Genomic DNA, 113,302 nt, shown 5'->3' on the forward strand with positions numbered 1-113,302 from the left:
GTCGGTGGTGCGCTGGGCGGCGGTGCCGGTACGGCGGCAGGCAATGCGATGGGCGGCCGCTCGGGCGGTCTGATCGGCGCGGCCGTCGGCGGCGGCGCGGGTGCCGCGCTCGGCGGCAACATGTCGCGCTCGAACTCGTACGACGACGACGACCACTACCGCGGAAAGCGCCGCGGTCATCACAAGCACCATCATTGATCGGCCTGCGCCGGTCTTTACCGAAACGAAGCGCCCCGTGATTGCGGGGCGTTGTCCGGATGGGATAGTCCCCTACGGAAATGAAAAAAGCCGCAGCGCGATCGCTGCGGCTTTCGTACTTTTCCAGCCGGCGGATTACCGTCCGCCCGGCTCCGGCAGGTACGGGCCAATGCCTGTCGGATAACTGCCCGGGATCAGCATCGACGAATCGAGACGGCCGATGGTCGTGCGGCCGGTCAGCGCCATCGTCACATCCATCTCCTTCGCAATGACCTCCAGCGCGCGGCGCACCCCCGCCTCGCCCATCGCCCCCAGACCGTACAGGAACGGACGCCCAATGAGCGTCCCCTTCGCGCCCAAGGCCATCGCCTTGATCACGTCCTGACCGGAACGGATGCCGCCGTCGAGCCAGACCTCCGTGTCGCGCCCCACCGCCGCCACAATGTCGGGCAGCGCGCGGATCGTCGAGATCGCACCGTCAAGCTGACGCCCGCCGTGATTGCTCACCACGATCGCGTCGGCCCCGGTGTCGCGTGCGGCACGCGCATCTTCGGGGTCGAGCACGCCCTTGAGCACGAGCTTGCCGCCCCACCGCTTCTTGATCCACTCGACGTCGTTCCACGACAGGCGCGGGTCGAACTGCGCCGCCGACCAGGCGGCAAGCGAACCGATGTCGTCCACGCCCTTGGCATGACCCACGATGTTGCCGAAGGTGCGTCGGCGTGTCCCCAGCATGCCCATGCACCAACGCGGCTTGGTCATCATGTTGGCGATGTTCGGCAACGTGAGCTTCGGCGGCGCCGACAGGCCATTCTTGATGTCGCGATGACGCTGACCGCTGATCTGCAAGTCCATCGTCACCATCAGCGCCGAACACCCTGCGGCCTTGGCCCGGTCGATCAAACGCTCGATGAAGTCGCGGTCGCGCATCACATACAACTGGAACCAGAACGGCGCCTTGGTGTGCGCCGCCACGTCTTCGATGGAGCAGATCGACACGGTCGAGAGCGTGAACGGCACACCGAACGCTTCAGCCGCACGCGCCGCGAGAATCTCGCCGTCGGCATGCTGCATGCCTGTCATGCCCGTCGGCGCCAGCGCCACCGGCATCGCGACCGGCACCCCCAACATCGTCGTGCGCGTACTGCGATGCTCGATGTTCACGGCAACGCGCTGCCGGAACTCGATACCGCCGAAATCCGCCGCATTCGCCCGATAGGTCGTCTCCGTCCACGACCCCGAATCGACATACTCGTAAAACATGCGCGGCACTCGCCGCTGTGCGAGAACCCGCAAGTCCTCGATGGTGGTAATCACTGCCATGCTGTGTCTCTTCTTCCGGGAAATTCCAACCGTCTTTGGGTGGTTAATTAATATGTTATATAATTTTTACTTCGGCTTGACGAGATCCACGAGGGACTGCGTGTGTTTAATTGTCTTCAGCACGATGTTCGACTGAATCGACATCACGGCAGGCGCCCGGTATAGCTCATTGACGATGAAATCGGAGTAGTGCGCGAGGTTACGGGCTCTCACCGTCAAGATGTAATTCGCCGAGCCGGTGACAATTCGCGCAGTCACGACTTCCGGCCAGTTCTGCACACATGCGAGAAACTTTTCATGCCACTGATCGACGTCCGGACGGAGCGTAATTTGCACTAACGCCTCGAACTCCAGGCCGATATGCTGCGCGTCCACGATGCAGCGGTATCCGGAAATCACCCCGCGATCCTCAAGCAATTTCACCCGGCGAAGGCAGGCCGATGGCGACAAGCCGATGGCATCCGCCAACTCCTGGTTGGAGATGCGTCCATTGAGTTCCAGATGGCGGAGGATGCGCAGATCGGCAAGGTCAAGGTTCATTGGCAGAATCCGTCAAGTTTTCACGGATTCTGGCAGATCCTTCGATTCGCCGCCAGTTGCCCGACAGGAATGGCAAGCCGCCTCGTACCGAGAAGACTCCGTGACCATCTAAATCGGAAGGCACAGCGGATCCGTTTTTAAGTCGTAGTCCGTCTACAAGAGAAAGGAGCCCCATGAAGTCTGCAATTCCGGCCAGTCTGGCCATCCTCTCGGCCACCTGCGGCCTCGCCTTCAGCACCACCGCTGCCGCCCAAAGCGCCGTCACCCTGTACGGAATCGTCGATCAAAGCGTGCGGTATCAAAACAACGCCAACGCCAACAACGACGCCCTGTGGCAAGTGACCAACGGCGCCGTGACCAACAGCCGTTTCGGCTTCAAGGGCTCGGAAGACCTCGGCGGCGGCACGAAGGCGATCTTCCAGTTGGAGTCGGGCATCAACCCGCAAAACGGCCAACTCACGAACGGTCCCCGACTGTTCGATCGCTATGCTTTCGTCGGCCTGCAAAACCAGTACGGCGCCATCAAGATCGGCCGTCAGGCAACCGAGGCGTTCAACGTCTACGGCGACTTCGATCCGCTCACGATCGGCAACTACGCGAACAACTCGTGGATGTACAACATCACGCGCGGCCGCGTGGACAACGCCGTGAGCTATGCCGGCACGTTCGGCGGCCTATCGGTCGGTGCGACTTACGGTTTCGGCAACACCGCAGGCACGATGGCCGCCAGCAACTACTGGGGCACCCGTGCTGCATACACAATGGGACCGTTGCAGGTCGCCGGCGTGTATCAGCAAGCGCGAGACGCCGCCAAGCGCGTGCAGCAGATGTGGGGGCTGGGCGGTATCTACAGCGTCTCCATCGCCAAGGTGTTCGTCGGCTACATGGGCGGCCGCGATCGCAGCGGCTGGCTCGACGGCACGCTCAACGATCCGGCGCACGCCGTCACCACAGGTAACCTGAACGACAATCCGCGCAAGGACATGACGTTCTATCTCGGCACGACGATCCAGGCCATGCCGAACCTCGCGATCACGGGCGCCGCGTATTTCGACGACATCAAGAACATCAACGCCCAGGCGAGCGACGCCGGTTCGGGCCGTCGCTACACGTACGTGCTGCTCGCCGAGTACGCCCTGTCGAAGCGCACGCAAGTCTACGGCACCGTCGACTACAACAAGGTCAGTGGCGCCGCGCGCGTGGAACTGCCGGGAAACTCGACGCAAGTGGGCGTGGCAACGGGTATCCGCCATATCTTCTAAGCCGATGGGGTGAAACGCAGACTCGTGCTGCCCCCCCCCTCAAGCCTGACGCTCCCGGCCAGACGCCGTCATTGAAAACGACGCGGGGGCACCGAAAGGTGCCCCCGACAGTTCGTTGCGTGCCTGAACTTACTTGGCCGACTTGCGCTGTTTGACGATCCGCTCCAGCAATTGCCGTGTCTGCTCGAGTACCGCTTCACGCACCATCCGATTGCGCTCGGCGTTCGGTTCGTTGGCCCATCCCATCGAACAATCGACGGAGCGGCGCATCACGCGAAATGCCATGCCCAGCGTGCTAATACACACGGCGCGAATGCGCATTGCCTCGTTATCAGGCGCTACCCCCGCGAGGCGGGTCACGATGTTCGCGCCAACCGCCGCGATCCGTCTCGAAAAGCGCTCGTGAAACGCCTTGAACCCGGCTTCCGGCCCGAGCCCCGCTTGCTCGCGAGCCATGAACATGTGCCAGCCATCGATCTCCGGCACCTCCTCCATAAAGCCCGCCTTGCGGTTCTGTAGCTCGCAAAAGGCATCCATGAGTTGCTTGTCGGTCGCGTCGGGGTCGGCCACCACACGCTCGGCCGACTCGATCGCCTCACCCATCTGGCCCAGCACAAGACTCAGGATGTACTCGACGCACGCCTTGTACACCCCTTCCTTGTTGTCGAAGTAGTACTGCAGCGCCGGCGCGTTCACACCCGCCTCGTTCGCAATGTCTCGCGTAGATGCGCCGGCAAAGCCGTATTCCCCGAAACACTTGATCGCCGCGAGGATGATGCGCGCGCGCGTTTCCTCGCCACGTTGATACCCCGTGTCGACTGCATGCCGCGGACGCGTTGCCACGCCCCGAGCACGCCCTGCACGTGAAGTCCCTGTCATGTATGTCCTTGCTTGCCAAATCCTTCGTCAAAAATATAACACTTGACACAAATCGATCAACTGGAATAATTATGCCAAATGGAATAATTTGAGGAAATTCCCATGACCAACGCAGCACAGGTCGAACAGGCGGAATCGGCGCCGCCCACCGCACGTCAGGCGCAAGCACCGGCCGGCAAGGTCGCAGAGCCCATCCAAACGCCCGGCCAGACAAAGGTACCGGCCAACCCGCGTCGCAAAAAGATCCTGCTCGGCGCGCTGGCGCTGGGCGTCGTTGCCGCGCTGGGCTGGGGCGGGCACTGGTGGTTTGCCGGGCGCTTCATCGAGTCGACCGACGACGCCTACCTGCAAGCCGACAGCATGACCGTCGCGCCGAAAGTGGGCGGCTATGTGACCGAAGTGCTGGTGCGCGACAACGAAGCGGTGACGGTCGGCCAGCCGCTCGTACGCCTCGACGGGCGCCAGTACCAGGCTGCCTACGACGAGGCGCAAGCAACCGTCGTGGCCCGCGAAGCCGACGTTGCCCGGGCACAGGCGGAACTCTCCCAGCACTCGGCGACCATCGCACAGGCACGCGCCGAACTCGACAGCGCACGCGCGAACGCCGCGTACTCGTCCGGTCAGGTCAAACGCTACGTACCCTTGGTCGCCACCGGCGCCGAAACCGACGAGCGTCTCGCGGAACTGCGCAATGCCAGCGCCCGCGCCGACGCCTCGCTCAAGAGCAATGAGGCCAGCTTGCAAGCGAGCGAACGGCAGACGGACACGCTTACCGCCGCGCTAGCGCAGGCCAAAGCGCAATTGACGGTGGCACAGGCTAGCGCGCGCAAGGCGGACCTCGACCTCGCGGACACGGTGGTCAAGAGCACGCTGGCCGGACGCGTTGGCGATCGCGCGGTGCGCGTCGGCCAGTTTGCGCAGCCGGGTACACGACTGCTCACCGTCGTGCCGGTGCAAAGCCTCTATCTGACGGCGAACTTCAAGGAAACGCAGGTCGGCCGTATGCGTCCCGGTCAGTTGGTGACGGTGCATGTCGACGCCCTGCCCGGCGAGCCGATCCGTGGTGTGGTCGATTCGCTCTCACCCGGCACCGGCGCGCAGTTCGCGCTGCTGCCCGCGCAGAACGCCACCGGTAACTTCACGAAGATCGTGCAGCGCGTGCCGGTGCGCATCCGTCTCGATGTGCCTGCGTCGCTGCGTTCGGTGTTGCTGCCGGGCCTATCGGTCACGGCAGACGTCGATACGCATCGCAACGCGCTGGCCGCGCCTGCCAAACAGGCGGCCCACTCGGGCCAGGCCAGCGGTGCGACCGCCCAACAGCTCTCGCTCAGTGCGCCGCTCGATGCCATCGTCGGCCCCCTCACGAACGCGGCGCGGTCGCCCACGAACGTTGGGGGGCAACGTGGCTGACGGTGGCGTGGTGAGCGCTTCGACGTCGTCGCTTTCGCCCGCTACGCTGACGCGCGATCAGGCGCGCAGCACCGTGGCGGCGGGTGGCGGCGGCGGTAGTGGTGGAGGTGGTGGAGGTGCACGCGTTGGCGCCGCGGCACCGTGCAACGCGTCGGCGTCGGACTGGATCGCCGTGGCCGCGGGCGCGCTGGGCGCGCTGCTGGCCACGCTCGATATTTCGATCACCAACTCGGCACTGCCTCAGATTCAAGGACAGATCGGGGCCTCGGGCACCGAAGGCACCTGGATATCGACCGGCTACCTGATGTCGGAAATCGTCATGATTCCGCTCGCCGCGTGGCTGACGCGCGTGCTCGGGCTGCGACGCTTTCTGATGCTCAACGCCGTCTTCTTCACGCTCTTCTCAATGATGTGCGGTGCGTCGAACAGCCTGCCCGAGATGATCGTCGGCCGCATCGGACAAGGCTTCGCAGGCGGCGCCATGATTCCGACGGCGCAGATGATCATTCGCACGCGTCTGCCACGCCATCAGATGGCAGTCGGCATGGCGATGTTCGGTCTGATCGTGCTGCTGGGACCGTTGCTCGGCCCGGTGGTCGGCGGGTGGCTGACCGAGAATGCCAACTGGCGCTGGTGCTTCTTCCTGAATCTGCCAATCTCGGCGGCCATCGTCACGCTGCTCATGCTCGGTCTCAAGCGCGAGCCGGCCAATCTGCAAGCCTTCTTCAAAGCGGACTGGCTGGGCATCGTGGGCCTGACCATCGGCTTGAGTTCGCTCACCGTGGTGCTCGAGGAAGGGCAACGCGAACGGTGGTTCGATTCACACCTGATCGTCTGGCTGTCGATCGCGTCGGTCATCGGCATCGGCATGATGCTCGTGGCGCAGTTCACGGCCGAGAAGCCGATCGTCAAGCTCTCGCTGCTCGGCAACAAGAATTACGCGAGCGTGATCTATATCGTCTTCACGGTGGGCGCGGGGCTCTACGGCGTGTCGTATCTGCTGCCGCAGTTCCTCGCCACGATTGCGGGCTACAACGCGCAGCAGTCGGGCAACATCATGCTGCTCTCGGGGCTGCCCGCGTTCCTGATGATGCCGTTCCTGCCACGCCTCATCAGCCGGGTGGACATTCGTCTGCTCGTGATTCTCGGGCTACTGTGCTTCTTCGCGAGTTGCATGCTAGACATCAGCCTGACGGCGCAAAGCGTGGGCCACGACTTCACGCTCTCGCAATTGCTGCGCGGTGTGGGGCAAATGCTCGCGATGATGCCGCTCAATCAGGCGTCGATGGCAGCCGTCGACGCGCAGGATGCCGGCGACGCGGCAGGTCTGTACAACATGGCCCGCAATCTCGGCGGGTCGGTGGGACTCGCATTGCTCGGCACGCTGATCGACCGGCGCACCGACTATCACGACGCCATGCTGCGCGAGGCGATCACCGCCAACGGTGCGCTGGGGCAGGAACATCTCGCAGCCAATGCGGCGGGCTTCGTCGCACAGACGGGCGACATGATGCACGCGCAACTCCAGGCCACCGCCCAACTCGCCGCCGACATTGCGAGGCAGGCGAGCGTGATGACGTTTTCCGAGACTTTCTATGCGCTGGGTATCGCGCTGCTGCTTTGCGTGCCCTTGGCCCTACTGCTTAAGCAACCGACCGGATTCAGTTCCGGCGGCCATTGAATCATCATGACGCTTCCGATCCGAACACTGGCCCTCACGGTATGCCTTCTCGCCACCGGCTGCACCGTCGGTCCCGACTATCGTGGCGCACCCGAGGTCGCGGGCGACGCCCTGCATGCCGGGGCAACGTTCGCGCATGCGGGCGAAGGCGTACAAGCGCACACGCCCGGCGTCGCCCGGTGGTGGACGGCGCTGAACGATCCGCAGCTCACCGCGCTGATCGACGACGCCATCGCACATAGTCCGGACATCCGGGCGGCACAGGCAAAGGTGCGTCAGTCGCGCGCGAGCCTGCGCAGCCATCAGGCCGACCTGCTGCCTAAGGCGGGCGTCGATCTGGCGATGGTGCGCACGCGCTCACCCGATCTGAGCCTGCTTGGCGGTAACAACGGCAACGGCGGTGGCCGTGGCCCGCTCGACCTCTACGTCGCAGGCTTCGACGCTAGTTGGGAAATCGATTTGTTCGGCGGTACGCGACGCGCCGTCGAAGCCGCCGGTGCCGATGCCGACGCGGCGTCGGAGGATCTGGCCGATGCCCACGTGCAACTCGCCGCCGAAGTGGCCCAGACTTACGTTGCGCTGCGCGATCAGCAGGCACGGCTTGCGCTCGTGCACGATTCGGCGCAATTGGAAGGCGAAATGCTCGATCTCACCCGTCAGCGCCGGGCGGGCGGTGTCGCCTCGGAACTCGACGTCGAACGGCTCGTGACGCAGGTGGAGCAGACGCAATCGCGCGTGCTGCCGCTCGAAGCGGATGTCATCGAATCGCTCGATCAGTTGGCACTGCTGACGGGGCGCGCACCGGGCACACTGGACACTGAATTGAAGGCATCCAAGGCGCTCCCGAGCGTGCCCGCGAAGGTCGCCATCGGCGATCCGTCTGCCCTGTTGCAGGCGCGACCGGACATTCGCGCCGCCGAGCGCCGTCTGGCATCGCAGAGCGCGCAGATCGGCGTGCAGACCGCCAACTGGTTTCCGAAGCTCTCGATCATGGGCGAACTCGGATATTCGGCGCTGGACCCTGGCCATCTCGTGCGCAAGGACAACTTCAGTTGGATGACGATGCCGCGCCTGCAATGGAACGTGCTCGACTTCGGACGCGTGCAGGCCGGCGTCGACGGCGCAAAAGCGGGTCGCGATCAGGCGCAGGCGAAGTACGAGAGCGCCGTACTCACCGCGTTGCGCGACGCCGATGTGGCGCTCGCCCGCTACGGGCATCAGCGCGAGAACGTGTACCGGTTGCGCAGCGTGGAGGCGTCGGCCACGCGGGCGGCGACGCTCACACGTCAGCGCTATCGCGCCGGCACCGCGAGCACGCTCGATTGGCTGGATGCGGAACGCACGCGCTTTTCCGCCGAGCAAGACCGTATCGCCGGTGACGCACAGCTTCTCAAATCGTTCGTGACGTTGCACAAGGCGCTGGGTCTGGGATGGCAGGTCGCCCCGGGAAGCGGGGAAGGCTGACGCGATGGCGCCGGGCACGACGACGTTCGATGCAAGACGTCGTCGCGCCTGACGATGGCGGGAACGATGAATGCCGAACAGTGCGATACTTTTCGCCGGCACAAGCGAAAACGCTCCAGAAGCTTTCGCCTCTGGAGCGTTTTTGCCAACTGGGTTGGCGCGGCTGGCAGGATTCGAACCCACGACCCCTTGGTTCGTAGCCAAGTACTCTATCCAACTGAGCTACAGCCGCACTTACTGCACGTGAGACACCGATCAGACGATCCTGCTGCTGTCGATTTGCCTTCTCATCGACGCGGGCCGAATGTGCATGACATGCGGCGCGTCGCTGGGAAGGACTCTCCCGAAAAACTAAGGGTCTCCCCGTGAGGAGACCCTCGAATTAGGTGGCGCGGCTGGCAGGATTCGAACCCACGACCCCTTGGTTCGTAGCCAAGTACTCTATCCAACTGAGCTACAGCCGCGTCGTGAGAACAGAATTATGTAAGAAACCAGACCGCTTCGCAAGCGTTTTTTGCAATTCTTTTGTCACATCTGCGGTTTGTCCGTTACATCGGCCATTCCGTGCGGGATTAGCGCGGAATCCCCCACACTGGCAAGTCTTTGCCGCTAGAGCAATTACTCCACGCAAACCCGCATCAAATCAGGGCTTTCCATGTGCTCGCCCTGGAGACGGCACGGTATGCTACGGCTTTTTGCAGCGCGTCGATGGGCGCGTTTGCCGCGCATGCGAGACCCGGACAGGGGAGACGACACGTCTGGAGCCCTCTCTCGCATTGCCAAAAGTACTGCGATGAAACGACGCACCGCGCGCCCAAGCTCTTCCCCCGGCGACGACGATGCGATAAAAATCAAATTCAAGGAGGCGCTCATGGAAAAAGTCTGGCTCAAGAGCTATCCGCCCGGCGTGCCGGCCGAGATCGACGTCAATAAGTATCGTTCGCTGAACGATCTGTTCCTGCAAAGCTGCCAGAAGTTTGCGGATCGCCCGTCGTTCACCAACCTCGGGGTAACGATGACTTTCGCGGACCTCGAGCGTAAATCGCGCGATTTTGCCGCGTATCTGCAAAGTCTGCCCGGCCTGGAACGCGGCTCGCGCGTGGCGATCATGTCGCCGAACCTGCTGCAATATCCGGTCGCTGTCTTCGGCATCCTGCGTGCGGGGATGGTCGTCGTCAACGTCAATCCGCTCTACACGGCAGGCGAACTCGAGCACCAACTGATAGACGCCGACTGCGGCGCCATCGTGGTGATCGAGAACTTCGCCGCCACGCTGCAAAAGGCGCTGCCCAACACACCGGTCAAGCACGTCGTCACGACGGCTATCGGCGATCTCGTGCCCGCACCGAAGCGCTGGATCGTGAACTACGTCGTGCGTCACGTGAAGAAGATGGTGCCCGAGTGGAACATCCCCCACGCCGTGCCGTTCCGTACCGCGCTCGCGCAAGGCGCACGTGCACAGCATCAGGAAGTGCAACTGGGCCACGACGACATTGCGTTCCTGCAATACACCGGCGGCACCACGGGGGTCGCCAAAGGCGCCATGCTCACGCATGGCAACATGATCGCCAATATGTTGCAGGCGCGTGCCTGGATCGGCTCGGGTCTCGAAGAAGGTAAGGAGATCATCGTCACCGCCCTGCCGCTCTATCACATCTTCTGTCTGACGGCGAACTGCCTGGTATTCCTCCAGTTGGGCGCACTCAACCTGCTCATCACCAACCCGCGCGACATGCCCGGCTTCGTGAAAGAGTTGGGCAAATGGAAGTTCACGTTCATGACGGGCGTGAACACGCTCTTCAACGGGTTGCTCCACACCCCCGGCTTCGACCAACTCGACTTCAGCGCGCTCAAGTGTGCGCTTGGCGGCGGTGCTGCCGTGCAGCGTGCGGTGGCCGATCGCTGGCAGAAGGTGACCGGCCATCCGCTCATCGAAGCGTACGGTCTGACGGAGACGTCGCCCGCCGTGTGTATCAACCCCCTCGGCAGCGAGTTCAACGGGTCCATCGGCCTGCCGATCTCGTCAACGGACGTGAGCATTCGCAACGATGCCAACGAAGCCCTCGGCTTCGGCCAGGAAGGCGAAATCTGCGTGCGTGGCCCGCAAGTCATGAAGGGCTACTGGCGTCGACCGGACGAGACGGCCAAGACCATCACGCCGGACGGTTGGCTGCGCACCGGCGACATCGGCACGATGGACGAGCAGGGCTATGTGCGCATCACCGACCGCAAGAAGGACATGATCATCGTGTCGGGCTTCAACGTGTATCCGAACGAGGTCGAGAGCGTGCTGGCCATGTGCCCCGGCGTGCTCGAAGCGGCAGTCGTCGGCGTGCCGAGCGATCGCACCGGCGAAGCGGTGAAGGCCGTGATTGTCAAGAAATCGCAGGATCTGACCGAGAAGGTCATCATCGACTTCTGCCGTGAGCACCTGACGAACTACAAGGTGCCGCACTTGATCGAGTTCCGCAAAGACCTGCCCAAGACGCCCGTGGGCAAGGTGCTGCGTCGCGAACTGCGCTGATGACTCTGCCCCGCAAGTTGTTTCGTCGTACGTAACTTAACGTAACGAAGCGAAGGGAAGCGGAACGGAAATTCGCGTGACAACACAAATGGCCGGGAGCGATCCCGGCCATCGTCATTTCAGCGATCGAGACGTCGATCGAGGCGTGAACCTCGATCGGTAACCTTTGGTTACAGACGTCTCGCGCGCGCCTTGGTAAAACACGGGTACATCAGGCCGCACGCCCGGTGATTCGCGTCAACACATGGGCAGCGGCCGCCATGCCGAATGTGGCTGTCACACACATGCTCGAACCGAAACCCGCGCAGTTCAGGCCCTGTGGCCCCGCAGCCGCTTCGGGGCCCTCGCCCGGTGCACAGACCGCTTCCGGGTACTGCAAGGGCTCGTCCGAGTACACGGCGGGCACATTGAACTTGGCTTTCGGTCCGCGGACAAAACCATGTTGCTTGCGTAACTGCGCACGCACTTTTGCAAGCAGCGGATCCTGGATCGTGCGGGCGAGATCGTCAATACGGATACGTGTCGGATCGATCTGACCGCCCGCCCCGCCAACGGTGATCAAACGCTGCTTATGTGCCACGCACCAAGCGATAAGCGCGGTCTTCACCCGTACGCTGTCGATGGCGTCGACAACCCAGTCGAAGCTGCCGCTCAACATGGCATCTAGGTTCTCCAGCTCCACGAAGTCCTCGACGAGCGTAAGCTGGCAAGCAGGATTGATGGCCACGATTCGCTCGGCCATCGCGGCAACTTTCGGTTTGCCGTAGTTGCCGTCCAGGGCGTGCACCTGACGATTGGTATTGCTTTCGGCGACGTTATCGAGATCGATGAGCGTGAGTCGGCCCACGGCGCTGCGCGCCAGCGCCTCGGCCACCCACGAACCGACGCCGCCGATGCCGATGACGGCCACGTGGGCATCGCGCAAGCGCGCGAGACCGTCGTCACCGTATAAACGCGCGATGCCGCCAAAACGGCGGTTCGCGTCAAAATCTTCCTCCGATGGCGTGGCAGGCACCGGAGCAACAACGATCGACGGGGTACTGTTCATGATGCGATGGGTAACGTCCTTGAAATGGCTAGCGATCACGATAGTCGCCATCGTGCTGGCATTCGCGGCGTTCATCACGTGGTTTGACTGGAACTACGCCCGGCCCTTTATCAACCGGGAAGTGAGCACCGCGACCGGCCGCCCGTTCGAAATCCGGGGCGACCTCTCGCTGCACTGGCTGGCGCCGAACACCCAGGCCCCTGGACTGGGGCGCTGGCTGCCGCGGCCTCGCCTGATCGCGAATGATATCGTGTTAGGCAACGTTGCGTGGAGTCAGACGCCGGACATGATCACGCTCGGACGCCTCACGTTCTCGCTCGAATGGCTGCCACTGCTCGACAGGCATGTGGTGCTGCCCGAAGTCGCCTTATCTGCGCCCAAGGTCATCGTGGAGCAGCGCGCCGACGGACAGAACAACTGGACCTTCACGAAGGGCGACGGCCAGCCGTCCCCGTGGAAACTGGCCATCGGCCGCCTGATTCTCGAAGACGGCGTGGTGCGCGCCAATATCGCTCCCCAGCAACTCGATCTGATCGCGAACATCGCCACCATCGACGGGCAGGCACCTTACGGCATCGGTGTCTCGCTCAAGGGCTCTTTCCGAAAAGTTGCCGTGACCGGCAAAGCCCGAGCCGGCGACGTCCTCTCGCTCGAAGACGCCGGTGACCCTTACCCGCTCGACGCCAGCGTGCGCATCGGCCGCACGCAGATCGCCGCGACGGGGACGTTCACGAATCCGGCCACGCTGTCGGCGCTCGACATGCATCTGCGCCTGTCCGGCCCGACGATGGCCGACCTCTATCCGATTACCGGCGTGCTGCTGCCGGAAACGCCTGCCTACGAGACCAACGGGCATCTGCTGCACACGGCCGGCGTATGGCGTTATGAACGCTTTCAGGGCAAGGTCGGCCAGAGCGATCTGTCGGGCACGCTCGTGTTCCGTCGGCGCGAGCCGCGCAACCTCCTGCAAGGCGCTGTCGTATCGAATCAGTTGCGGCTGGTCGATCTCGGGCCGGTCGTGGGCGGACGGAATCCGTCCGGCGGCAGCGATCTGTCGGGCAAACCCAAAGCGCCGCCATCAGACAAGGTACTGCCGGTCGATCCCTTCAAGACCGACCGCTGGCGCGCCATCGATACCGACGTGCAATTCACCGGCCGCAAGATCATCAAGGACAAGAGCCTGCCGATCGACAACCTTGTCACGCACATCTTGCTCGACGACGGTGTGCTCTCGCTCCGGCCGCTGGAGTTCGGTGTCGCCGGGGGACGCATCACGTCGACACTGGTTCTCAACGGCCAGACCGAACCGATGAAGATGGACTCGCAGGTCTCGCTGCGCCACCTGAAAATGAAGCAGTTGTTGCCCGAAGTCGATCTGATGAAGACGAGTGTCGGCGAAGTGAACGGCGACGCGGCACTGACGGCAACCGGTAATTCGATTGCCGCATTGGCCGGTTCGGCGAACGGCGAACTCAAGACGCTGATCGACCGCGGCTCGGTGAGCAAGTTGCTGCTGCAATACCTGGGGCTCAACGTGGGGAACATCGTTCTGACCAAAATCTTCGGCGATAAACAGGTCGAGATGCGATGCGCGGCAGCAGACTTCGCGGTCCGCGACGGCCTGATGGACGCACGCACGTTCGTGATCGACACCGACGACACGAGCATTGGTGTCACCGGTCAGGTCGATCTCAAGCGCGAGCGCTTCAATCTGACGATCCGGCCTGAGCCGAAGCACTTCGGCCTCCTGTCGCTGCGCTCGCCGTTTCATGTGCGCGGAACGTTCAAGCACCCGGACGTCGGTGTCAACGTGCCGACGCTGGTTGCCCGTGCCGGAGGCGCCATTGCACTGGGCGTGCTCGCCCCGTACACCGCGCTCGTGCCACTGCTTGAACTCGGCCCGGGCAAGGACAGCCCGTGCGGCGAACTGCTCGCCAGCCTGCAACATCCGGCGAGCCGGAATCCGTCGACCGTCAAACCGGTGCCCGACGCCAACGGCGCCAAAGCGGGTGCGCAACGCAGCCGAACCCATGGTCAGCGTGCGCCGGCGGCCACGGCGCCCGTTTCCGGTAACGGCCGGGAAGCGCCGTGAATCCCGGTCGCTTCGGGCACTGGCTTCGTACAACCGAAACAATGCCCATGCCGTGCTCAGGGATTTGCCGCCGTCACGTCACACGATTTCGAGAACAGCAACGGCCAATCGGCAAAACTACTTCACTCCTTAAATATCAAGCACATGGCGTGAGATGACCGCCTCGCGGGGCATTCGAAGCATTGGTGCACACCCCTATGCGACGAATCGCCACGCGCGCACGTTCGCCGACTCTTCGCTATACTGTGTCGCAACCCCAACCGCAACAGACTGATATTGACCGTCGTGACTCAGACGCTTTCTCTCGCGGACCTGCGCAAAAACTACGCCCTCGGCTCACTTTCCGAGACCGACGTGGCGTCCAGCCCGTTCGGTCAATTCCAACGATGGTTTGAGCAAGCGCTTGCCGCCGAACTGAACGAGCCGAACGCAATGACGCTCGCCACGGTCACACCGGACGGCCGGCCGGACGCCCGTATCGTGCTCCTCAAGGGTGCGGACGAACACGGGTTCACGTTCTTCACGAATTACGAGTCGCGCAAAGGCCAGGAACTGGCCGCCACGCCGTACGGCTGCCTGCTGTTCCACTGGATCGAACTCGAGCGTCAGGTGCGCATCGAGGGCCGTGTCGACAAGGTGAGCGAAGCCGAGAGCGACGCTTATTACCACTCGCGCCCGGTAGGCTCCCGTCTGGGCGCCTGGGCCTCGGTGCAAAGCGCCGAAGTGGCCGATCGCAGCATCATCGAGCAACGCGAAGCGGACTTCCGGCGCCAGTTCGGCGACGCCCCGCCGCGCCCGCCGCACTGGGGTGGCTACCGGCTTGTCCCGGAGACCATCGAGTTCTGGCAGGGCCGCGAATCGCGCCTGCATGATCGCATCAAGTATTTCCGGCTTGCCGACGGGTCGTGGCGCGTGGCGCGCCTGTCCCCCTGAACGTTTTGTGTCGGCTACGCCGACGCGGTACGCCTGCCCGCCCGTTCTGACGAGGAGACGTCACCGTGCCGTGCGGTACGGATTGCAGTTTTTTTGGTGACACTTGGAGCGTATCCATGTTGTGGGAGAAAAAACTCGAAAACTGGGTCAGCGGCGTCAAGACATCGTCGAACCTGCCGATCCGGCTCGCACTCTGGAATGGACAGCACTATGATTTCGGTGCCTTCGACAACCCCAGCGTAACGTTGCGCATCAATGGCCCCGCGGCCATGACGCGTCTACTGAGTCCCAGCCTCGACAATCTCGGCGAGGCTTACGTGAAGGGCGAAATCGACGTCGAAGGCAAGCTCGCCGACGTCATCAACATGAGCTACGCGCTCGCCGGTAGCAGTCTCTCGACTATCGGCCCGCTGGAACGCGCCGTACGCCACTTCAATCACAGCAAGAAGTCCGACAAACGCTCGATCGAGTTTCACTACGACGTGTCGAATGAGTTCTACCAGTTCTGGCTGGACAAGAACATGGTCTATTCGTGTGCCTACTTTGAAAACGGCGACGAAGACCTCGACACGGCACAAGAGAAAAAGATCGATCACATCCTCACCAAGATCCAGTTGCAGCCCGGGCAGACCCTGCTCGATATCGGCTGCGGCTGGGGCGCACTGGTGATTCGCGCTGCGCAGAAATTCGGTGCGAAATGTGTCGGCGTCACGCTCTCCGAGAATCAGTTCGCCCTCGCCACGGAACGAGTCAAGCAACTCGGCCTCGAGAACCAGGTCGAAATCCGCATTCAGGATTATCGCGACGTGACAGGCGAGTTCGATCGCATCACGAGCGTGGGGATGTTCGAGCACGTTGGGCGCAAGAACCTGCGGGACTATTTCGCCAAGATTGCGTCGTTGCTCAAGGACGACGGCATCGCCATGAACCACGGCATCACGTCGACCGATCCGGATAGCGGCGAGACGGCGATGGGCGGCGGAGAGTTCATCGACAAGTACGTGTTCCCGAACGGCGAGTTGCCGCACATCAGCCTCGCGCTGGAATCGATGCAGCGCGGCGGGCTCGAAGCGAGCGACGTGGAAAGCCTGCGCCGTCACTACGCCCACACGCTTACGCTCTGGTCCGAGCGCTTCGAAGCGCACGCCACCGAGTTGCGCAGATTGGCCGGCGAAGAGCGCTTCCGTGTCTGGCGCGTGTATCTTGCGGGTTGCGCGTATGCGTTCGAGCACGATCACGTCTCGATCTATCAAATCGTTTGCCGCAAGGCGGGCCTGTCGGCCAAGCGTCTGCCTTGGTCGCGCCGTTACATGTACGAGAACCGATGAGCCAGTTCGATCTGTTCGGCACGCCGCCTGACGATCCTCCGACAGGCGGGCGTGCCGGGCAGGTCGATGGCAACGCTCCCGCGCAGCAAAGCACCGACCCTCGCAAGCGCGCCGCGCGCCGTAGCGGCGTCGGTGCTGCCGACATTCCCGCTGCCACGCAGACGCTGGGCAATCAATTGCCCGGCCGCATTCGCCTGGGCACTTCGTCGTGGTCGTTTCCCGGCTGGAAAGGCATCGTCTGGGACGACGATTACAGCGACACTAAACTCTCCCGCCAAGGACTGACGGCCTACGCGAGCCATCCGGTATTGCGCTGCGTCGGCATCGACCGGTCGTTCTACAAGCCGATGTCGATCGTCGAGTATCAAAAGTATGCACAGCAGGTGCCGGACGACTTCCGGTTTCTGGTCAAGGCGCCGAGCGTCGTGACCGATGCAGTCGTTCGCGGCGAGAAAGGCGAAGGGCTGAGCGTGAACCCCTGCTTTCTCGATGCACGGATCGCCACCGAGCAATTTGTCGCGCCCTGTCTGGCCGGACTCGGGCCGAAGGCGGGCGTATTAGTGTTTCAGGTGTCGCCGCTGCCCGTCGAGTTGCTGCGCGACATTCCCGCGCTGGTTCAACGCATAGAAGCGTTTTTCGCCGCCCTGCCGCCATTGCCCCAAGGGGAAATATCGCCCGAAGGCGTCGCCACTGCGGGGCCGTGCTACGCGCTGGAAATTCGCGATGGCGCGTTGCTCACACCACGTCTCATGCGCGCATTGGGACAGTTGGGGGTGCGCTATTGCATCGGCCTGCACGCGCGCATGCCTCACGCGGAACGCCAGGCGGCAGCGCTCGCCATGCTCGACGAAACGGGGGCGGGCCCGCTTGTCGTGCGCTGGAATCTGAACAGCGGGCATCGCTACGAACAAGCCAAGGCGAAATACGCGCCGTTCGACAAGATCGTCGATCCCGATCCGGCAACACGCAACGTGCTCGCCGCTCTCGCCACGCATTACGCCCTGGCCGGGCATCCCGTCTACGTGATCGTCAACAACAAGGCCGAAGGCTCCTCCCCCCTGTCGTGCCAGGCGCTGGCCGAACGGATCAACGAGTTGTCTCGGACATCGTCTGCCGCCAGCGCGGATTGACGACGATCTCCTTGCCCTTCCAGCCCTCCTAGCCCAATTTCGCCGCACTGAAACGACAATGGCCCGAGCCGGCAAACCGCCGGCCCCGGGCCATTGTCATCGCACTGGGCGAGGAGACCTTACGCTACGAGATGCACAATCGGCACGTCCGGATTCACATCGGCCTCGTAATCGACACCGTCGATCTCGAAGCCGAACAGACGCAGGAATTCGTGCTTGTAGCCGACGAAATCCGTGAGTTCGTACAGGTTCTCGTCGGTCACCTTATCCCACAGTGCCGAGACTTCCGCCTGCACGTCCGCCGAGAGTTCCTTCTGGTCGGTACGCACACGGCCTTCGTCGTCGAGGCGCGGCGTCGCGCTGTACAGGCTGTCCTGGTACAGACCGTAGATCTGCTCGATGCAACCTTCGTGCGTGCCCTTGGCCTTCATGACCTTGAACAGCAGCGAGAGGTAAAGCGGCATCATCGGAATAGCCGAGCTGGCCTGCGTGACCAGCGCCTTGAGCACGGCCACGCGTGCGTCGCCACCGTTCGCGGCGAGCTTGGCGCGAATATTCAGCACCTTCTCGTCGAGGTCCTTCTTGGCCGCGCCGATGGAACCGTTCCAATAGATGTCGTGGGTAATCTTCTCGCCGAGATACGTGAACGCCGTCGTCTTGGCGCCCGGCGCGAGCACACCGGCCTCGGCGAGCGCGTCGATCCACATCTGCCAGTCTTCACCGCCCATGACGGCCACGGTGTTGTCGATCTCTTCCTGCGAGGCCGGCTCGAACACCGAAGCCTTGACGACTTCCTTGTCGGTATCGATACCGCGCAGCGTCACCGACTTGCCGATCGGCTTGAGTACCGAGTTGAACACCTGCCCCGTTTCCGGATGCGTACGGCGCGGCGCGGCGAGGCTATAGACGACCAGATCGACCTGACCGAGATCGTTCTTGATCGTCTCGATGGTCTTGGCCTTGATTTCCTTGGAGAACGCGTCGCCGTTGATGCTCTTCGCGTAAAGCCCCTTCTCGGTGGCGAACTTGTCGAAGGCTGCGGTGTTGTACCAGCCCGGCGTTCCCGGCTTGGTCTCGCTGCCCGCACGCTCGAAGAACACACCCAGCGTTGCAGCATCGGCGCCGAAGGCGGCGGTAATACGCGCGGCCAGCCCGTAGCCGGTCGACGCGCCAATCACGAGCACCTTTTTCGGGCCATTCGCGATCGGGCCCTGAGCCTTCACGTAGTCGATCTGTTGCTTGACGTTGGCTTCGCAGCCAACGGGGTGGGTGGTGACGCAGATGAAGCCGCGCACGCGTGGCTTGATGATCATGGAAACCTCGTTCACAAAATTCGTTGATGCCGGCTCACCCGGCAAACACCGCGCATTGTAAACGAGGTCGGGCCTGGCCCGGCATTTTGACGGGCTTTTGCCCGTCCTGTGCTTTGCTTTTGCGCCATGCGGCGTCGCCCGTTCGGACAACGCCGAGCCGTTTTCGGCTTATTCCGGCGCCACCACGGTCGAACGGTCAAGGCGCTTGGGAAACTGAATCTGCCGGATGCGACGCACCAGCAAGGCGGCAACGATCGCCGCAATGCCCGTGAGCAGCACCCCGGCGTGCACAGCGTTCACGAGCGTCTGGCGGGCGGTTTCCACCAACGGGGCGCCGTCGATGCCCATGGCGCGCAGGTCCGTCAGCAGGTCGGCGCGCAAGGCCTGATCGATCAGGATGCGTGGGTCGAGCGCTCGTGCAACGGCGTGCGCCGCCGGCGTGCCGTCGTAGCTCGACACGGCACCGGCCACGCCATTGGCGTACCAGTGATTGACGAGCGTGCCCACGATCGTCGTGCCTAGCATGCCGCCGACCATGCGGGTGGACTGCAGCAACGCGGTGGTAATGCCGAAACGCTCACGCCCGGCGATTTCTTGTCCGAACACGTTCATGTTGTTCAGGATGAAGCCGATGCCGATGCCCGCACAGGCCATCATCAGCGCCAGCAGACCGTGCGACGTATCGCGATGCGCCAGCCCCACGCCCGCCGACGCCACCGCCAACAGACAGAAGCCGAGGATCAGCATATTCGTCGGCCGCGACAGACGCACCACGATCGGCGTATTGATGAAGCTGCCCAGGGCGATGCAAGCCGCGATAGGCGTGGCAATCAAGCCTGCGCCCTGCGGGCTCAAGCCGAACCCGCCTTGCAACAGCAGCGGTGCGAAGAAGATCAGCGAATACATCACGAAGCCGATCAGCACCGACAGTGTGAAGAGCACGATGAGCTGCGGGTGCCGGAACATATCGAGCGGCACGATCGGGTGCGTGGCCCGGCGCTCTGCACGCAGCAGCATCCAGAAGCCGAACATGACGGCAGCGATCAACAGCAGATTCCCGAGCGAAGCCCCGTGCGCCGGCACGTTCTCGATAAACACCTGGAAGCCGCCGAGCACGACGGCGATCCACGCTGCACCGCGCCAGTCCACGCGAACTTCGCCCTGATGGGCCGGCGGGAATTTCGGCAGGTATCGCCATACGAAATACAGCGCCGCCAGACCGACCGGCAGGTTCACGAAGAACGTCGAACGCCAGCCGAAATGCTCGGAGAGCAACCCGCCCAGCGACGGCCCGGCCGCCGTGCCGATGCCGTAAGCCGTGGTGATCACGACCTGCCAGCGTACACGCGAGCGAGCGTCGGGGAACAGGTCGGGCACCGACGCGAAGGCCGTGCCGACCATCATGCCGCCACCGATCCCCTGCAACCCGCGTGCAAACACGAGGAACGGCATATTGGGGGCCAAACCGCATAGCAGCGAGGCGCCGGTGAAGGTCAACACTGAAGCGATCACGAACTGGCGGCGGCCGAAGTAATCGCCGAGGCGCCCGAACACCGGCACGGTGACGACGGAGGCTAGCAAGTAAATGCTCGCGATCCAGGCGTAATACTCAAACCCTTTGAGTTCGGCGACGATGGACGGAAGGGCAGTACTGACAACGGTCTGGTCAAGAGCGACCAGCATGTTGACGAGCGCGATGCCGATCATGGCCATCAACGCATCGCGAAAAGGCAGGGGGCGCACGGCGGACTACCTGAAGACTTCATGGAGGGAAGCGGTCATTCTATGCGAAAAATAATGAATATATGAACGTCCGGACGCCACGCGCCCATACGCGTTCCCGGGCCAATTCGCCCGGCGCACCTTGACGCTCCGCCATCCTCCCGCCCACGGCGTCCGATGAGGGAACGGCATGAGGGAAATTCAACGAAAGGCCTCGCAGCATTCACCATCCCCGGCGACGGCCCGCTTGTTTTTTCTCCCGCTTCGTCAAAACAAGGTGCTGTCCGATACCCTTTTCGGACGCTCCTTTACCCCGTAAGCCGGCGTACTGGGCATCATCAACAGGGTTGGCCCGATGCCGCAAGGCCAGCGCTTGGGGAGCTCAGATGACGTCCCGTCCCGACACGGCGGCCGGCATCCATATGACGTTGCAGCCTCGCCGGACATCGCCTGCCTCGGCGGTGCGATGCAAATTCGGCAACGCCCCGGTCATTTCCAAAAACCGTGCCTTGATAACGGCCGCACCATCGCTCGACGCCTCAGGAAGCGTCGTCGTCACTTCTCGGGAGATACGACCATGAAAAATCGACCTGTGCGCGAAGACTATCGACGCTGGCTTGAAGCGCAGACCGTCACGGTGTCAGACAACGAGTCGCACACGGCGAGCACCGTCCCGGCGCTGCCACCGGTACTGCCATTTTCCGGCTATGTGGTCTGGTTTCACATGAGTCTCACGTATCTCGACATTCGTTTCGATCACCATCGCTTCGAGATCGTGACACGGCAGGTGCAGAGCGCTGCAGAAGCGTTCTTCTTCGACAGCCTCGATGCTGCCTATGGACACGCCACCCATGTGGGAGAGCCCTGTCTGATCCTGTTTGCGACGGCTAGTGGTGCGTCCGTCAGTGTCGTAGGTTGATGCCGATCGTCCGGCAAAGGCTACCGTCAGGCGCACGCCGATTTACCTCAGAGCCCCCCTTCTCCGCATCACCTACCCTCAGGGAGCATGAACTATGCCGTTCCTCACCATGGCACTGGCGTACGCACCATCCATCCCCGTTTCGTATGAGATTGATGCTCGCGCGAATCGCCATGAAATCGTCATCGATATGGAAAATATCGAAAACCAGCCTAGTGCCTTGCAACCTGCATCGTCCGAGGTGAAACTGGACCTTGCCCACTTTCGTCGTGCCACCTTCAAGTGCCATCCCGTTTCGGTGAACGACTACTTCAATAATGTGCTCGCTGAACTCGTCACCCCGCAGAGCGAGTGCGGAAGCCGGCGATACGCCAGCAACGCCGAACTGCGCAAGGTGCTTGGCGACCTTCTGACGTTTCACCCCGCAGCGGGCACCGTCTCAGTCAATGCGCGAATCAAGGGAATGGGGCTGCCTTCGCTGCTTCGCGACGAACCGGACTATTTGCCGGGAACGCTGAGCGCATTGATATATGACGTCGGGTCGCACAGCATCGACATAGGACGGTTCGCGTTCCCGGCGCTTGACGCGATGGGCGAGGCGGCGTTTCTCTTCGCCGGCGAGAGCGAACTGGCGTTTCTCCACGAAGGCAATCCGCACGCCTCGCGTATCCGGGAAGATCACGCGCAGATCCTGGGTTTTCACTACCGGGCAGCGGGCATGCGCGGACACACTACCTTGCCGCCCGCGGGATATGCCCCTGCGGCACAGGACGACACGACCCTCGGCGATTTCACCGCCCAGTTGGCGCGATGTCGACAACGCCCCGATCTGAGGCGCTCACCACGGTCGAGTGATAATCGCTACATCCACCACAATCCCCTCGACACGATGCAAAACGGCCCCTGCTCGATTCAGTGACGCAGCGATAGCCCGCGCCGCACCACCGCCCCGAGTCCACGAAAGCGGGTCGATATCCCGGGAACGGCGGCGTCCGCCGCGATTACGCTGCCGACTTGAGCCGGCGCGCGAACTTCTCGCGGAATTTCTTGAGCTTCGGGGCAACCACGTAAGCGCAGTAGCCCTGATCGGGATGCTGGCGGAAGTAGTTCTGGTGATACGCCTCGGCGGGCCAAAACGTCTGCGTCGGCACCACTTGTGTCACGATCGGTGCGGGGTATGTCATCTCGGCCATCAGTTCGGCGATGAGGTGTTCGGCAACCTCCTTCTGCTTCTCGTCCTGATAGAAGATGGCGGAGCGGTACTGCGTGCCGACATCATTGCCCTGACGATTGACGGTGGTCGGGTCGTGAATCTGGAAGAACACGATCAACAGTTCCTCGAAGGAGACCGCGTCCGGATCGTAGGTCAACCGCACCACTTCCGCGTGACCGGTATCGCCTTCACAGACCTGATCGTAGGTGGGGTTGTCGACGTGACCGCCTTCATAACCCGAGACAACGGACTTTACGCCGTCCAACTGCTGATAGCAGGCCTCGAGACACCAAAAACAGCCACCCGCCAGCGTGGCAACTTGGGTACGGGTATCGCTCGGGGAGTTCGTCTGCTCTGTCATCATGACCTCGCTTGTCGGCTACGTTTTATGCGGCAGCGCACAAAAGAAATAGGGCGGGCGATCGATGTTTCGATCGCCCGCCCTATTGTCGCGCAGAAGTCCTGCAAACGGCGCAAATTGCGCCTACAGGAGACGCACGCGGCGCATCGGCGCGCTCAGGCTCGCAACTGTGTGATGAGCGGATGCAGGAGACGAGCGCCGACGCGTGCAGTCAGACCGTCGCGGTCATACGTCGGGTTGTACTCGGCGATATCCGCCACACGCAACTTGCCCGAACGGCGCACCACACCGATGAGCGCTTCCACAACTTCCAACGCCACGCCATGCGCCGCCGGTGCAGACACGCCCGGGGCTTTCTCGCCGGGCAGCACGTCCATATCGATGGTCAGGTACACGTGGCTCACCTGTGCGAGCTTCTTCTCCAGCTGCTCGCACATTTCCGGCAGACGGTGCGCAAGCATCGTCTCGTCGAGCCAGTAGTCCACATTCAGCGCGTCCGCACGCTCGAAGAGTGCGTCGGTGTTGCTGTAGCGGCTCACGCCGAGGCAAGCGTAATGGAACGGCGCCTGACGTCCCGCGAGCAACTGCGAGATCTGCCAGAACGGCGTACCCGAGCTGGCCGTCGGCTGCGCACGCAGGTCGAAGTGCGCGTCGAAGTTGAGGATCAGGATCGGCTCGTCGCGCAGGCGGTCGCCGAAATGCTCGGCAACGCCAAGGAACGTACCGTAGGCAATCTCATGTCCGCCCCCCAGCACCACGGGAAGCGCACCTGCGGCCAGCACCTCGGCCACGCGGTGACCGAGCACCGCTTGCGCCGCTTCGAGCCGGTCGTCCGCGCACACGATATTGCCGCCATCGAATACGACGGGCGTGCCCTTCACAGGCAGGCTCGCCAGCGCGCGACGCAGCATGTCGGGGCCGGCGACCGCGCCCTGACGCCCATGATTACGGCGCACGCCTTCGTCACTGCAAAAGCCCAACACGACCGCGCCACCGGCAGCCTGCGACGCGTCGTAATCGCGCAGCACCTGATGCAGACGCAAGGTATGGCCGGTTTCGCCGGTATCCACACGGCCTTGCCAGACCGTTCGATCAATTGTCATACGTTTTCCCGCCTTGTCTTATCGTGCGATGACCGCTTGCAGGAATTCACGCGTACGCGCTTCGCGCGGTGCGGTGAAAATCTGATCAGGCACACCCGCTTCGATGATCCGGCCCTGGTCCATCACCACCACGACATCGGCCACTTCTCGTGCAAATCCCATCTCGTGCGTCACGACCAGCATCGTCATGCCATCGTTTGCGAGCGCCTTCATCACCTGCAGCACTTCACCCACGAGTTCCGGATCGAGCGCTGACGTCGGTTCGTCGAACAACATGACTTGCGGCTGCATGGCCAGTGCGCGGGCAATCGCCACACGCTGCTTCTGACCGCCCGAGAGCGTGCTCGGGTAGACGTCGGCCTTGGCCGCCAGCCCCACCTTGGCGAGCAATTCGCGGGCGAGTTTCTCGGCGTCGGCGCTCTTCATGCCGCGCAGCTTGCGCGGTGCGAGCGTGACGTTATCGAGCACGGTCAGATGCGGGAACAGGTTGAACGACTGAAACACCATGCCGACTTCGGTACGCAAATGATTGAGCGCGTTCTCGCCCATCATCTTGCCGTGATCGACGAGCTTCTTGCCCACGATTTCGATCGTGCCCTGCTCGGCTGTCTCCAGCCCGTTGCAGCAACGCAGGAACGTACTCTTGCCCGAGCCGCTCGGGCCGATGACGACAACCACCTGACGCGCATCGACTTCGAAGTCGATGCCCTTGAGCACCTGATGGCTGCCGTAGGCTTTGCCAAGCCCTTCGATCTTCAGGATCGGGGCGCCGAATTCCTTATTCACTTCGCTCATTGCACGGCACCTCCGGCACGCAGGGACTTCTCGGCGCGCTGCAGGAGCAGCGTGGTGGCACCGGTCAGAATCAGATAAACAAACGCAATCGCCAGATACACTTCCAGCGATCGGTACGACACGCTGATGATCTTCTGGCCTTCGTGCATCACGTCGTGAATGGTGAGCAACGACACGAGGGCCGAGTTTTTGATGAGCGCAATAAATTCGTTGCCCAGCGGCGGAATCATGCGCACGACGGCCTGCGGCAGAATCACCGAACGCATGGCCTGACCGTAAGGCATGCCGAGCGAGCGCGCGGCTTCCATCTGACCGCGCTCGATCGACTGGATGGCACCGCGCACGATTTCCGAGACATAGGCACCGCTATAGATGCCAAGACCCAGCACACCGCACATGAATGCCGGCAGCAGAATGTCGAACTGGGGCAGGCCGAAGAACAGGATAAAGAGTTGCACCAGCAACGGCGTGCCACGGATAAACGTGACATAGGCGGTACAAATGCCGTAGCGAATGCGATGCGCCGGATTCAGGCGGCCCATGCCGACCAGCAAACCCAACACACAGCCCAGCGCCAGTGCGCAGGCGGTTACCTCGACGGTAACGAGCGCGCCACGCGCGAGGTCCTGCCAGTTTGCCCACACCGGCGAAAAATCGAGTTCCATGCGTACTCCGTCAGTTGCTCTACTGCTTTATTGCGTCGGCGGGCGCCATCGTCCCATTCAGGGTGACGGCGTACCCGCCCGGTATTACGTTAGCGACATGCTTACTTCGCGGTACCGAAGTACTTGCTGACCAGCGCAGCATAGGTGCCGTCTGCACGGACCTTTTCCAGCGCCTTGTTCATCTCGTTGGTCAGTTCGGTGTCGCCCTTGCGCACGGCGAAGCCATAACGCTCGACGGTCAGCGTCTTGTCGAGCACCTTCACCCCGGGGTTGGCCTTGGCGTACAGCAGTGCTGCCGGCTTGCCAGTCACGGCCGCGTCGGCACGGCCGATCTTCACGAGTTCGAACATCTGGTCGTTCTTCTCGACTTCCACGCGCTCGACCTTCGGATAGCTTTCCTTGAGGAACTGCACCGACTTCGTGCCCACCTGCACCGACACCTTCTTGCCGGCCAGATCGGCCGGTTCCTTGATGCTGGTGTTGTCAGCCTTGACCATGATGGCCAGACCGCCGGTGTAATACGGGTGCGTGAAGTTCACGACCTTCAGGCGCTCGTCGGTGATGTAGATCGCCGAAGCGGCCACGTCGACACGCTTGGACAGCACGGCCGGGATCAGGCCCTTGAAATCGATATCCGTCCATTCGACCTTCTTGCCCATTGCCTTGCCCAGCGCTTCGATCATTTCGACGTCAAAGCCGGTGCGCTTGCCGTTTTCCACGTATTCGAACGGCGGGAAGGTCGCGTCGGTGGCAACACGCAGCACGTCGTCGGCGGCGAAGACCTTGCTCGAGCAGGTGACGGCCAGCGCCATCGTGAACAGGATGTGACGCAATTTCATCTGGTACTCCTTCGTGTAGTCTCGGTCGGATAAAACCGGTTAAAAGTACTGCAATCGATTCGAAATACGCTCGGCTGCCGCCACCGTGAGGCGGATCAGCTCTTCGTGGCGCTGAGCCACACGCACGGCCGGCGCCATCAGGGTGATGGTGCCTTCCAAACGTTCCTTGGCGGCGAACACCGGGGCCGATACGCCCCAGACGCCGAAATCCACTTCGCTTTCGGACACCGCATATCGCTGCTTGCGAATCTCTTCGACCTGCGCGGCGAGACGCTCCTGCGCCACCGGCTGGCCGGCCAATTGGCGGCCAATCAGACTTTCGCGAGTGGCTTGCGGCAGGAACGAGAGCAGCGCCTTGGCGGAAGCGCCATGCACCAGCGGATGCGCGCGTCCCTTGGCAAAGGAGCAACGCAGCGATTGCTCGCTTTCGTGCATGTCGAGGCAGACGACCTGGCCGTTGGCGGCCACGAGCAGCCCGACGGTTTCGCCGGTGCGCTGCACGAGCTCGTCGATTTCCTCACGTGCCTGGGTGACAAGATGCGAGTTGTGGTCGAAACCCCACGCCAATTGCACACCGACAGGACCCGGTTCGTAGAGCGCCTCATGGGCGTGCTCTTGCACCAGGCCCCACTTCTTAAGCGGCACGAGGTGGCGGTAAACCGTGGAGAGCGGCAGGCTCGTTTGCGCGGCGATCTCGCGTGCCGCGATCGGTCGTCCGTGACGCGCCACAGTCACAAGAACTTGCAGCACGCGCTCGGAGACCGATTGAGCTTCGGTGGTGTCCATCGTCTTGAAAACAAAAGAAAGCTGAAAAATCAGCGGGCTAGCCGCCGATGACGACATGGGCGCTATCTTGCGATGCAATTCCCAAAGTAAAAAATTCGATTCTCACCTCATGGTAACAAATTGGGAAATTACGCATAGGGATTTTCCCTTATGCATCGCGGAACGCAGACATAAAAAAACGCCGAATCCCTTTCCTAACAAAGGATTCAGCGTTTTTTTGAGAAAACGGAATAGAGATTCCGATTACCGACTGGCAGTAGACTTTTGTGAATCCGGCACCGCCGATAACCAGCCGATGAGAATTGGCTTTTGCACTTTCCCAAGTGCGCTTTTGGGTAGCGCATCGAGAATGACGACCCGTCGCGGCAATTTGAAGCGAGCGATGCGCTCGCCGAGGAAGTCGAGCACGGTCTGCGGCGTAGCACCCGCCGATGGCAAAGGCACGATGACGGCGACGGGCACCTCGCCCCATCGTTCGTCCGGCACACCGACGATAGCGGCCTCCAGGACGCCGGGGCAATCGACCAGCGCGTTCTCGATTTCCGCCGGATAGATGTTCTCGCCGCCTGAGATGATCATGTCCTTGCTGCGGCCCACGACTTCAAAGCAGCCGTCCTCGTGCAAGCGCGCCAGATCGCCCGAATGGAACCAGCCGTCCGCGAACGAAACATGTCCGGGTGCACGCCAGTATTCGCGCATCACGTTCGGTGCGCGCACGAGTATTTCGCCGACGTCTCCCGCAGGCACGTCCTGCCCGGTCACATCGGTCAGTCGCACTTCGACGCCCGGGCACGCACGGCCGACCGCACCAGGATGCGCCTTCGCTTCGCCGAAGCGCAGCGCGATCGACACGGGGCCGGTTTCCGTAGCGCCATATACCTGCCCGAGCGGAATACCGCGCGCGTGGAACGCATCGATGGCGGACATCGGTACTACGCTGGACCCGGCCATCACCCCGCGTAGCGACGACAAATCCGTGGTCGGCCATGCCGGATGCAACTGCACGGCCCGCAGCGTGGCGGGCACCATCAGCGAGAGCGTCGGACGATGCTTCGCGACATCCGATAACCAGGCGCCCGGATCGAAACGCGGGTGCAGCGTAACGCTCGCCCCGCGCAGCAATGCAGGCAACGTCTGAACACATAGGCCGCCGACATGGAACATCGGCAAGGTCGACAGGACGTGGTCGTCGGCGCGCATGTCGTGCGCCCACCAACTGGCTTCGGCATTGGCGAGCAACCCCGCCTGTGTGTGCAATGCGCCCTTAGGCTCTCCCGTCGTGCCGGACGTGTACACGAGCAGCACAGGCGCATCGGCCGCAACGTCGGGATAGTCGACCGGCTTGGTCGACGGCACGGCGATGAGCCCTTCGATCGGAGCGATGGCGGGCGGCGGCAGGTCGGTGACAGCCTCCTGTTCAAGCGAGTCGCGAATCTGACGAGCGGCGTCGCGATGCGTCGCGTCGAACCACAACACACGCACACCTGCGTGGCGCACGATGGCGGCCAGCTCGGGCACGGCGAGCCGGAAGTTCAGCGGCAGGAAGATGGCACCGGCGCGGGCGCACGCAAACAGCAGCGCCAGTTGCAACTCGTCGTTCAGGCCGAGACACGCGACACGCTCGCCCGGCGCGATGCGCCAGGTGCTGCGCAAATGCCCCCCCACCCGCTCGACGCGTCGCCACAATGCAGCGTAGTCGGTCTGCTCCGATTCATCGCCAATGCCACATCGCAACGCCAGCCGCTCCGGCGTGGCGCGTGCGTGACGGGCAAGCGCTTCTACAAAAGGCGTCAACTTGTTCTCCGTAACAAGACAGACGGCGAGGCGCGGGGCCGACGACCAGTTCGTGATGGCCTGCGACGGTGCGATCCGTGCGGCCCGCCCACCTCGCTGATTCGCTGATTCGCGATGCCGGCGTGCCGCTTACTCGTCGGACTCGCCTGGTTCGTAGAGCGCCTCGCGGCCAATACGATCGAGGCACAGCTCTGCCGTCCACGGCAGCATCAGCGCGCCGCAACGCGAATCGCGATACATGCGCTCGAGCGGCAGCGTCTTGAGCATCGACTGCCCGCCGCAGGTGCGAATGGCAAGACGGCACAGCTCGTTGGCATTCTCCATGATCGTGTACTGCGCTGCATACGCTCGCATACGCGCCTCCTTGCCCGGGTCGGCTCGGCCGTCCTGCAAGGCGCGAAGGAACAGCGCGCGCGTTTGCTCGAGCATGATATGCATTTGCGCGACGGCAATCTGCTTGGTCGGATACATGCGGCGCTTGACCGGCGCGCCCATCCCTTCCGCTTCCCCGCGAAGATAGCGCACCGTGAAGTCGTAGGCTGCCTGAGCGATCCCCATGTACGTCGGGGCGAGCGTCATGAACATGTGCGGCCAGCGGCTCGCGGCCTGGTAGTAGACACCCCGCGGCATCAGTTGCAGTTCGTCGGGAACGAACACGTCCTTGAAGAGTAACGTGCGCGAGACGGTGCCCCGCATGCCGAGCGGGTCCCAGTCGCCGGTGACGCTCACGCCCGGAGCATCGCCCGGCACGGCGATGTAGAACGTGTCCTTCATCGACAACTCGGGCTTGTCCTCGGTACACAGCACGCCGTAGTAGTTGGCCGCCCCGGAGAGCGACGCGAAAATCTTGCGTCCGTTGATCTTCCAGCCGCCGTCGACCTTCGTCGCGGTCGTGCCGAACGGCGCCTTGCCCGCAGCCGCCGCGCTGCCTTCCGAGAATGGCTGTGCGTAAATCGCTCCGTCCTGAATCACGCGCGCGAAGTGATGCTCGCGATAGCGTGCATGTTCGGCACGCTGCTCGGGCGTCATGTCGAGATCGTCGGCAAGAATGCCGGTCCACATCATCGAGCAGGTGTGCATGTTGAACGTAAGCGCCGTGGCGCCACAGTGACGCCCCAGCTCGGCGGAGACCATCATATAAGTGGCGAAATCGGCGCCCAGACCACCATCCGACTCGGGAATGCACAACTTCAGCAGACCGGCGGCACGCATATCGTCGTAATTCTCGAACGGGAACGACGCTTCGCGATCCCAGCGGGCGGCACGCGGCGCGAGCGACTCGCGCCCCACCTGCTCGGCCAGCGCCAACAGGTACCGCTGCTTGTCTGTGAGCGGGTAGTGCTCGCCGACGATCGATGGGGGCTGATAGGCCACGGTAGTCTCCTAGAGTGTTGCGAGGAAAGCGCGCACCTCGGCGTCGAATGCCGCCGGGTGCGTCAGATTCATGAGATGTCCTGCGCCGGGCAGACAGACGTATCGAGCCTGCGGGATCGATTCGGCCATGCGCACCATGACTTTCGGTGGCGCATTGGTGTCGTGCTCGCCCGCGATGAGCAGCACCGGCACAGCCAGACGTGCGAGCGCGGCGCGCTGCTCGAAACCGACCAGCGCTTGCAGCGCCGCACGGTAGGCGTCTGGGGTAAGCGCGCCCATCGCGTCGACCGCCCGTGCGTGCGCGCTGGCACGCACGGCGGCATCTGGTTCGCCGAGCATGCCCGGCACGATGGCCTCGGCCATCTCGCGCAGCGTCTTGCCCGCATCGAGCGGCGCCGTGCGCTGACGCACGAATTCGCGCTGAAAGTCGCCATCCGGTTTGCCGAATGCGGGCGACGTGCCGCACAACACGAGCGCGGCAATATCCCGCGTGAACGGCTCGCCGCGTGCCATCAGCTCCTGCGCGACCATGCCGCCCATGCTGTGGCCGACGAGCACGAATCGTGACGGTCCCAACGCATCGAGCAACGTCCTCAGGCTGTCGGCCAGCGACGCCATCGTCGGCTCGGCCGGCATGGCGCTCTCGCCGTAACCGGGCATGTCCCAGGCCACGACGCGATAGCCCGCCGCCGCGAATGTCTCGAATTGCGACGGCCAGACCTGACGATTGCCACCGATACCGTGCAGCAGCACGAGTGTGAGCGGGCCATCGCCCGCCGTGCGGCAGGCGGGTAGGGAAAGCGTCATGATGCGAACTCGCCTTGCAATTGCCCGTCGCGCACGACGACATCGCCATCGAGCGCGATCGTGCAGCGCCGCAGCGGCAAATCGAAGTGACCGAGCGTATGACGTCCCGCCACTTCGTTGGCGCCCGTCGAATACAGGAAGTTACCTGCGAAGGCGCGCTGCTCCGTGCCGTTGCAATCGCGCTTGTCGTAGCAGGCGAGTGCATCCCAGCGCGCCCGTGGGTTCAGGCCGAAGCCGACGTGCGAGACGGCATACGCTTCGCGATCTCCCCACGCGGCGAAGTACTCGCGCATGAGGTCGACGTCGACACCTTCGCCGTCGATGGCGACGACATAGTCGTCCTCGACCGTGAGTTCGATGCGATCGCGCAGATATTGTTTGAACGTCAGATTGATGTCGCCGGGGGCGAGCACGAGCCGGCCGTTCACGCTATGGGCGGCGGGGAACGCCAGTGCCAGACCACCCGGCCAGTGGGCGACCTGTCCGGGTTTGGCGCACCAGCCCCAGACACCGCCCACGCGCGCGTCGCGAAGACCGATGCGCAGATCGGTGCCAGCGCCGGACGTGACGTGCATTTGTGCAGCGCCGCGCAAACGCTTGATCGCCGCACGCACTTTCGGCTCGAGCGCCGGATCGGTCGCGCAGCGTTCCAGAATTTCGGGATGTTCGTTGGAGACCATCAGCACGCGCGCGCCACCGCCCAGAATCTCAGGCAGTTCGGGGGCATGCAACAGGCCTTCGACGGTGCAATCGACGACAAGCGTCGCCGCCCTCAGCGCCGCCACGACCGGTGCCAATTGACCCAGCGCATCGCTTGCCCCCGTCGAGCGCACCGGCACAGGGGCACTCACGCGCGGGCTTGGCACGACGAGCCGGAAAGGCCTGGCGCCAAGCGATTCGGCGGCAAGCTGGGCTAATTCCACGTTGACAGGCCGGGATTGCGTTTCGGCTACAATCGCCACCACATCGCCGGGTCGTATGTCGCAACGCCGCAAGGTCGCGGCAAATACGTCGATCCACTTATGCTCGATTCGCTCGATCAGCATATCGTCTCCTGAGCGTCTGACCCTCTCGCCCGCCGGGGGCTGCTTCGCCCCGTGGCACGCTGCTGGCCGTCACGCGTCTTGTCGATCTGTTGTTCGTGCCATAATATATGAATATTCATACAAATCAACCCGATCAAATTTACCGGACGGGAGTGCAGGGACAGTGAACGCCAAACGCGCCGCAGTGCCAGATTTCGACAGCGCAGCTTTTCGTCATGCGCTCGGTCAATTTGCGACCGGGGTTACGGTAATCACCACGCGCGCCGACGACGGCTCGCTCATCGGTATCACCGCCAGTTCGTTCAATTCGGTGTCGCTCACGCCACCGCTCATTCTGTGGAGTCTCGCCACGCGAGCGGGCAGCATGCCCGTCTTCCGCGAAAACTCGCACTACGCCGTGAATGTGCTGGCGGCCGATCAACTCGACATCTGCAAGCGCTTTGCCACGATGAAGGGCGACCGTTTTGCAGGAGTGCCATACACGTTGTCGCCGTCGGGCACGCCGGTGCTCGATGGTGCGCTCGCTTGGTTCGAGTGTCATAACCGCAGCCGTTACAACGAAGGCGATCACGTCATCTTCGTCGGTGAAGTCGAGCGTTGCGGCGTCCACGCGAACGTTTCCGGGCGCATGCCGCTGATCTTCCACGCCGGCGGCTTTCACAAGCCGCAGTCGCTCGGTTAAGCCGCCCATGTCTGCCGGTGGAGCGCCGTTCGTCGACGATTATCTGGCGTATCTGCTCGCCCGCGCGAGCACGCTGGTCTCCGATGAGTTTCATCGCGAAGTCGCCGCGGCGGGTCTGGGCGTGTCGGAGTGGCGAGTGCTCGCCACACTCTCCGACGGCCGCGCGCGCACCATCAATCAACTGGCCGACATCGTGCTCGCCAAGCAGCCGACGCTCACCAAAGTCGTCGACCGGCTGGAAGCGACGGGCGACGTCGTGCGCGGCGAAAGCGCGACGGATCGGCGTCAGTCGCTGGTCTCGCTGACCGACGCCGGACGCGCGCGCGTCGCGCCGTTGCTCGCCAGCGCACGCCGCCACGAAGCCGGGGTACTCGCCCGCTTCGGCGCGGAACAATCCGCCTTGCTCAAAGCAACGTTGCGCCGTCTGATCGAAGAAATGGCGCAAGGAACGCAGAGCCCTCAATAGGCCCTTTCCGATCACTGCACGGGCGTGTCCGAAAACGCGAATCGCGCAGCACGGCGAATCGTCAAAAATTCCACCACTTCGCCATATTGTCGAATTTTCTTTCCTCAATAGCCGAAAAATACATTTTTACTATCAATTTCACTCATCACGATCCGAGAATACGCAAGCACTTGCGACGCGAATTCTTCTAAGATGCGCATATCGATTCACGCTATGGCGCATGTCCATGACCGCACCCAGCAAACGCCCTGCCGATGCGCGCAACGAGCGCCGCATATGGGATATCAGCGCCCCGCTCTCGAGCGACACCCCTGTCTGGCCTGGTGACACGCCGTTCTCGGAACAGTCCGTGTGGCAGATCGGACCGGGCTGCCCGGTCAATGTGGGACGCATCACGCTATCGCCACATACAGGCGCGCATGCCGACGCACCGCGTCATTACGACGACGACGGCGCCTTCATTGGCGAAGTGCCGTTAGGGACATATCTGGGGCCATGCCGGGTGATGCATTGCCTTGGCGCATCGCCGGTCGTCACGCCGGAGATGGTCGCGGCGCATCTGACGGATGTACCGCCGCGTGTGCTGCTGCGCACGTATAAGCGCGCGCCGGTGGCTCACTGGGATAGCGCGTTTTGCGCGGTGGCGCCCGAGACCGTCGACCTGCTCGCGTCGCATGGCGTGACGTTGGTCGGTATCGACACGCCGTCGCTCGATCCGCAGGAAAGTAAGACGATGGACGCGCATCACCGCATTCGCGCGCATCGCATGGCCATCCTCGAAGGGCTGGTGCTCGACGCGATTGCGCCGGGCGATTACGAACTCATCGCCTTGCCGCTCAAGTTCATGCGGCTCGATGCGAGCCCGGTACGCGCGGTACTGCGTTCCTTTTGAACGGTACGGCCCGCACCGGCTTCGCAGCAAACGACTTTTTTTGTACTGATTTCACTCACAAAGCGCAAACCATGACGTCTTCTCGCAACGATTGTCTGGCCCTTGATGCGGCCGATCCGCTCGCCCCGCTGCGCGCGCAATTCGATCTGCCGCCGGATGTGATCTATCTCGACGGCAACTCGCTGGGCGCACGCCCGCTGGCTTCTGCCAAACGCGCACAGGAAGTGATCGCTGCCGAATGGGGCAAGGGCCTCATCCGCAGTTGGAACGAGGCAAACTGGTTCGCACTGCCGCGCACGTTGGGCGATGCGCTGGCACCGATCGTCGGTGCGGGCAAAGGCGAAGTCGTGGTGACGGACACCACGTCGAGCAACCTGTTCAAGGTGATGGCCGCCGCCCTCGATGCGCAGCGCACGCGCGGGCTGCAACGCAGAGTGATCGTCTCGGAGCGCAGCAACTTCCCGACCGACCTCTACATCGTGCAAGGTCTCACGCGCCTGCTCGACGACGGCTACTCGCTGCGTCTGATCGATTCGCCGGACGAACTGCCGAGCGCACTGGGTGACGATGTCGCCGTGGTGCTGCTCACGCACGTGAACTACCGCACCGGCGCCATGTACGACATGACCTCGCGCACGGCGGAGATTCATGCGGCCGGTGCACTGGTGGTGTGGGATCTCTGCCACTCGGCCGGTGCGGTGCCGGTCGACCTGAACGGCGCCGACGCAGACTATGCCGTGGGCTGCACGTACAAATATCTGAACGGGGGCCCCGGTTCGCCGGCGTTCGTATGGGTCAACAAGCGTCACCAGGACACCTTCTGGCAGCCGCTGTCGGGTTGGTGGGGCCATCGCACGCCGTTCGCCATGCTGCCGGAATACACACCGGACGATGGCATTGGACGTTACCTGTGCGGCACGCAACCGATTGTCTCACTCTCGCTCGTGCAGTGCGGTCTGGACATCTTCGCGCAGACCTCGATGGACGCGCTGCGTCGCAAATCGCTCGCGTTGACCGACCTGTTCATCGAGCTGGTGGAAACGCGCTGCGCCGAATTCCCGCTGACGCTGGTGACGCCGCGCGATCACGCCGCAAGGGGCTCGCAGGTGAGCTTCGAGCATCCGGAAGGATTTGCCGTGATTCAGGCGTTGATCGCACGCGGGGTTATCGGCGACTATCGCGAGCCGCGCATCATGCGTTTCGGCATGACACCGCTCTATACGAGCTTTGCCGATGTCTGGGATTCGGTAGAGGTTTTGCGCGACGTGCTGAGCACGGGCTCGTGGGACAAGCCTGAGTTTCATCGCCGCGGCGCGGTGACCTGAGAGAGGAATGATCAGCATGAGCAAACTCTCCTCCACAAGCGGCCACAAAGACACTCCGGTGGACACCGCGCCTGCACAAGGCGGGTGCCCGTTCGGGCATCAGGGCGCAGACAACGCGACGGGCGACGCGAAAGCCTCGCAAAGCGCGCCCGCCGACGCGACGCAATGGCACGATGCTCAGCTCGATTTTTCCAAGAGCATGAGCTACGGCGACTACCTGTCGCTCGATCCGATTCTGAATGCACAACATCCGCGATCGACCGATCACAACGAGATGCTGTTCATCATTCAGCATCAGACGAGCGAGTTGTGGATGAAGCTCGCGTTGTACGAATTGCAGGCGGCACGCTCTGCGGTTCACAACGACGAATTGCCGCCCGCATTCAAGATGCTCGCGCGTGTATCGCGCATTCTCGAACAACTGGTTCAGGCATGGAGTGTGCTGGCGACGATGACGCCGTCCGAGTATTCGTCGATGCGTCCGTCACTGGGCAGTTCGTCGGGCTTTCAGTCGTATCAGTACCGCATTCTGGAATTCATGCTGGGCAACAAGAATGCGGCGATGCTCAAGCCCCATTCGCATCGTCCCGATCTCTTCCAGCAGGTGGAAGCGGCGCTCAACGCCCCGTCGTTCTATGACGAGGTGGTGCGTCTGCTCGCCCGTCGAGGCTTCGCGATTGCCCCGGCACGACTCGAACGCGACTGGACGCAACCGACGCCTCACGACGAGACCGTCGAGGCGGCGTGGCTCGAGGTGTATCGCAATCCGTCGCAACACTGGGAGTTGTATGAGATGGCCGAGGAATTGGTCGATCTCGAAGATGCCTTCCGCCAATGGCGCTTCCGCCACGTGACAACTGTCGAGCGCATCATCGGCTTCAAGCAAGGCACTGGCGGCACCAGCGGGGCACCCTATCTGCGCAAGATGCTCGATGTGGTGCTGTTCCCCGAGTTGTGGCACGTGCGAACGTTGCTGTGATGGCGTTGCGGTGAGAACACCCACTGCATAGATTTGGCGAGCGCCCGCCTCTTTTTGCCCTGGGCTGCGGCGCTTGCCCATCCCCTGACTCCGGTCCCGTGCCTGTTAAGTTGCTACGTCGGGGGACGGACAATCACTGCCATCGTGCGCCCCGCCGCGCAACGCTCATCGTGTCGATGGGTGTCGTCGGATCGATATCGGTTGTGGATCGGGTTGGGGGCCGCCTGCGGTGCGACTTAAAGCGCATTGGAGTGCCGCAGGCGGCCCCCAACCCGATCGACCACCGACCTTAAGCCTGTCCGCTCAGACGCGCGGCCAGTTGCTTCAGACGCGGACCGATCTCCTCGCGGAAGACCGCATCCGGAATCGACGACGACGGGCCGCTGCAACTGATGGCCAGCCAGCGGTTTTGCCGCACGTCACGAAGCGGCACTGCGACCGCATTCACGCCTTCATGCCATTCGCGAAACGAGTAGCAACATCCCTCGCGCTTGTACGACTCGATCCCTTTCTCGACGCCGGACTGGAGCACATCCCAACCGACATTGCGCAACGCGGCCGGATTCGCATCGTAGGCATCGCGTAGATCGGCGAGCATCGTCTCACGCTCGGTCGGGGTCATCGCCGCGAGATAGACACGCCCCATCGAACTCGTCAGCATCGACAGACGTGAGCCCGCCGTCAGACCCAGCGTGAGGTGCGCCGAGTCGCTGCGGATGGTTTCGAGATACATCATGTCGATACCTTCCCGACAACCGAGTGAAATGGAACACCCCATTTCCTTGGCCAACGCTCGCATGTGCGGGCGCGCCAGCGTCAGCATGTCGGTGCCGCTCAGGAACGCGTACCCCAAGGCCAGCACGCCGGCATCCAGCGCGTACTTGCCAAGCTCGGCGTCGTACCGCAGATACCCCAGCGCCGTCAGTGTGTAAGCGAGGCGACTGACGGTCGCCTTCGGCAACCCGGTGCGGGCCGCAAAATCGCGATTGCCCAACAGCACGTCGTCGGGTCCGAAGGCGCGCAACAGCTCGAGACCTCGTGCGAGCGCCGTGACGAACTTGCGCTCGTCGTGCGAAGGCGGCACACCATGGGCCGGCGCACCAGTAAAGGCTGACAGGGACGTTTTGACCACAACCATCGCGCACTCCGCCTCAAATAGGTTCTGTGTCAGTACACGCACTGGCCGTTGCCTGACAAAAAAGTTTAGTGTTAAACTAACTTCGATTTCAGAACATTGTTCCGCATTGCGGAACTTTCGTCAAGTCGACGCGCTTTCCCGGTGCGGGATATGGCCACGTATGCCGCACATGTGCCAAACGGGCCGACGAGGATGGCGTCGGCCAATTTTCGAGAACGTCGGAGGAGATAAGTCATGGCAGGCAATGCACAGTTTCATTGGGAAGATCCGCTGTTGCTGGACGCACAGCTCACGGGCGAAGAGCGCATGATTCGTGACGCCGCCGCCGCATACTCGAACGACAAGCTCGCACCGCGCGTGCTCGAAGCATTCCGTCATGAGCACACCGATGCCGCCATCTTTCGCGAGATGGGCGAGATCGGCCTGCTCGGCCCGACGATTCCCGAGGAATACGGTGGCCCGGGTCTGAGCTACGTGGCCTACGGGCTGATCGCACGCGAAGTCGAACGCGTCGACTCGGGCTATCGCTCGATGATGTCGGTGCAGTCGTCGCTCGTCATGGTGCCGATCTTCGAATTCGGCAGCGAAGCGCAGAAGCAGAAGTACCTGCCGAAGCTGGCCAGCGGCGAGTGGATCGGTTGCTTCGGTCTGACCGAACCGAACCACGGTTCCGATCCGGCCGGCATGACCACGCGCGCCAAGAAGGTCGCAGGTGGCTACGAGTTGAGCGGCGGCAAGATGTGGATCACCAACTCACCCATCGCCGATGTCTTCGTGGTCTGGGGCAAGCTCGCCGACGAGAATGGCGAGGAAAAGATTCGCGGCTTCATTCTGGAGAAGGGCTGGAAAGGCCTGTCGGCCCCAGCGATTCACGGCAAGGTCGGCCTGCGCGCCTCGATTACCGGTGAGATCGTGATGGATCAGGTGTTCGTGCCGGAAGAGAATCTGATGCCGGGAGTCTCCGGCCTGAAGGGTCCGTTCACCTGCCTGAACTCGGCGCGTTACGGTATTGCCTGGGGTGCGCTGGGCGCCGCTGAATTCTGCTGGCACACGGCGCGTCAATATGTGCTTGACCGTCAGCAGTTCGGCCGGCCACTTGCCGCCAATCAGTTGATCCAGAAGAAGCTCGCCGACATGCAGACGGAAATCACGCTGGGCCTGCAAGGCTGCCTGCGTCTGGGCCGCATGAAGGACGAAGGCACCGCTGCCGTCGAGATCACGTCGATCATGAAACGCAACTCGTGCGGCAAGGCACTGGACGTCGCTCGTCTAGCGCGCGATATGCTGGGTGGCAACGGCATCTCCGATGAGTTCGGCATTGCCCGTCACCTCGTCAACCTCGAAGTGGTCAACACCTACGAAGGCACCCACGACATCCACGCACTGATTCTCGGCCGGGCGCAAACCGGCATCCAGGCGTTCTTCTGATCGATCGTCACGATGAATAGGGTTGCATGAACCGCGAGCGGTCGCGCAGTGCAGATTGCGCAGTGCATCGCGGTTCATGCGACTTGTCTGGTACGCGTCGTTTCTCAGGCCGCACTTCGCGGGCCGTCAATCCCCCCGGGCGACGGCGCGTACCAAACAAAAAAGCCAGCTCTGTCGAGCTGGCTTTTTTTCATCCGCTGTCTTCTGCGATGTTAGCCGGATTACTTGTTCGGCTGCGGCGTGAGACGCAGATACGGACGCACGGCCTTGTAACCCTTCGGGAATTTTTCCTTGAGCACGGCTTCGTCCTTGAGCGACGGGACAATCACGACGTCCTCACCGTCCTTCCAGTTACCCGGTGTGGCAACCGAGTAATTGTCGGTCAGTTGCAGCGAGTCGATAACACGCAGGATCTCGTCGAAGTTGCGACCCGTGCTGGCCGGATACGTGATGATCAGGCGCACCTTCTTCTTCGGGTCGATCACGAACAGCGAGCGAACCGTCACAGTTTCGCTGGCATTCGGATGGATCATGTCGTAGAGCTGCGAAACCTTGCGATCACCGTCGGCCAGAATTGGGAAATTGACCGTGGTGTTCTGAGTCTCGTTGATATCCTTGATCCAGCCCTTGTGCGATTCGACGTCGTCGACCGACAGCGCGATGACCTTCACGCCCCGCTTCTCGAACTCACCCTTGAGTTTTGCGGTCAGACCCAGTTCGGTCGTGCACACCGGCGTGTAATCGGCCGGGTGCGAGAAGAGCACACCCCAACCGTCACCCAGGAATTCATGGAACTTGATTTTGCCAACCGATGAGTCCTGCTCGAAATCGGGGGCAATGTCACCCAAACGCAATGTCATTTACGGTCTCCTTGAGAACCTTCAAGTCAGTGGGGTAAAGACTAAAGGATGCTAAGCTTTGCCAGAACGAATAAATAATTGATTGCACATAATTATTCGAAATATGGCGCCCTCGGGGGATGTTGTTTTATGGCAACGATTCGTTGAAAGCGTTACGATAACACCCACATCCCCTTCGCATTTTCCTCCCAGAATCGGGTAATGACTATGTCGCATAGTGCACACCAACAAGGAGAAGTTTATGACTGATATCAAATCCGTATTGGCCGACGCCGAAGACCTGCTGAAACAAGCCGCCAACACGACCGGTGAGCGCGCATCCGAATTGAGCGACAAGGCGCTGACGCTGCTCAAGCAAGCCAAGGAAAAGGCTTCCGACGTGCAGGTGGTCGTTGTCGAGAAGAGCAAGCAAGCTGCTCGCGCGACCGACGACTATGTTCACGACCATCCGTGGCAAGCGGTGGGCATCGCCGCCGGTATCGGTGTGGTGATCGGCCTGCTGCTCAACCGCAAGTAAGCTGCCGTCGACGCAAGTCGCTTTCTCGCCTATTCTGCCTATGGCGGAGCCCACCTGACCGGTGCGATAGGTCAGGTGAGCCGCCCACAAGTCCAGCCCATGACCGCCAACGATCGCACTACCCCGCTGCGGCCTTCACTGCGGCGCCTCGCCGGTGCGTTGCTCGAGATCTTGCAGTCGCGCATCGAACTCATCGGCATCGAATTGACCGAAGAGAAAGAACGCCTGATGGGCGTCGCTTTCCTTGGTCTGGCCGCGATGCTCTTCGGCGTTCTCGCTCTCGTGTCGCTGGCCGCGCTGGTGATCGTGATTTTTTGGGACACCTATCGCCTCCAGGCCATGACCGGCATCTTCGTCGTGTATCTGTTGCTCGCCGGCTGGTGCGCATTGCGTGCGCGCAACATTCTGCGCGACGCCCCGATGCCGTTCGAGTCCACACTGGCCGAGTTCGCAAAGGACCGCGACGCACTGCGTCCGGACTGAAGGAGATCTGCCCGTGCCGCTGGAACAGAACCGCCCTCGCCGCACACGACCGTCACGACGTTCGCGTCATGACCTCCTCGCCATTCGCAAGGAACTCGTGCTCACGCGTATCGCTGTTGAGCGTGCCGAACTAATTCAGGCCTCGCACATCGCGCGCGAACACCTGCGCAATTTCCGTTGGCTACGCTATCTGCTGCCCGGTGGCTTTGCCAAACTCGCCAGCGTTAGCGGAATCGCCAGTTCCGGACTCAAGCTCGGCGGACTGCTTGAACGCTATCCGCTGGTCGGCTCCGTTGCCTCGCTGGCGCTCACCGGCTTGTCGCATACCCCTTTCGGACGCGTGGTACGCCGCAGTCTCAAGTGGGGCAGCCTCGGTGTTCTCGCGTGGCAAGGGATCAAGCTCTGGCAGGAATCGACGAAGCCGTCGACGCCGAAAGCCGGTGCCCCCTATACGTCAGATATGTCCGGTACGTCCGACACGCCTCGCGCATCTGCGACAACCTCATCCCGACACAACGACACCGGCACCCCGCCGGTCATGTAATCGCTGCGCCCCGGCTCACGCATCACAGCGCCGAGCCACACGGGCGCGGCCGTACGCATTGATGATGATGCAAACGCGCCGCCCGTGCCCCGCAATACGCACTGTCCCCGACAACCACCGGCGCGTCTGCGTTCGCATGAAGCCGTCTTCCGCGAACGCGAGACCTTCGGTGTTGTACAACCCCCATCGCACATCGACACTCACGCCCGGTGGCAATGGCGCGTGTCGCCCCAGCAATTGATCTCCTGCATCGAAGCGATCGTTGCGATTCTCGTCGACGAACGTCACCCAGCCGCTATTCAGACTCCCGCCGTCATGCGGGGCCATTGCCACGCGCCGGTGTCTCCCTAGCGCCTCCGAGCGCGCAGCCTGCATCGAAGCCAGAAACGCTCGCGCCGTGATGTCCACCGCCACCCGGCGGCGAACCGCGTCGATGGAGGGCGAAACCGCCATCAACGCAACGGCGAGCACAGCCATCGCGATGACACACTCCAACATCGTGACGCCGCGTGCGGCACGTAGATCAGGACGCATCACAATGCTCGCCACGACTGCCCTGCGCGGGTGTCACAGCACTGCTGTCATGCCACATGGCAACCTCACGCCAACTCAGCGAACGCGACGAAAACGATGTGAGTTCACCACCACCTCCCGCTTCCCCCTTTCGCTGCCGGACTTCATAGATCGCCTGCAAATACACTCGCGTGCCTGGGAACTCACCACACCCCATCGTACTCACGCGATATCGCCGCACCGGTGCGCCGCGCGTCTCAGGTTCGCTCGCCAGATACGCCGAATACGCGATTCTCTCGATGAAATAGCGCGCCCCTCGCGTCGCAACGACGGCAGCACTACCATTCCATTCGACCGTTCGCCATCTCGGCACACGGCGCTGATACCAGATGTCACCGCGATGGTTCGCCTCGAGCACGCCGTGCGGTCCCGCTTCGAATGCCGGCACGGCGGCAATATCCGCGGCACGCGCCTCATGCGTCAGCCAATCGCGCGCTTCGGCAAGCGCCCGGTCCGCCGCCGCAAACGCCCCTGCGCGGTCGTTCGTATAGGCGATGAAACGGCTGGCCAATTGGCGATGGTGCATGCCGGATGCGGCAAGCGTCATCAGCGCCGCCAGCCACATCACCATGAAGACGCCAACCATTTCGCCTCCTCGCCGACGCCACCATCGTTGCGACGATAGGCCACTGCATTGAATACGTGCAGATGAACGTCCCCGGCGTTACCCAGCCGCTTGTACTCACGACCACCGGATGCCGCATCGAACACTTCGACCACCCGCGTGGTCCGTGGCTTGCCACCGCTTCGCGGCGCGCCGCGCAAGACCAGCGAAAAGGCCACCGCCGCGACGTTCTCCCATCCACCCTCTCCGGGTGGCGGGCTTGGCGGCCTGCGGCGCACACTTCTGACGGGCTCGACCCAACGCAAAGGCCCAGTCCCGCCGACGCGGAACCCTAACCGAACGTACATCGCTTCCACCCCGCTCACCAGCACCTGCGCCGGATGCAGATCCGTCGAGAGCATCCGACGCTCACCGTAGCGGCAGTAGAGCGAGGGAATCTCGTCCTCGCCCTTATCGACATAGAAGATGCTGAGATGTCTGTCGTCCAGACGTCCCGTCGCGCTGACGCGCATGCCCGCGCAGTTGTGGATGGCGTCGTTGCCCTCCGACAATCCTGCCCCCTGGAACTGCACTTCCAGCAGCGAACTGCCTTGCCATCCCGGTCGCGCACACGTGTCGACAGTGCCCGCGCACGCCGCACTCGCTCGCAACGACGGCCACTCACGCTTCATCGGCCCCGGCGGCCAGATCGCGCCCTCCATCGGGTCCCAGTTCCGGTATCCCGCCATGCCGACGGCACGGGTAAGTTGCGTCAACGCGAAGATCGCGCGCTCGGTAACGTCGTATCGCGCTGCCTGAACCCGCCACAAGCGAATGCCCGCGAGATAGATTGCAATCGCCGCCGTCACGATCAGCAACCCAAGCGGCATTGCCAGCACCCATTCGAGCAGCGTAAAACCCGCCATACGACGCACGCACGCCTTGTCCCACCCACCCAAACGGGGCGACCACATCACGGGTATCGACGAGCGTGCCATACATCGTTCCCGGCTTGTGCTGGCAACGCCAACGCGACGTTCGTCTTCGAAGGGGCAAGCTCAACGGACGTCATTGCCCCCGCCGCCTGCCAATGGGCGAAGCCCTGTGCGCCAGCCATGAGCGCCGCCAGTGTGAACATGACGTCGAGCATTGCCCCCCCGCGAAAGCGAGTCTTGCAACGCCCACCGCCCGTCGGTTTCCCGTCCGCCGCCTCGCCTTGCGGCTTCCCCGGCGCACGCGGCGGCAACTGCCACGGCCCCCGGCCTCGCCGTCGGCCAGCATCGCGCGACGGCGTTCGCCGAGCGCTTCGCATCGGTGGAAAGCGGTGATTGGCCAGCGTATCGCGAAGCGCCTGCCGGTCGGCGCGACGCCCCAGGTGTCGTCGATCCTGTTGCATGGTTCGATCTCTCGTCTCGTTGGTAACGCGTCCATCGTCGCCCACGCTTCGCCACACGCCAATCGGACGGCGCCGCAAAACCTCCCCCATCATGCGCCACCTCACTTTCCTCACGCGACGCGGCATCCCTCAACGAACGCCCATAAAAAAACGGCGACCGAAGTCGCCGTCTTTGGGCCGATCATACCGAACGGGTTCGGCACTGCCTCATTGGCTCGTGACGGGCAACCGCGTGCCCGGCAACGTTATCCCTTCAGCTCGTCGACCAGTGCGACATAAGCTTCTTGCGCCTCTTCTTTCGACTTGCCTTTGAGCATTTCCCAGGCATCGAACTTGGCACGGCCGACGAAATCCGTCATGCCGGGGCGCGTGCCGGACACGTCACCCTCGGTACCTTGTTTGAAGAGCGCGTAGATACGCAGCAACGTGAAATTGTCGGGGCGTTCCGGCAGCGTCTTGGATTGGGCTACCGCCTCGTCGAAGCGGGCCTGAAGATCGCTCATGGTGTCTCTCCCTGGAAAAGCGGTCAGCTTATATATACCCCGAGCGTCGATTGCCAATGTCTGGAAACGCTCGCGTCGACGCTCGGGGTGTTGCGAATACAACGCGATCAAGGATAGCGACGAAGCGCTACGCGAGGTAGGGGCGAGCGTAGAACCCGGCGTCTAAACTTCTCGGGAACTGAGCCAATTTCTCGCACGACATGACGCACAAAGACAAAACGCCCGGCACATTGCCGGGCGTTTCGAGGTTCAAGCCTTGCGTCGCAGCGAGACAAGTGTGCGGTTCACACCGCTGCCTGCCTCACAACATCATCGGCGCAAGCGACACGATCACGACGATGCCGCCGCTGCCGACGCCGTCCCGGCGTTGGCCGGTACCGAGCGCTCTTCCCAACCACCGCCGAGCGCCTTGTACAGCGTGACGAGATTGGTCCAGCGCGCCAGACGTGTGGCGATCAGCGTTTGCTGCGCCGAGTACAGCGAGCGTTGCGACACGAGCGCGTTCAGATAGCTGTCCACGCCGTTGCGATAGCGCAGGTCCGAGAGCTTGTAGCTCTCGTCGCTCGCCTTGACGAGCGACTCCTGCGCCGCGACCTGATCGTCGAGCGTGCCGCGTGCGGCCAACCCGTCGGACACCTCGCGGAACGCCGTCTGAATCGCCTTCTCGTAGTTGGCGATCTCGATACGCTTCTGCACCTTGGCCAGATCGAGGTTGGCGACGTTCTGCCCGCCGGCGAAGATCGGCAGCGTGATGGTCGGTGCGAACGACCACGCACCCTGCCCGCCCTTGAACAGATTGCTCAGCGAGGCGCTGGCCGTGCCGGCGTTTGCCGTCAGAGAAATCGTCGGGAAGAACGCCGCACGCGCAGCGCCGATGTTCGCGTTGGCGCCCTTGAGCGTGTGCTCGGCCGCCGTGACATCCGGACGCCGCAGCAACAGATCCGAAGGCAACCCGGCTGGCAAATCGGTAAGCAGACCTTGCCCATCGAGCGGACGTCCCGGCGGCAAATCGGCCGGCAACGGCTGGCCGATGAGCAGCGCGAGCGCATTTTCGTCCTGTGCGACCTGACGCGTGTACTGCGCGAAATTCGCTCGCGCCGTATCGACCGGCGTTTGCGCCTGACGCAGATCCAGCCCGGAGGCCGTGCCCACGTTGAAGCTGCGCTTGGTCAGGTTATACGACGATTCCTGGCTCTTGAGCGTGTCGGCCGTGAGTCTGAGCAACTCCTGATCCGCCAGCCAGGTGAGGTACGCCGTGGCCACTTCCGAGATCAGCGTCATATGCGCTGCCTTGGCCGTGTCCTCGCTCGCCAGATACTTCTCCAACGCCTGATCCTTCAGGCTCTGGATACGACCGAACAGATCGAGTTCATACGACGTGAAACCCACACCAACCTGATAGTTACGGTTGATCCCTGCATGTCCCGACGACGACAAATCCGCCGGCGAGCGCTGAACCGTCGCCTGCCCTGCCGCCCCGACCGAGGGCAGCAGCGCCGAGCGCTGGATCTGATACTGCGCACGCGCCGCTTCGATGTTGAGCATCGAGACTCGCAGATCGCGGTTGTTCTCCAGCGCGATCTCGATCAGCTTCCGCAGGCGAGGATCGGTGAAGAAATCTCGCCAGCCCAGATCGGCGGCCACCAGGGCATTGCTGCCGGTGGTGCCGTTCTGGTTCGCCGCCCCGGACGTCTTGTAGGCCGGGCCAGTGGGGAACGACGTGGCCACCGGTGCCTCGGGCCGCTCATAGTGCGGCGCGAGGGTACAGCCTGCCAGGAACGCTGCCGCCAAGGCCATCGGCAATGCTTTGTGCTTCATAGTCAGTTTCCTTCCTTGGCGGGGCCGGCGTCGAGTGGTTCGTGACGCGCTTCCGGATGTTCCACGGTATCCAGTTCTTCATGAGCGAAGCGCTTGCGCACGAGCACGAAGAAGACCGGTACGTAGTAGATCGCGAGGAACGTTGCCGCCAGCATACCGCCTATCACGCCGGTGCCGATAGCGTGCTGCGAGGCCGAGCCGGCGCCGTTCGAGATCGCAAGCGGCAACACCCCGAGAACGAACGCCATCGACGTCATCAGAATCGGGCGCAACCGCAGCCGCACCGCTTCCATCGTCGCTTCCATCAGCGAGCGGCCCTCCTCCTGCAGATCCTTGGCAAATTCCACGATAAGAATCGCGTTCTTCGCCGACAGACCCACCGTGGTGAGCAGACCCACCTGGAAGTACACGTCGTTCGACAACCCGCGCAGCGTTGCGGCCAGCAGTGCCCCCAACACCCCCAGCGGCACCACCAGAATCACCGAGAACGGAATCGACCAGCTCTCGTACAACGCCGCCAGACACAGGAACACGATCAGGATCGAGATGGCATACAGCGCCGGTGCCTGAGAGCCGGAAATGCGCTCTTCAAACGACAGCCCCGTCCACTCCAGACCGATACCCGGAGGCAGTTGCTTTGCAATTTCCTCCACGGCCTTCATGGCGTCACCCGACGACTTGCCCGGCGCCGGCATCCCCTGAATTTCCACCGCCGGCACGCCGTTGTAGCGTTCCAGACGCGGGGAGCCGTAAATCCACTTGCCGGTGGCGAAGGCCGAGAACGGCACCATGGCTCCGCTAGCGTTGCGCACGTACAGCTTGTTGATGTCCTGCGGCAGCATGCGGTCCTTCGGTTCCGCCATCACGTACACCTTCTTCACACGACCACGGTCGATGAAGTCGTTCACGTAGGACGAACCCCACGAGGCCGAGAGCGTGGTGTACACGTCGGCAATCGACAGCCCAAGTGCAGCCGCCTTTTCTTCGTCGACGTCCACCTTGTACTGCGGCGTGTCGTCAAGACCGTTCGGACGCATGTTCGCCAGGTTCGGATTCTTTGCAGCCAAACCGAGGAGCTGGTTACGCGCCGCCATCAACGCGTCGTGGCCGAGGCCTGCGCGATCCTGCAGTTCGAAGTCGATACCGCCCGCGTTACCCAGTTCGGGCACCGACGGCGGGTTGATCGCGAAGATCATGGCGTCTTTCACGCTCGCGAACGCCTTATACGAACGCGCAATCACCGCCTGTACCTTCAGATCGGACGACTGACGGTCTTCCCACGGACGCAGCATCGTGAACGCCAGACCCACGTTCTGACCACGGCCGTTAAAGCCGAAGCCCGTCACCGTGAAGATCGAACGCACGGCGTCCTTTTCCTTCTCGAGGTAGTGCACCTCGACCTGCTTCATGACTTCGAGCGTGCGCTCTTGCGACGCGCCCGGCGGCAATTGCACCAGGTTGAAGAAGTAGCCCTGATCTTCATCCGGCAAGAACGCCGTCGGCATGCGCATGAACAGGAAGCCCACCGTCGCGACGATCACGACATAGACAATCAGGAGCGGCGTGCTGCGCTTCAGAATGCGCTCCACCTGACCCTGATACTTCTTCGAGCCCTTGTCGAACGTGCGGTTGAACCAGCCGAAGAAGCCGCGCTTTTCGTGCACTTCGCCCTTCTTGATCGGCTTGAGAATCGTCGCGCACATAGCCGGCGTAAGCACGATGGCCACCAGCACCGACAACGCCATGGCGGCCACGATCGTCAGCGAGAACTGGCGATAGATGGCCCCTGTCGAGCCGCCGAAGAACGCCATCGGCACAAACACCGCCGAGAGCACGAGCGCCACGCCTACCAGCGCGCCGACGATCTGGTCCATGGCCTTCTTCGTCGCTTCCTTCGGACTCAGCCCCTCTTCGGCCATCACCCGCTCGACGTTTTCCACCACCACAATGGCATCGTCGACGAGCAGACCGATGGCGAGCACCAGACCGAACATCGACAGGGTGTTGATGGAGAAGCCTGCCGCGCCCATGATGCCGAACGTACCGAGCAACACGACCGGCACGGCAATCGTCGGGATGATCGTTGCCCGCAGGTTTTGCAGGAACAGATACATCACCAGGAACACGAGCACGATACCTTCGATGAGGGTCTTGATCACTTCTTCGATCGAGATCTTCACGAACGGCGTGGTGTCGTACGGGTAATCGACCTTCATCCCAGCGGGGAAGTACGGCTCCAGATCGGAAACCGCCTGCTTGACCGCCGTGGCCGTTTGCAGCGCGTTCGCGCCCGTAGCCAGCGTGATGGCCAGACCCGCGGCAGGCTTGCCGTTATAGCGTGCGACCACCTGGTACGATTCGCCGCCGAGTTCGACACGGGCGACGTCGCCCAGACGCACCTGCGAGCCGTCCTTGTTGACCTTGAGCAGAATCTTGCGGAACTGCTCCGGCGTTTGCAGACGGCTTTGCGCCGTCACGGTCGCGTTGAGCTGTTGCCCCTTGACCGCCGGTGCACCGCCCAGCTCGCCTGCCGAAATCTGCACGTTCTGCGCCTGAATGGCGGTCGAAACGTCGATGACGGTCAGGTTATAGCCGTTCAGTTTCTGTGGATCGACCCAGACGCGCATCGCGTATTGCGAGCCAAAGAGCTGCACCTGACCCACGCCGTTCACACGGCTGATCGGATCCTGCACGTTGGCGGCAATGTAGTTCGCAAGGTCGATGTCGGTCATCCGGCCATCGTCGGAGTACGCACCGATCACCAGCAGGAAGTTCTTGGTCGCCTTGGCCACCTTGATACCCTGCTGTTGCACCTGCTGCGGCAGCAGCGGTGTGGCAAGTTGCAGTTTGTTCTGCACCTGCACCTGTGCGATGTCCGCGTTCGTGCCCTGCGAGAAGGTCAGCGTGATCTGCGCCGTACCCGAGCCGTCGGACGTCGACGACATGTACTCGAGGTTGTCGATACCGTTCATCTGCTGTTCGATCACCTGCGTGACCGTATCCTGAACGGTCTGCGCCGAAGCGCCCGGGTAGGTCGCAGTGATCTGCACCGAAGGCGGTGCGATGGGCGGATATTGCGAGACCGGCAGCTTCAGGATCGAAAGCGCGCCGGCCAGCATGATGACAATCGCGATCACCCACGCAAAAATCGGGCGATCGATAAAAAACTTTGCCATGAATAAGGCTCCGCGTTATTGAGCGTTGGCGGCCGAGGCAGTGCTCGCCTGCGAGGCAGGCACCGCAGCAGCCGGTGCGCTGGCACCCGCCGGTGCCGGCGTCCCCCCCGGTTGTTGCGCCGGCACAGCCTTCGCCGGTGCACCCGCACGTACCTTCTGCAGACCCGCCACGATCACCTGATCGCCCACTGCCAGGCCCGAACTCACCAGCCACTTGTCGCCGATCGCACGATCGGTCACCAGTTGACGCAGTTCGACCTTGCCTTCCTTGTTCACGATCAGCGCGGTCGGCTGGCCCTTCTGGTCACGTGTGACACCCTGCTGCGGCACCAGCAAACCGCCTTCCTTCACGCCTTCCTGAAGCTTGGCGTGCACGAACATGCCGGGCAGCAGCTCACGATTCGGGTTCGGGAAGATGGCGCGAACGGTCACCGAGCCGGTCGATTGGTCCACCGTGATGTCGGAGAACTGCAGCTTGCCTTCGAGCGGGTACTTCGTGCCGTCTTCCAGGGTCAGCTCCACCTTGGCGGCATTCTTGCCTGCGCTTTGCAGCTTGCCGTCGGCCAGAGCACGGCGCAGACGAAGCCCTTCCGTCGCCGATTGCGTCACGTCCACGTACATCGGATCGATCTGCTGAACGGTCGTCATCAGCGTGGCGGCCCCCGATTGCACGTAAGCGCCTTCGGTCACCTGCGACAACCCCGTACGGCCCGAGATCGGGGCCGGCACGTCGGTGTAGCCGAGGTTGATTCGCGCCGTTTCGACCGCCGCCTTGCCGGATTGCACATCGGCGTCAGCCTGCAGCGCAGCAGCGACGGCGTTGTCGTAGTCCTGCTTCGAGACAGCCTCGACCGCGACCAGTTGCTTGTAGCGATCGGCCAACACCTTCGTCGAGGCCTGATTCGCGGTGGCCTTGGCCAGGGTGGCCTTGGCGTTGTCGTAGGCCGCCTGATAGGTTGCCGGATCGATCTTGTACAGACGCTGGCCTGCCTTGACGTCACTGCCTTCAGTGAAATCGCGCTTGAGCACGATGCCATCGACACGCGCGCGCACGTCGGCAACGCGGAAGGGCGAAGTGCGTCCTGGCAGATCGGTCGTCAGTGTTACGTTCTGAGGTTGCAGCGTCACAACGCCGACTTCCGGCACCATGCCCTGCGGCTGCTGCGGCTTCTTGCCGCATGCGGCCAAGGTCAATACCGCGAGTGCCACGGCCGTGACCATCCCCAGTGAACTTCTCTTGACGTGCATATACGCCCCCGAAAAATGGAATGCGGTCAAACAAATTGACGATACGTTGCGACGATTGCGGTTGCGACGGGATTGCAGCGGCAAAGACCGGTCTGCAATCCCGTCGCATAAAGACGGGTCGGCGAGCGCCCAAGGCCCGGGTGATCTGGCCTCAAGGCTCCCTCACATGGGTAAGGCTTTTCCCCCCAAGACGAAGGAGCTTAAATGTTCCCTGTGCAATAGAGCAAGCGGCTGCTATTATAGATACATTCATGAATGTATGTAAATCACATTGCGTTGCATCAAAGTGCACCGTGTTTTTTATCGCATTTCGCAAAATTTCCGCCGCCCCACCCCTGTGACACGACGATGGCCCGTAGAACCAAAGAGGAAGCGATCGAGACCCGCAATCTATTGCTCGACACCGCCGAGACGGTGTTCGCACAGAAAGGGGTGTCAAGCACATCGCTCGCCGACATCGCGGAAGCCGCTGGCCTGACCCGCGGCGCCATTTACTGGCACTTCAAGAACAAGATCGACCTGTTCAACGCCATGATGGATCGCATCCGTCTGCCCATGGAGCGCATGATCGACGAGGTATGCGCCGAGCCGGAGAACGGCGATCCGATGGAGCGCATGCACGATATCTGCAAGCTCGTGCTCAAGGAGACTGCGCGTAACGAGCGCCGCCGCCGCGTGCTCGACATCCTGTTCCACAAGTGTGAATACACGAACGAGATGCTCTCGGTGCTCGAGCGTCAGCGCGAAGCGTGCGCCGACGGCAAGCAGCGCATCATGAGAGACATGGAACGCGCCATTGAGCGCAATCAGTTGCCGAAGCATCTCGACACGCGCCTGGCGGCGATCATGCTGCACGCGCTTGTGGTCGGCATGATGTCGGACTGGTTGTTCCTGCCCGACTACGATCTCGGCGTGGAGTGCGATGCCGTGGTCGACGGCTTCTTCGACATGTTGCGCATGAGCCCGGCGATGCTGCGCCCGGCGAGTGAAGCGCCTCAGGCCGGCCTCGTCTGAGCGCACACGTCGAACTGCGCATCCAGTCTTTCGAGACTGCCCCCTATATAAATAAGTTAGCAGGCGCCCGTCACCGGGCGCTTGTTCGTTGGCGCCCGCCTTTGCGCGAGGCGACGCACATCGCCCCGCTTGTCCCGATTTCTCTGTTTCACAACGCGAAGTTGCCGCACCGCACGGTATTCGGATGCCGTGATACGTCAGATACCTACACAGCGTTGCAGCGTTATATATAATTCTACATAACGCGTTGCACCCACTTCGCGACCGGCAATCCGGCCTCGCTGCCCGATTGCATCCGAGAGTCTGCTCAAGGCGCGCGGCCTGTTCGCCGCCAGACATCGAGCCGACCTAGCCACCCCATGCTGGAGACCACATTCGTGAATGCTGTCGTCATCGCTAGCCCGAAGTCCCGAACCCCGCGAAAGTCCGGCACGATACTGCATCGTGCACTGGGCGTTGCCGCCGTCGGCGCAAGCTTGTTGTTTGCCGGCCACGCCGCAGCCCAGCAAGTGTTCGCCGCCGCCAGCATGAAAGACGCTCTCGACGATTTGTCCGCCGCCTACACCAAGGAAACCGGCAAGAAGCCGGTGCTCGTGTACGGTGCGAGTTCGACGCTGGCCCGCCAGATCGAAAAAGGCGCACCGGCCGACGTGTTCATCTCGGCCGATCAGGACTGGATGGACTATGCCCAGAAGCATGACCTGATCGACACCGGCACGCGTCGCAACCTGCTTGGCAACGAACTGGTGCTGATCGCGCCAGCCACCACCACGGGCGACATCGATCTGAAGTCGGGCGCCGACCTCGACGCGAAGCTTGGCGACGGCCGCCTCGCCATGGGCGATCCGGCTCACGTGCCGGCCGGCCTCTACGGTAAAGCTGCGCTCGAGAAGCTCGGCATCTGGGCGAAGGTGCAAGGCAGGGTCGCCGCCGCCGACAACGTGCGTAACGCCCTGCTGCTGGTTGCACGCGGTGAAGCGCCCTACGGCATCGTGTACAAGACCGACGCCAACGCCGAGAAGCGCGTGCGCATCGCCGGCACGTTCCCGGCTGACAGTCATGCCCCGATCGTCTACCCGGTTGCCGTGACGAAGCAGGCCAACCGTGCCGACGCCGATCCGTTCTACAAATTCCTGCAAACCCCCACGGCCCAGGCCACGTTCCGGCGCTTCGGCTTCAGTCGTCCGTAAGCATGTTCATGAGTCTCAGCCCGGAAGAATGGGGCATCGTCGAACTCAGCCTGCGCATCGGCTTATGGGGCACGCTTTGCAGCCTGCCCTTCGCCTACGGTGCCGCCTGGCTGCTCGCTCGCCGGCATTTCCCCGGCAAGGCGCTGCTCGATGCCATCCTGCACTTACCGCTCGTGCTGCCGCCGGTGGTCGTCGGCTTCGCGCTGCTCGTGCTGTTTGGCGCACAAGGCGCTATCGGCAAACTATTGCGCGAGTGGTTCAACTTCACCTTCGCGTTTCGCTGGACGGGCGCCGCGCTCGCGGCAGGCGTGATGGGCTTCCCACTGCTCGTGCGAGCGATCCGGCAAGCGCTCGAATCGTCGGACACCAAGCTGGAGCAAGCCGCGCAGACGCTCGGCGCAGGTCCGTGGCTCACCTTCTTCACGGTCACGTTGCCGCTCACTGCCACCGGCGTGCTGCACGGCTTCGTGCTCGCGTTCGCCCGGGCGCTCGGCGAATTCGGTGCAACGATCACGTTCGTGTCGAATATTCCCGGACAGACGCAGACGCTGCCGCTGGCGATTTACACCGCCACGCAGGTGCCCGATGGCGACGCGATGGTCTGGCGTCTGTGTGCGATCTCGGTCGTGCTGGCCGTGGCAACGCTCATCTTCTCCGAAGTGCTGATTCGCTTCGGTAATCGCAAGGCGCTCGGTTATGACGGTTGAAGTTCGTCTCCAGCATTCGTTCGGCGACTTCAGGCTCGACGCCGAGTTCGCCGCAGGCATGGGGGTGACCGCGCTGTTCGGGCCCTCCGGCAGCGGCAAGAGCACCGTCGTCAATGCCGTTTCCGGCCTGCTCAAGCCCGACGCGGGGCGCATCGTCGTGGGCGACGACGTGCTCTTCGACAGTGCCGCCGGGGTCAACCTGCCCACGTGGCGCCGCCGCATCGGCTACGTGTTTCAGGACGCCCGCCTGCTACCGCATCTGACGGTACGCCAGAATCTGCTCTTCGGCCGCTGGTTACGACGCCGCGACGTGGCCGCCGCAGGCACCGGGGCGATTGCGCTGGCACATGTGGTCGACGTGTTGAATCTGGGGCACCTGATGAGCCGCCGTCCGGGAGCGTTGTCCGGCGGCGAGAAGCAACGCGTGGGCATCGGCCGCGCCTTGCTGTCGTGCCCGCGCATGCTGCTCATGGACGAGCCGCTGGCTTCGCTGGATCATGCGCGGCGTCTCGAAGTGCTCGACTACCTGAACCGCATTCGTCACGAGTTGAAATTACCCGTGTTGTATGTCACGCATTCGCTCGACGAAGTGATGCGACTGGCCGATCAGGTGGTGTTGTTCAAGGACGGCCGCACGATCTCGCAAGGCGCGCCGGCCGACGTGCTCAACACGCATCGCGACGCGCTCGACGGCGCGAGCGAAGCGCCGGGCACCGTGCTGGAGACGCGCATCGTCGGACACGACGCGCAGTACGGTCTGACCGAGCTTGCCGTGAACGGCAGCGATACGATCCGGCTGCGGGTGCCGCGCGCCAGTGGCGACGCAGGCGATGCCTGCCGCATTCTCGTGCGCGAGCGCGATGTCGCGGTGGCCACCGCACCGCCCGTCGATACCAGCGTGCTGAACGTGCTGCGCGCACGCGTGACGACGCTGCGCGATCTTGGCGACTCGGTGGAAGTCAGCGCCACACTCCTCGGCGATACCGCAGGCACGGCGCTGCGCGCACGCATCACGCGCTTCTCCGCCGATCAACTGCAACTGGCGTCGGGCCGCGACGTGTTTCTGCTCATCAAATCGGTGGCGCTGACGCGCTAGCTCGTCGTTGCGCAGCACCGCTGACAGCGTCGGTTGCGAGTCGGTGACGTCGCAATAGACAAGGCGTCGCAACGGAAGCCCGGGGCGTAGCCCGGCAGCATCAGTCGCCCAGCACGTACTCGCTGGCGCGTGGCTTCATTCATCTTGGCCATGATCCGATTCTCCGATCAACGTGTTGATCGGAGAACGTACAAGCTGCGATTCGGTTGTCAGGGATTGGAGAATTATCAATAAGCTCACTGTCCATTGGCGATCTGGTCGCTAAGGGTGTAGGTAAAGGGAGCCGCCAGCGCGTTGTTGAACTTGAGAATCGGCAGGAAGCGGTGGGTCTGCTGCATGTAGTCCCTCTGAATGTACTGGGCTCCGGCCAATTGACCTTCGGTATAGAAGATGGCCTCCAGCGGCAACTGCTCAGGTATATCCTGTGGCCAGATCGCCAGAATGGCCTCACTCCATTTCTCATCATAATTTCGGATCGGAACGGGTAAAGTCAAGCGTGCCTGCATACTCAGTTCGAACCCCGCGCTGTCCGCGCCCAAGGAACACTGTTGTTCGTAGCCGGTTCTTTTGTAGTGGTTCACCCAGCCTTGGAGATCTGTAATCCCCAGCTCAGCACAGGGTTCGCTGTCCAGATTACTCCCCCTCATACCGCATTTATCTGCACGGTACACCGTGAATCCATCAGTGGGGTAGATACAACGCATCTGGAACGGGTGTTGAGCGGGCGCGGCAAACTCGCGCATCACGAATCCAACGCCGCCAAGGTAGGGCAAGTCAGTACGAAGGTCGCTGCGGAGATAGGTGGCCGAGACGCCGTTAAGCTTGATAGATGACGGACTAGGATTCCAGGAGTGAAAACTCGTGCCGTATCCGCTGACCCGAGCGACGACACCATTACACATATAGGCGGCCATACCGCCTGGACAAGGGGTTGTGTCGGCATAGCGAGCGTTGACGCGAGCGGCCACCTGATTGCCATAATCAAGCTGATCCGTCTCATCGAAACCGAACGGGGTTGACGAACCGGGCGCATAGCGAAGCAACGGCAGCCAAGTCCCTGTAGCTTCGTAGTAGGCAAGCTGTCTGGCTTGCGCCTCAAGCAGTTGAGGCGGGGCAGGGTCATTTACGAGATAGTAAAGCGCATCGATAGCGATCTTTTCAGGATACGTGGCATCCCAAGCCACCACCAACAGTTGCACGTCTGGTGTCAGGCCAGCGGCGTTCGCCAGCGCGTGCGCTTGCAGCGTTTGGTTGAACGGGGCGGGGGTCTGGACGCTGAAGGAACATTGCTGGCCAGGGGCGGTGCCCAGATATCGGCTTGCCCACTGAGTGGCATTGGTTACACCTAACGCCGCGCAGGAGGAATCGTCGCCCACATCAGGACTGGTGGGCAACGCCATTCCCGTCAGATTGCACCCGTGATCAAGATCTGTGTCGCGGAGGGATGCGGCCACCGGATATGCGCACCGCATGGCGTACGGTTTGTCTACCCCCACCGAGCTCAATAGGTCGGACAGCACCATACCGATACGTGAATTCGGCGCTGTGCTCACCACGTCTTGGCGGCGGTACGTAAATGCTAACGACTGCAAGGCCAGATCGGTCGCGTTGAGTTTCCAGAATTGCTTGTCACCAGTGGCAATGTCGCGCATGAGCACACCGGAGCAATACCACGCGGGTTTGTCCACGCCGCACGTGTTCACTGTCAACTGATTACGGCGATCGAGTAACGTCGCGACATCGGCGCCAGTCAGGGCGCACGCGGCGGAGCTCCACGTGGAGGCTAGCACTGCGGCTAGCCAGAGCAGCGTGGTGCACTTGGAGCGCATTGACCTCGTTGATGGGAACTGCACGCGATGTTCCTCCGGGAGCAGCTTCGAAGCGATATCTCGAGCTATTGAAGCCCCTGATTGCCACGGCCATGAGCCAAACTATTCTCTATGCCGGATCGTTAGTTCGACCGTCAACAGAGGTACTTCACCAACCCGCCAGAGCCTTGCGCCCCGCTTCTCTCTCATGAACGTGAATAGCGCCAAGATAGTTTTGGTATTGCAGCGTGCAAACTACCGTTCTTGATAGTTGTTTGTGGTCGGATTGTATGGGGTATAGATCGTCTCGTGCGACACCAGATAGTCCTGCGGCCCGCCGTTTCGGTGCAGTTCTCGGCTGATCGTGGAGAGCGCACGGCTTTGGCACCGAGCTGTGGACGCTCAGGCGCGTGCGCGCGCTCATCACGCGACTATACGGCGTCAGCTTCAGCGAGGTCCATGTCTGGCGGCTGCTGGTGCGTTGGGCTTCAGCTCGCAGAAGCCCAACGCATCGCGTCGTGCGCGAGTACCTCGGCAGCGCGCGAGGCGCCGTACAGATGGCGCTGCTGCCGGGCCACGCCCCGGACCTCAAACCGGTCGAGTATCTGTGGGCCTGGCTCAAGCAGCACGCCCTGGCCAACTTCTGTCCCGATACCCTGGCTGAACTCAAGCACACCGCCCGCCGCAGACTCAAGAGCGGCCAGAAGCGCAAATCGATCATCACCGCGTGCTGGAAGCAGGCTGAACTGTGGTGATGTCATGGGTTATGTAATTCTCAATAATGGCCTTTGCCCGTCGCGTCGCCTTTGGACATGCCATCGTCCTTGTCCATCTTGCCCTTGGCGTCGTGCTTGCCCATGGCACCGCCCTTCGACATGACATCGCCCTTGCCCATCGCGTCGCCCTTGGACATCTTGCCGCTCTTGTCCATGTCCTTATCCTTGCTCATGGCATCGCCTTTGCTCATGGCGCCTCCCTTCGACATCGCGTCCCCCTTACTCATCGCGTCCTGTGCAAAGGCTGCACCGGTGCCGAGCGCCAGTCCCATTGCCATCACCGCCAGATATCGCATCTTCATTGCCGTAGTCCTCCAAGTGTGAGTGAGTCCTGCCGGAACGCGAGGTCTGCGCTCCGTGAATCGTGCAGCCGCGCGTTGGCGTCAACTGCCGCCGAACCAGTTGTAGCCCTGGTCCTCCCAGTACCCGCCCGGATACGTGTTGGTCACGAAAATCGCGCGGATATGCTTGGGATTCTTGTAGCCGAGCTTCGTGGGAATACGCAGCTTCATCGGGAAGCCGTACTCCCTTGGCAGCGTCTGACCGTCGTAGGTGAGCGCGAGCAACGTCTGCGAATGCAGTGCCGTGGGCATGTCGATGCTCGTATAGTAGTCGTCCGCGCATTTGAAGCCGACGTAGCGCGCAGTCGTGTCAGCGCCGATACGTCGCAGGAAGTCGGAGAATGTCACGCCGCCCCAGCGGCCGATGGCGCTCCAGCCCTCCACGCAGACGTGACGCGTGATCTGCTCCGCCGCACGCGGGCGCGCGAAATCACGGAGCGCATCGAGACGCCATGGCGCCTTGTCCGCAATCAGTCCGGACAACTCCAACCGATAGTCGGCTTCTTCGACCACCGGTGCTTCGTCCATCGAATAGAACGCGTTAAACGGGAACGGACGTGTGATGCTCGACGCCGGGAACGTCGGCGCCAGCACGTCCTGACGAAACAGGGCGGCCTGTACGCGGTCGTTCCAGCGTGAGATCTTGTCCAGCGCCGCATCCACGCCGGCGTTGTCGTCGAGCGAGCACCCCGAGAGCAGCGCCACGCCGCCGAGCGACAACGTGCGCGTCAGAAAGGCTCTGCGAGAAGGCTCGGCCACACGACGCGCCATCAACGCACGCGCTTCGTGCAGAATCGCTTCGCCGTCGCGCACGACCGGGGCGATGGGTGGAAGGTTGCGAGGTTGTCGTTCGAGGGTCATGGCAGTTCGGTCTCTCGTGGCGGGCGCGCTCAGCGTCCGGTAATCATCGTGCGCAGTGTGCGAGGCACCAGCACCACCATGGCGACATGGACCACGACGAACGCGACGAGGCCCGCCATCGCGACGAAATGCACCACGCGCGCGCCCTGAAACCCACCGAACGCCGTACAAAGCCAGCCGAGTTGCACCGGCTTCCAGATCGCCAGTCCCGACGCCACGAGCAGCACCAGGTCAAGCACCGCGAACAGATACGCGGCGCGTTGCACCTGGTTGTATTGACGGGGATCGTCGTGCACGAGACGGCCACGCAGCGCAGCGAAGGCATCGCGCATCACGCCGCGTAAGGTCAGCGGAAAGAAGCGGCGCGACAAACGGCCGCTCGCAAGATTGGTCGACAGATAGACGAGTCCGTTGGCCGCCAGCAGCCACGTCGCCGCAAAGTGCCAGCGCAGCGCGCCGCCAAGCCAGCCGCCCAGCGTGATCGGGTTGGGGAAGCGAAAACCGAAGATGGGTGAGGCGTTGTAGATACGCCACCCGCTCGTGATCATCACGAGCACGGCCAGCACGTTCAGCCAGTGGGTGACGCGCAGCCAACCCGGCTGTACCGATCCGGGCCGAGCCGGGGGCTGTGCCGCAAGCGGTACGGACTTCGTCAGGCGGGACATGAGGACCTCCATCGCGGGGTTCGCGTCGATGGGGTCAGTGTCGCCTCAGACCGGTGACGAAGTCCTCACGGAGACTTAACGTTTTCGTGATAGTCCGGACGAAGGGGATTAAGCGACTGGAGGCCGGTGTTTACGCTTCGTCCGGGTCGACGGCCTTGCCGCCTTTGAGGTAGGCGTCGAAGGTCGGCACGTGGGCGTCGAGCAGCAAGCGGATTTCCCTGATGAGCGTGTCGTAGTGCGCCATGAGGTTCTGCGCGAACGGCGTGAGTTGCGCGCCACCGCCGGACACGCCGCCGATATGGCGGGTGACGAGCGGCTCGCGGAATTCGTGATTCATCGCTTCGACGAGCAACCACGCCCGCCGGTACGACATGCCCATACGACGTGCCGCCGCAGAAATCGACCCAGTCGCTTCGATGGCTCGCAGCAACGTCAGACGTCCCGGCCCGAACACCGGGGTGTCGCCATCGCGAATGCGCACGCGCACGTCGTAGCTCGCTTCTCCGACAGGCGCCGGAGCCTTGCTCGCCGCTTCCAGCGCTTCGGCCGCAGCCAGCAACTCCCGCGCAAGCGCGTCGGCGTTGCGTGCGCCGGCAGTAAGGGCGACGGTCGCCTTACCCGCTTTTTCCGGCTTGCCCACGGTCGCCTTGCCCGCTTTCCCCTGACGACGCTCAACTGGCATGGTTTCCCCAGAGCACGATCAGGATCAGCACCACCACTGTCAAGACCCATGGCCACCAGCGCGCCATCTTTTCGCGCATGGAAGACGCATCGCGTTTGTCGGCAAACGTCGCGAGCGCGGCGGCCACCTCGCCATCGGCGGCGACGGGGTCGTTGAGCTTGTGGTGGGGGGCGATGGCGGCCGTCAGGCGCTTAAAGAACTCGTCGGCGAGCCTGCGGACCGCATCTTCGACCTGAGGGGTGTCCAGATGGGTGTACTCGCCGCCGAATTGCGCCTTCATGTCATACGTCAGCAATGTGTTCATGGGTCCTTGCGATTGCAACGTGACCGCCGCCCGGCCGCGCGTGTGCCCGGCCGATGAGCCCAGTCCGTCGAAATTCAATGTATACGCGCTCGGTGCGACCACATCAGAGAGCGTGATGCGGCCATTCCAGCGTCCGCTTACCGGCCCCAGCGAGGCGACGACGACGATCGCCCACGTCGTGTCGTCGATACGCTCGAGCGATTCGCAGCCGGGAATACACCCGCGCAAGACGCCTGGGTCGTTCAGCGCGATCCACGCGACATCTCGTGCCACCGGCAACTGCCGGCTATTTTGCAGTTCCATTGCCCCCTCCCCAAACGCGATGTAATAACTCGTTGGTGTTGCGGCGGTATTTCGGCGTTACCTCGAACCTCGAAGTATTGTGACACGAGTCAACTCACGTCAGATGACGGCTGCGACGTTGGGTTCGACGCCCGTTCCGCTCCCCCAAAAAAACGACCGTCATACGGCCACGAAGCGGGGCGGATGAGCGGAGTATCGGCGTAAATACAGCGCAGGCCAATGCACGATATACTCGCCGGATCACATCGGGCGACGAATTGAAGGGGGTGGAGGGGGGTGGCCCCGCGCCTTGGCCCTATCGGCTGGCCGCTCGCATATTGGCGAAGGAACCGTGCTATGGATAGTGTCGATCTGGAAGTGCTGAAGTCCGCCGTACAGTGGACCCGCGCGGGCTTTTTCGTCACGCTGGGCACCGTTGTACGCACCTGGGGCTCTGCCCCGCGTCCCGTGGGCTCGATGCTCGCGATTCGTGAAGACGGCCACATGGTCGGCTCCGTCTCGGGCGGCTGCGTCGAGGACGACCTGATCGACCGCATTCGCGACGGCGACTGGCCACAGAACCGTCCCCAACTCACCAGCTATGGCGTGAGCGCCGAAGAGGCCCACCGCTTCGGGCTGCCCTGCGGTGGCACGTTGCAATTGGTGCTCGAGCCGTTGAACGATGCGTCGCGCGTTGCGGACCTGCTCGATGCCATCGCGCAATTCCGCCTCGTCGTGCGCGAACTGGACATGGCGACCGGCGCGGTACGCATTGCGCCGGGCCACCACACGCCGTCGCTCGAATTCGACGGCATCCGGCTCATCGCCTCGCACGGCCCACGCCGTCGGCTGGTGGTGATTGGTGCCGGACAACTCTCGAAATACGTCGCCGGCATGGCGTGCGCGCTCGACTATCACGTGATCGTCTGCGATCCGCGCAGTGAATACGCGGACGAATGGCAAGTGCCGGGCACCGAGCTGTCGCGCGAGATGCCGGACGATCTGATCGTGCGGCTGCAGCTTGACTCGCACAGCGCGGTACTCACGCTCACGCACGACCCGAAGCTCGACGACATGGCGCTGCTCGAAGCGCTCAAATCTCCCGCGTTCTACATTGGCGCCATCGGCTCACGCGTGAACAACGCGCGCCGCCGCGAGCGCCTGTCGCTCTTCGATCTGAGTTCGACGGAAATCGAACGCCTGCACGGCCCGGTCGGCATGCACCTCGGCGCGCGCACGCCCGCAGAGATCGCCGTGGCGATTCTCGCCGAGATGACGGCGATCAAGAACGGCATCGCCGTCAAACAGACCTTCGCGACACGCACATCCGAAGACACTGCCGAAGGCGAAGCCTCCGAGTGCCAGAGCGCGGCCTGAACCGCGACACCCTCGGACGGATCGCGTCCCACTTCATTTTCCGCAGCACAAAAAAACGCCGCCTTTCGGCGGCGCAACTCGCTCACTCGTTGCAAAGTGGTATTGCCTGGGTTACCTCGTCATCCGTGGTCCTGCACCTGACGCGACTGATCGGCACATCATTCGCGCGGCCACAGGAATGTTGCTGCGGCGTGCCCCTTGGCGGGCACACGGACATCTTTCGTCATCGGCTTGCCGTCATACGTCGCCTTCACGGTGTAGTTGCCTTCGGGCAGCTTCACGAGCATGAACGGCCCCTTCGAGCGCGTATCGAGCACCGTGGTGCCACCGTGCATGATCTGCACCTGCACATCGGCCACGTACTCGTTCGCGCCGTCGCCGCGCGCCGCCATCTCGATAGACAACGGCCAGCGCGACGCCTCACGCTTGAAAGCCCCGGATTCGTCGCTGTCGATGCCGCCCGAGACATACGTCACGCTACCTTGCTGCATCGACGGCGGTAGCATCCCGCCTTGCGCATGGGCAGCTGATATCCCGCCCAGACTCCCAGCCATTACTGCGGCCGTCGCAGCGGCCGCCGACCAACGTTGCCATTGCTGCCACATATTCGACCTCCCGTTCATGTCATCACGATGCCGGATCGCACCGGTGGTGAAGCAGTCGTCACATCACGACCGCCCCCCACCTGCGCACAAGGTAGTGCGTGGCATCCCGAGGGGGCCTCGCCCAGCGCTCAGCCGAGATCGACCGGGATGAAAATCTGTTGTCCGTCGCGTTGTACGAGCAGCGCGACACTATTGCCAGCCTTCTTGAGCTTGTCGCTCAGTTGCGAAGCGCTCGTCACCGGCGTGCCGTTAAGCGACAGGATGATGTCGCCCGGCTGCACCCCGGCCTGTTCGGCCGGTCCGCCTACACGCGCCACGAACAAACCGTTCGTGACTTGCGCCGCGCGCTTCTCCTCGGGTGAAAGATCGCGTACCGCGAGACCCAACCGGCCATGCGCGGTCGAGTCGTCATGGCTCGCAACGTCCCGCTTCTCGCCCAGCGCCGCCACCGTCACGCTCACGTCCTGCTTCGCGCCATTGCGCCAGACCGTCAGGGTTGCCTTCTGGCCCGGACGCATATCGGCGATCTTCTCCGGCAACTGCACCGAATCGTCGATGGTCGTACCGTTGACGGCCAGAATCACGTCGCCCGGTTTCAGGTCCGACTTCGCCGCAGGCCCATTCTTGTCGATGGACGACACGAGCGCGCCCATAGGCTTGGGCAAACCGAACGACTTCGCCAGCGACTGGTTCACCTCCTGAATCGCTACGCCGATCCGGCCGCGACTCACCTTGCCGTACTGCTGGAGCTGCGACTTGACCTTCATCGCCATGTCGATCGGAATAGCGAACGACAACCCCTGGAAGCCACCGGTGCGCGAATAGATCATCGAGTTGATGCCGATGACCTCGCCGTTCAGATTGAATAACGGCCCGCCCGAGTTCCCCGGATTGACCGGTACATCCGTCTGAATGAACGGTGTGTAGTTCTCGTCAGGCAACGCGCGGGCCTTCGCCGACACAATGCCTGCCGTCACGGTGTTGTCGAAACCGTACGGCGACCCGATGGCCACCACCCATTCGCCGGCCTTCGACTTCGACGGATCGCCAATCTTCACCGTCGGCAAATCCGTCGCCGCAATCTTGAGCAACGCCACGTCGCTCGCCTTGTCGCTGCCCACGACCTTCGCCTTGTACTCGCGTTTGTCGGTCAGCTTCACCGTGACCTGACTCGCGTCGTCGACGACGTGCGCGTTGGTCAAAATGTAGCCGTCCGGGCTCACGATAAACCCGGAACCGAGACTGCGCGTCGGCCCGCCGCTGCCGTCGTTGCCATCGCTTCCGTCACCGCCGCCATCGTTGCCCGGTGCACCGTAGAAGCGACGGAAGAACTGGAACAGCGGATCGTTCTGATCCATGCCCGGCGGCATCGGAATCGCTGCCGAGCCGCGCGCCGCTGAAGGTTTCCCATCGTGCGTCACACTAATGTTGACTACGGCCGGTCCGTATTGTTCCGCCAGTTGCGAGAAGTCCGGCACCAGCATGCGCGGCGCGGTATTCGGGGTGTTTTGCGTGTTGGCGACAGGCGCGGCATTGGCGTCGCTGAGCAGCTCCGAGGCGATCGGCGCCTGCCAGTGCTGGCGTCCCGCCACGTAGCCGCCCGTCAATGCGACAAGCACGGCACCGGCAACCAACGTACGAGTGAGCTTCGAGGTTCTCATGTGTCTCTCCTTAGACGACCACGTTTGACATGACTGTCATCGTAGAGAGGCTCCCTTAAGGCAACCTTAAGAGGCTCGAAAGTGACTCATAAAATGCTGTCGCGCGCCATCTTGAGTGCTATGCGTTACGACAGCAGGCGTTTGAAGGGAAATCTCGCGTGGTTCGCCTTGCGCGTGACGCATACCGCTGCCTACGGTGGCGGGGTGGCGCAATTCCGCGTCGCAAGTTTTCGACCACGGGAGAATGACGATGGCTACCACCGAAACGACACTTTGCCGCACGCGCACGGATCGCCGCCACGCAGTTCGCTGGATGGGATGTGCCGGCGCTACGTTATGCCTGACTTTCGCACTTTCAGTGAACGCCGCGCCCGGCAACGGCTCACGAGGCGATGGCAAAGGCACGCAAGGCCCTGCCGATTCGACGCAGGCGCAAGCGCAGATGCCGGGACAGGAACAAGGTCAGATGCCAGGGAAAATGCAAGGCCAGAGCGGCAAATGCACGCCGGACACCCCGACCGATCAGGCCATCGTCGGCAAGTCGCTCGCGGAAGCCGAATCGATATTGCAAGGTTGCCCGTGGCGCATCGGCATGCAGGACGGCAAGATCATGCCGACCACGCGCGATTACCGTCCGGATCGACGCACCCTCACGATTGAAAACGGCAAGGTCACAAGTGTGACGCGCGGATGAGTTCAGGTTTTCACCGAAGGCGCGGTGCGTCAACGCACCGCGCGGTATCATGTGCAACCGGAGCGATTGCCGCTACCGCACAGCGCATCGACGTCCGGCAACACGAGCCGGACACGGCACGCACAAGGTATCTCGTGCGTGTATCCAAGATCGTCAGAGTGCTGGCGGGGGTGTCGACGCTGCGCTACCAAAGCTCACGCGCACACGCAGCCCCTGAGCGCGGCGCGCGTCGAACAACTCCACGCGCGCGCCATGCGCGAGCGCGATGTTGCGCACAATGGCAAGCCCTAATCCACTACCCTGTGCACGCGGCGCGTTCGCCTCGTCCGGCGCTGGTACGCCGGACGGCGGCGCCGGATGCCCTGCCCCTGCCTCAGCCCCGTCTGCCGACGCCGCCCCGCCGCGGAAGAACCGGTCGAACACACGCTCGCGCTCGGCCGGCGCAATCCCCGGCCCGGTGTCTTCAATCTCGACCACCGGCGACGGCATTGCCGCCACCAGACGAACGTCCACATGACCGCCGCGCGGTGTGTATTTCAGCGCGTTGTCGACGAGATTGCCGAAGAGTGTCTGCAACGCGTCTGCATCGCCGTGCACGCGGCTGATCGCGGCCAACGCGTCTGGGGCATCCAGCCCGAGATCGATCCCGCGCGCCGCAGCCAGTGCGGCGTGATGCGCCACCACGTCTTGCAGCAATGGGGCGAGCGGCAACTCGGCGAACGCGGTGGCGGCGCGCGTGGCGTCGGGCTCCTGGCGCGCCAGCGTGAGCAGTTGCGCCACCATGCGCGAGGCGCGCCGCACGCCGTCACGCAGATCGTGCATCGCCTCGCTCCGCTCCGTCTCCGTATGTGCCCGCTCGAGTAACTGCACTTGCAATTGCAACGCGGCGAGCGGCGTGCGCAATTCGTGTGCGGCATCGGCCACAAAGGCTTTTTGCTGCACGAGCGCCTCGTCGAGCCGGCCAAGCAGACTGTTGAGCGCGCGCACCAGCGGTCGCACCTCGTCAGGCAATCCCGCTTCGGGCAACGCCTCCAGCGCCCCCGGCGCACGCGCATCGAGCGCCTTCGTGACACGACGCAGCGGTTGCAGGCCGCGCCCGACCACGATCCAGACGAGCAACGCCAGCAGCGGCATCGCCACCACCAGCGGCAACAACGTGCGTAACGCCATCGACACGGCGAGCGAATCGCGGATGACCATCGGTTGCGCAAGTTGCACGACGTTATCGCCAACGAGCGCCGCATACACCCGCCAGTCGCCTGCGGGAGTCTGCACTGTGGTGAAGCCAAGTTCGGCGCGCGGCGGCAGCGGCGTGCGCGGATGCGAGTAATACAACTCGACACCGTTGCGGCTCCATATCTGGATAACCAGCCCGCCCGAGTCGCTATGGTCGCCCGGCACGCTTGAGAAAGGCTCCGCAGGCAACGACAGCGCCATCTGCTGCAACTGAAAATCGAACAGGGCGTTGGCCTCGGCACGCGCCTGACGGAAGATCGCAATGCCGGCGAGCAGCAACGCCACCGTCAGCGTAATCAGCAGCCCGACAAGAAGACGACGGCGAATCGAGCGCATCAGGTCGCCTCCGGCGACGGCATCATATAGCCGACGCCACGCACAGTACGGATGGCGTCTGCCCCCAGCTTCTTGCGTAGTCCGTGGATATGAACTTCAACCGCATTGCTCGCCACTTCCTCCCCCCAGCCATAGATACGTTCTTCGAGTTGCGCCTTGGATAGCACCGCACCCGGCCGATTGAGCAGCGCTTCGAGCACTGCGTACTCGCGTGCGGAGAGCACCACCGGCACGCCACCGCACGTCACTTGTCGCGTCGCAGGATCGAGCACGATGCCGCCGTGACGCAGCAACGGCTCGCTGCGCCCGGCCTGACGGCGCACCAGCGCGCGCAGACGCGCCGCCAGCTCATCGAGATCGAAGGGTTTGACGAGGTAATCGTCCGCACCGGCGTCGAGCCCTTTCACGCGGTCGGCGACCGCATCGCGCGCCGTGGCGATGAGCACCGGCAGCGTCTCGCCGCGCCCACGCAACGTACGCAACACGTCGATACCGTCACGGCGCGGCAGACCAAGGTCGAGCAGCAGTGCATCGTACGACTCGAGCGAGAGCGCATCGAGCGCACGTTGTCCGTCTCCCACATGATCGACAGTCCAGCCGTCCTGGCGCAGACCTTTCATGACGGCTGCGGCGATCATCGTATCGTCTTCCACCAACAAAATTCGCATGGATTGGGCACCGGTTGAAACCTTCTCCGGGGCGTCACTGGCCGTACAGGCAACGCCGCCTCGCGTGCGCGATGTTGCCTATGCGTGACATTCGCCGGATTTCGACTCATTGTAGCGACAGTTCGTTGCATGACCGACTTACAATGGAATACATGCCGCCGCGATGTCAGACGCACGTCGCGGGCAGCGCCCCATATCATTGCTTCGCCGCCGCGTCCGCATCGGTTCGCCTGGGCACTCCCAGCCTTCAGGCCGTACGGTTTCGCAGCGCGTAACACTGGAGAATCTCGCCCGTCATGCGCGTCCCTCGTTTGCTCAGCAGCGCTTCACGCTCCCCCTCTTCACCGCATTCGCCGGCATCGCGCCACGTCATGGGCGACGTCGCACGCGTGTGCTGCACGGCGCTGACGCTCGTGATGGTCATGAGTGCGCCCGTGCAGGCGAAGCCCGCCAAGCACGCGAAGATGCCCCACGTGCCGGTGGCTGCCGCGCGCGCCACGCCGCTGCCGCCCGAGTTGTCCCGCGCGCTCGCGGCAAGTAAGGTGCCCGCATCGCACGTGAGCGTGATCGTCGCGAAGGTCGACAATCCGCTGCAAACGCGCGGGTTGATCGCGGCGCCACTGCTCGCCGTCAATCCGAACGTGCCGCGCAATCCGGCGTCGACGATGAAACTCGTCACCACGATTGCCGCGCTCGACACGCTCGGCCCTGACTACCGCTGGCGCACGCAGGCGTTCACCGACGGTTCCTCGGACGGCCGCACGCTCAACGGCAATCTGTACTTCAAAGGCTCGGGCGATCCGAAGCTCGTGCCCGAAGAGATGGAGAAGCTCGTCGCCGAACTGCGCAACACAGGCGTGACGACCATCAACGGCGACCTCGTGCTCGACCGCTCGGCCTATAGCTCGGACATTGGCGCACTCGTCGCCATCGACGGTGGCGACGACCGGCCGTATAACGTCGCTCCCGATCCCCTGCTGTATTCGTTCAAGGCGTTCTCGTTCAGCTTCGCCGGCAATGCGAACGGCACCGTCGACGTGGGCGTGCTGCCGCCGCTGGCGAACTTGCAGATTTCGAACGAGATGTCGTCCACCCCGGCCGGCAACTGCGGCGACTGGCTCACACGCATTCATCCCACGCTGAACACGACGCCCGACGGCGCGTATGTCGCGCATTTCTCGGGCACGTACCCGGCGTCCTGCGAAAGCAAGGGGTGGAATGTGGCCGCACCGGATCGCGATCGCTTCTTCTTCGGTGGCTTCCGTGCCTTGTGGCAAGCGTCGGGCGGGCAATTCAACGGCAATGTGCGCACTGGCGCCGTGCCCCCGGGGGCGCGTCTGCTCGTCACGCATCGCGGCCAGACGCTGGCCGAAGTCGTGCACGACATGAACAAGTTCAGCAACAACGTGATGGCGCGTCAATTGTTCCTGACGCTGGGTCTCGCGGCCGACAACAACCGCACGCCCGCAAGCCTTACGCGCTCACGCGATGTACTGAACCGCTGGCTCGACAAGAACGACCTCGCCATGCCGGGACTGGTGGTCGAGAACGGTTCCGGCCTGTCGCGCATCGAGCGCATCAGCGCCGCCGAGCTGGCTCGCCTGCTGCAACACGGCATCAACAGTCCGACGGGACAGGTGCTCGTCGAATCGATGCCGACCGTCGGCGTCGACGGCACCATGCGCAACCGCCTCATGAACCGCGACGTGGCCGGCAATGCCCACATCAAGACCGGCACGCTCGACGATGTGAGCGCGGTGGCGGGCTATGTCGGCACGCGCTCCGGCGACGTCTATGTCGTGGTCTCACTTGTGAACGACCCGCGCGCGAGCAGTGCACGCGAGTTCCACGACGCGCTCATCTCCTGGGTGTACGAAAACGGCCGCTGAGCGGGCCGGTGCCGACCCAAGCCACGCGTAAAGGCGATGAAGACGGGCATTTGACGTTTCCCTCTAACCACCGCGCTGCCCGGCCGCATTCGAGTCAGAATAGACGTTCCATCGGTGCCACCTTCGCCCGCTTCCCATGAAGGCAGGGGCACCGGTTCAGATGACCCCATCGTGAGGAGACGCGAGGTCATGAACGTTGAGTTGATTCTACTGGCGCTCGCCCCGGTGTTCGTGTTGTGCATCGGTATCGAGGCCTGGTACTGGCGGCGCCGCAACCCCGTCATGTACAGCCTGAAGGACACCCTCAGCAACGCGACGCTCGCGCTCATGCATCAGGGGGCGGACAAGCTCGCGTGGCTGCTTATCGTGCCGTTCTACGCGTGGCTCTACGACCATTACCGCATCTACACGATGCCAGCCGGGTGGGTCGGCTTCGTGCTGCTCTTCGTCGTGCAGGATTTTCTCTACTACGTGTTTCATCGCGCCAGCCATCGCATTCGCTGGCTGTGGGCTGCGCACGTCGTGCATCACTCGTCGGAGCGGCTCAACCTGTCGACCGCCTTCCGTCAAAGTCTGATGTATCCGGTCGCGGGCATGTGGCTATTCTGGACACCGATGGCGCTCATCGGCTTCACACCGGTACAGATCGTCGGTGTGGTGCTGCTCAATCTCGCCTTCCAGTTCTTCGTGCACACACAGGCGATTCCGAAACTGGGCTGGCTCGAATATGTGCTGAATACGCCGTCGATTCACCGTGCGCATCACGCGCGCAATCCCCGTTACATCGACCGCAACTATGCCGGCGTGCTGGTCATCTGGGATCGGGTGTTCGGGTCCTATGTGGAAGAAAGCGAGGCCGAGCCGTGCGAATTCGGCATCGTCGACCCGATCCATACGCACAACCCGATCACGCTGACGTTCCACGAATGGCGCACGATGGCGCGCGACGTCGTCACGATGAAGGGATGGCGGAACAAGGGGATGGCGCTATTCGGGCCGCCCGAGTGGCGGCACGCGTGGCAGGCGGCGCAATTGGCGCCATTGGCCGCCGGACAAACGGCGATGCCGTCGGAGGGCGGATTACCGGGGAATGCGGAGCGTGCCGGCAGCGTCGAGGCGTCGCACAAAACGCTGTGACACGCTGCCCCGGCGCCGAAGCGGCACGGATGCCTTATGCGCGTTCGAAAGCCGCAGCGGCGCGTCCGAGACGGTCTCCGACTGCTGCCCACTCAGGCGTATCCGGCAAGCGCTCGAACAGGATGTGCGTGACGTTGGCGCGATCGAGCCGGCGCAGCATCGCGTAAAGGTCGGTGGCAAGCGCCGCCGGCGTGCCAGGCAGCACGATCTTCACGATATCGGCCGACGTGGCGACGTCGGCCGGCAGGGCTGCCAGCGTTGACGCGAAGGCCACCACGGCAACGCGCTCGCCGTCAGGGCGCACAGCCAACGCCGGTGCGACTTGACCGGCATCGCACAGATACAGTGGCGTGCGCGGCGCGTAATGCGCCTTGAGCGTGCCCGCGGCGCGCGGCGCACCACTGTCCTGCCCTGGCAGACGCGGCATCTCGCCCAACACCTCGGCGATCTGCTCGGGCGAAATATGCCCCGGACGCAGCAACGCTGGGAAACCGCGCGACAAATCCACAATCGTCGACTCGATGCCGACGGCCGCCTCGCCGCCGTCGAGCACATGCACGGTGACGCCCGGCAACCCGGCGAACTCGTCACGCACATGCTGCGCAGCAGTCGGGCTCACCCGACCGAAGCGATTGGCCGACGGCCCCGCCACCCCGCCCTGCCCGCCCTTGATCTGGGCGAACTCTCGCAGCAGGACTTGCGCCACCGGATGCGACGGGCAACGCACCCCGACCGAATCCTGTCCGCCGGAGACGATATCGGGGATGTGCGGTGCACGTTTGAGAATCAGTGTGAGCGGGCCGGGCCAGAACGCGTCCATCAGCTTGCGCGCCGCGGGTGTGACGTTGTCGCTCCAGTAACCGGGGTCGCCTTCCGGAGAAAAATGCACGATGACCGGATGATTCGCCGGGCGGCCTTTCGCAGCGTAGATCGCCGCGACCGCTGCCGGATTCTCTGCGTCGCCGCCGAGGCCATAGACCGTTTCCGTCGGAAACGCGACCAGTTCGCCGGCCGCGAGTTGTTCGGCCGCCAGTATGATCGCGTCAGCCGGTGGCATGACGATGCGCGGCGCTTGAGGCGACGTCATCGCTCAGTCCTCCAGCGGGATGTTGAGGCTCGCCGCTGCCGTCACACATGCCTTGCGGGCTTCGTCCAACGATGCGCCGGCAAACGTGATGTGGCCCATCTTGCGGCCCACGCGGGCGTCTTCCTTGCCGTAAAGATGCAGACGTGCCGACGGCAGCGCCACCACGTCGGCCCACGCCGGCGTGCGCGGTTGATCCTTGGCTGCGCCCTCGAACCACACGTCGCCGAGCACATTGAGCATCACGGCCGGCGAGTGCTGACGCGTCTCGCCGAGCGGCAGCCCGGCCATCGCCCGCACTTGCTGCTCGAACTGGCTGGCCGCACATGCGTCGATCGTGTAATGACCGCTGTTGTGCGGACGCGGCGCCATTTCGTTGGCGACGAGCGAACCGTCCTTGAGAATGAAGAACTCGACGCACAGCACGCCCACGTAGTCCATTTTCGATGCAATCGCGGCGGCCGCAGCACGCGCGGCGCCAGCAACTGCCGGGGCGGCGTCGGGTGCGGGAACAGTCGTGGTGGCAAGAATGCCGTCGATATGCACGTTCTGTGCGAGCGGATAGGTGGCGACCGAGCCATCGGCGCCGCGCGCGCTCAGCACCGAGACCTCGAAGGCCAGCGCCAGACGCTTTTCCAGCACGCAAGGCACACCGCCCAGCGCAGCGTAAGCATCGCGCGCCTCGGCCACCGTGTTCACGCGCACCTGGCCCTTGCCGTCATAGCCCAGACGCGCCGTCTTCAGAATGCCCGGCAGCACGCCTTCGATGGACGCATCGCCGATAGCGGCAAGCGCCTGATTCGATTCGATGACCAGATGCGGAGCCACGGGCACGCCGCAGCTTTCGATGAATCGCTTCTCGGCCACCCGATCCTGCGCAATCGCGACGCAGCGCCCCGCAGGGCTCACGGTCGTGGAAGCGGCGAGGAAGTCGAGCGACTGGGCCGGCACGTTCTCGAACTCGGTCGACACGGCAGGGCACAGTGCGGCCAGTTCGGCGAGCGCCTTCTCGTCACGGTAATCGGCAACGATCAGGCGGTCGGCGACGGCACCGGCCGGACAGCGCGGGTCGGGGTCGAGCACACAGACCCGATAGCCCATCGATTGCGCGGCAAAACAGAACATGCGGCCGAGTTGGCCGCCGCCCAGCATGCCCAGCCATTGGCCGGGGAGGACAGGCGTAGCGGAGGCAGAATTCATCTTCGTTGAGGCGCTGACAGTAGCGGGGTCGTGTTTTTCTTTTACAACGCGGGCAACGTCATGCCGCGCGCGGCCTCGGTCTGCTTCGCGCGGAACGCTTCGAGCTTGCCGGCAAGCGTCTTGTCGCCGGCCGCCACCAGCATGGCGACCGCGAACAAGGCCGCGTTGGCCGCTCCCGCTTCGCCAATGGCGAACGTGGCGACCGGCACCCCCTTGGGCATCTGGACGATCGAGAGCAGCGAGTCTTCGCCGCGCAGGTACTTGCTCGGCACCGGCACACCCAGTACCGGCACGGTCGTCTTGGCGGCGATCATGCCCGGCAGATGGGCGGCGCCGCCCGCCCCCGCAATGATCGCGACGAGGCCGCGCTCGCGGGCGGCTTCGGCGTAACGGAACATGTCGTCGGGCATGCGATGCGCGGAGACGACCTGCGCCTCGTAAGGCACACCGAACTCGGCCAGAATCGCGGCCGCGTTCTTCATCACTTCCCAGTCCGAGTTGGACCCCATTACCACGCCCACGCGCGGGGCCACCGCTTGTTTCTCGCTCATGTCTCGATGCCCCGCTCAGGCCAGTTGCTGGCCGGTCAGGCGCTCGAGCGCCTCGCGGTACTTGGCAGCCGTCTTCTCGACGACCTCATCCGGCAGCTTCGGTGCGGGCGGCGTCTTGCCCCACGGCTGGGTCTCGAGCCAGTCGCGCACGAACTGCTTGTCGAACGACGGCGGATTGCTGCCCACGGCGTACGAATCGGCAGGCCAGAAACGCGACGAATCGGCCGTCAGCGCTTCGTCCATCAGATGCAGGCGGCCCTCATCGTCCAGACCGAACTCGAACTTCGTGTCGGCAATGATGATGCCGCGCGTGGCCGCGTAGGCCGCCGCTTCCTTGTACAGACGAATCGAGATATCGCGGATCTGCTCGGCGAGTTCGCGGCCGATACGGCTCACCATGTCGTCGAAGCTGATGTTCTCGTCGTGTTCGCCCAGTTCGGCCTTGGCCGCCGGGGTGAAGATCGGTTCGGGCAATTGTTGCGCGTTTTGCAGACCGGCGGGCAGCTTCACGCCGCACACGGCGCCCGTCGCCTGATAGTCCTTCCAGCCGCTGCCGGCGAGATAGCCACGCACCACCGCTTCCACGAGAATCGGCTTGAGGCGCTTGACGACGACCGCACGGCCGGCGACCTGCCCGGCTTCGTCGGCGGACACAACCGTCTCGGGCGCCACGCCCGTCAGGTGATTCGGCACAACGTGCGCCAGCTTGTCGAACCAGAAGTTGGCCATCTGGTTGAGCACACGGCCCTTGCCCGGAATCGGCTCGCCCATGATCACGTCGAACGCCGAGAGGCGGTCCGTCGTTACGATCAGCAGCTTGTCGTCGCCGACGGCGTAGTTATCGCGCACTTTACCGCGCGAGAGCAGCGGCAGGCTCTTGAGGGAGGATTCGTACAGGGCGTTCGGAGCGGGGGTAGTCACGGCGGGACCCAATGTCAGGAAGGGCAAAGGCGTAATTATACGCGCGTCGGGGGGCGATTCACGAAGATGTCGCCCCCGGCGTGTCATCGGGCAGAATGCAGGCGGCCTGGCACTGCGCCCGCCCGTAGGGTGTTGCGATCAAGCACCGGCGACACGCGGCCGATTCGCCCATCTCACGACGTGAGGCCTCGAACGCAATCGGACTCAGGCAGCGTCGCCACGGAATAGCCGTTCGAGCCTTGCCCTTTCGGCCTCGCGCACGAGGAGCGCCACGACCGGCGCCCGTGAAACCGGATTCGACATCACGCTGGAGCGACGACGACATTGGCGATTCCAGTCGGCCACCGACGCGGCATCGTAGTACTTGTTGTCGCAGGTCAGCCCTTCATCGTCGACGGTGACCAACCGAATCGCGTTCTGATCGTTCGGATCGATCTCCTCCTGAGATATCCGGTCGATATGACCGCTGAGGTAGCTGGGGGTCAGGAACCTGACCCCGCGCTGTACGTTGAACTCGTCGCCAAGCCAGAGCAGTGCCATGCCGGGCGGCAAGCCGCCGGAGGCGAGTGCCGGCGACACGCGGGCGAAGTTGTCTTCGAGCAGCGTTGCCAGCGCGCGGCGCGCATCGTCGCCGGCCCAGTCCACACCGGCATATCGACCGGCTGCCAGCTCCGGCAGCCGTGCTTTGAGCAGATGGATTTTCCGCTCCTGATGGAGATCCCCCCGGCCAGGGTTGCGAAGGACGTCGAGCAGGCTGGCGAACTCGGCGATCAGATCGAGGCTGCGGGCCGCCAGATTGATGTGGTGGTCGCTGAGTCTGGACCGTTGTTCGACGACTCGTTTGCCCAGCCCGACACGCACGTTCGTTTCGCCATTTTCCAATTGCAGCGCCGCGCTGGCGATCACGGCGCAAGGCCGGGAAATACCATGCTCCGAACACACGAGCGCGATCTTGCCCGGGTTCTCACGCATGTACGCGGCCACGCCGCGCCCGGCATGCCATAGCACCTCGCGGGGAATCTCGGCATCGAAACGCTCCATGCCGATGAACTCCATGAACTGCACACGGGACAGCCCGCCGTCGAGCTTCACGGGCCCTCGTGGCATGCTCTCACCGGAGGCATCGAAGTCGAGCCGGCCCTGGCGGATGACACTGGAGATGTAAGCGCTAATGGATCTCTCGGCGTATCCTGCCTTGCGCGGCTCGCGCGACGGATCACCGGCATCGGCAAGCCCTTGCATCGCGCCCGGCTCGACACAGAAAATCGCGCCGATCTGCGGACGAGCCTTGAGCAGACGGGTAAGCACTTGCGCCTCTGCCGGGATTGGCGTCGGCCCGACAACGAACCGGTGTCCCCCCAGCTCGATCATGCCGTAACGGGTACGTTCGTTACCCAAACAGAACAGTTGGGCCGTGTTGACGCCGTAGGTATCGATCCAATCTTGTGTTGCCCGCTCAATCGCAGACGGCAACTGCGGCTCGATGCCGTCACGCCCCCAACGTTGGGTTGGCTTCTCGATGTGGGCTGCTCCGCCGGCGTGATCGATCTCGGCGCCTCGCCAGTCGGCAGCCATCGATGTCATCGCGATCTCGGAGGGGCCCGGCGTCGGCTCGTGCGCGGCACCCGGTGCCGAATGCCTCGCGGCCCGAGATCCGCCAGCGGAGGCCTGCGCGCGGTGAGACACGGCGCTCACGTCGCCGGCCAGGGAAGCGCGCCCCGAGGATGGCGGGGAAGTCTCGTTGGGATTGGGTACACCGAGGCAACAGGTAACCACTTTGGGCAGGGATACGGGCATAGCATTCTCCGGATGGTCTTGAGGGCGCGAGGGAATTTTTCAGGGGGATCAGGAGACTGCCACGCAGCCCGGCACCGATCTTCAGAATTCGGTGGATGACTGTCGTTTTGCTCCGGCCCGGACGTCGGCCCGGACATCGTTACGTCCTGGTGGAGGCCGGGATTTCTCTGCCCTTCGCCTTGCCCGGATGTTGCCTAGAATGGAATTGCTCACCCGAACCAAGGGGACTGCCGTGGCGAACCCATCGAATCCGAAAACTGTCCGGCAGACCTATGCCGGCAAGCGTGCCGCATGCCACCCTGGCGCCCGCCCCAGCACCTGCCTGGGAGCCCGCCTGGCGCTTGCTGCGGCGATAGCGTTCGCCGGCCTGCCCGCGTTTGCGCAATCAGCCCGCCCCGGCGCAACGCCGCCGGCAGCGTCGGCCCATGCCCCGGCCCATCGGCCCGGTACGGCGCACACCGCCCCCATAAGCCCCGCGCCCCCCAGTGTCGACACCGCCGAGCGGCCCGTGCTGCCGCGCCTCGTCGCCATCGCCACCCCTGACGACGATATTCCGCGTTTCGCCTTGTTCGCCGCGCGCGATATCGAGCAGTTGGGCTTGCAGTTCCCGGCACAAAAGAGCGACACGTCCAGCGATACCGACGTCGTCATCACGATGAGCCTGCGCGAAGGCGCGACCACCCGGATGCGCGACTTCTCCCGTCAGCACATGAACGAACCGATGACGCTGATTGTCGACGGCGTAGAAATGCTCACCGCCACGATCCGCTCGGAACTGGGGGGGAAGTTCCAATTGCAGATGCCAAAAGAAAAGGCCCGGCTCTTGTTCCAGCGAGTGCTGGCAAAAGCCGGGCCTGCGACCTGAGCGACGCGCTGATTACTTCACGATCTGCGCGAGATCGCCGCTCTTGTACTTCTCGGCCATCTTCTCGAGGGCGACCGGCTTGATCTTGCCAGCCTGACCTTCGCAACCGAACGACAGATAGCGCGCCTTGCAGACCAGCTTGGCCGCTTCACGGGCCGGCTTGAGGTAATCGCGCGGGTCGAACTTGCTCGGGTTTTCGAACAGATAGCGACGGATCGCGCCGGTCATGGCCAGACGGATGTCGGTATCGATATTGATCTTGCGCACACCGTGCTTGATGCCTTCCACGATCTCTTCGACCGGCACGCCGTACGTTTCCTTCATGTCGCCGCCAAATTCGCGGATCTCGGCGAGCAACTCTTGCGGCACCGACGACGAACCGTGCATCACCAGGTGGGTGTTCGGGATACGGCGGTGGATTTCCTTGATGCGGTCAATGGCGAGAATGTCGCCCGTCGGCTTGCGGCTGAACTTATAAGCGCCGTGCGAGGTGCCGATGGCGATGGCCAGCGCGTCGCACTGCGTCTGATGCACGAAGTCGGCCGCCTGATCCGGATCGGTCAGCAGTTGTTCGCGAGTCATCGTACCGTCGGCGCCGTGGCCGTCTTCCTTGTCGCCCTTCATCGTTTCGAGCGAACCCAGCACGCCCAGCTCGGCTTCCACCGTCACGCCGATGTAGTGCGAGAACTCGACCACCTTCTTCGACACTTCGACGTTGTACTCGTAGCTGGCGACCGATTTGCCGTCGGCTTCGAGCGAGCCGTCCATCATCACGCTCGAGAAGCCGCTCTTGATCGCGGCCATACACACCGCCGGCGACTGGCCGTGATCCTGGTGCATCACCACCGGGATGTGCGGATACGCTTCCACGGCCGCCGAGATCAGGTGACGCAGGAACGCTTCACCAGCGTACTTACGGGCACCGGCCGAGGCTTGCATGATGACCGGTGCGCCGACTTCGTCGGCGGCAGCCATGATGGCGGAAACCTGCTCCAGATTGTTAACGTTGAAGGCCGGCAGACCGTAGCCGTTTTCGGCGGCATGGTCGAGCAGCTGTCGCATAGAGACTAGGGGCATGATGTTCTCCTTGGAATCACAAAACTAAGCAAATCTTTCCTCGATCCAGAGGCGCCCCTCATGACGACGGCTCGCGGGCAGCGCGGCGTGCACTTATGCTCGCACGCCTCGCCGCACTCGCGCGGCTCCTTCCGTCATGCCTGGCCCACCTGGACGATCTTCAACGTATTCGTGCCGCCGGGTTGCCCCATCGGCTCGCCTACCGTCAATACGATCGTGTCGCCGCGCTTGACCACCCCACGCGCGAGCAGCAGTTGCTCGGCTTGCTTGAGCGCATGATCGCGCTCGAGCGTGGCGTCGGCGCGCATGGCATAGACGTTGCGGTACAGCGCCATCTTGCGGTGGCTGCTGAGCTGCGACGTCAGGGCAAAAATCGGCACATGAATCTTGTGCCGGGACAGCCACAGCGCGGTCGCGCCCGACTCGGTGAGCGCCACGATCGCTTTCGCGCCAAGATGATACGCGGTAAACAGGGCGCCAGCGGCAATCGTTTGGTCGATGCGCGTAAAAGTTTGGTTGAGCCAGTCGCGATCGAGTTCCAGCATTTCCGAGCGTTCGGCTTCAACGCAAATCGCCGCCATCGTCTCGATCGTTTCGACCGGATACTTGCCCGCCGCACTCTCGGCCGACAGCATGACGGCGTCGGTGCCGTCGAGCACCGCGTTGGCGACGTCCGACACCTCGGCGCGGGTCGGCACCGGGTTGTGGATCATCGACTCCATCATCTGCGTGGCCGTGATCGTGAGCTTGTTCATCTCGCGCGCGAGCTTGATCATGCGCTTTTGCAGCCCCGGCACCGCCGCATTGCCCACTTCAATGGCCAGATCGCCACGCGCGACCATGATGCAGTCCGACGCCGCCAGAATTTCTTCGAGCGCCGGAATCGCTTCGGCACGCTCGATCTTGGCGATCATGCGCGGCTTGATGCCGTACGGCTCGCCCGCCACGTTGGCCAGACGGCGCGCCATTTCCATGTCGGTGGCGTTCTTCGGGAAGGAGACCGCGACGTAGTCGGCGCCCAGCGCCATCGCCGTCTTGATGTCCTCCATGTCCTTGGCCGTGAGCGCCGGTGCCGTCAGCCCGCCGCCCTGGCGATTGATACCCTTGTTGTTCGACAGATCGCCGCCAACCTTCACGGTCGTGTGGATCTCACTGCCCAACACGCGCTCGACGATCAGCACGATCAGGCCGTCGTTGAGCAGCAGCACGTCGCCCGGACGCACGTCGCGCGGCAGTTCCTTGTAGTCCAGACCGACGCGCTCGTCGTTGCCCAGTTCGCAGTCGGCATCCAGAATGAACTTGGCGCCCGCCTCGAGCGTGGTCTTGCCGTTCTCGAATTTGCCGACGCGAATCTTCGGGCCCTGAAGGTCGGCCATGATGGCCACTTCGCGGCCCGCCGCCTTGGCAGCCGCGCGCACCATCTCGGCACGCTCGATGTGATCCTGCGCCTTGCCATGCGAGAAGTTCAGCCGAACGACGTCGACGCCTGCGGCGATCATGCGCGAGAGCACTTCCGGCGTGCTCGATGCCGGACCGATGGTGGCGACGATCTTGGTGGAGCGGTTCATTACATCCATCTCTTCATCCTCTTTTGGTGACAGCGCGTTCGACATTGCTGGCGCTTAGAGGTTTGTAGCGCATTTAGGCCGCCGCAGGTTAACCAAAAAGTTCGCATTGTCCGTACGAAATCGTTTGATTCGATCTCTGATGTTCGCAATAAGACGATCAAAACCGCCGTTTGCCAACCGTTTCCGTACCGTCGAACCTGCCTGTGAGCCCCGCTCCACCTGACTTTACGCGATCAGTTGGCTTGCGCCGCGCGTTGTTGCAGCACGTCGACGGCCGGCAGCGTCTTGCCCTCGAGGAATTCGAGGAAAGCGCCGCCACCGGTCGAGATATAGCTGACCTGATCCGCAATGCCGTACTTGGCGATGGCGGCAAGCGTGTCGCCGCCCCCGGCGATCGAGAACCCCTTGGCGGCGGCAATGGCGCGCGCCAGCGTCTCGGTGCCGTGACCGAATTGGTCGAATTCGAACACGCCGACCGGACCGTTCCACACGATGGTGCCCGCGCCCGCTAGTTGCTCGGCGAGCTTGGCGGCCGTTTGCGGGCCGATGTCGAGGATCATGTCGTCGGCGGCCACATCGGCGGCAGCCTTCACCGTTGCCTCGGCCGTGGCGCTGAATTCCTTGGCGCACACGACGTCCGTCGGGATCGGCACCGACGCGCCGCGCGCCGCCATGGCGTCGATGATCGCCTTCGCCTCACCGACCAGATCGGCTTCGGCGAGCGACTTGCCGATGGGCAGACCGGCGGCCAGCATGAACGTGTTGGCAATGCCGCCGCCCACGATCAGTTGATCGACCTTGTCGGCAAGTGTCTTCAGAATGGTGAGTTTGGTCGACACCTTGGAACCCGCCACGATGGCCACGAGCGGACGGGCCGGGGCGTTCAGCGCCTTGCCGAGCGCTTCGAGTTCGGCGGCGAGCAGCGGGCCGGCACAGGCGACCGGTGCGTACTTGGCGATACCGTGCGTCGTAGCTTCGGCGCGGTGAGCGGTGCCGAAGGCATCGTTCACATAGATGTCGCACAGCTTGGCCATCTTCTGCGCCAGTTCGTCGTTGTCCTTCTTCTCGCCCTTGTTGACGCGGCAGTTCTCCAGCAGCACAACCGTGCCCGGCGCCACATCGAAGCCGCCGTCGACCCAGTTGGCGATCAGCTTCACGTCGCGGCCGAGCAGTTCCGACAGACGCTTCGCCACCGGCGCAAGCGAGTCGGCAGGCTTGAATTCGCCTTCAGTCGGACGGCCCAGGTGCGAGGTGACCATCACGGCAGCACCGGCGTCGAGCGCCATTTGAATGGCCGGCACCGAGGCGCGAATACGCGTGTCTTCCGTGATACGGCCCTCATCGTCTTGCGGCACGTTCAAATCGGCGCGAATGAAGACACGTTTGCCTGCCAGGCGGCCTTGAGCAATCAAATCGGAAAGACGTACGACGGAAGCCATGAGAATCCGGAATAAATGGTGGGAAAAACATGCATTTTAACTGATCCCACCCGCCGGTTGCCCATTTTGAGGCTTGGGGGTTCTGCCTACAGAAACAGGCGGCCGAGCGTGTACACGGCCATGCCGACGACGATCATCTCGATCATGTTGCGACGCCAGACGAACCAGCCCGTGGCCGCCACGGCCGCTGCCAGCTTGTGGTTGCCCAGATGCAGCGCGAACTGGTGATCGAGCAGCAGCACCTCAGGCACCACGATCACGGCGAGCGCCGCCGCCGGGGCGTAGCGCAGTGCGCGTTGCAGCCGCTGCGGCAGTGTCACCCGGTCGCCCGCGAGCAGGAAGAAGGTACGGGTAACGATGGTAATCGCCGTCATCGCCACGAAGGCAAACCAAATTTCGAAGGTGCTCATGAGCGCCGCTCCCCTGTGGCGCGGTTTTTCGCGCTCTCTTGCGCGGCATCGCGCGCCCCCAGGTGTGCACTGTCGTCGTTCGCCGCCGCTTTCGGATTCGCCAGGGCAAGACGCTTCGCGTGCCGCGCGGCCAGTTCGTCGCAGACCATGCCGGCGGCGAGCGCACCGAACACCCCGAGCACGAGGTTGAGGCGGTAAGGCAGATCGAACGCGAGCAAGCCGATGACCGACGCGAGCGCGACAGTCAGCATGGTCGAGCGGCTCGTGATCGTGTGAACCATCATGGGAATAAGGGCGAGCGTGCCCGCGAATCCCAGCCCCCAGCTATCGGGCACGAGCGCGCCGAGCGTGATGCCGAGGATCGACGACACATGCCAGACGGCCCAGTTGCTGATTGTGATGCCGTAGTAGGTCCCCTCTTTGCCCGGTACATACCCGCTCGCGAAGTTCTGGTTCATGAACATCACGAAGCCGAGATCGCCGTTCACATACCCGAGCACGACGCGCCGGGGCAGCGACAGATAGGAGAAATGAGGCTGGAGCGCAGCGCTGAAGATCACGAAGCGCAAATTGACGATGCCGACCGTGAGCAGGATCGTCCACAACGGCATGCCGGCAGCGAATAACGGCAGCGAGGCCAACTGGGCCGAACCCGCGTAGAGCATCAGGCTCATGCCGATGGCCTGCGGCACTGTCAGTATCGACTTGCTCATGGCGACCCCGGTCACGAGTCCCCACGAGAAGATGGCAGGCAGGAGCGGCGAAATAATGCGGAAACCGGCCGCGAACCCTTTACGTTCGGCGACTGGCAGACGAAGCATTGGCATGGTCTGTTGGGGGGCAAGCACCGAAGCGTTCGGCACAGTGTCTGGCATTGCGGGGCAAAGCGGTCCCGACGGCGCCCGGCACGCCCGAGATGGCCGCTAGCGGCCATGACGCCCGCCAGGGTTGCCGGAGTATCTCCTGAATATATTCATCGTTGGCGGCGGGTGACGCGCCATTATAGCTACGGTAAATACTTGCTTACTACGTCCACGACGTATATCGGTTCGTTTTTACAGGTGCAACACGCGAGGTGTCGCATACGCGCCACGCGGTGGGTTATCTGCGAGGCCGGAACGGGCATGCGGCACGTCTGCTGGCGGTGCGAGCCATCCGCAAAGGGCTTCGGCTGCTTTACAATAGTGACTTTTGGTGGGCAGACGACCAGCGGCTTCATCCTTGGCGCCAGCCCTGCAATCCCCAAAATTCCGAATACCCATCACGGTCCGAACCCCATGAGCGAAGTCAAACAAATGCCGGTCGTCGAAGTCGGCGCCGAAGATCTGCCGGTGCACTGCCCGAATCCGAAGATGGAAGCCTGGAGCGCCCATCCGCGCGTGTTCATCGATGTGACCCACGGCGAAGCGGCTTGCCCGTACTGCGGCACGCGCTATCGCATGAAGGCGGGTGTCGTGCTCAAGGGCCACCACTGAGCCGGCTGCCGTTGCCCCGACCGGTCAGTCGCCGTGCCAAGCTGTCGCAATGCGCCGCCCGGTTGCCTGTCCGTTTCATCGCTACGCTTAACGTTTTGAGTCTCCGCCACAATGCATAAAGCCTTGGTGATCGCCCCCAACTGGATTGGGGACGCGCTGATGGCGCAGCCGTTGTTCACCCTGCTCAAGCATCTGCATCCGCGTCTGACCATCGACGCGATCGCGCCCGGCTGGGTCGCCCCGGTTCTGGAACGCATGCCGGAGATTTCGCGCGTCGTCGCTACCGACCTCGCGCACGGCAAATTGCAGCCGCTCGAGCGCTACCGGCTCGCGAGCGTGCTCGCCGACGAGGGGTACGACGCCGCCTATGTGCTGCCGAACTCCCTGAAGTCAGCGCTGATTCCGTGGCTGGCACGCATTCCGTTGCGCATCGGCTACAAGGGCGAGCAGCGCTACGGTCTGCTCAACGTGCGCCACGCCAATCCGCGCAAGGACGAGCGCCCGCCGATGGTGCGGCACTACGCTGCGCTCGCGTTCGCACCGGGGGCCAAGCTGCCCGAGACACTGCCCACGCCGCGCATTGAGGCCGATCTGAACGAGTCGGCCCGTGTCTTCGCGCGCTTCGGCCTGGATTTGCGCGTGCCGCTCGTGGTGTTTTGCCCAGGCGCCGAGTTCGGGCCGGCCAAGCGCTGGCCGCCGGGTCATTTCGCGCAGCTAGCCCAGTTGGTGCGCCGCTCGTTCCCGTATGCGCAGATCGTCGCGCTCGGCTCGGGCAAAGATGGCGCACTGGCGCAGCAAATCGCCCTGGACGCCCCGTTCGTGCGCAATCTGTGCGGACAGACGTCGCTGGCCGAAGCGTGCGCGCTGCTGGCACGCGCCAATGCCGTGGTGAGCAACGATTCGGGGCTGATGCACGTGACGGCGGCGTTGCGCCGCCCGCAGATTGCCCTGTTCGGTTCGTCCGATCCGCGCCACACTCCGCCGCTGTCCGACCAGGCGCATATCCTGTGGCTACAATTGGAATGCAGTCCGTGTTTTGCCCGCGAATGTCCGTTGGGCCATACGCGCTGCCTCAACGAGCTGATGCCTGAGCATGTGTTCGCGAATGTGCGCAACATTCTGCTCACGCAGCGCTGATCCAGCCCACGGCGGAGCCGCATTCAGCCCGATCCCGGTAACACTCAACGGTAAATTCTCATGCCACGTTTTGTCCGTCTGTTCGATGCTGCCGGTGAGACCATCATCGCTTTTTATGACGCACTGAGCCGTGGGCAGACGGATCGCGTGATGTCGCTTTGGGCCAACGAGGATTTCGTCAGCTACATTCGCGCCGACGGCACCCGCTGGGACGGTCTGGAACAGATTCGCAGCGGTCTGGTTGCCCAGTTCTCGCAAAGCGTGGTGCTGATCGATTCGCTGGACACGACCGAGTACGACACCGTCGGCACGGTCATGCACACGGCGACCGAAGCGATGCGCGTCGGCAAGGAAGACGCCGGTCAGACGATCGCCCAGCTCATCCACACAACCTATGTGCTGGTGCACGAGCAAGGCGACTGGCGCTTCGCCCATATCCACTCCAGCCCGTTGCCGCCGCAAGCCGTCGAGCAATTCAGCCTGATGATGCATGCGCGTCCGGATGGGCTTCACTGACCAGTACGGTACGACGATGACGGCGCGTCAGGCGACGTTTCTTCCCCTGGACTACCAGCCGCCACGGTGGCTGCCCGACGGGCACAGCCAGACGATTTACCCGGCATTGCTCGGCCGCCGCCCGTCGGTCGAGTTCCGGCGCGAGACGTGGGACACGCCCGACGGCGATTTCGTCGATGTCGACTGGCTGGTCGCCCCACCTGCTGCAGAGAAATCTCCGCCCGCCCCTGAAGGTTGGGTCGAAACGCCGCTCGTCGTGCTGTTTCACGGACTCGAAGGCGGCTCGGGCAGTCACTACGCCCGCACCTTGATGCGCGAAGTCGAAACGCGGGGCTGGCGCGGCGTGATCCCCCACTTTCGCAGTTGCAGCGGCCGCATGAACCGCGCGCCGCGCTTCTATCATTCGGGCGACAGCACCGAGGTCGACTGGATACTGCAACGGTTGCGCGCGAACACCTCGGGACCGATCTTCACCGCCGGGGTGTCTCTGGGCGGCAATGTGCTGCTGCGCTGGCTGGGCGAGCGCGAGGGGCATGCAGCGCAGGTGGTGAGTGCCGCGTGCGCGATTTCGGCACCGCTCGATTTGCGTGCGGGCGGGCTGGCGCTCTCGCACGGCTTCAACATGGTGTACACGCGTAATTTTCTGGGCACGCTCAAGAAAAAGGCGCTCGTCAAGCTCGACCAATACCCTGGGCTTTATGACCGGCACCTGATGATGGCCGCGCGCGATCTCGGCGAATTCGATCATGTGGTAACAGCGCCATTGCACGGTTATCGGAGCGCATTCGATTACTACACGCGCGCGTCGAGCAAGCCGATTCTGCCGGCGGTCGAAGTGCCGACACTGGTGATCAATGCGCGTAACGACCCGTTCCAGCCCGCCAATGTGCTGCCCAGCCAGGACGATGTCGGGCGTTATGTCCAGTTGCTGCAACCGGCCAATGGCGGGCACGTCGGCTTCATGAGCGGGCCGTTTCCCGGCGGCATGACGTGGATGCCGCTCACGGTGCTCGACTACTTCCGTCAATTTCTGCCGAGTGCGGCCTGAGGATGCGCCATGGATGAAATCGTTAGACAGGCGATGGCCAAATGGCCCAACGTACCGGATTGCTACGGCTGGCTCGCCCTCGACCGGCGCGGACAGTGGCGCATGCGCGATGACGCGGCGCAGGCGGCGGGCACCGCCGGCGACCCCATCCGTCATGCGGCATTGATCGCGTTCATTGCCCGCAACTACGCCAGCGACGACGCCGGGCGGTGGTACTTCCAGAACGGGCCCCAACGCGTGTACGTCTCGCTCGCCTATGCGCCGTTCGTGGTGCGGCTCACGTGGGATGCCGCCGCGAACGACGGCCGCGGCGCGCCGGTGCTGACGGACCAATTGGGACATCTGTTCGTGCCGCAGGCGTGTCTGCTGGACGAAGACGGGAATGTGGCGTTCGTCGGTGCGGCATCCGGCGGCGGGGGAGATGGCACGACGGCGGAAAAAACGCAGAGGAGCGCACCGCTCGCATTGCTGCACGATCACGACATCGATCTGCTCACGCAGGTGTCCGATCTGACCCAGGCCTTCGAGATCGAGCAAACGTCGGACGACACCGCCGACGCCAAAGGCGCGGTACGACTGCATTGGCGCAATGGCACCTCGCTGCCCTTTGCGACCGTTCACGCAGGCACCTTGCCGCAGGCTTATGGATTCGAGCGAGATCCGCAGGCCGACGATCAAGGGGCATGAGCGCGTTACGCCGCGCCGTCCCGCGTCATAGGGGCAGCCTCGTCAAACGCTTCGGGGTATCGATCGGTATAGAACGTCTCGACACCGTCGCCTGCGTCATTCTCGGCAAGTGGTCTCCACGGCTCGCTTGCGAGGCACGACGACAGCGTGGCGATGGCAACCAGGCCGCCATACAACCACCATCGCCCGTCCACGGTATCGGCTGAATAGGTGACGCCCTACAGCAAGAACGACAGCATGCTCGCCATCTGCGTCGTCAGCAACGTTGCACTGGCGACTCTGACGCGTACGGAAGGTGGCATCGCGATCACGCGCCGGTCGATGCCATTCATGGACAGACACGCACCGAACGCACCCACCGACATCAAACTCGCCCCCAGCACGACGGTGGTGTCTGCGACGGTTGCGACTGCGAAGCTAATGCCCAGCGCCGTCCAAATCACGACATAACCCAACCTGCGTCGCAATACCCTGGAAAGGAGCGGGTGCCGATGTTCCAGGGGGACGCGACGTCGCGAGTATTGGCAATCGCGGCAAGCGCAATCTCATGCATTAGTGAGCTGCGACGAAATGCGCGACGTTGACGTTGACATCGATGCCAGTCCAGTCGAAGCAATGGATTCGACAGATTCTCTTACAACCGGCAGGATCTACGTAACTACGTAGGATGCAACCCTCACCCGAACTGCTTGTTGAAGTCCTTCTCGTCTTCCTTGTCTTCCCGGTAGCGACGCTGGAATTCGTGCAGTCGGGCGTCGATGGTCGACATCTCGTAGAAATCGGCGTCGCCCGCGTCGCGTGCGAGTTTCAACTGACTGATGGCCGCCATCCACTGGCCTTGCAGCGCGTACTGCTCTGCTAACGCGGCGTGCTGACGCGCCTGCTTGCCACCTGCTGCCCACGCCCCTGCGAGCGCCCGCCACCAGATCGGCTCGCCGCGATAGCGCTCCACCTGCGCCTGGAGGAATTTCGTCGCCTCGGGAATTCGCTGGCTCGCGACCAGCGCGTCTGCATAGGCCATGTCGGCAGCTTGAGAAAGCGGGAACGCAGCGCGCGCCTGTGTGGCCACCTGCAACGCCTCTTGCGCGTGCCCCGACGACCGTGCGATATCCGAGGCCAGAACAGCCAGACTCGGCGTACCCGGCCCGGTACCACCGAATGCCGCGCGCGACTTCTCCAGCGCCTCGCGTGCAGGCTCCCAACGGTGCTGCTTGAACTCCGCAAGCGCCACCGCATACCAGGCCCCTGCCACACTCGGCGCGGTCTGCGAACGGATCGCCGTGCGTTGTGCATCGACAATCGTCGCGAAATCGCTCGCCGACTTCTGCTGCAGGACCAGCGAACGCGCACGCACAAACACATACTCGGGCGACTGTTCGGGTTGACGATATCCGGCATTGCGCGAGCGATTGAGCATGTCGGCAATGCGATCGGTCGTGAGCGGGTGAGTCCGCACATATTCCGGCACACCGGCTTCGTTGATGGAGTCCGCACGTTGCAGACGCTCGAAGAACGTCGGCATGGCATACGTGTCGAAACCCGCCGCCTGAAGCAACTGGAAGCCCACGCGATCGGCTTCGCGCTCCGCATCGCGCGAGAACCGCAGTTGCCGGTCGACGGCCAGTCCCTGCCCGCCCATCGCGATCCCCATGCCGAGATCCGAGCTGCGCGCGCCGATCCCGGCGAGCAGACCGAGCAGCAGGCCGCCAAGCGCAATCCACGAGTTCTGAGACTGCTGGCCAAGCATCCGCGCGATGTGATGTTGCAGAACGTGGCCCGTCTCGTGTCCCACGACCGACGCCAGTTCCGACTCGGTGCGCGTGGTCACGATCAGGCCCGTGTTGATGCCGATGAAGCCGCCGGGCAGCGAAAAGGCGTTGATCGCGGGATCGCGCACAACGAAAAATTCGAAGCTCTGACTGGCGTCGAGCCCGACTTTGCGCGTGGCCGACACGAGCTTGCTGCCCAACGCATTGACGTAATCGGAGAGCAGCAGATCAGACAGATAATCGGGATCGGCGCGAATCTCGCGCATCACGCGCTCGCCCAACTTGCGCTCCATGGCGGGCGAGAGGTCGGAAGCCGAACTTTGGCCTAGCGTAGGCAGCGACTGCGCCGCAGCCTGCGTCGGAAGCACGGCCGCGGCAAACGTCGTCGCGGTCATGACGGGAAGCATCGCCCACGCAAAAACGCGCCGCCAGCGAGCCACAACGCGCGCGCGGCGATTTGACGGACGTGAACGCCTCGACGTGACGGTCATGCGCGCCATGAGCGACGTGACGAGAAAAAGCGAAGCACGGGAATCATGCGGGATATGCCAATGGAGGCGCTGAACGAACGTGACGAACGCGTCATGGAAATGGGCGCCGCGCGGCGCTGATCATTCGGGGCTGCTGCTATGATAGCAGCCAGACGTGGACGTTCCGCGGCATCGATCGAACGTCCGGAATGCAGACGAAACATCGCCGAATTCACGTTCGCGAGCCGCGCAACTGCGCCCCCCTCGTGCCAGAACTTCCGCAACACCTTCTCAGCATCGACTCATGGCAGAACTCACCCATTTCGACACCGCCGGACAGGCCCACATGGTTGACGTCGGCGGTAAAGACAGCACGCATCGCATCGCGGTCGCGCGCGGCACCATTCTGATGAAACCGGAAACGCTCGCGCTGATTCGCACCGGCACGGCCAAAAAGGGCGACGTGCTGGGCATCGCACGTATTGCGGCCATTCAGGGCGCGAAGCGAACCGCCGATCTGATTCCGCTGTGCCATCCGCTGGCGCTCACGCGCGTGACGGTGGAGTTTCTGGTGGACGAGGGCGCGAACGCCGTGCATTGCCGCGCACAGGTCGAAACCATCGGCCGCACGGGCGTCGAGATGGAAGCCCTCACCGCCGTTCAGGTCGGCCTGCTGACGATCTACGACATGTGTAAAGCCGTCGACCGCGGCATGACGATCACCGATGTGCGTGTGCTGGAGAAGCACGGCGGCAAGTCGGGGGATTGGGTCGCGCAGGACTGAATCGACGTCAGGAACGCGACGCCGTCCACTGCACCGCCAGAATGCTCGCGAACACCATCGCGAGCCCAACGAATGCGACACCCTTGATCGCCTGACCGAGCAATACCCAGCCCAACACCACGGCGGTCAACGGGCTCAGCAGGCCAAGCGACGACACCGCCACCGGCGCCAGACGCGCAATGCCGCGAAACCACAACGCGTAAGCCAGCAACGCCCCCGCGATCGATAGATACAGGTAGCCCAGCGTCTGCCACATCGTAAGCGCGGGCAGCGGGGCATCGGCCAGCCATGCAACCGGCGCGAGCATCAATCCCCCCAAGAGCAATTGCCATCCTGTGAGGGCGAGCACCGGCATGTTCAGACGCCACCGGCGCGTGAGATAGGTGCCCATCGCCATACTCGCCGCGCCCGCCAGCGCGGCCAGAATACCCACCGGCTCGAACACCGTGCCCGGCGACAGCAACAGAACTCCCATGCCGACAACGCCTGCGAGCGCCGCCCAGGCCGTCGTCGCCAACGGGCGCCGCTGTTCCACGCCCCACGCCAACCCCATCACCAGTAACGGTTGAATCGCCCCGACCACGGCCGCGAGCCCGCCCGGCAAGCGATACGCCGCCACAAACAGCAATGCCTGGAACGCGCCGATGTTGAGCGCCGAGAGCACCACCAACCGCCCCCAATCGCGACGCGCGGGCCAACGTCGTGCGTAAAGCAGCAACAGCAAACCGGATGGCAGCACACGAATCAGCGCCGCCGTAAATGGCCGGTCCGGCGGCAACAGTTGCGTCGTCACGATATAGGTCGAGCCCCAGATCATTGGCGCCAGTGCCGTGAGCAACGCATCGGCCCAACGGATCGGCAACGGGGACGTTGTAGTCGTCATCGCCATTTATCTTCAATTCAAGATAAATGGCAGTTTGGTATTCTTTTGCCTTGAAGTCAAGACAACTGGAGTGACCCATGGAAAACCGGCCAAAGAGAAGCCGCACAACGCGCGCAGCAACTGAGCCCCATCAGACGGCACAAGTCGACACGAGGCATGGCGATGCCGTCGACGACATCCTCGCGCAATGGCATCGCGAGCGTCCCGATCTGGATGTGTCGCCGATGGGCGTCATTGGCCGCCTCAAGCGTTGCGCGGCGCTCGTCCAGCAGCAACTCGATGCCACGTTCGCCGAGTTCGACATGAGTGGGTGGGAATTCGACATGTTGGCGACATTGCGTCGCTCAGGCGCGCCTTATCGTCTCGCACCGACCGCATTGTTCTCGACGCTAATGGTGACCTCGGGGACGATGACGCACCGGTTGCAACGTTTGGAAGCGCGGGGCTGGATTGCCCGCGTGGCCAATCCGGACGATGCCCGCAGCACGTTAGTGCAACTGACCGCCGCCGGATTCGCGCTGATCGAACGCGCCGTCGAGGCGCACGTCACCAACGAGCATCGTATGCTGGCACCGTTGCCGAAAGCGACCCTCGCGGACATCGAGTCGGGCTTGAGGGCCTGGTTGCACGCGCTCGAACCCAAGCGTTGAGCAGTACGGCCCCGCCTCACATCGCATCACGCCACATCACGCCGTCGCGGCCGCCTTCCCGACGTGCTGACGCTGCGGCCAGAAGTACCACACCGCCCCCAGCACCTGCAGAACGATCAGCACCGTCCACGCAGAGAAATGCGCCTGTGCACTGTGCGCGGCGTAAGCCCCGAGCATGGCCCCCACGCCCACCTGACAAAAGAAGATCAGCAGGAAGATGACCAGCGTGAGCGAGGTATTCACACGTCCGATCAGCGTGCCGTGGAAGTGCTCGGCGAGCACCGCGTACGACAGAATGCCTGAGCCGCCGAAGATGCCATACGCCGCCCACAGCCAAACGGGCGGAATCGGCGCACGCATCATCAGCAACGACTGCACCCCAACGAACAGCACCATGCCGACGCCGGAAAATGCGAACACGCTCACACCGCGACGTTCGAGCCAGCGCGCAGCCGCGCCGAAGACCACGCTGCCGCCCATCATCGCAAGCCCCACGACCGACACCAACGACGCCGCCTGCGCCTCTGACAGGCCCTCTACGTCACGCATGAACGGTGCCATCCATAGCGATTGCATCGCGTAGAACACGCCCTGGGTAATACCGGAGAGCGACGTCACTTTCCAGAACATGCCACTTCCCAACACCTGCCGAACGCCCTTGAGTGCCTCGGACAGACCACCTTGCGCATGCGAGCCCGGCTTCTCCGGCGCACCGAACCACAGCGCGACCGACATAAGGACCGTCAGCGCCGCCAGTCCGAACGACACGATACGCCAGTCCGTTAGCCCAAGCAGCCAGTTCAGTGGCGTGCCGACCACGACGCCGCCCATACCGCCCACGGCCATCACCAGACCGTTGAGCAATGGCAGACGCGCCACCGGAAACCATTGCGCCAGCGCCTTGAACGCGCTGCCCAGACACACCGATACCCCCACGCCAATGAGCAGGCGTCCCGCCATCAGCGCGCCGACGCCCTGCGCCAGACCGAACAGCGCAGCACCGGCAGCCGCCAACAGCAGCACGAGCGACGCCACCCGGCGCGGGCCGAATTTGTCGAGCAGCACGCCGGCAGGCAATTGCGCCCCCGCGAAACCAAGGAAATAAAGGCTCGTCAGCAAACCGAGATCGGTGGACGAGAGACCGAGTTCGCGCGTCATGAACGGCGCAAACCCAATGTTCACGCCGCGGTACACGTATGAGACGAAGTATCCGCAGGCGAACAGCACGAAGATGCGAAGTGCTTTCGACATGAAGCTATACCCTAGTCAATTGCTTGGGTATGGATTGTCGGCGGAACGACGTCATGAATCCAACGAAACCTTTGCGCGCACATTGTGAGTAAAATTTGACATCATGTTCAAACACCTCCCTCCCCTCCAATCGCTGCGTGCGCTTGAAGCTGCTGCCCGCCACCGCAGCTTTACGCGCGCGGCAGAGGAATTGAATTTGACGCACAGTGCGGTGAGCCATCACATGCGCTCCCTTGAGCAGCAGCTCGGCACGGCGCTGTTCCGTCGCGTTGGCGCCCGGATGGTACCGACGAGCGTCGGGGCGCGTCTGGCGGAACGGGTGCGCATCGGCATGTCGGAACTCGACGAAGCCATCACCGAAGCGCGGGCAGGCACGGTGCCTGGAGCGTCGCCGGCCACGGTGCGCCTGGAAATCAGCGTGATGACCGATTTGGCGGCGCAGTGGCTGATTCCCCGGCTCGACCGCTTTGGCGAACAGCACCCCGGCATCGACCTGATGGTGCGGATTCATGCGGATATTGCAGCCCCCGACCCGTATTCGGTCGACGTGGGTATCTGGCATCAACGCGTGGAAGAGACAGGATTCGTCACGCGCAAACTGCTCGACGACTACGTGATTGCCGTATGCCATCCCGACCTGATCGCACGCGTGCCGGGGTTCACTATTGCGGATACGGACAAACTGCCGATGCTGCGCTTCGCACACCGATCGTGGCGCGACTGGCAGGTCGCTGCGGGTTTGCCACCGCACGAGCCCACGCGCGGGCCGATTTTCGACGATTCGGGGTTGCTCTTGCGGGCGGCGATTGCCGGACAGGGCGTCGCCACGACACGCAGCTTGCTCGTGCGCGATGCGCTCGCAGCGGGTGAGTTGGTGCAAATCGGCGATGCGCGCATTCCGCCGAGCCTCGAATATCACGTGAATTGGCGGGAAAATCATCCGCGCGAGCGTGCGATTCACGCCTTCTGGCAGTGGCTGCAGGACGAGATCGCTGCCACGACACCGCTCATCGCGCCACGCATCCGAGGCGGCAACGACAGTGCGCCTTACGCTGCGACATCCATTCAGGCATAAAAAAACGGCAACGAATTCCGGAGAACTCGTTGCCGTTTGGTGCGGGCTTCAACCGCCGAATCGAAGATTCTGTGGCGAAGCCCGGCGACCCGGCATTCGGGGTGCCTTGCGGCCCCCCGTCATGCAGTCTCTTGCGAGACTTACATGCCCATGCCCATGCCGCCCATACCGCCCATGTCGCCCATGCCGCCAGCCATCGGAGCATCTTCCTTCGGCAGTTCGGCAACGGCGCAGTCGGTCGTGAGCAGCAGGCCCGACACCGAAGCGGCGTTTTGCAGTGCGGTGCGGGTGACCTTCGTCGGGTCAACAACGCCCATTTCCACCAGATCGCCGTACTCGCCGGTCGACGCGTTGTAGCCGTAGTTGCCCTTGCCGGCAATCACGTTGGCCACAACGACGCTGGCTTCTTCGCCGCCGTTGGCGACGATCTGGCGCAGCGGCTCTTCCATGGCGCGCAGAACGATCTTGATACCGGCGTCCTGGTCAGCGTTGGCGCCCTTGATGTCGGCCACGGCCACGCGAGCGCGCAGCAGTGCAACACCACCGCCGGGGACGATACCTTCTTCCACGGCAGCGCGGGTAGCGTGCAGTGCATCTTCCACGCGAGCCTTCTTTTCCTTCATTTCGACTTCGGTCGCAGCGCCGACCTTGATCACGGCAACACCGCCAGCCAGCTTGGCCACGCGCTCTTGCAGCTTTTCACGGTCGTAGTCGCTCGAAGCTTCTTCGATCTGAGCACGGATTTGCTTGACGCGCCCTTCGATGTTCGCGGCTTCACCGGCACCGTCGATGATGATGGTGTTTTCCTTGCCGATTTCGATACGCTTGGCTTGGCCCAGCTCGTTGAGCGTGGCCTTTTCCAGCGTCAGACCGATTTCTTCGGCAATGACTTGGCCGCCCGTCAGGATGGCGATGTCTTCCAGCATGGCCTTGCGGCGATCGCCGAAGCCCGGAGCCTTGACGGCGCAGGTCTTCAGAATGCCACGGATGTTGTTCACCACCAGCGTTGCCAGGGCTTCGCCCTCGACGTCTTCGGCGATGATCAGCAGCGGACGGCCAGCCTTGGCGACTTGCTCGAGCACCGGCAGCAGATCACGGATGTTCGAGACCTTCTTGTCGAACAGCAGGACAAACGGGTTCTCCAGGATCGCGACTTGCTTTTCCGGGGTGTTGATGAAGTACGGCGAGAGGTAGCCGCGGTCGAACTGCATACCTTCGACGACATCCAGCTCGTCTTGCAGCGACTTGCCGTCTTCGACGGTGATCACGCCTTCCTTGCCGACCTTGTCCATCGCCTTGGCGATGTAGTCACCAATCGAGGTGTCGCTGTTGGCCGAGATCGAGCCGACTTGTGCGATTTCCTTGTTGGTCGTGCAGGGCTTGCTGATCTTGCGCAGTTCTTCGATGGCGGCAGCAACGGCCTTGTCGATACCGCGCTTCAGGTCCATCGGGTTCATGCCCGAGGCCACGAACTTCATGCCTTCGCGCACGATCGACTGGGCGAGCACCGTTGCGGTGGTGGTACCGTCACCGGCGTTGTCGCTGGTCTTGGAAGCCACTTCCTTGACCATTTGCGCGCCCATGTTCTGGAGCTTGTCCTTGAGTTCGATTTCCTTGGCGACCGACACACCGTCCTTGGTCACGGTCGGGCCGCCGAAGCTGCGCTCGAGCACGACGTTACGGCCCTTCGGGCCCAGGGTCACCTTGACGGCATTGGCGAGGATGTTGACACCCTCGACCATCTTGGCACGAGCGGCATCGCCGAAAACGACTTCTTTAGCTGCCATTGCAATAACTCCTTGAATACTTTACGTAAGATGTCTGGGGGCAGACAGACTTAGGCGGCCACGACGGCCATGATGTCTTCTTCGCGCATGACCAGCAGTTCTTGGCCATCGACCTTGACGGCCTGGCCGGCGTACTTGCCGAACAGAACACGGTCGCCCACCTTCACGTCGAGTGCGATCAACTTGCCTTGATCATCGCGCTTGCCCGGGCCAACCGCCAGGATCTCGCCCTGATCCGGCTTTTCAGCGGCGGCGTCAGGGATCACGATGCCCGATGCGGTCTTCGTTTCGTTGTCCAGGCGCTTGACAATAACGCGGTCATGCAAGGGACGAAGGTTCATTACAAGCTCCTCTTTCTCTCAGTGTGAGATCGTCAAAACTAAATATGCAATCATTTGCATATTGGGTGAATTCATGGCGTTAGCACTCTGCGCCAACGAGTGCTAATTATAGGGACGGGGTTTTACGATTTCAAGACGCGGGGTTTTCCCGTAGACGATATTTTTGTCCGGATGTCGAGATTCACTGAATTTTGAACTTTGTTCACTCAACTTTGAACTCGCCAGATCGATTGCCGATACAAACCTTCTGAAATCAATGACATACGAGACAACCGCTGCTCTCACCCCTAATGGGCGCACACGTTTGCTACGGTCGAAGTGACGAACAGCTATGAGGTTTATGCAGTGAATCGCTATGGGCATCGGGCCATGCCCGATACAAAACCTTACGGCAGGTGGGCTTTTGCTCGCTCTAGTGAACGATGGCAAGCCGTGCAGAAACAGCGAAACGCGCGTTCATACGCATCGAATTGAGCTGCCATGCGCCCGCCCCACCAGTACGCGTACGAGACGTGCCCGAGTGAAAATTTGCGCGAGGCCGCAGCCACCCCGTCAAAAGCAAAAAAATTTCGCAAAACCTAAATTTATTGGAATGCATATCAAATACCGCACCAAAGAGAAGAAACAAAACTCCGAAATCTCTTAATTTTTAGAAATCTACAACCTAGGCCAACTAAAATTCCCGACGTGGAGAGGTGTCCCCATGACCCCGTTTGCACATCGACTCAGGGCAGCAAGAACTGCCTTAGGCATCTCGCAGGGAGAGCTCTCAGCATGTGTGGGATACCGCCAAAGTTATATTTCCGCGATCGAGTGCGGCGTGAAGTTGCCAAAGGACGAGGAGTTGGTCGATCGAACGATCGCCGCGTTAGAGCTGACTGATGACGAGGCACAACTTCTTCGAAGCGCATTCCAGCAGTCACAACTGCTATCACTTCCCCCCGGCTGGAACACCCGTGTATGCGTACGATGTATGCGCGCGGCTTTGTCACGTTGCCGAGGTGGTCGCGTAGAATCGGGAGATGAAAAATCCCAAATCGCTCTATCACGGTCGTCGCTTTCCAGCGGCGGTTATCAGTTGTTCCGTTCGACGGCACTTTCGGTTTCAGTTGAGCCTGCGAGGCATTGAAGAGTGGCTGTTCGAGCGCGGCATCGTGGTGAGTTATGAGACCGTGCGCCGCTGGTGCGATAAATTCGGCGCCCGGTTCGCGCATCGGGTCAAGGCTGCAGCCCGCGTGAACAATAGGGCCGAAAATAGCCACCAACCTGCGCGTGAACGTGAGCGGCGCATGCGTGGTTTTCGCGATCCCGAACGCACCCAGGTATTCTTATCCAGCTTCGGCCCGATCCGGCAGCACTTCGCGCTCAAGCGACATTTGCTGCGCGCGTCACTCTATCGCAAGCAACTCTGTGAACGCTTTGTCGTCTGGCATCAGTTCACCGAACTCACCCAAGGTCCGTCCTCTGTCCGACAACTGGTTGCGAGTTTTGCGTTAGTGCGTCGTACCATCGTCAACGTGACAACGCCCTTTGAGGCACTTGAAGGCCGCCGGGCCTGAATGCGGTCGCGCCCCCTGACGCTCCGGAGTCAGGGGGCGCGGCCGTTTACGTGACTGGTGCGAGTGGCTTCTGCGACGCCCCCAAAGAGCGATTTGTGCATGTGTGGTTGGTGAGCCTCTGCGACAATCGGAAGCGTGCGGCAGGCTGCGACGATGACGACAGGTATGCCGCGATCGATAACGCTTCCACGAGATAAATTCAATGTATCCCATTTCTGGCCCTGGTGCCCCGCGCTCCCAGCTTCCCGTGATGCCCCCAACGCCGGCGCAGCCGACTCCGTCAACCTCAACTGGACCGCAGTCGTCCAGCCTTGGCGTCAACGTGCATGAGGTGCGCCAAGCGGATGGGGGGTCCCGTATGCCGCCGGGCTTGGGTCAACTCCCGCCGCCTCTCAGAACGATAACGGACGCCGGACAGGCCCCGGGAAACGTGAGCCAGTCGACGTCAACATCAACGCAGCCAACGACTGTCGGCGTCAACGTGTGCTTAGTGCACCAGGCAGATCCGACCGGAGAGCAAACGGAACCGCCTATCCGTGCCGGGGCGTTAGCCGGCATGCCATCGAGCTCGGCCCAGCGACCGCTTGCCCCTCGCAACACCGGTAATCACCCCGAACAGCGAAGCGGAAATGCGATCAGCGCCACACAACGCAGCGCGTCGGACGCCATGTTGCGACAGTGGAGGGCCCTTGGCCGCGCGGGAATTGAGGCCGCAGGTGGGCTCAACGGCCTGGTCCGGCTCGGCGAGGACCAGCTCTACCCAGACAGGAGAGTGGGGATCACCGACGCCATGTTGCGACAGTGGGCAACCCTCGGCCACGCGGGAATTGAGGCCGCGGGCGGGCTCAACGGCCTGGCCCGGCGGGACAACGTATCCGTTGGAGCACTGAGAACTTACCTTCGTGCAGACGGCACGCTGACCCAGCGCGGCGAGGACCAGCTCTACCCAGACAGGAGAGTGGTGATCACCGACGCCATGTTGCGACAGTGGGCAACCCTCGGCCGCGCGGGAATTGAGGCCGCGGGCGGGCTCAACGGCCTGGCCCGGCGGGACAACGTATCCGTTGGAGCACTGAGAAATTACCTTCGTGCAGACGGCACGCTGACCCAGCGCGGCGAGGACCAGCTCTACCCAGACAGGAGAGTGGGGATCACCGACGCCATGGTGCGACAGTGGGCAACCCTCGGCCGCGCGGGAATTGAGACCGCGGGCGGGCTCAACGGCCTAGCCGGGCAATACGGCGTCTCAGTTGCGACACTGAGAACTTACCTTCGTGCAGACGGCACGCTGACCCAGCGCGGCGAGGACCGGCTCGACCCAGGCGGGCCAGTGGGGATCATCGACGCCATGGTGCGACAGTGGGCAACCCTCGGCCGCGCGGGAATTGAGGCCGCGGGCGGGCTCAACGGCTTGGCCAGGCAATACAACGTCTCAGTTACGACACTGAGAACTTACCTTCGTGCAGACGGCACGCTGACCCAGCGCGGCGAGAACCGGCTCCGCGAGGCTGGCACCCGGCCAATGTGAACCGCAGCCTCGCCTCCTGCCTGGGCACCTCAGCTTCACACCGTGCTGCTCTTTTTTTGCCAACGTCCTCAGTGATTTGCCCGACATCGGGGAGGGCCACCAGGAATTCCGGCTTCTTCGCCCAATCGGCCAGCCCGTCAAGACGATGCGGCCGAACGTCGTGCTTGCGCCAGATGCGTTGCACCGTCATGAACTGCACGCCCGGTAATGCCCCCGCTTTCCACGGTCGGCAGAAGCCGAAACTAAGCGGCCATGGCCAGCCGCTGCTTCAGGGTAAAACCGCCCAATGCCATATTCGGGCGCTCGTGATTGTAAGTCCACTCCAGTCGGCCGCCGCTTCGCGGACCTGCTCCAGGTCCTCCCACAAATACTGCGACAGCCATTCGTATCGGGCGGTCCGGTTGAACCGTTCGATATACGCATTCTGTTGCGGCTTGCCCGGCTCGATGTATTCCAGCCGGATGCCTTGCTTCTGCGTCCATGTCACGATAGCCGAGCTCAGATATTCCGGGCCGTTGTCGCACCGGATGACCTTCGGCTTGCCTCGCCATTCCATATGCTGCATCAGCGTACGAATCACCCGCTCCGATGGCAACGAGAAATCCACCTCGATGCCTAACGCCTCCCGGTTGAAATCATCAATCACGTTCAACGTCCGGATGCTGCGCCCGTCAACCAACTGGTCATGCATGAAGTCCATCGACCACACTTCATTCATGGCCTGCGGCACGGACAGCGGCTGCGGCGTCTCCCGCACCAGGCGCTTCCTCGGCTGGATGCGCAGGTTCAGTTCCGGCTCGCGGTAAATCCGGTAAACGCGCTTGTGGTTCCAGCCGAATCCCTTCACGTTACGCAGGTAGAAGTAGCACAGCAGAAAGCCCCAGTTGCGATGCCAGCCCGTAATACGCAGCAGCCAGTCGGCAATCTCCTCGTTCTCCGTGTTCAACTTCGCCGCGTACCGGTAGCACGATTCGCTGATGCAAAACACCGCGCACGCCACACGAATCGACACGCGGCGCTGTTGTACAACCTGCTTCGCCATCTCGCGCCGACGAGATGGCTTCAGAGCTTTTTTTGCAGCGCCTCCGAGGCAATCTCAGCCTTGAGCTTCTCCTCGATGTACATCTTGCGAAGCCGGGCATTCTCCGCCTCCAGCTCCTTCATGCGCGACATCATCGACGCGTCCATGCCGCCGTACTTCGAACGCCATTTATAAAACGTCACCGAACTGATGCCCAGTTCCCGGCATAGCTCCGGCACCGCCAGTCCAGCCTCCGCGCGCTTGAGCGCCTCCAGTATCTGGCTGTCCGTGAATCTCGACTTCTTCATTTGCAGAACTCCCTCTTAACGAGAAAATTCTACTTCTCCCGTCGCTGGATTTGCGGGGGTATTGCCATATCCCGTTGGTTTGCTTCAGTGCAAATGCGATTTGCTCTTCCGTAAATTTACTCGTCTTCATGGCATGGCCTTCGTGTCCGATCAGACACATCATGCCGAATTTCTCTACTTTTGAACCGGACTATTTCTTGGGTCAGGGTCAAGTATGAATGGCTTCCGCTATCCACTTACGCATTAAATGTGTTTCCGTTTATATTCCTCAGCAATTGATCCATAATAGCAGGTTTAATTTATTGAAAACCGATACAAAAATAGAGCATCATTTATGGAATGGGAAGGGCAAATGGGCTGCAATTTGTGGGCGCCACAGGAATGTCAATATTCTGTATGGCTGAGAGGGTATAGGTGTACTTGTCATTCGTTCCGCTGCCATCAATATCCGTTCCATTGCAATCTATAATAGCCATCTTCAGGCGAGGCGCAACATCAACATTTTCTGCGGTTTCTGCGTAAAATATTGCAAAATTTGCTGTTGTTGAGCCGTCGCCGTCAAGAAGTATCCCCCATGGCGCTGTAGAAATATTAATGCCATCTATAAGAATGGGGGGTTCTTGAACATACCATTCAGCGCTGTCAGTAAAAATCAGCTGAAGCATGTATAATCCCCCGTTCGCTCCAGACCCTTTGTAGGCAACCACTTGGTTATTATCTCCGACAGGTATTGTGCTTGGTCCAAAGCTTGGATTGCAATCCTGACTCAAGCCCTGGCCATCATATAGATTATTTCCGTCAAATTGAGCTATATAGCCAACGCCATTTTTATTAAAAACTGACCAAATTGCCGGAATATTTCTCGAAACGGAATGAGGCGCAATCGGATAGGAAGTACAATCATTTTTTGAAACCCAATAACCACCCGCATTACCATCCGGAGTATTGGGATTAAGATTTTCATCATACTGCGAACAGGAAAGAGGGGTTCCATTGCCTATATCATGACCTGCATAGAAAATATAGAGGCTGTTATTCCAAACGATAGGCGTGATGGCATTACACGATAGGTCGCCCAAGGTAACTGGGTCTGACCAGGTTGTTCCGTCAAATATCATCGCAAGCACGTGCTGGTCTGGTCCACGCCCAAAGAGATATATTTTGTTGTTCCAGTAAACGGCTCGCGGATCAGAGTTGTACACACCGTTCTCTTGATCGTGAAGTGACATGGTCGTCAAGATAACAGGATCGCTCCACATTCCCAAATCGGAATCGAAAACGATATAGGCTGGGTTGCTTGGGGAGTCCGCATGCTGGAAAAAGACATAGATGGAGCTAGACGTGATATTTTTTTGAATTAAGCTGAACTTACCCATGGAGTATCTCCTGCCGATTTAGAGGCTAATAAAGCTCGGTTACACTACTTGGAAAGCCCGGGCTTTGGGCTGGGCTCAAATTCCAAGTGCAACCTACCTGAGCCAGGTTTGAGAGACTTCTTAGCTGATTACAAGGGCGCAAGGGCTGCAATTTACATCGGGCATGGCAACTCCGGTAGGCTGGATTATTTTGATATTGAAATCGGCCCAAAAAATATTGTTGTTATCATTATAATTGGGAGTGACGTGGATTCCTGATACTTTAAGCTGGAGATCATCTACATAAAATATGGCGATATCAGCACTTTTTCCATCGCCATAAAAAAGTACTGCAGATAGATCGGCATCAGCACTGATGCCCTCTATCTGGAATACACTGGAGTTATGGTTTGGGTTGTCATCCATTATGCCGAAGCAAGACACATAGCTGGATGCTATATCCCTAAATAGGACATAGTCCCCCCCCATGTCAGCATCAGCCCCCGGATCACCCGGAATTGTGATGTAACTCGTGCCAAAATTTATTTTGATTGGCAGAGTCGCTGAATTGGAAGAGAAACCAGTCGACATGCTAAAATTAACTTGGTAGAGGTTGGAGCCTGAGTTGTAAACTACAACCCCCCCTCCATTGCTGTCAGTAGGAACGAAGGAGACTGGGTCAGTACTTTGACTGTTTGATGCGACCCAATAAGTAACCATCTTAAGGTTTGCATCATACTGTGTACAGCACAGTGGGTTGCTACTACCAACGCCCGCATAAAAAATATAAAGATTGTTATTCCAGATATACGGCGTGACAGCGGTGCAGGTTTGATCATTCAAGGTGACTGGATCTGACGTCGCTCCATCCAATGTCATTGTCATCACTGCCACGTGATTATCCGGTCCCCGACCAAAGATATAGATTTGACTGTTCCAGTAAATAGCCCGGGGGCTGGAATTATAAAAAATATCTTCTTTATCGTGAAGCAACATAGCTGGCAGGGTAACGGGATCGCCCCAAGCCATCGCATCCGTATCAAAGGTGATATAGGATGGACTCAATGGATAATCTGCCGATTGAAAGAACACATAGAGTGAACCTGTGGCTTCTTTACGGTTCAAGCGAGTATCGGTCATCGGATGACTCCTATCAATGGCGTTAACTACTTTTACTTGTGTAGAGAGAAACGGGTGAACCGCAAGACAATGGGTGCTTTGAGTGGCGTGAAATAGAATTTGTCGGAAGTGAAGCAAAAGACGAGAGAAATCTAGGCAGCTTCACTGAAGATATCACGGGAACCAAGAGTATCTTTATTATGGGACAAGCGCATGTTGCTCATTCGGAATCTCCTAATTTATTTAGGTGCCAACTGCTCAACCCAGCGATGCTTACCGAGGCGGTCTTTCTTTTCGATGCCACGGCGGGCGACCCGGGCAGTGATGCTGCGCTTGCGCAGATGCTGCCGGCATCGCGCGAAGTCGTATCCCTTGTCCGCATGGTGCTTGGCGGGGCGGCACCGCGGCCGGCCATCGAGTCCGGGAGCGCTCGGTATGGCGTCAACGAGCGCCTCACACGCCACCGAGTCGTGACGATTGGCACCGAGGCCTATCAGCGCCAATGGCACGCCACGCCGGTCTACGACGAGATGGCGCTTGCTGCCGAGCTTGCCGCGATCCGTTGAGTTCGGCCCGATCTGCTCGCCCTCGAGGGGCTGGCCACCGTTGCACCGTCGACGCTGCCTCGACTCCGCCGATCTGGTCATGCTCTCGGAAGCGCTTGAGCAGGGCCAAATGCAGTCGCACCCAAATGCCATCGGCCTGCCAGTCCCGCAGGCGACGCCAGTACGTCATGCCGCTGCCGCAGTCCAGTTTTTTAGGCAGATATTCCCACGGGATACCGGTGTGCAGAACAAGCAGGATGCCGCCCAGCACCACCGTCCGAACCTCCACGCGCGGGCGGCCGCCTTTGCTCGATGGCTCCACAACCGGCAACAGCGGACCAGGATTCGATGACAGGGTTTTGTTAGCGACTCTAAGTCTGTCCTCACGCTCGGTTTGTGCAACAACGTCTACATAATGCAAAGCGCCAAGTTCAAACGATCAATAGACATGGACTAGAGTTTGCTCTCGCCATATAAGCGTATGTTTCATCCGTAGATTTGGCATCCAGAGTTTTGGGATCCATCTTAACAATATTAACAGACTTACCTATACCGCTATTAGCTTCGTAGCATATGTAAACATATCCGTCACTACTAGACACAGCGCTAGGGGAAGTGTAAATTCCAGGGACATTATTGTTTATAGAATACTCCCCGTTTTTTCTCAACTGATTTCCAGACCCACTATTAAAATGATAGCAGCGTAAACTTCTTGTGTACTCTCCTGCTTGATAAAATACAAGATAAAATGGAGAGTATCCATAAATATTGCAAAAAACAGCACTTGGACTATATGTAATTTTTTTATTGGTGTTGGTAACGAGACTTGTCGTGATGTTTCCATTATTACTTATATTGAGGCTTGCATAGTATAAATATCCGTCGGTGCTACTCCACCATAAATATGGTGAAACCCCCCCTGAAACAAAGCTCGGGGCATTACCTGTACTCATGTTCTGGAATGTGTTGCCGAAGCCCCCAAACCAACTTCCATTTGCATAAGTATAAACTCGGTAGTTAATTGAATTGTTATTATTTGACTTGTAAAATAAATATAAGGTTTCTTCATTGAAATAAGGCGCTATTGCTTCGCCAACTTCAAAACTTAGACTTTGAGTCGAATATTTGATTAATTTTGTGGTGTATGACGAAATAACCAACATCGTTGCGACATGAGAAGAGTCCATATAAAATACATGAAGTTGATCATGGAATGCCGATACAGTGGGGCTGCAATGCAATACTTTGTCATCGGGGAGTTTCGCCGGAAATGATATGATCTTATACCAATTGTTTGGTTTACGATATTTTTGTTTAAAATCTATGCCAGTTTTTTTGTTGTTGTTTGCGTAAAAAATATGCATTCCCGTTTGAATTGACATAATGTATATCCTTTTGCATTTTTCCTGTCATCGGCAATTGCAAAATTCCATGCCGACTCCGTTGTCAATGTTGAGTAATGTCGTTTATTTTTTCATTCGCTTTTATCGAATTTTTCAAAAAAATGTGATTTATTGGAAATAGCAAGAGCTTAATTGATAAGAAACCCTGAAGGACTGGAATTTTGCGGAGCATACAGGTATGCCCGTGTCCTGTATGTAAGCCACCTTATAAACAAAACCGCTGCCAGAAGCCACAAACAAAAATCGCGCTATATTTAGGGTGCTCGTGTTGGCATTAATGTAGAAAAACAGCGACATATGAAGTTATGCCATCGTCGGATAGAATAACTGCGGAAGGTGCTGTGGCAATATTAATGCGAGCGGAATTGTCTAAGCTAACTGTGTTAACGAACATCCGCCCACGTGACCTGGCGGACTTTTTTGTCCCACTTATGACTGGAGATTCACGGCCCCAGTGGTTAAACTACGTTCGCTAATCGACGTGAGCGAATCGATCCTGCCACATCGATCGCCAAGCATTCGCGCGTATATTCGTCGACCACCGTCAGACATTTGACTTGCTGGCCGTTCGCTCAGGCATCGAACACGAAGTCATAGCACCACACCGAGTTGCGAGTTGCCTGTGCATGGGGTTTTGGCCGACTGCCGGCTACGCGGCGTCTACGTCGTTTCTTCGGCACTTGCAGTCGCGTCGATCTTGGGCACTCATAAGGCACCTCGCTGAATAGCCACAGGCAGTGCCCCCGGAAGGGCTGTCCTTAGGACATAGTGGTCAGGTCATATGGTGGAACACTGGAGCATCGCCTTGCGGATGTCCTGCCAACCGATACCGCCCTAGGCCTGTGCTTCCGACACCTGTTGCCAGGGAGTCACCGGTCGTCATGACCTCCGCCTGAGCCTCGGACTCGAAGGCCGCAAGCACAAGATGTATGTTCCACCTTGTTTGCATAACACCATACGAACCGAACACAGCCAACTATCAGGGCTAATAGTACGGATACTGACATGCTAGGATTATTGTTTCCCTTTTCCAGTTGTCGCGGATCGGCGTAAAGGAGCCGGGGATGATCAGCGTAATGAGGGGGTGTGCCGGGATAAGGCCGGAAACGCAACGTTCGAATACACGCGGTATCCGCTGTCGAACCCAAGACCGCGAATACGGCATCCACCACGTTCGTGGCAGCAAAATTTAGCGGGGGATTTTATTTGATGGCAGTTCAAAATGCTCGTTCGCAGACACAGCAGGAGTTTCTGCGAGATGCAATGAGCCAGCCAAAAATGACACGAACAGCGTTCTCGAAGCGCGTTAGCGTGCCCGAGAAAAAATTCGGTAAATGGCTCGCTCCGGCTAACACGAGCGACGCCAGATCTATGCCGGATGTGGTGTGGACATATGTCAGAGAAATATTGCATTGGGATGCTAATAAATCTCGATATACCTCAATGGGGGCGTATCATATTCCTGTGTATTCACCATGGACTCACGGGAGTTATCACATTGGAAATCTCTGTGTTCAATGGACGCTCTAGCTTTTCAGATTCAACTAAAGTGCATTGAATTGGTCTTGAAGTCCTCAAAGTCGCTTCACCGCAAAGGGATCTAAAAGTTAAGACAAGAAAGTTCAACGCAACGAGATCCGAATATCGGATAGTTCAAAGTTGGGAGAAGTTTGAGTTCAATGTTGGCAGACGGGCTCAGGCGGAAACCATTGATTTCAGGACACGTCCGGTTCAACGTTCACGGAATCTCGACATAAGTGCCTGGAAGCGGCAAAAAAAAAGCGCCGCGAAGCCCGATTCCACGCCTTGCGGCAGACACGTCACACGGAGCCGGTACAATCGGGGACGAAATTTCTCCGGCAATTACCTGCGATGACGTCAGCTTTACCTGTCCGAACGGTCCGTTTCGTCCTTTCCCCACGCCCTGTCCGTAGTGCGCTCGCACTCGTCGCGCTGGCCGCAGCGCTGGGCGGTTGCGCTGGCCCTCAGCCGGACTCTGCCCCGGCGGTGAGTATCCCGGCAGCCAATACATCGACGCCCCCGCCCCAGAATCCCCAGACTGCCGTCGACACGCACCAGGCCGCCGCCTCGTTGCCCTGGTGCGTGCAGGCTTCCCTGCGCGAGGAAGACGATCTGATGCGCAACTTCGGGGGTATTCCCGCCGGTGTCCGCCGTATCGAGGAAACGCGCTTTATCGCCAGTTATGACCGCAACACCGGCAAAGTCGGCCCGCTCGACAACGGCAATCGCTTCGTCATGGATTTCGACGCACAAGGTCACCTGCTATCGAGCACCGACCGCGGTCGATACACGTACGACGCCGACGGACGGCTGCACAGTATCGACGGCGCTCCGGTCGATTGGCAGAGTGCCGACGCCTGGGTCGTGCGCGGCGCCTCACGGCGCGGGACATGGAAAGAACAGGTGCATCAGGAAAGCAACGGCCAACTGGAATGGACCCGCCGCATCGTCGACTCGGCGAACGGCGCACACCATCGCCGCGCGGGCAGCCTGCAAGCGCGCCTGTTCGACGACGAATGCTTCGCGCTCTCGCGTCAGTGGGAAGCGCCCAACGAGGCACGCCAGGTTGTCACAGCGGACGGCAAGGCACGTCCCGCGCCGAAGGTCGTCTCCTACCGCACCTTTGCGAGCGTGGAGCGCAAGCCCGACGGCAGCCGCATCGTGCGCGACAACGGCGCGGCAGCCTTCATCGACGGGCAATGGCTCCCGCTGGCATGGGACAACGAGGTCTCGGAATACTCACCTCGCCGCGAGTTGATGCGGGTGACCCGCACCGACGCCGCCACCGGCGAGCGCCATGTGTCCGAGTATCACTACAAGTACGACAGCCACGGCAATATCGTGCGCGTGGTGATCACCTCACCGGCCATCCCCGGCACAAAGGTCGAAAAGGTCGACCCGTTCGCCAATGTCTTCGTGCGCAAGTTGACCTATTTCGACGCCGTGCCGAGCACCTCGGCAGACAACAAGATCACGTCGGCAAAGTGAAGCGGAACGTGGCGCCCTGCCCTGCGTGACCGGTAGAGTCCACCAAGGTGATGCGCCGGCCGTGCAGTTGCAGAATGCGGTGCACGATACGCAAGCCCAGCCCGCCCTCCCGGCGGGCGCCCCCCACCGTGAACGGCCGCTCGAAGAGACCTTCGCGCGCACTCTCGGGAATGCCCGGTCCAGTATCGCTCACCTGCACCTCGATTTCCGTGCCGACGGGTGCCACCGCCACCGTGATCTCGCCCCCTGACGGCGTGTAGCGCAGCGCGTTGTCGAGCAGGTTCGTGAAGACTCGCTCGATCAGGCCGAGATCGGCACACGCGACGGGAATTTGCGGCGCGAGCTGCGCACGCAGCGCCACGCCGCGCGACTCGGCGCTCAACTCGAATTTCTGGAAGACGTCCTGTATCAGATCCGTGACGGAGAACGGCTCTGCCTCGGGCTGTACGAAACCATGTTCGAGACGCGCCAGTTCGAACAGCGACTGTGCCAGCGCACCGACCTTGCGGCTCTGATCGAGCGCAATACCCAGATAGCGCCGCCGTTCGGCCGGTGTCAGCGTGGCGTCCTTGAGCGACAACGTTTCGAGATATCCGTGCAGCGACGACAGCGGCGTGCGCAAATCGTGCGAGATGTTGGCAATGAGTTCACGCCGCTCCTGATCCTGACGCGTGAGCGTGCGCCATTGCGCCCCCAATCGCTCGACCATTTGCCGGAAGGCTCGCTCCAACACCACGATCTCGTCGCTCGGACGCGCCTGTTGCGACGCCAACTCGTCGGCCGATACCGCAGGCAATGGCGGCATCGGAGCCGCGTCGATATCGAACTCGCGTACCGAATCCGTCAAACGCCGCAACGGCCGGGTGATGAGCGCGAACGCCGCCAGACCGGCGATCAGGCACAACGCCGCCACCAGTCCGATAGACCACAACGCGGTATTGAGAGCAACGCTCGTCGCCCCTCGCTCGGCGAATCGATCGTGCGCTTCGCCCAGCAGCACGACGTAGACGTACCCGACCTCCCGACCGTCCACGCGCAGCGGCGCGGCACTGAATACCTTGCGCACATCGGTGTTACGCGGATCATCGCCGTAGATCGGCAATGCTTCGCCATCGAGCAGCCGGTGCACGGGCGCCAGATCGACCTGCATGCGCCGCAAATGGCCTTCGGGTGCGGCGTGACCGGTGATGCGCCCTTGCGTATCGAGCAGGTAGACCTCGACGCTCGGATTCACAACCATCAACTGGCCAAACAGACGCCGCACGGCATCGGGCTTCATGCCGTTCGAATCCATCAGTTGCGCGTTGGCGGCAATGTGCTCCGCAAGCCCGCGCGAGAGCCCCTGAATCACTTCGGCTTCATGCATGCGGTTCGCACGCACCTGCATCCAGGCCGACGTGCCGCAGCACACCAGCAGCAGTGCGGCAAAGACCAGCGACAGGCGCTGGGTGAGCGTAAGATTCCAGCGGCGCATCATGCGGCTCCTGCGTCGGCACTCCGACCGTCCGGCGCGTCGGTCGCGAACTTGTAACCCCGCCCCCAGACCGTGAGAATGCGTGTCGGCTGCGCCGGGTCCGCTTCGATTTTGGCGCGCAGTCGATTGATATGCGTATTGACGGTGTGTTCGTAGCCCTCGTGCTGATAGCCCCACACCGCATTGAGCAGGTCCATGCGCGAGAACACCTTGCCGGGCTGACGGGCGAAGAAGTACAGGAGATCGAACTCACGCGGCGTGAGATCGAGCCGCTTGCCGCTGAGCGACGCCTCGCGGGCGATCGGATCGATGAACAACCCCGCCATCGCCAGGCTCCCTGCCTCCATGCGTGCGTTGCGGGCCAGCGCATCCACCCGCCGCATGAGCGCCTTGACCCGCGCCACCAATTCCAACACGGAAAACGGCTTGGCCAGATAGTCGTCCGCGCCCAGTTCCAGCCCGAGAATGCGGTGGACTTCGCTGGAGCGCGCACTCGTGATGATGATCGGCGTGTAGCGGGTCATTTCCCGCGCCCGGCGGCAGATTTCCAGCCCGTCCACGCCCGGCAGCATCAGATCGAGGATCAGGGCATCCCAGCCGCCTTCGGACAATCGGCGCAAGCCTTCGTCGCCGTCGGCGCAATGCACGACTTCGAATCGCTCGTCGCGCAGATGCAGCGTAAGCAGGTCGGCGATATGCACGTCGTCCTCGACGAGCAAAACACGGCGCGGCGATTCCATCGCGGGGGCAACTCCCAGGTAAGTGGCGAAAGTGAGTCTTCAAGCCCCCATTGTGCGCAGTTCACGCACCGCGAGGTATCACGAATTGTTTAATTTTACGTGAGGACTTTGGCATCGCTGGCGCACTACGCTTCAGTCATTGATCCGGCGCGCATCCCTGCTGTGCCCTGCTGGCGCCCGTCCCGCTCCCCTTAACCCGTGACGGCAGGGGCCAGCCCCGCCCCGGATCGGCCTACTGACCGGAGGATGTCATGAGTTTGTCCGAAAACGATCCACGCACCCCGCCCGAGCTGTCGCCGCCGCGCCGCGCGGCTGTCGCGAGCACCGGCCCGATGCCGTCGCGCCGTGTGTTCCTGCTGAGTGCTACCGCTGCGGCGGCGGCCGTCGCTGCCGGGCTGGTGCCACGGCTCACGCGTCCTGCGCTGGCCGGCGACGCCCCCCGCGCCAGCGCCCCCGAACACTTCGAGGTGGCCTACAGCGATGCCGAGTGGCGCAGGCGCCTGACGCCCGGACAGTACGAAATCCTGCGTCAGGAGGGGACCGAGCGTCCCTATTCGAGCCCGCTTAACGATGAACACCGTGCCGGCACGTTCTCGTGCGCCGGTTGTGCGCTGCCGCTCTTCTCATCGCGCACGAAGTTCGATAGCCATACCGGCTGGCCGAGCTTCTGGACGCCGCTCGAGCATGCGGTGGGCACGCGCACCGACACGACTTTCGGCATGGTGCGCACCGAAGTGCATTGCCGGCGTTGCGGCGGTCATCTGGGCCATGTGTTCGACGATGGTCCGAAGCCAACCGGTCTGCGCTACTGCATGAACGGCCTTGCGATGACGTTCAGTCCGCAAGCCGCCTGACGTCATATCCCCTGGCCGCCCCCCCTGAGAAAGAGGGCTATCCCGCCCGTTCGCCAGATCCGGCGCCGCTAACCCATCAAAGGCGCAACGCCCGGCATTCGAGTGTTGCGTCAGGAGCACTTCATGACCTTGCTCATCCTCGCCTACCTCGGCGGGATTCTGACAATCGTCAGCCCGTGTATTCTGCCCGTGCTGCCCTTCGTCTTCTCGCGTGCGGGCCAGTCTTTCGCGCGCAGCGTGCTGCCCATGCTCGCCGGCATGGTGCTGATGTTCGCGCTGGTCGCCACGCTCGCGGCCGTGGGCGGCAGTTGGGTCGTGCAGGCGAACCAGTACGGCCGCTGGCTCGCACTCGCGCTGGTGGCGTTCTTCGGCGCGACGCTGCTCTTTCCGAAGCTCGCCGAACGGCTCACGCATCCGCTCGTGTCGCTGGGCGACCGTCTCTCGCAGTCTGCGCAAGGTGACGGCTCCGCCGCCGGCGCGGCTACCGGCCCGCGCCCCGGCGCATCGTTCCTGCTCGGCATTGCCACCGGCCTGCTCTGGGCGCCGTGTGCCGGCCCGATCCTCGGTCTGGTACTCACAGGCGCTGCGCTGCAAGGCGCGAGCGTCGGCACGACGCTGCTGCTGCTCGCTTATGCGGCAGGCGCGGCCACATCGCTCGCGCTGGCACTGCTCGTCGGCGGACGCGTGTTCGCCGCCATGAAACGCTCGCTCGGCGCAGGCGAATGGATTCGCCGCGTGCTCGGCGGACTGATGCTCGCGGGCGTTGGCGCGATCGCCTTCGGCCTCGACACCGGCGTGCTTGCACGGATTTCGACAGCGTCGACGGGCGGCATCGAGCAAAAGCTCGTGGAACAGTTGGGCGCCCGCCGGAACAACGCCGCCAATGCCAACGCCCCCGCACAGAACGCCCCGGCAACCGATCAGGCCAATGTAGGCACTGACACCAACGCAGGCGTCCCAGCCATGACCGCCACCGGCAGCGCAATGATGCGTGCCGCCGTCGATGCGCCCACCCCGCTGCCGGTCGAGGGCCAGTTGCCCTCGCTCGACGGCGCCGTGCAATGGCTGAACTCGCCGCCGCTCACCGCACAAGCCCTGCGCGGCAAGGTCGTGCTCGTCGACTTCTGGACATACTCCTGCATCAACTGCCTGCGCGCGCTGCCGTATGTGAAGGCTTGGGCACAGAAGTATCGTGATCAGGGCCTCGTTGTCATCGGCGTGCATGCGCCCGAGTTCGCGTTCGAACGCGATATCGGCAACGTGAAGAAGGCTGTACACGATCTGGGCGTCGACTACCCGGTCGCCATCGACAACAACTACGCCATCTGGCGCGGCTTCAACAATCAGTATTGGCCGGCGCACTACTTCATCGACGCGCAGGGCCGCGTGCGCTACCACCACTTTGGCGAAGGCAACTATGCCGAATCGGAGCGCGTGATCCAGCAACTGTTGCACGAGGCTGGGGCCAAGCAGGTCACAGGCGGTATTGCCGACGTACAAGCCAACGGCATTCAGCAAGCCGCCGACATGCGCGACGTCGGTTCGCCGGAAACCTATGTTGGCTACGAGCGCGCCAATAACTTCGCGTCCCCTGGCGGTGCCGTACACGATCAGGCCAACGACTATCGCGCGCCGTCGATGCCGTCGCTCAACCACTGGGGACTGGCCGGTCACTGGCGCGTCGGGCCGGAGCAGGCTACCGCAACCGAGGCGGGTGCCCGCATCGTCTACCGCTTCCATGCCCGTGACCTGCACCTCGTGCTCGGCCCGGACGCCAGCGGCAAACCCGTGCGCTTTCGCGTGACGCTCGACGGTGAAGCCCCCGGCGATGCCCACGGCACCGACGTCGCTGCCGATGGCACCGGCACGGTGACGTCGCAACGCCTTTACCAATTGGTGCGTCAGTCGGGCGATGTGCGCGACCGGACGTTCACCATCGAGTTTCTCGATCCGGGGGTGTTTGCCTACGCCTTCACGTTTGGTTGAGTATGAACACGTCAGACAGATCACTCGACCTGACGCCTGCGCGCACGAACCAGCACAACACCTCCATCGCCACTGACATTGCCACCGAGGCGTCCATGGACGCCGGGAGTTTTCAAATGCCTCAATTCGATTCGCTTTCCCCGTCGCAAGCCCGCGACGAAACTTCAGGCCAATCGCCACGCCGCACGTCGCCCGTCTCGCGAGTCCGGCGCGTTCTGGTTGGTGCCGCCGCAGCCGCCGCCGGGGTACTCGTCTGGCAAGTCGGTGCCTACGCGTTCGGCGGTGCCGAAGCGGCCGTGGTCATCCCCGTGCCGAAACTCGACGAGGCCGCCACCGGCGCGCGCACCGAAAAGGCGGTGTTCGCCGGCGGTTGCTTCTGGGGAGTGCAAGGCGTGTTCCAGCATGTGAAGGGCGTGACAAAGGCCGTGTCCGGCTACGCGGGCGGTGCGGCAAAGACCGCCGATTACGAAACCGTCAGCAGCGGCTCGACGGGCCACGCCGAATCAGTGGAAGTGACGTTCGATCCGCAGCAGGTCTCCTACGGGAAGTTGCTGCAGATCTACTTCTCCGTGGCGCACAACCCGACCGAGCTGAACCGTCAGGGGCCCGACAGCGGCACGCAATATCGATCGGCTGTGTTCCCGATGAACGATGCGCAGCGCAATGTCGCCAACGCGTACATCGCTCAGCTCGACACCTCGCACGCCTACAGCAAGCCCATCGCGACAAAGGTCGAGAAGTACACGGGCTTCTTTGCCGCCGAGGCCTATCATCAGGACTTCCTGACCGAACATCCGACGTATCCGTACATCGTCATCAACGATCTGCCGAAGGTGAGCGACCTCAAACGCCTGTTCCCCACGCTCTATCGCGACACCCCGGTGCTCGTGAAGGCAGCCACCAAGTAAGCGCCACTGCGATAAAGGCGGCAGGCGTGCGTTCACACGCCCTGCTCGCCCTTACTGCATGCCTCAGCGATTCTCGGCGAGCTTGTACACGCGCAACCGGTGGCCATCGGGGTCGGATGCCACGAACGTGCGACCGAAGTTCATCGTCGTCGGGGCCTGTACGATAGTGATGCCCCGGGCGCGCCAGTCTTCCCAGGTGGCATCCACGTGTGCGTCGGACGCCGCCGGTATCACGAGTTCGCTCCCCCCCGGCGGGGC

102 protein-coding genes, 2 tRNA genes and 6 pseudogenes (1 of these 110 cut by a window edge) are annotated in these 113,302 nt (G+C 62.2%); 46 read left to right on the top strand and 64 right to left on the bottom strand.

Annotation, left to right across the window (positions count from 1 at the left end):
• Window positions 1–198: pseudogene (locus tag PHO31112_RS21360) on the top strand (hypothetical protein); the annotation flags it as partial.
• 135 nt (window positions 199–333) lie between these two features.
• On the opposite strand, the gene PHO31112_RS21365 reads toward PHO31112_RS21360, so the two are convergent.
• Window positions 334–1,521, bottom strand: a complete 1,188-nt coding sequence (locus tag PHO31112_RS21365; protein WP_150622853.1) for an alpha-hydroxy acid oxidase — start codon at window positions 1,519–1,521, stop codon at window positions 334–336.
• A gap of 66 nt (window positions 1,522–1,587) precedes the next feature.
• A complete protein-coding gene (locus PHO31112_RS21370) occupies window positions 1,588–2,061 on the bottom strand; it encodes an Lrp/AsnC family transcriptional regulator (protein ID WP_150622855.1) in 474 nt (157 codons plus the stop codon).
• 173 nt (window positions 2,062–2,234) lie between these two features.
• On the opposite strand from PHO31112_RS21370, the gene PHO31112_RS21375 reads away from it, so the two are divergent.
• On the top strand, window positions 2,235–3,323 hold the full coding sequence (locus PHO31112_RS21375) for a porin (RefSeq protein WP_150622857.1): 1,089 nt from the start codon (window positions 2,235–2,237) through the stop codon (window positions 3,321–3,323).
• 129 nt (window positions 3,324–3,452) lie between these two features.
• Here the strand turns inward: PHO31112_RS21375 and PHO31112_RS21380 are convergent, their stop codons facing one another.
• A complete protein-coding gene (locus PHO31112_RS21380) occupies window positions 3,453–4,166 on the bottom strand; it encodes a CerR family C-terminal domain-containing protein (protein ID WP_246178447.1) in 714 nt (237 codons plus the stop codon).
• A 138-nt stretch (window positions 4,167–4,304) separates the two neighbouring features.
• Here PHO31112_RS21380 and PHO31112_RS21385 point away from each other — a divergent pair, with 138 nt between their 5' ends.
• From PHO31112_RS21385 to PHO31112_RS21395, 3 genes are all read left to right on the top strand, one after another.
• Entirely contained in the window at window positions 4,305–5,612 is a 1,308-nt protein-coding gene (locus PHO31112_RS21385; protein WP_150622861.1) for an HlyD family secretion protein, read from the top strand.
• A gap of 172 nt (window positions 5,613–5,784) precedes the next feature.
• Window positions 5,785–7,293 carry a DHA2 family efflux MFS transporter permease subunit gene (locus PHO31112_RS21390; RefSeq protein WP_246178459.1) on the top strand — a complete coding sequence of 503 codons (1,509 nt, stop codon included), beginning with the start codon at window positions 5,785–5,787 and terminating at the stop codon, window positions 7,291–7,293.
• A 6-nt stretch (window positions 7,294–7,299) separates the two neighbouring features.
• Window positions 7,300–8,757: an efflux transporter outer membrane subunit gene (locus PHO31112_RS21395; protein ID WP_150622865.1), complete on the top strand. Its 1,458-nt coding sequence runs from the start codon at window positions 7,300–7,302 to the stop codon at window positions 8,755–8,757.
• Between the two features lie 155 nt (window positions 8,758–8,912).
• Here PHO31112_RS21395 and PHO31112_RS21400 read toward each other — a convergent pair.
• Window positions 8,913–8,989 (bottom strand) — tRNA-Arg (locus PHO31112_RS21400).
• 155 nt (window positions 8,990–9,144) lie between these two features.
• Window positions 9,145–9,221 (bottom strand) — tRNA-Arg (locus tag PHO31112_RS21405).
• Between the two features lie 407 nt (window positions 9,222–9,628).
• Between PHO31112_RS21405 and PHO31112_RS21410 the strand changes: the two genes are divergently transcribed.
• A complete protein-coding gene (locus PHO31112_RS21410) occupies window positions 9,629–11,281 on the top strand; it encodes an AMP-binding protein (RefSeq protein WP_150622867.1) in 1,653 nt (550 codons plus the stop codon).
• A gap of 211 nt (window positions 11,282–11,492) precedes the next feature.
• Here PHO31112_RS21410 and tcdA read toward each other — a convergent pair whose 3' ends face one another.
• On the bottom strand, window positions 11,493–12,329 hold the full coding sequence (gene tcdA / locus PHO31112_RS21415) for a tRNA cyclic N6-threonylcarbamoyladenosine(37) synthase TcdA (RefSeq protein WP_150622869.1): 837 nt from the start codon (window positions 12,327–12,329) through the stop codon (window positions 11,493–11,495).
• A gap of 19 nt (window positions 12,330–12,348) precedes the next feature.
• Here tcdA and PHO31112_RS21420 point away from each other — a divergent pair, with 19 nt between their 5' ends.
• The 4 genes from PHO31112_RS21420 (at window position 12,349) to PHO31112_RS21435 (ending at window position 17,812) form a co-directional block, all read left to right on the top strand.
• Entirely contained in the window at window positions 12,349–14,421 is a 2,073-nt protein-coding gene (locus tag PHO31112_RS21420) for an AsmA family protein (RefSeq protein ID WP_246178449.1), read from the top strand.
• Between the two features lie 285 nt (window positions 14,422–14,706).
• Window positions 14,707–15,354, top strand: coding sequence for a pyridoxamine 5'-phosphate oxidase (gene pdxH, locus PHO31112_RS21425; protein WP_150622871.1), 648 nt, complete (start codon window positions 14,707–14,709; stop codon window positions 15,352–15,354).
• A 116-nt stretch (window positions 15,355–15,470) separates the two neighbouring features.
• Entirely contained in the window at window positions 15,471–16,682 is a 1,212-nt protein-coding gene (locus tag PHO31112_RS21430; protein ID WP_150622873.1) for an SAM-dependent methyltransferase, read from the top strand.
• Window positions 16,679–17,812 carry a DUF72 domain-containing protein gene (locus PHO31112_RS21435; RefSeq protein WP_150622875.1) on the top strand — a complete coding sequence of 378 codons (1,134 nt, stop codon included), beginning with the start codon at window positions 16,679–16,681 and terminating at the stop codon, window positions 17,810–17,812. The genes PHO31112_RS21430 and PHO31112_RS21435 overlap by 4 nt, the downstream gene beginning before the upstream one ends.
• Before the next feature lie 119 nt (window positions 17,813–17,931).
• Here the strand turns inward: PHO31112_RS21435 and fabV are convergent, their stop codons facing one another.
• Together fabV and PHO31112_RS21445 are read right to left on the bottom strand one after the other, a co-directional pair.
• Complete coding sequence (fabV, locus tag PHO31112_RS21440) at window positions 17,932–19,125, bottom strand: enoyl-ACP reductase FabV (RefSeq protein ID WP_150622877.1); 1,194 nt, start codon at window positions 19,123–19,125, stop codon at window positions 17,932–17,934.
• Between the two features lie 168 nt (window positions 19,126–19,293).
• Window positions 19,294–20,832, bottom strand: coding sequence for an MFS transporter (locus PHO31112_RS21445; RefSeq protein WP_150623087.1), 1,539 nt, complete (start codon window positions 20,830–20,832; stop codon window positions 19,294–19,296).
• Between the two features lie 592 nt (window positions 20,833–21,424).
• Here PHO31112_RS21445 and PHO31112_RS21450 point away from each other — a divergent pair.
• The gene (locus PHO31112_RS21450; protein WP_150622879.1) at window positions 21,425–21,766 is read left to right on the top strand and encodes a hypothetical protein; all 342 of its coding nucleotides are present in this window, start codon (window positions 21,425–21,427) and stop codon (window positions 21,764–21,766) included.
• A 94-nt stretch (window positions 21,767–21,860) separates the two neighbouring features.
• The gene (locus tag PHO31112_RS21455) at window positions 21,861–22,685 is read left to right on the top strand and encodes a hypothetical protein (RefSeq protein ID WP_150622881.1); all 825 of its coding nucleotides are present in this window, start codon (window positions 21,861–21,863) and stop codon (window positions 22,683–22,685) included.
• Between the two features lie 82 nt (window positions 22,686–22,767).
• Here the strand turns inward: PHO31112_RS21455 and msrA (PHO31112_RS21460) are convergent, their stop codons facing one another.
• From msrA (PHO31112_RS21460) to PHO31112_RS21505, 10 genes are all read right to left on the bottom strand, one after another.
• On the bottom strand, window positions 22,768–23,343 hold the full coding sequence (msrA, locus tag PHO31112_RS21460) for a peptide-methionine (S)-S-oxide reductase MsrA (RefSeq protein ID WP_246178451.1): 576 nt from the start codon (window positions 23,341–23,343) through the stop codon (window positions 22,768–22,770).
• Between the two features lie 152 nt (window positions 23,344–23,495).
• Window positions 23,496–24,443, bottom strand: a complete 948-nt coding sequence (gene hutG, locus PHO31112_RS21465) for a formimidoylglutamase (RefSeq protein WP_150622883.1) — start codon at window positions 24,441–24,443, stop codon at window positions 23,496–23,498.
• 18 nt (window positions 24,444–24,461) lie between these two features.
• Complete coding sequence (locus PHO31112_RS21470) at window positions 24,462–25,238, bottom strand: amino acid ABC transporter ATP-binding protein (protein ID WP_150622885.1); 777 nt, start codon at window positions 25,236–25,238, stop codon at window positions 24,462–24,464.
• Window positions 25,235–25,903, bottom strand: a complete 669-nt coding sequence (locus PHO31112_RS21475; RefSeq protein WP_010808517.1) for an amino acid ABC transporter permease — start codon at window positions 25,901–25,903, stop codon at window positions 25,235–25,237. Before PHO31112_RS21475 ends, PHO31112_RS21470 begins: the two co-directional genes overlap by 4 nt.
• Before the next feature lie 101 nt (window positions 25,904–26,004).
• Window positions 26,005–26,742: a transporter substrate-binding domain-containing protein gene (locus PHO31112_RS21480; protein WP_150622887.1), complete on the bottom strand. Its 738-nt coding sequence runs from the start codon at window positions 26,740–26,742 to the stop codon at window positions 26,005–26,007.
• Window positions 26,743–26,781: 39 nt separating this feature from the next.
• Window positions 26,782–27,528 carry an IclR family transcriptional regulator gene (locus tag PHO31112_RS21485; protein WP_150623091.1) on the bottom strand — a complete coding sequence of 249 codons (747 nt, stop codon included), beginning with the start codon at window positions 27,526–27,528 and terminating at the stop codon, window positions 26,782–26,784.
• Between the two features lie 243 nt (window positions 27,529–27,771).
• Window positions 27,772–29,322, bottom strand: coding sequence for a class I adenylate-forming enzyme family protein (locus tag PHO31112_RS21490; RefSeq protein WP_150622889.1), 1,551 nt, complete (start codon window positions 29,320–29,322; stop codon window positions 27,772–27,774).
• A 129-nt stretch (window positions 29,323–29,451) separates the two neighbouring features.
• Entirely contained in the window at window positions 29,452–30,696 is a 1,245-nt protein-coding gene (locus tag PHO31112_RS21495; RefSeq protein WP_150622891.1) for an acyl-CoA dehydrogenase family protein, read from the bottom strand.
• 9 nt (window positions 30,697–30,705) lie between these two features.
• Entirely contained in the window at window positions 30,706–31,503 is a 798-nt protein-coding gene (locus tag PHO31112_RS21500) for an alpha/beta fold hydrolase (protein WP_150622893.1), read from the bottom strand.
• Window positions 31,500–32,549, bottom strand: coding sequence for a 2,5-dihydroxypyridine 5,6-dioxygenase NicX family protein (locus PHO31112_RS21505; RefSeq protein ID WP_010808511.1), 1,050 nt, complete (start codon window positions 32,547–32,549; stop codon window positions 31,500–31,502). Before PHO31112_RS21505 ends, PHO31112_RS21500 begins: the two co-directional genes overlap by 4 nt.
• 163 nt (window positions 32,550–32,712) lie before the next feature.
• Between PHO31112_RS21505 and PHO31112_RS21510 the strand changes: the two genes are divergently transcribed.
• The 5 genes from PHO31112_RS21510 to kynA all read left to right on the top strand — a co-directional run bounded on the left by PHO31112_RS21510 (window position 32,713) and on the right by kynA (window position 36,893).
• Window positions 32,713–33,231: a flavin reductase family protein gene (locus PHO31112_RS21510; protein ID WP_150622895.1), complete on the top strand. Its 519-nt coding sequence runs from the start codon at window positions 32,713–32,715 to the stop codon at window positions 33,229–33,231.
• 7 nt (window positions 33,232–33,238) lie between these two features.
• Window positions 33,239–33,697, top strand: a complete 459-nt coding sequence (locus PHO31112_RS21515) for a MarR family winged helix-turn-helix transcriptional regulator (protein WP_150622897.1) — start codon at window positions 33,239–33,241, stop codon at window positions 33,695–33,697.
• Window positions 33,698–33,923: 226 nt separating this feature from the next.
• Entirely contained in the window at window positions 33,924–34,589 is a 666-nt protein-coding gene (gene kynB, locus PHO31112_RS21520; protein ID WP_150622899.1) for an arylformamidase, read from the top strand.
• 71 nt (window positions 34,590–34,660) lie between these two features.
• Complete coding sequence (gene kynU / locus PHO31112_RS21525) at window positions 34,661–35,914, top strand: kynureninase (RefSeq protein ID WP_150622901.1); 1,254 nt, start codon at window positions 34,661–34,663, stop codon at window positions 35,912–35,914.
• 16 nt (window positions 35,915–35,930) lie between these two features.
• On the top strand, window positions 35,931–36,893 hold the full coding sequence (kynA, locus tag PHO31112_RS21530; RefSeq protein WP_150622903.1) for a tryptophan 2,3-dioxygenase: 963 nt from the start codon (window positions 35,931–35,933) through the stop codon (window positions 36,891–36,893).
• Window positions 36,894–37,182: 289 nt separating this feature from the next.
• Here the strand turns inward: kynA and PHO31112_RS21535 are convergent, their stop codons facing one another.
• Window positions 37,183–38,031, bottom strand: a complete 849-nt coding sequence (locus PHO31112_RS21535) for an IclR family transcriptional regulator (protein ID WP_246178452.1) — start codon at window positions 38,029–38,031, stop codon at window positions 37,183–37,185.
• Window positions 38,032–38,265: 234 nt separating this feature from the next.
• On the opposite strand from PHO31112_RS21535, the gene PHO31112_RS21540 reads away from it, so the two are divergent.
• The gene (locus PHO31112_RS21540) at window positions 38,266–39,459 is read left to right on the top strand and encodes an acyl-CoA dehydrogenase (protein ID WP_150622906.1); all 1,194 of its coding nucleotides are present in this window, start codon (window positions 38,266–38,268) and stop codon (window positions 39,457–39,459) included.
• Between the two features lie 221 nt (window positions 39,460–39,680).
• On the opposite strand, the gene PHO31112_RS21545 is transcribed toward PHO31112_RS21540, so the two are convergent.
• Window positions 39,681–40,319 (bottom strand): peroxiredoxin, encoded by a 639-nt coding sequence (locus tag PHO31112_RS21545; RefSeq protein WP_150622908.1) that lies wholly within the window; start codon window positions 40,317–40,319, stop codon window positions 39,681–39,683.
• A 214-nt stretch (window positions 40,320–40,533) separates the two neighbouring features.
• Between PHO31112_RS21545 and PHO31112_RS21550 the strand changes: the two genes are divergently transcribed.
• The 3 genes from PHO31112_RS21550 (at window position 40,534) to PHO31112_RS21560 (ending at window position 41,863) form a co-directional block, all read left to right on the top strand.
• Window positions 40,534–40,836 carry an ElaB/YgaM/YqjD family protein gene (locus PHO31112_RS21550; RefSeq protein WP_144265750.1) on the top strand — a complete coding sequence of 101 codons (303 nt, stop codon included), beginning with the start codon at window positions 40,534–40,536 and terminating at the stop codon, window positions 40,834–40,836.
• Window positions 40,837–40,935: 99 nt separating this feature from the next.
• Window positions 40,936–41,319, top strand: a complete 384-nt coding sequence (locus PHO31112_RS21555) for a phage holin family protein (RefSeq protein WP_150622910.1) — start codon at window positions 40,936–40,938, stop codon at window positions 41,317–41,319.
• Window positions 41,320–41,332: 13 nt separating this feature from the next.
• Window positions 41,333–41,863, top strand: coding sequence for a DUF3318 domain-containing protein (locus PHO31112_RS21560; RefSeq protein ID WP_174995825.1), 531 nt, complete (start codon window positions 41,333–41,335; stop codon window positions 41,861–41,863).
• A gap of 15 nt (window positions 41,864–41,878) precedes the next feature.
• Here the strand turns inward: PHO31112_RS21560 and PHO31112_RS21565 are convergent, their stop codons facing one another.
• The 8 genes from PHO31112_RS21565 to PHO31112_RS21600 all read right to left on the bottom strand — a co-directional run bounded on the left by PHO31112_RS21565 (window position 41,879) and on the right by PHO31112_RS21600 (window position 51,121).
• Window positions 41,879–42,397 carry a GspH/FimT family pseudopilin gene (locus PHO31112_RS21565; protein WP_150622915.1) on the bottom strand — a complete coding sequence of 173 codons (519 nt, stop codon included), beginning with the start codon at window positions 42,395–42,397 and terminating at the stop codon, window positions 41,879–41,881.
• Window positions 42,387–43,022, bottom strand: a complete 636-nt coding sequence (locus tag PHO31112_RS21570) for a pilus assembly protein (protein WP_150622917.1) — start codon at window positions 43,020–43,022, stop codon at window positions 42,387–42,389. The genes PHO31112_RS21565 and PHO31112_RS21570 overlap by 11 nt, the downstream gene beginning before the upstream one ends.
• Window positions 43,001–43,954: a PilW family protein gene (locus PHO31112_RS21575; protein WP_174995826.1), complete on the bottom strand. Its 954-nt coding sequence runs from the start codon at window positions 43,952–43,954 to the stop codon at window positions 43,001–43,003. The genes PHO31112_RS21570 and PHO31112_RS21575 overlap by 22 nt, the downstream gene beginning before the upstream one ends.
• Window positions 43,954–44,376, bottom strand: a complete 423-nt coding sequence (locus PHO31112_RS21580; protein WP_150622921.1) for a hypothetical protein — start codon at window positions 44,374–44,376, stop codon at window positions 43,954–43,956. The genes PHO31112_RS21575 and PHO31112_RS21580 overlap by 1 nt, the downstream gene beginning before the upstream one ends.
• A gap of 245 nt (window positions 44,377–44,621) precedes the next feature.
• Window positions 44,622–44,879, bottom strand: coding sequence for an acyl-CoA-binding protein (locus PHO31112_RS21585; RefSeq protein ID WP_010808495.1), 258 nt, complete (start codon window positions 44,877–44,879; stop codon window positions 44,622–44,624).
• 330 nt (window positions 44,880–45,209) lie between these two features.
• Entirely contained in the window at window positions 45,210–46,697 is a 1,488-nt protein-coding gene (adeC, locus tag PHO31112_RS21590) for an AdeC/AdeK/OprM family multidrug efflux complex outer membrane factor (RefSeq protein ID WP_150622923.1), read from the bottom strand.
• A 2-nt stretch (window positions 46,698–46,699) separates the two neighbouring features.
• On the bottom strand, window positions 46,700–49,873 hold the full coding sequence (locus tag PHO31112_RS21595; protein WP_150622925.1) for an efflux RND transporter permease subunit: 3,174 nt from the start codon (window positions 49,871–49,873) through the stop codon (window positions 46,700–46,702).
• A 15-nt stretch (window positions 49,874–49,888) separates the two neighbouring features.
• Window positions 49,889–51,121: an efflux RND transporter periplasmic adaptor subunit gene (locus PHO31112_RS21600; RefSeq protein WP_150622927.1), complete on the bottom strand. Its 1,233-nt coding sequence runs from the start codon at window positions 51,119–51,121 to the stop codon at window positions 49,889–49,891.
• Between the two features lie 348 nt (window positions 51,122–51,469).
• Here PHO31112_RS21600 and PHO31112_RS21605 point away from each other — a divergent pair, with 348 nt between their 5' ends.
• The 4 genes from PHO31112_RS21605 (at window position 51,470) to modC (ending at window position 55,128) form a co-directional block, all read left to right on the top strand.
• Window positions 51,470–52,135: a TetR family transcriptional regulator gene (locus PHO31112_RS21605; RefSeq protein ID WP_150622929.1), complete on the top strand. Its 666-nt coding sequence runs from the start codon at window positions 51,470–51,472 to the stop codon at window positions 52,133–52,135.
• A gap of 377 nt (window positions 52,136–52,512) precedes the next feature.
• Window positions 52,513–53,325 carry a molybdate ABC transporter substrate-binding protein gene (modA, locus tag PHO31112_RS21610; RefSeq protein WP_246178453.1) on the top strand — a complete coding sequence of 271 codons (813 nt, stop codon included), beginning with the start codon at window positions 52,513–52,515 and terminating at the stop codon, window positions 53,323–53,325.
• 8 nt (window positions 53,326–53,333) lie between these two features.
• Window positions 53,334–54,032 (top strand): molybdate ABC transporter permease subunit, encoded by a 699-nt coding sequence (gene modB, locus PHO31112_RS21615; RefSeq protein WP_150622933.1) that lies wholly within the window; start codon window positions 53,334–53,336, stop codon window positions 54,030–54,032.
• On the top strand, window positions 54,022–55,128 hold the full coding sequence (gene modC, locus PHO31112_RS21620) for a molybdenum ABC transporter ATP-binding protein (protein WP_150622935.1): 1,107 nt from the start codon (window positions 54,022–54,024) through the stop codon (window positions 55,126–55,128). Before modB ends, modC begins: the two co-directional genes overlap by 11 nt.
• A gap of 236 nt (window positions 55,129–55,364) precedes the next feature.
• Here the strand turns inward: modC and PHO31112_RS21625 are convergent, their stop codons facing one another.
• Entirely contained in the window at window positions 55,365–56,780 is a 1,416-nt protein-coding gene (locus PHO31112_RS21625) for a hypothetical protein (protein WP_150622938.1), read from the bottom strand.
• 530 nt (window positions 56,781–57,310) lie between these two features.
• Between PHO31112_RS21625 and PHO31112_RS21630 the strand changes: the two are divergent.
• A pseudogene (locus tag PHO31112_RS21630) lies at window positions 57,311–57,691 on the top strand (winged helix-turn-helix domain-containing protein); the annotation flags it as partial.
• Between the two features lie 20 nt (window positions 57,692–57,711).
• Here PHO31112_RS21630 and PHO31112_RS21635 read toward each other — a convergent pair.
• The 5 genes from PHO31112_RS21635 to PHO31112_RS21655 form a co-directional block, all read right to left on the bottom strand.
• On the bottom strand, window positions 57,712–58,014 hold the full coding sequence (locus PHO31112_RS21635) for a pentapeptide MXKDX repeat protein (protein ID WP_150622942.1): 303 nt from the start codon (window positions 58,012–58,014) through the stop codon (window positions 57,712–57,714).
• Between the two features lie 81 nt (window positions 58,015–58,095).
• Window positions 58,096–58,914, bottom strand: a complete 819-nt coding sequence (locus tag PHO31112_RS21640) for a molybdopterin-dependent oxidoreductase (RefSeq protein WP_150622945.1) — start codon at window positions 58,912–58,914, stop codon at window positions 58,096–58,098.
• A gap of 29 nt (window positions 58,915–58,943) precedes the next feature.
• A complete protein-coding gene (locus tag PHO31112_RS21645; RefSeq protein ID WP_246178454.1) occupies window positions 58,944–59,579 on the bottom strand; it encodes a cytochrome b/b6 domain-containing protein in 636 nt (211 codons plus the stop codon).
• Window positions 59,580–59,709: 130 nt separating this feature from the next.
• Window positions 59,710–60,261: a winged helix-turn-helix domain-containing protein gene (locus PHO31112_RS21650; protein WP_150622949.1), complete on the bottom strand. Its 552-nt coding sequence runs from the start codon at window positions 60,259–60,261 to the stop codon at window positions 59,710–59,712.
• Window positions 60,251–60,868: an SRPBCC family protein gene (locus PHO31112_RS21655; RefSeq protein ID WP_150622950.1), complete on the bottom strand. Its 618-nt coding sequence runs from the start codon at window positions 60,866–60,868 to the stop codon at window positions 60,251–60,253. The genes PHO31112_RS21650 and PHO31112_RS21655 overlap by 11 nt, the downstream gene beginning before the upstream one ends.
• Before the next feature lie 336 nt (window positions 60,869–61,204).
• Between PHO31112_RS21655 and PHO31112_RS21660 the strand changes: the two genes are divergently transcribed.
• Entirely contained in the window at window positions 61,205–62,224 is a 1,020-nt protein-coding gene (locus PHO31112_RS21660) for an XdhC family protein (RefSeq protein WP_150622952.1), read from the top strand.
• A gap of 158 nt (window positions 62,225–62,382) precedes the next feature.
• Here the strand turns inward: PHO31112_RS21660 and PHO31112_RS21665 are convergent, their stop codons facing one another.
• The gene (locus PHO31112_RS21665; RefSeq protein ID WP_150622954.1) at window positions 62,383–62,829 is read right to left on the bottom strand and encodes a carboxypeptidase regulatory-like domain-containing protein; all 447 of its coding nucleotides are present in this window, start codon (window positions 62,827–62,829) and stop codon (window positions 62,383–62,385) included.
• A gap of 128 nt (window positions 62,830–62,957) precedes the next feature.
• Window positions 62,958–64,490, bottom strand: a complete 1,533-nt coding sequence (locus PHO31112_RS21670; protein ID WP_150622956.1) for a DegQ family serine endoprotease — start codon at window positions 64,488–64,490, stop codon at window positions 62,958–62,960.
• A 250-nt stretch (window positions 64,491–64,740) separates the two neighbouring features.
• Between PHO31112_RS21670 and PHO31112_RS21675 the strand changes: the two genes are divergently transcribed.
• On the top strand, window positions 64,741–65,184 hold the full coding sequence (locus PHO31112_RS21675) for a hypothetical protein (RefSeq protein WP_150622958.1): 444 nt from the start codon (window positions 64,741–64,743) through the stop codon (window positions 65,182–65,184).
• 153 nt (window positions 65,185–65,337) lie between these two features.
• Here the strand turns inward: PHO31112_RS21675 and PHO31112_RS21680 are convergent, their stop codons facing one another.
• The 3 genes from PHO31112_RS21680 to PHO31112_RS27230 all read right to left on the bottom strand — a co-directional run bounded on the left by PHO31112_RS21680 (window position 65,338) and on the right by PHO31112_RS27230 (window position 67,848).
• Window positions 65,338–66,756, bottom strand: a complete 1,419-nt coding sequence (locus PHO31112_RS21680; protein WP_150622960.1) for an ATP-binding protein — start codon at window positions 66,754–66,756, stop codon at window positions 65,338–65,340.
• Complete coding sequence (locus PHO31112_RS21685; protein WP_150622962.1) at window positions 66,756–67,424, bottom strand: response regulator; 669 nt, start codon at window positions 67,422–67,424, stop codon at window positions 66,756–66,758. Before PHO31112_RS21685 ends, PHO31112_RS21680 begins: the two co-directional genes overlap by 1 nt.
• A 247-nt stretch (window positions 67,425–67,671) precedes the next feature.
• Window positions 67,672–67,848: a hypothetical protein gene (locus tag PHO31112_RS27230; RefSeq protein ID WP_174995828.1), complete on the bottom strand. Its 177-nt coding sequence runs from the start codon at window positions 67,846–67,848 to the stop codon at window positions 67,672–67,674.
• On the opposite strand from PHO31112_RS27230, the gene dacB reads away from it, so the two are divergent.
• Window positions 67,847–69,313: a D-alanyl-D-alanine carboxypeptidase/D-alanyl-D-alanine endopeptidase gene (gene dacB, locus PHO31112_RS21690; RefSeq protein WP_174995829.1), complete on the top strand. Its 1,467-nt coding sequence runs from the start codon at window positions 67,847–67,849 to the stop codon at window positions 69,311–69,313. The genes PHO31112_RS27230 and dacB overlap by 2 nt on opposite strands.
• 189 nt (window positions 69,314–69,502) lie before the next feature.
• Window positions 69,503–70,450, top strand: a complete 948-nt coding sequence (locus tag PHO31112_RS21695) for a sterol desaturase family protein (RefSeq protein ID WP_150622966.1) — start codon at window positions 69,503–69,505, stop codon at window positions 70,448–70,450.
• Window positions 70,451–70,484: 34 nt separating this feature from the next.
• On the opposite strand, the gene PHO31112_RS21700 is transcribed toward PHO31112_RS21695, so the two are convergent.
• The 5 genes from PHO31112_RS21700 to PHO31112_RS21720 all read right to left on the bottom strand — a co-directional run bounded on the left by PHO31112_RS21700 (window position 70,485) and on the right by PHO31112_RS21720 (window position 75,790).
• Entirely contained in the window at window positions 70,485–71,537 is a 1,053-nt protein-coding gene (locus PHO31112_RS21700; RefSeq protein WP_150622968.1) for an L-threonylcarbamoyladenylate synthase, read from the bottom strand.
• 3 nt (window positions 71,538–71,540) lie between these two features.
• A complete protein-coding gene (locus tag PHO31112_RS21705; RefSeq protein WP_150622970.1) occupies window positions 71,541–72,734 on the bottom strand; it encodes a 5-(carboxyamino)imidazole ribonucleotide synthase in 1,194 nt (397 codons plus the stop codon).
• Window positions 72,735–72,775: 41 nt separating this feature from the next.
• Window positions 72,776–73,285, bottom strand: coding sequence for a 5-(carboxyamino)imidazole ribonucleotide mutase (gene purE, locus PHO31112_RS21710; RefSeq protein ID WP_150622983.1), 510 nt, complete (start codon window positions 73,283–73,285; stop codon window positions 72,776–72,778).
• A 15-nt stretch (window positions 73,286–73,300) separates the two neighbouring features.
• Window positions 73,301–74,206 carry a phosphoribosylaminoimidazolesuccinocarboxamide synthase gene (locus PHO31112_RS21715; RefSeq protein WP_246178455.1) on the bottom strand — a complete coding sequence of 302 codons (906 nt, stop codon included), beginning with the start codon at window positions 74,204–74,206 and terminating at the stop codon, window positions 73,301–73,303.
• A 204-nt stretch (window positions 74,207–74,410) separates the two neighbouring features.
• Complete coding sequence (locus PHO31112_RS21720; protein ID WP_150622985.1) at window positions 74,411–75,790, bottom strand: hypothetical protein; 1,380 nt, start codon at window positions 75,788–75,790, stop codon at window positions 74,411–74,413.
• Window positions 75,791–76,202: 412 nt separating this feature from the next.
• Between PHO31112_RS21720 and PHO31112_RS21725 the strand changes: the two genes are divergently transcribed.
• Complete coding sequence (locus tag PHO31112_RS21725) at window positions 76,203–76,868, top strand: hypothetical protein (RefSeq protein WP_150622987.1); 666 nt, start codon at window positions 76,203–76,205, stop codon at window positions 76,866–76,868.
• 12 nt (window positions 76,869–76,880) lie between these two features.
• Here PHO31112_RS21725 and fba read toward each other — a convergent pair whose 3' ends face one another.
• The 5 genes from fba to PHO31112_RS21750 form a co-directional block, all read right to left on the bottom strand.
• Entirely contained in the window at window positions 76,881–77,945 is a 1,065-nt protein-coding gene (gene fba / locus PHO31112_RS21730; protein ID WP_010808468.1) for a class II fructose-bisphosphate aldolase, read from the bottom strand.
• Window positions 77,946–78,079: 134 nt separating this feature from the next.
• The gene (gene pyk, locus PHO31112_RS21735) at window positions 78,080–79,513 is read right to left on the bottom strand and encodes a pyruvate kinase (RefSeq protein ID WP_150622989.1); all 1,434 of its coding nucleotides are present in this window, start codon (window positions 79,511–79,513) and stop codon (window positions 78,080–78,082) included.
• Between the two features lie 233 nt (window positions 79,514–79,746).
• On the bottom strand, window positions 79,747–80,952 hold the full coding sequence (locus PHO31112_RS21740) for a phosphoglycerate kinase (protein ID WP_150622991.1): 1,206 nt from the start codon (window positions 80,950–80,952) through the stop codon (window positions 79,747–79,749).
• Between the two features lie 86 nt (window positions 80,953–81,038).
• Window positions 81,039–81,362: an AzlD domain-containing protein gene (locus tag PHO31112_RS21745; RefSeq protein WP_010808465.1), complete on the bottom strand. Its 324-nt coding sequence runs from the start codon at window positions 81,360–81,362 to the stop codon at window positions 81,039–81,041.
• Window positions 81,359–82,183, bottom strand: coding sequence for an AzlC family ABC transporter permease (locus PHO31112_RS21750; protein ID WP_246178456.1), 825 nt, complete (start codon window positions 82,181–82,183; stop codon window positions 81,359–81,361). The genes PHO31112_RS21745 and PHO31112_RS21750 overlap by 4 nt, the downstream gene beginning before the upstream one ends.
• A gap of 456 nt (window positions 82,184–82,639) precedes the next feature.
• Here PHO31112_RS21750 and PHO31112_RS21755 point away from each other — a divergent pair, with 456 nt between their 5' ends.
• From PHO31112_RS21755 to PHO31112_RS21775, 5 genes are all read left to right on the top strand, one after another.
• Window positions 82,640–82,837 (top strand): zinc-finger domain-containing protein, encoded by a 198-nt coding sequence (locus tag PHO31112_RS21755; protein WP_150622993.1) that lies wholly within the window; start codon window positions 82,640–82,642, stop codon window positions 82,835–82,837.
• Window positions 82,838–82,948: 111 nt separating this feature from the next.
• Entirely contained in the window at window positions 82,949–83,974 is a 1,026-nt protein-coding gene (waaF, locus tag PHO31112_RS21760) for a lipopolysaccharide heptosyltransferase II (RefSeq protein WP_150622995.1), read from the top strand.
• A gap of 60 nt (window positions 83,975–84,034) precedes the next feature.
• Window positions 84,035–84,490, top strand: a complete 456-nt coding sequence (locus PHO31112_RS21765; protein ID WP_150622997.1) for a nuclear transport factor 2 family protein — start codon at window positions 84,035–84,037, stop codon at window positions 84,488–84,490.
• 16 nt (window positions 84,491–84,506) lie between these two features.
• Complete coding sequence (locus PHO31112_RS21770) at window positions 84,507–85,538, top strand: YheT family hydrolase (RefSeq protein WP_150623095.1); 1,032 nt, start codon at window positions 84,507–84,509, stop codon at window positions 85,536–85,538.
• Window positions 85,539–85,547: 9 nt separating this feature from the next.
• Window positions 85,548–86,225, top strand: a complete 678-nt coding sequence (locus PHO31112_RS21775; protein ID WP_150622999.1) for a DUF2946 family protein — start codon at window positions 85,548–85,550, stop codon at window positions 86,223–86,225.
• A 218-nt stretch (window positions 86,226–86,443) separates the two neighbouring features.
• Here PHO31112_RS21775 and PHO31112_RS21780 read toward each other — a convergent pair whose 3' ends face one another.
• Both PHO31112_RS21780 and PHO31112_RS21785 read right to left on the bottom strand, forming a co-directional pair.
• Window positions 86,444–86,668, bottom strand: a complete 225-nt coding sequence (locus PHO31112_RS21780; protein ID WP_150623001.1) for a hypothetical protein — start codon at window positions 86,666–86,668, stop codon at window positions 86,444–86,446.
• Between the two features lie 233 nt (window positions 86,669–86,901).
• Window positions 86,902–88,389, bottom strand: coding sequence for a M48 family metalloprotease (locus PHO31112_RS21785; protein ID WP_246178457.1), 1,488 nt, complete (start codon window positions 88,387–88,389; stop codon window positions 86,902–86,904).
• 379 nt (window positions 88,390–88,768) lie between these two features.
• Here PHO31112_RS21785 and moaC point away from each other — a divergent pair, with 379 nt between their 5' ends.
• Complete coding sequence (gene moaC, locus PHO31112_RS21790) at window positions 88,769–89,248, top strand: cyclic pyranopterin monophosphate synthase MoaC (RefSeq protein WP_150623006.1); 480 nt, start codon at window positions 88,769–88,771, stop codon at window positions 89,246–89,248.
• Window positions 89,249–89,255: 7 nt separating this feature from the next.
• On the opposite strand, the gene PHO31112_RS21795 is transcribed toward moaC, so the two are convergent.
• Window positions 89,256–90,131, bottom strand: coding sequence for an EamA family transporter (locus PHO31112_RS21795; RefSeq protein WP_174995830.1), 876 nt, complete (start codon window positions 90,129–90,131; stop codon window positions 89,256–89,258).
• Window positions 90,132–90,208: 77 nt separating this feature from the next.
• Between PHO31112_RS21795 and PHO31112_RS21800 the strand changes: the two genes are divergently transcribed.
• On the top strand, window positions 90,209–90,781 hold the full coding sequence (locus PHO31112_RS21800) for a MarR family winged helix-turn-helix transcriptional regulator (protein WP_150623010.1): 573 nt from the start codon (window positions 90,209–90,211) through the stop codon (window positions 90,779–90,781).
• Window positions 90,782–90,817: 36 nt separating this feature from the next.
• Here the strand turns inward: PHO31112_RS21800 and PHO31112_RS21805 are convergent, their stop codons facing one another.
• Window positions 90,818–92,032 carry an MFS transporter gene (locus tag PHO31112_RS21805; RefSeq protein ID WP_150623012.1) on the bottom strand — a complete coding sequence of 405 codons (1,215 nt, stop codon included), beginning with the start codon at window positions 92,030–92,032 and terminating at the stop codon, window positions 90,818–90,820.
• 103 nt (window positions 92,033–92,135) lie between these two features.
• Here PHO31112_RS21805 and PHO31112_RS21810 point away from each other — a divergent pair, with 103 nt between their 5' ends.
• Window positions 92,136–93,107, top strand: a complete 972-nt coding sequence (locus PHO31112_RS21810) for a LysR substrate-binding domain-containing protein (RefSeq protein WP_150623014.1) — start codon at window positions 92,136–92,138, stop codon at window positions 93,105–93,107.
• 140 nt (window positions 93,108–93,247) lie between these two features.
• On the opposite strand, the gene groL is transcribed toward PHO31112_RS21810, so the two are convergent.
• Both groL and groES read right to left on the bottom strand, forming a co-directional pair.
• Window positions 93,248–94,894, bottom strand: coding sequence for a chaperonin GroEL (gene groL / locus PHO31112_RS21815; protein ID WP_010808450.1), 1,647 nt, complete (start codon window positions 94,892–94,894; stop codon window positions 93,248–93,250).
• Window positions 94,895–94,944: 50 nt separating this feature from the next.
• A complete protein-coding gene (gene groES, locus PHO31112_RS21820; RefSeq protein WP_010808449.1) occupies window positions 94,945–95,235 on the bottom strand; it encodes a co-chaperone GroES in 291 nt (96 codons plus the stop codon).
• 703 nt (window positions 95,236–95,938) lie between these two features.
• Here groES and PHO31112_RS28270 point away from each other — a divergent pair.
• The 3 genes and pseudogenes from PHO31112_RS28270 to PHO31112_RS21835 all read left to right on the top strand — a co-directional run bounded on the left by PHO31112_RS28270 (window position 95,939) and on the right by PHO31112_RS21835 (window position 98,322).
• Window positions 95,939–96,364, top strand: coding sequence for a helix-turn-helix domain-containing protein (locus tag PHO31112_RS28270; protein ID WP_150623016.1), 426 nt, complete (start codon window positions 95,939–95,941; stop codon window positions 96,362–96,364).
• Window positions 96,258–96,701: pseudogene (locus PHO31112_RS21830) on the top strand (hypothetical protein); the annotation flags it as partial. The gene PHO31112_RS28270 and the pseudogene PHO31112_RS21830, both read left to right, overlap by 107 nt.
• Window positions 96,702–97,350: 649 nt before the next feature.
• Window positions 97,351–98,322 (top strand): hypothetical protein, encoded by a 972-nt coding sequence (locus tag PHO31112_RS21835; protein ID WP_150623018.1) that lies wholly within the window; start codon window positions 97,351–97,353, stop codon window positions 98,320–98,322.
• Window positions 98,323–98,564: 242 nt separating this feature from the next.
• Here PHO31112_RS21835 and PHO31112_RS21840 read toward each other — a convergent pair.
• The 6 genes and pseudogenes from PHO31112_RS21840 to PHO31112_RS21865 all read right to left on the bottom strand — a co-directional run.
• Window positions 98,565–99,651, bottom strand: a pseudogene (locus PHO31112_RS21840) (IS3 family transposase).
• A gap of 332 nt (window positions 99,652–99,983) precedes the next feature.
• Window positions 99,984–101,027, bottom strand: coding sequence for a hypothetical protein (locus PHO31112_RS21845; RefSeq protein WP_150623020.1), 1,044 nt, complete (start codon window positions 101,025–101,027; stop codon window positions 99,984–99,986).
• Window positions 101,028–101,147: 120 nt separating this feature from the next.
• A complete protein-coding gene (locus PHO31112_RS21850; protein ID WP_150623022.1) occupies window positions 101,148–102,146 on the bottom strand; it encodes a hypothetical protein in 999 nt (332 codons plus the stop codon).
• Between the two features lie 239 nt (window positions 102,147–102,385).
• Window positions 102,386–103,025 (bottom strand): annotated as a pseudogene (locus PHO31112_RS21855) (IS5 family transposase); the annotation flags it as partial.
• Between the two features lie 76 nt (window positions 103,026–103,101).
• Window positions 103,102–104,052, bottom strand: coding sequence for a hypothetical protein (locus PHO31112_RS21860; protein WP_150623024.1), 951 nt, complete (start codon window positions 104,050–104,052; stop codon window positions 103,102–103,104).
• A gap of 482 nt (window positions 104,053–104,534) precedes the next feature.
• Window positions 104,535–104,759 (bottom strand): annotated as a pseudogene (locus PHO31112_RS21865) (DDE-type integrase/transposase/recombinase); the annotation flags it as partial.
• A gap of 1,186 nt (window positions 104,760–105,945) precedes the next feature.
• Here PHO31112_RS21865 and PHO31112_RS21875 point away from each other — a divergent pair.
• Window positions 105,946–107,082 carry an RHS repeat domain-containing protein gene (locus tag PHO31112_RS21875; RefSeq protein WP_150623026.1) on the top strand — a complete coding sequence of 379 codons (1,137 nt, stop codon included), beginning with the start codon at window positions 105,946–105,948 and terminating at the stop codon, window positions 107,080–107,082.
• On the opposite strand, the gene PHO31112_RS21880 is transcribed toward PHO31112_RS21875, so the two are convergent.
• Together PHO31112_RS21880 and PHO31112_RS21885 are read right to left on the bottom strand one after the other, a co-directional pair.
• The gene (locus tag PHO31112_RS21880; protein ID WP_150623028.1) at window positions 107,066–108,559 is read right to left on the bottom strand and encodes a sensor histidine kinase; all 1,494 of its coding nucleotides are present in this window, start codon (window positions 108,557–108,559) and stop codon (window positions 107,066–107,068) included. The two genes, PHO31112_RS21875 and PHO31112_RS21880, sit on opposite strands and share 17 nt — an antisense overlap.
• Window positions 108,556–109,296 carry a response regulator transcription factor gene (locus PHO31112_RS21885; protein ID WP_150623030.1) on the bottom strand — a complete coding sequence of 247 codons (741 nt, stop codon included), beginning with the start codon at window positions 109,294–109,296 and terminating at the stop codon, window positions 108,556–108,558. Before PHO31112_RS21885 ends, PHO31112_RS21880 begins: the two co-directional genes overlap by 4 nt.
• Window positions 109,297–109,628: 332 nt before the next feature.
• Here PHO31112_RS21885 and msrB point away from each other — a divergent pair, with 332 nt between their 5' ends.
• The 3 genes from msrB to msrA (PHO31112_RS21900) all read left to right on the top strand — a co-directional run bounded on the left by msrB (window position 109,629) and on the right by msrA (PHO31112_RS21900) (window position 113,044).
• Window positions 109,629–110,150, top strand: a complete 522-nt coding sequence (gene msrB, locus PHO31112_RS21890) for a peptide-methionine (R)-S-oxide reductase MsrB (RefSeq protein WP_150623097.1) — start codon at window positions 109,629–109,631, stop codon at window positions 110,148–110,150.
• A 123-nt stretch (window positions 110,151–110,273) separates the two neighbouring features.
• Window positions 110,274–112,136, top strand: coding sequence for a cytochrome c biogenesis protein DipZ (locus tag PHO31112_RS21895; protein WP_150623032.1), 1,863 nt, complete (start codon window positions 110,274–110,276; stop codon window positions 112,134–112,136).
• Window positions 112,137–112,252: 116 nt separating this feature from the next.
• Entirely contained in the window at window positions 112,253–113,044 is a 792-nt protein-coding gene (msrA, locus tag PHO31112_RS21900; protein WP_150623034.1) for a peptide-methionine (S)-S-oxide reductase MsrA, read from the top strand.
• Between the two features lie 63 nt (window positions 113,045–113,107).
• Here the strand turns inward: msrA (PHO31112_RS21900) and PHO31112_RS21905 are convergent, their stop codons facing one another.
• On the bottom strand, window positions 113,108–113,302 hold the 3' portion of the coding sequence (locus PHO31112_RS21905; RefSeq protein WP_150623036.1) for a VOC family protein. 180 nt of this gene lie beyond the right edge of the window; only the last 195 of its 375 coding nucleotides appear in the window; the start codon falls outside the window, past its right edge; its stop codon occupies window positions 113,108–113,110.

It is taken from the genome of Pandoraea horticolens (assembly GCF_902459555.1).
In the GTDB taxonomy this organism is placed as follows: domain Bacteria; phylum Pseudomonadota; class Gammaproteobacteria; order Burkholderiales; family Burkholderiaceae; genus Pandoraea; species Pandoraea horticolens.

What these genes read in the sequence shown, in the direction of transcription:
- PHO31112_RS21835 (WP_150623018.1), top strand. Translation starts at nt 97,351, where the DNA reads ATGCCATCGAGCTCGGCCCAGCGACCGCTTGCCCCTCGCAACACCGGT.
- modC (WP_150622935.1), top strand. Translation starts at nt 54,022, where the DNA reads ATGACGGTTGAAGTTCGTCTCCAGCATTCGTTCGGCGACTTCAGGCTC.
- PHO31112_RS21885 (WP_150623030.1), bottom strand. Translation starts at nt 109,296, where the DNA reads ATGGAATCGCCGCGCCGTGTTTTGCTCGTCGAGGACGACGTGCATATC.
- purE (WP_150622983.1), bottom strand. Translation starts at nt 73,285, where the DNA reads ATGAGCGAGAAACAAGCGGTGGCCCCGCGCGTGGGCGTGGTAATGGGG.
- PHO31112_RS21635 (WP_150622942.1), bottom strand. Translation starts at nt 58,014, where the DNA reads ATGAAGATGCGATATCTGGCGGTGATGGCAATGGGACTGGCGCTCGGC.
- PHO31112_RS21705 (WP_150622970.1), bottom strand. Translation starts at nt 72,734, where the DNA reads ATGAATTCTGCCTCCGCTACGCCTGTCCTCCCCGGCCAATGGCTGGGC.
- PHO31112_RS21895 (WP_150623032.1), top strand. Translation starts at nt 110,274, where the DNA reads ATGACCTTGCTCATCCTCGCCTACCTCGGCGGGATTCTGACAATCGTC.
- PHO31112_RS21410 (WP_150622867.1), top strand. Translation starts at nt 9,629, where the DNA reads ATGGAAAAAGTCTGGCTCAAGAGCTATCCGCCCGGCGTGCCGGCCGAG.
- PHO31112_RS21500 (WP_150622893.1), bottom strand. Translation starts at nt 31,503, where the DNA reads ATGACGCTTTCCCTACCCGCCTGCCGCACGGCGGGCGATGGCCCGCTC.
- PHO31112_RS21755 (WP_150622993.1), top strand. Translation starts at nt 82,640, where the DNA reads ATGAGCGAAGTCAAACAAATGCCGGTCGTCGAAGTCGGCGCCGAAGAT.
- PHO31112_RS21470 (WP_150622885.1), bottom strand. Translation starts at nt 25,238, where the DNA reads ATGAGCGAAGTGAATAAGGAATTCGGCGCCCCGATCCTGAAGATCGAA.
- PHO31112_RS21370 (WP_150622855.1), bottom strand. Translation starts at nt 2,061, where the DNA reads ATGAACCTTGACCTTGCCGATCTGCGCATCCTCCGCCATCTGGAACTC.
- PHO31112_RS21880 (WP_150623028.1), bottom strand. Translation starts at nt 108,559, where the DNA reads ATGATGCGCCGCTGGAATCTTACGCTCACCCAGCGCCTGTCGCTGGTC.
- PHO31112_RS21775 (WP_150622999.1), top strand. Translation starts at nt 85,548, where the DNA reads ATGGATGAAATCGTTAGACAGGCGATGGCCAAATGGCCCAACGTACCG.
- PHO31112_RS21805 (WP_150623012.1), bottom strand. Translation starts at nt 92,032, where the DNA reads ATGTCGAAAGCACTTCGCATCTTCGTGCTGTTCGCCTGCGGATACTTC.
- PHO31112_RS21665 (WP_150622954.1), bottom strand. Translation starts at nt 62,829, where the DNA reads ATGTGGCAGCAATGGCAACGTTGGTCGGCGGCCGCTGCGACGGCCGCA.
- PHO31112_RS21595 (WP_150622925.1), bottom strand. Translation starts at nt 49,873, where the DNA reads ATGGCAAAGTTTTTTATCGATCGCCCGATTTTTGCGTGGGTGATCGCG.
- PHO31112_RS21670 (WP_150622956.1), bottom strand. Translation starts at nt 64,490, where the DNA reads ATGAGAACCTCGAAGCTCACTCGTACGTTGGTTGCCGGTGCCGTGCTT.
- PHO31112_RS21540 (WP_150622906.1), top strand. Translation starts at nt 38,266, where the DNA reads ATGGCAGGCAATGCACAGTTTCATTGGGAAGATCCGCTGTTGCTGGAC.
- PHO31112_RS21445 (WP_150623087.1), bottom strand. Translation starts at nt 20,832, where the DNA reads ATGATCGGCATCGCGCTCGTCAACATGCTGGTCGCTCTTGACCAGACC.
- PHO31112_RS21765 (WP_150622997.1), top strand. Translation starts at nt 84,035, where the DNA reads ATGCCACGTTTTGTCCGTCTGTTCGATGCTGCCGGTGAGACCATCATC.
- PHO31112_RS28270 (WP_150623016.1), top strand. Translation starts at nt 95,939, where the DNA reads ATGACCCCGTTTGCACATCGACTCAGGGCAGCAAGAACTGCCTTAGGC.
- waaF (WP_150622995.1), top strand. Translation starts at nt 82,949, where the DNA reads ATGCATAAAGCCTTGGTGATCGCCCCCAACTGGATTGGGGACGCGCTG.
- PHO31112_RS21580 (WP_150622921.1), bottom strand. Translation starts at nt 44,376, where the DNA reads ATGCAACAGGATCGACGACACCTGGGGCGTCGCGCCGACCGGCAGGCG.
- PHO31112_RS21570 (WP_150622917.1), bottom strand. Translation starts at nt 43,022, where the DNA reads ATGGTTGGCGTCTTCATGGTGATGTGGCTGGCGGCGCTGATGACGCTT.
- tcdA (WP_150622869.1), bottom strand. Translation starts at nt 12,329, where the DNA reads ATGAACAGTACCCCGTCGATCGTTGTTGCTCCGGTGCCTGCCACGCCA.
- msrA (WP_150623034.1), top strand. Translation starts at nt 112,253, where the DNA reads ATGCCTCAATTCGATTCGCTTTCCCCGTCGCAAGCCCGCGACGAAACT.
- PHO31112_RS21700 (WP_150622968.1), bottom strand. Translation starts at nt 71,537, where the DNA reads ATGACGTCGCCTCAAGCGCCGCGCATCGTCATGCCACCGGCTGACGCG.
- kynA (WP_150622903.1), top strand. Translation starts at nt 35,931, where the DNA reads ATGAGCAAACTCTCCTCCACAAGCGGCCACAAAGACACTCCGGTGGAC.
- kynU (WP_150622901.1), top strand. Translation starts at nt 34,661, where the DNA reads ATGACGTCTTCTCGCAACGATTGTCTGGCCCTTGATGCGGCCGATCCG.
- PHO31112_RS21600 (WP_150622927.1), bottom strand. Translation starts at nt 51,121, where the DNA reads ATGCACGTCAAGAGAAGTTCACTGGGGATGGTCACGGCCGTGGCACTC.
- PHO31112_RS21770 (WP_150623095.1), top strand. Translation starts at nt 84,507, where the DNA reads ATGACGGCGCGTCAGGCGACGTTTCTTCCCCTGGACTACCAGCCGCCA.
- PHO31112_RS21810 (WP_150623014.1), top strand. Translation starts at nt 92,136, where the DNA reads ATGTTCAAACACCTCCCTCCCCTCCAATCGCTGCGTGCGCTTGAAGCT.
- PHO31112_RS21430 (WP_150622873.1), top strand. Translation starts at nt 15,471, where the DNA reads ATGTTGTGGGAGAAAAAACTCGAAAACTGGGTCAGCGGCGTCAAGACA.
- PHO31112_RS21800 (WP_150623010.1), top strand. Translation starts at nt 90,209, where the DNA reads ATGGAAAACCGGCCAAAGAGAAGCCGCACAACGCGCGCAGCAACTGAG.
- adeC (WP_150622923.1), bottom strand. Translation starts at nt 46,697, where the DNA reads ATGAAGCACAAAGCATTGCCGATGGCCTTGGCGGCAGCGTTCCTGGCA.
- PHO31112_RS21375 (WP_150622857.1), top strand. Translation starts at nt 2,235, where the DNA reads ATGAAGTCTGCAATTCCGGCCAGTCTGGCCATCCTCTCGGCCACCTGC.
- PHO31112_RS27230 (WP_174995828.1), bottom strand. Translation starts at nt 67,848, where the DNA reads ATGACCATCACGAGCGTCAGCGCCGTGCAGCACACGCGTGCGACGTCG.
- kynB (WP_150622899.1), top strand. Translation starts at nt 33,924, where the DNA reads ATGACCGCACCCAGCAAACGCCCTGCCGATGCGCGCAACGAGCGCCGC.
- PHO31112_RS21365 (WP_150622853.1), bottom strand. Translation starts at nt 1,521, where the DNA reads ATGGCAGTGATTACCACCATCGAGGACTTGCGGGTTCTCGCACAGCGG.
- PHO31112_RS21605 (WP_150622929.1), top strand. Translation starts at nt 51,470, where the DNA reads ATGGCCCGTAGAACCAAAGAGGAAGCGATCGAGACCCGCAATCTATTG.
- PHO31112_RS21850 (WP_150623022.1), bottom strand. Translation starts at nt 102,146, where the DNA reads ATGACCGATACTCGCTTGAACCGTAAAGAAGCCACAGGTTCACTCTAT.
- groL (WP_010808450.1), bottom strand. Translation starts at nt 94,894, where the DNA reads ATGGCAGCTAAAGAAGTCGTTTTCGGCGATGCCGCTCGTGCCAAGATG.
- PHO31112_RS21395 (WP_150622865.1), top strand. Translation starts at nt 7,300, where the DNA reads ATGACGCTTCCGATCCGAACACTGGCCCTCACGGTATGCCTTCTCGCC.
- PHO31112_RS21565 (WP_150622915.1), bottom strand. Translation starts at nt 42,397, where the DNA reads ATGCGTCCTGATCTACGTGCCGCACGCGGCGTCACGATGTTGGAGTGT.
- PHO31112_RS21660 (WP_150622952.1), top strand. Translation starts at nt 61,205, where the DNA reads ATGGATAGTGTCGATCTGGAAGTGCTGAAGTCCGCCGTACAGTGGACC.
- PHO31112_RS21645 (WP_246178454.1), bottom strand. Translation starts at nt 59,579, where the DNA reads ATGTCCCGCCTGACGAAGTCCGTACCGCTTGCGGCACAGCCCCCGGCT.
- PHO31112_RS21555 (WP_150622910.1), top strand. Translation starts at nt 40,936, where the DNA reads ATGACCGCCAACGATCGCACTACCCCGCTGCGGCCTTCACTGCGGCGC.
- PHO31112_RS21455 (WP_150622881.1), top strand. Translation starts at nt 21,861, where the DNA reads ATGCCGTTCCTCACCATGGCACTGGCGTACGCACCATCCATCCCCGTT.
- PHO31112_RS21860 (WP_150623024.1), bottom strand. Translation starts at nt 104,052, where the DNA reads ATGTCAATTCAAACGGGAATGCATATTTTTTACGCAAACAACAACAAA.
- PHO31112_RS21695 (WP_150622966.1), top strand. Translation starts at nt 69,503, where the DNA reads ATGAACGTTGAGTTGATTCTACTGGCGCTCGCCCCGGTGTTCGTGTTG.
- PHO31112_RS21720 (WP_150622985.1), bottom strand. Translation starts at nt 75,790, where the DNA reads ATGACATCGATGGCTGCCGACTGGCGAGGCGCCGAGATCGATCACGCC.
- PHO31112_RS21655 (WP_150622950.1), bottom strand. Translation starts at nt 60,868, where the DNA reads ATGGAACTGCAAAATAGCCGGCAGTTGCCGGTGGCACGAGATGTCGCG.
- msrB (WP_150623097.1), top strand. Translation starts at nt 109,629, where the DNA reads ATGCCGTCGCGCCGTGTGTTCCTGCTGAGTGCTACCGCTGCGGCGGCG.
- PHO31112_RS21745 (WP_010808465.1), bottom strand. Translation starts at nt 81,362, where the DNA reads ATGAGCACCTTCGAAATTTGGTTTGCCTTCGTGGCGATGACGGCGATT.
- PHO31112_RS21785 (WP_246178457.1), bottom strand. Translation starts at nt 88,389, where the DNA reads ATGACCGCGACGACGTTTGCCGCGGCCGTGCTTCCGACGCAGGCTGCG.
- PHO31112_RS21575 (WP_174995826.1), bottom strand. Translation starts at nt 43,954, where the DNA reads ATGTGGTCGCCCCGTTTGGGTGGGTGGGACAAGGCGTGCGTGCGTCGT.
- PHO31112_RS21385 (WP_150622861.1), top strand. Translation starts at nt 4,305, where the DNA reads ATGACCAACGCAGCACAGGTCGAACAGGCGGAATCGGCGCCGCCCACC.
- PHO31112_RS21875 (WP_150623026.1), top strand. Translation starts at nt 105,946, where the DNA reads ATGACGTCAGCTTTACCTGTCCGAACGGTCCGTTTCGTCCTTTCCCCA.
- PHO31112_RS21475 (WP_010808517.1), bottom strand. Translation starts at nt 25,903, where the DNA reads ATGGAACTCGATTTTTCGCCGGTGTGGGCAAACTGGCAGGACCTCGCG.
- PHO31112_RS21485 (WP_150623091.1), bottom strand. Translation starts at nt 27,528, where the DNA reads ATGGACACCACCGAAGCTCAATCGGTCTCCGAGCGCGTGCTGCAAGTT.
- dacB (WP_174995829.1), top strand. Translation starts at nt 67,847, where the DNA reads ATGAGTGCGCCCGTGCAGGCGAAGCCCGCCAAGCACGCGAAGATGCCC.
- hutG (WP_150622883.1), bottom strand. Translation starts at nt 24,443, where the DNA reads ATGACAATTGATCGAACGGTCTGGCAAGGCCGTGTGGATACCGGCGAA.
- PHO31112_RS21515 (WP_150622897.1), top strand. Translation starts at nt 33,239, where the DNA reads ATGTCTGCCGGTGGAGCGCCGTTCGTCGACGATTATCTGGCGTATCTG.
- PHO31112_RS21795 (WP_174995830.1), bottom strand. Translation starts at nt 90,131, where the DNA reads ATGACGACTACAACGTCCCCGTTGCCGATCCGTTGGGCCGATGCGTTG.
- PHO31112_RS21450 (WP_150622879.1), top strand. Translation starts at nt 21,425, where the DNA reads ATGAAAAATCGACCTGTGCGCGAAGACTATCGACGCTGGCTTGAAGCG.
- PHO31112_RS21640 (WP_150622945.1), bottom strand. Translation starts at nt 58,914, where the DNA reads ATGACCCTCGAACGACAACCTCGCAACCTTCCACCCATCGCCCCGGTC.
- PHO31112_RS21685 (WP_150622962.1), bottom strand. Translation starts at nt 67,424, where the DNA reads ATGCGAATTTTGTTGGTGGAAGACGATACGATGATCGCCGCAGCCGTC.
- PHO31112_RS21625 (WP_150622938.1), bottom strand. Translation starts at nt 56,780, where the DNA reads ATGCGCGACATTGCCACTGGTGACAAGCAATTCTGGAAACTCAACGCG.
- PHO31112_RS21435 (WP_150622875.1), top strand. Translation starts at nt 16,679, where the DNA reads ATGAGCCAGTTCGATCTGTTCGGCACGCCGCCTGACGATCCTCCGACA.
- PHO31112_RS21545 (WP_150622908.1), bottom strand. Translation starts at nt 40,319, where the DNA reads ATGACATTGCGTTTGGGTGACATTGCCCCCGATTTCGAGCAGGACTCA.
- PHO31112_RS21680 (WP_150622960.1), bottom strand. Translation starts at nt 66,756, where the DNA reads ATGCGCTCGATTCGCCGTCGTCTTCTTGTCGGGCTGCTGATTACGCTG.
- PHO31112_RS21585 (WP_010808495.1), bottom strand. Translation starts at nt 44,879, where the DNA reads ATGAGCGATCTTCAGGCCCGCTTCGACGAGGCGGTAGCCCAATCCAAG.
- fabV (WP_150622877.1), bottom strand. Translation starts at nt 19,125, where the DNA reads ATGATCATCAAGCCACGCGTGCGCGGCTTCATCTGCGTCACCACCCAC.
- moaC (WP_150623006.1), top strand. Translation starts at nt 88,769, where the DNA reads ATGGCAGAACTCACCCATTTCGACACCGCCGGACAGGCCCACATGGTT.
- msrA (WP_246178451.1), bottom strand. Translation starts at nt 23,343, where the DNA reads ATGATGACAGAGCAGACGAACTCCCCGAGCGATACCCGTACCCAAGTT.
- groES (WP_010808449.1), bottom strand. Translation starts at nt 95,235, where the DNA reads ATGAACCTTCGTCCCTTGCATGACCGCGTTATTGTCAAGCGCCTGGAC.
- PHO31112_RS21480 (WP_150622887.1), bottom strand. Translation starts at nt 26,742, where the DNA reads ATGAAATTGCGTCACATCCTGTTCACGATGGCGCTGGCCGTCACCTGC.
- PHO31112_RS21535 (WP_246178452.1), bottom strand. Translation starts at nt 38,031, where the DNA reads ATGGTTGTGGTCAAAACGTCCCTGTCAGCCTTTACTGGTGCGCCGGCC.
- PHO31112_RS21675 (WP_150622958.1), top strand. Translation starts at nt 64,741, where the DNA reads ATGGCTACCACCGAAACGACACTTTGCCGCACGCGCACGGATCGCCGC.
- fba (WP_010808468.1), bottom strand. Translation starts at nt 77,945, where the DNA reads ATGCCCCTAGTCTCTATGCGACAGCTGCTCGACCATGCCGCCGAAAAC.
- PHO31112_RS21845 (WP_150623020.1), bottom strand. Translation starts at nt 101,027, where the DNA reads ATGGGTAAGTTCAGCTTAATTCAAAAAAATATCACGTCTAGCTCCATC.
- PHO31112_RS21740 (WP_150622991.1), bottom strand. Translation starts at nt 80,952, where the DNA reads ATGGCTTCCGTCGTACGTCTTTCCGATTTGATTGCTCAAGGCCGCCTG.
- PHO31112_RS21505 (WP_010808511.1), bottom strand. Translation starts at nt 32,549, where the DNA reads ATGCTGATCGAGCGAATCGAGCATAAGTGGATCGACGTATTTGCCGCG.
- PHO31112_RS21725 (WP_150622987.1), top strand. Translation starts at nt 76,203, where the DNA reads ATGGAATTGCTCACCCGAACCAAGGGGACTGCCGTGGCGAACCCATCG.
- PHO31112_RS21750 (WP_246178456.1), bottom strand. Translation starts at nt 82,183, where the DNA reads ATGCTTCGTCTGCCAGTCGCCGAACGTAAAGGGTTCGCGGCCGGTTTC.
- pyk (WP_150622989.1), bottom strand. Translation starts at nt 79,513, where the DNA reads ATGAACCGCTCCACCAAGATCGTCGCCACCATCGGTCCGGCATCGAGC.
- PHO31112_RS21650 (WP_150622949.1), bottom strand. Translation starts at nt 60,261, where the DNA reads ATGCCAGTTGAGCGTCGTCAGGGGAAAGCGGGCAAGGCGACCGTGGGC.
- modB (WP_150622933.1), top strand. Translation starts at nt 53,334, where the DNA reads ATGAGTCTCAGCCCGGAAGAATGGGGCATCGTCGAACTCAGCCTGCGC.